Source organism: Methylotenera sp. 1P/1, from assembly GCF_000384355.1.
GTDB lineage: Bacteria > Pseudomonadota > Gammaproteobacteria > Burkholderiales > Methylophilaceae > Methylophilus.
Window position 1 is genome coordinate 402,568 of the sequence record NZ_ARWC01000001.1, and the last position, 115,343, is coordinate 517,910.

96 protein-coding genes, 2 tRNA genes and 1 pseudogene (1 of these 99 running past the window's edge) are annotated in these 115,343 nt (G+C 45.5%); 78 read left to right on the plus strand and 21 right to left on the minus strand.

Annotation, left to right across the window (positions count from 1 at the left end):
- The first annotated feature begins 36 nt into the window (after window positions 1-36).
- From A3Q3_RS0101890 to A3Q3_RS0101965, 16 genes are all read left to right on the plus strand, one after another.
- Complete coding sequence (locus A3Q3_RS0101890) at window positions 37-531, plus strand: DUF177 domain-containing protein (protein WP_020181873.1); 495 nt, start codon at window positions 37-39, stop codon at window positions 529-531.
- A gap of 139 nt (window positions 532-670) precedes the next feature.
- The gene (gene rpmF / locus A3Q3_RS0101895; RefSeq protein ID WP_020181874.1) at window positions 671-850 is read left to right on the plus strand and encodes a 50S ribosomal protein L32; all 180 of its coding nucleotides are present in this window, start codon (window positions 671-673) and stop codon (window positions 848-850) included.
- 168 nt (window positions 851-1,018) lie between these two features.
- On the plus strand, window positions 1,019-2,065 hold the full coding sequence (gene plsX, locus A3Q3_RS0101900) for a phosphate acyltransferase PlsX (RefSeq protein ID WP_025224211.1): 1,047 nt from the start codon (window positions 1,019-1,021) through the stop codon (window positions 2,063-2,065).
- Between the two features lie 41 nt (window positions 2,066-2,106).
- Window positions 2,107-3,048 (plus strand): beta-ketoacyl-ACP synthase III, encoded by a 942-nt coding sequence (locus A3Q3_RS0101905; protein ID WP_020181876.1) that lies wholly within the window; start codon window positions 2,107-2,109, stop codon window positions 3,046-3,048.
- Between the two features lie 25 nt (window positions 3,049-3,073).
- Window positions 3,074-4,009, plus strand: coding sequence for an ACP S-malonyltransferase (fabD, locus tag A3Q3_RS0101910; RefSeq protein ID WP_020181877.1), 936 nt, complete (start codon window positions 3,074-3,076; stop codon window positions 4,007-4,009).
- 36 nt (window positions 4,010-4,045) lie between these two features.
- Window positions 4,046-4,786, plus strand: coding sequence for a 3-oxoacyl-ACP reductase FabG (gene fabG / locus A3Q3_RS0101915; RefSeq protein WP_020181878.1), 741 nt, complete (start codon window positions 4,046-4,048; stop codon window positions 4,784-4,786).
- Between the two features lie 104 nt (window positions 4,787-4,890).
- Entirely contained in the window at window positions 4,891-5,127 is a 237-nt protein-coding gene (acpP, locus tag A3Q3_RS0101920; protein ID WP_020181879.1) for an acyl carrier protein, read from the plus strand.
- 43 nt (window positions 5,128-5,170) lie between these two features.
- Complete coding sequence (gene fabF / locus A3Q3_RS0101925; protein WP_020181880.1) at window positions 5,171-6,403, plus strand: beta-ketoacyl-ACP synthase II; 1,233 nt, start codon at window positions 5,171-5,173, stop codon at window positions 6,401-6,403.
- A 77-nt stretch (window positions 6,404-6,480) separates the two neighbouring features.
- Window positions 6,481-7,302, plus strand: coding sequence for an aminodeoxychorismate lyase (pabC, locus tag A3Q3_RS0101930; protein ID WP_026361685.1), 822 nt, complete (start codon window positions 6,481-6,483; stop codon window positions 7,300-7,302).
- Window positions 7,299-8,294 (plus strand): endolytic transglycosylase MltG, encoded by a 996-nt coding sequence (mltG, locus tag A3Q3_RS0101935; RefSeq protein ID WP_026361686.1) that lies wholly within the window; start codon window positions 7,299-7,301, stop codon window positions 8,292-8,294. Before pabC ends, mltG begins: the two co-directional genes overlap by 4 nt.
- Before the next feature lie 3 nt (window positions 8,295-8,297).
- Entirely contained in the window at window positions 8,298-8,912 is a 615-nt protein-coding gene (gene tmk / locus A3Q3_RS0101940) for a dTMP kinase (RefSeq protein ID WP_033424924.1), read from the plus strand.
- A 5-nt stretch (window positions 8,913-8,917) separates the two neighbouring features.
- Entirely contained in the window at window positions 8,918-9,907 is a 990-nt protein-coding gene (gene holB, locus A3Q3_RS0101945) for a DNA polymerase III subunit delta' (RefSeq protein ID WP_020181884.1), read from the plus strand.
- A 41-nt stretch (window positions 9,908-9,948) separates the two neighbouring features.
- Window positions 9,949-10,317, plus strand: coding sequence for a PilZ domain-containing protein (locus tag A3Q3_RS0101950; RefSeq protein ID WP_020181885.1), 369 nt, complete (start codon window positions 9,949-9,951; stop codon window positions 10,315-10,317).
- An 11-nt stretch (window positions 10,318-10,328) separates the two neighbouring features.
- Window positions 10,329-11,105: a TatD family hydrolase gene (locus tag A3Q3_RS0101955; RefSeq protein ID WP_026361687.1), complete on the plus strand. Its 777-nt coding sequence runs from the start codon at window positions 10,329-10,331 to the stop codon at window positions 11,103-11,105.
- The gene (locus A3Q3_RS0101960) at window positions 11,096-11,860 is read left to right on the plus strand and encodes an MBL fold metallo-hydrolase (RefSeq protein WP_020181887.1); all 765 of its coding nucleotides are present in this window, start codon (window positions 11,096-11,098) and stop codon (window positions 11,858-11,860) included. Before A3Q3_RS0101955 ends, A3Q3_RS0101960 begins: the two co-directional genes overlap by 10 nt.
- An 86-nt stretch (window positions 11,861-11,946) precedes the next feature.
- A complete protein-coding gene (locus A3Q3_RS0101965; protein ID WP_020181888.1) occupies window positions 11,947-12,318 on the plus strand; it encodes a hypothetical protein in 372 nt (123 codons plus the stop codon).
- 11 nt (window positions 12,319-12,329) lie between these two features.
- Here the strand turns inward: A3Q3_RS0101965 and A3Q3_RS0101970 are convergent, their stop codons facing one another.
- Window positions 12,330-13,490, minus strand: a complete 1,161-nt coding sequence (locus A3Q3_RS0101970; RefSeq protein ID WP_020181889.1) for an IS30 family transposase — start codon at window positions 13,488-13,490, stop codon at window positions 12,330-12,332.
- A gap of 223 nt (window positions 13,491-13,713) precedes the next feature.
- Here A3Q3_RS0101970 and A3Q3_RS0101975 point away from each other — a divergent pair, with 223 nt between their 5' ends.
- The 10 genes from A3Q3_RS0101975 to A3Q3_RS0102020 all read left to right on the plus strand — a co-directional run bounded on the left by A3Q3_RS0101975 (window position 13,714) and on the right by A3Q3_RS0102020 (window position 24,316).
- The gene (locus A3Q3_RS0101975) at window positions 13,714-15,132 is read left to right on the plus strand and encodes a PLP-dependent aminotransferase family protein (protein WP_020181890.1); all 1,419 of its coding nucleotides are present in this window, start codon (window positions 13,714-13,716) and stop codon (window positions 15,130-15,132) included.
- 151 nt (window positions 15,133-15,283) lie between these two features.
- Window positions 15,284-16,723, plus strand: a complete 1,440-nt coding sequence (gene ccoG / locus A3Q3_RS0101980) for a cytochrome c oxidase accessory protein CcoG (RefSeq protein ID WP_020181891.1) — start codon at window positions 15,284-15,286, stop codon at window positions 16,721-16,723.
- Between the two features lie 220 nt (window positions 16,724-16,943).
- A complete protein-coding gene (locus A3Q3_RS13500) occupies window positions 16,944-19,220 on the plus strand; it encodes a cation-translocating P-type ATPase (RefSeq protein WP_020181892.1) in 2,277 nt (758 codons plus the stop codon).
- Between the two features lie 7 nt (window positions 19,221-19,227).
- Window positions 19,228-19,365 carry a cbb3-type cytochrome oxidase assembly protein CcoS gene (ccoS, locus tag A3Q3_RS0101990; protein WP_020181893.1) on the plus strand — a complete coding sequence of 46 codons (138 nt, stop codon included), beginning with the start codon at window positions 19,228-19,230 and terminating at the stop codon, window positions 19,363-19,365.
- A gap of 72 nt (window positions 19,366-19,437) precedes the next feature.
- The gene (ccoN, locus tag A3Q3_RS0101995) at window positions 19,438-20,874 is read left to right on the plus strand and encodes a cytochrome-c oxidase, cbb3-type subunit I (protein WP_020181894.1); all 1,437 of its coding nucleotides are present in this window, start codon (window positions 19,438-19,440) and stop codon (window positions 20,872-20,874) included.
- A gap of 10 nt (window positions 20,875-20,884) precedes the next feature.
- Window positions 20,885-21,511 (plus strand): cytochrome-c oxidase, cbb3-type subunit II, encoded by a 627-nt coding sequence (ccoO, locus tag A3Q3_RS0102000; RefSeq protein ID WP_020181895.1) that lies wholly within the window; start codon window positions 20,885-20,887, stop codon window positions 21,509-21,511.
- 16 nt (window positions 21,512-21,527) lie between these two features.
- The gene (locus tag A3Q3_RS0102005; RefSeq protein WP_020181896.1) at window positions 21,528-21,665 is read left to right on the plus strand and encodes a CcoQ/FixQ family Cbb3-type cytochrome c oxidase assembly chaperone; all 138 of its coding nucleotides are present in this window, start codon (window positions 21,528-21,530) and stop codon (window positions 21,663-21,665) included.
- Window positions 21,666-21,676: 11 nt separating this feature from the next.
- Window positions 21,677-22,576 (plus strand): cytochrome-c oxidase, cbb3-type subunit III, encoded by a 900-nt coding sequence (gene ccoP / locus A3Q3_RS0102010; protein WP_020181897.1) that lies wholly within the window; start codon window positions 21,677-21,679, stop codon window positions 22,574-22,576.
- On the plus strand, window positions 22,573-24,033 hold the full coding sequence (gene ccoG, locus A3Q3_RS0102015) for a cytochrome c oxidase accessory protein CcoG (RefSeq protein WP_020181898.1): 1,461 nt from the start codon (window positions 22,573-22,575) through the stop codon (window positions 24,031-24,033). The genes ccoP and ccoG (A3Q3_RS0102015) overlap by 4 nt, the downstream gene beginning before the upstream one ends.
- 22 nt (window positions 24,034-24,055) lie before the next feature.
- Window positions 24,056-24,316, plus strand: coding sequence for a FixH family protein (locus A3Q3_RS0102020; RefSeq protein ID WP_020181899.1), 261 nt, complete (start codon window positions 24,056-24,058; stop codon window positions 24,314-24,316).
- A gap of 10 nt (window positions 24,317-24,326) precedes the next feature.
- Here the strand turns inward: A3Q3_RS0102020 and A3Q3_RS0102025 are convergent, their stop codons facing one another.
- Together A3Q3_RS0102025 and fnr are read right to left on the minus strand one after the other, a co-directional pair.
- Complete coding sequence (locus tag A3Q3_RS0102025; protein WP_020181900.1) at window positions 24,327-25,175, minus strand: radical SAM protein; 849 nt, start codon at window positions 25,173-25,175, stop codon at window positions 24,327-24,329.
- Between the two features lie 57 nt (window positions 25,176-25,232).
- The gene (gene fnr / locus A3Q3_RS0102030; RefSeq protein ID WP_026361688.1) at window positions 25,233-25,952 is read right to left on the minus strand and encodes a fumarate/nitrate reduction transcriptional regulator Fnr; all 720 of its coding nucleotides are present in this window, start codon (window positions 25,950-25,952) and stop codon (window positions 25,233-25,235) included.
- Between the two features lie 283 nt (window positions 25,953-26,235).
- Between fnr and hemN the strand changes: the two genes are divergently transcribed.
- A complete protein-coding gene (gene hemN / locus A3Q3_RS0102035) occupies window positions 26,236-27,606 on the plus strand; it encodes an oxygen-independent coproporphyrinogen III oxidase (protein WP_033424997.1) in 1,371 nt (456 codons plus the stop codon).
- Between the two features lie 13 nt (window positions 27,607-27,619).
- Window positions 27,620-28,297, plus strand: a complete 678-nt coding sequence (locus A3Q3_RS0102040) for a sulfite exporter TauE/SafE family protein (RefSeq protein ID WP_020181903.1) — start codon at window positions 27,620-27,622, stop codon at window positions 28,295-28,297.
- Window positions 28,298-28,405: 108 nt separating this feature from the next.
- Here the strand turns inward: A3Q3_RS0102040 and A3Q3_RS0102045 are convergent, their stop codons facing one another.
- Window positions 28,406-29,107 (minus strand): OmpW family protein, encoded by a 702-nt coding sequence (locus A3Q3_RS0102045; RefSeq protein ID WP_020181904.1) that lies wholly within the window; start codon window positions 29,105-29,107, stop codon window positions 28,406-28,408.
- A gap of 150 nt (window positions 29,108-29,257) precedes the next feature.
- Between A3Q3_RS0102045 and A3Q3_RS0102050 the strand changes: the two genes are divergently transcribed.
- The 15 genes from A3Q3_RS0102050 to A3Q3_RS0102125 all read left to right on the plus strand — a co-directional run bounded on the left by A3Q3_RS0102050 (window position 29,258) and on the right by A3Q3_RS0102125 (window position 55,175).
- Window positions 29,258-29,449, plus strand: coding sequence for a CsbD family protein (locus A3Q3_RS0102050; protein ID WP_232418328.1), 192 nt, complete (start codon window positions 29,258-29,260; stop codon window positions 29,447-29,449).
- Between the two features lie 280 nt (window positions 29,450-29,729).
- On the plus strand, window positions 29,730-31,049 hold the full coding sequence (locus tag A3Q3_RS13505) for a glycosyltransferase family 4 protein (RefSeq protein ID WP_232418330.1): 1,320 nt from the start codon (window positions 29,730-29,732) through the stop codon (window positions 31,047-31,049).
- A 519-nt stretch (window positions 31,050-31,568) separates the two neighbouring features.
- Window positions 31,569-32,126: an FxDxF family PEP-CTERM protein gene (locus A3Q3_RS0102060; RefSeq protein ID WP_051086408.1), complete on the plus strand. Its 558-nt coding sequence runs from the start codon at window positions 31,569-31,571 to the stop codon at window positions 32,124-32,126.
- Between the two features lie 155 nt (window positions 32,127-32,281).
- Window positions 32,282-33,421, plus strand: coding sequence for a sugar phosphate nucleotidyltransferase (locus A3Q3_RS0102070; RefSeq protein WP_020181909.1), 1,140 nt, complete (start codon window positions 32,282-32,284; stop codon window positions 33,419-33,421).
- A gap of 324 nt (window positions 33,422-33,745) precedes the next feature.
- Window positions 33,746-34,525 (plus strand): XrtB/PEP-CTERM-associated transcriptional regulator EpsA, encoded by a 780-nt coding sequence (gene epsA / locus A3Q3_RS0102075; RefSeq protein WP_052185068.1) that lies wholly within the window; start codon window positions 33,746-33,748, stop codon window positions 34,523-34,525.
- Between the two features lie 300 nt (window positions 34,526-34,825).
- Entirely contained in the window at window positions 34,826-35,650 is an 825-nt protein-coding gene (locus tag A3Q3_RS0102080; RefSeq protein WP_020181911.1) for a PEP-CTERM sorting domain-containing protein, read from the plus strand.
- A gap of 115 nt (window positions 35,651-35,765) precedes the next feature.
- On the plus strand, window positions 35,766-37,256 hold the full coding sequence (locus A3Q3_RS0102085) for a hypothetical protein (protein WP_020181912.1): 1,491 nt from the start codon (window positions 35,766-35,768) through the stop codon (window positions 37,254-37,256).
- Between the two features lie 163 nt (window positions 37,257-37,419).
- A complete protein-coding gene (locus tag A3Q3_RS0102090; RefSeq protein ID WP_081623256.1) occupies window positions 37,420-39,120 on the plus strand; it encodes a ShlB/FhaC/HecB family hemolysin secretion/activation protein in 1,701 nt (566 codons plus the stop codon).
- Between the two features lie 54 nt (window positions 39,121-39,174).
- Window positions 39,175-49,344 carry a filamentous haemagglutinin family protein gene (locus A3Q3_RS0102095; RefSeq protein WP_020181914.1) on the plus strand — a complete coding sequence of 3,390 codons (10,170 nt, stop codon included), beginning with the start codon at window positions 39,175-39,177 and terminating at the stop codon, window positions 49,342-49,344.
- A 180-nt stretch (window positions 49,345-49,524) separates the two neighbouring features.
- Entirely contained in the window at window positions 49,525-51,225 is a 1,701-nt protein-coding gene (locus A3Q3_RS0102100) for a MotA/TolQ/ExbB proton channel family protein (protein ID WP_020181915.1), read from the plus strand.
- 8 nt (window positions 51,226-51,233) lie between these two features.
- A complete protein-coding gene (locus A3Q3_RS0102105) occupies window positions 51,234-51,644 on the plus strand; it encodes a biopolymer transporter ExbD (RefSeq protein WP_020181916.1) in 411 nt (136 codons plus the stop codon).
- Entirely contained in the window at window positions 51,644-52,048 is a 405-nt protein-coding gene (locus A3Q3_RS0102110) for a biopolymer transporter ExbD (protein WP_020181917.1), read from the plus strand. Before A3Q3_RS0102105 ends, A3Q3_RS0102110 begins: the two co-directional genes overlap by 1 nt.
- A gap of 2 nt (window positions 52,049-52,050) precedes the next feature.
- On the plus strand, window positions 52,051-52,752 hold the full coding sequence (locus A3Q3_RS0102115) for a TonB C-terminal domain-containing protein (protein WP_020181918.1): 702 nt from the start codon (window positions 52,051-52,053) through the stop codon (window positions 52,750-52,752).
- A gap of 34 nt (window positions 52,753-52,786) precedes the next feature.
- Entirely contained in the window at window positions 52,787-54,403 is a 1,617-nt protein-coding gene (locus tag A3Q3_RS0102120) for a putative porin (RefSeq protein ID WP_020181919.1), read from the plus strand.
- Between the two features lie 85 nt (window positions 54,404-54,488).
- A complete protein-coding gene (locus A3Q3_RS0102125; protein ID WP_020181920.1) occupies window positions 54,489-55,175 on the plus strand; it encodes a hypothetical protein in 687 nt (228 codons plus the stop codon).
- Window positions 55,176-55,248: 73 nt separating this feature from the next.
- On the opposite strand, the gene A3Q3_RS0102130 is transcribed toward A3Q3_RS0102125, so the two are convergent.
- Window positions 55,249-55,482 carry a hypothetical protein gene (locus A3Q3_RS0102130; RefSeq protein WP_020181921.1) on the minus strand — a complete coding sequence of 78 codons (234 nt, stop codon included), beginning with the start codon at window positions 55,480-55,482 and terminating at the stop codon, window positions 55,249-55,251.
- Window positions 55,483-55,716: 234 nt separating this feature from the next.
- Between A3Q3_RS0102130 and A3Q3_RS0102135 the strand changes: the two genes are divergently transcribed.
- From A3Q3_RS0102135 to A3Q3_RS0102155, 5 genes are all read left to right on the plus strand, one after another.
- A complete protein-coding gene (locus tag A3Q3_RS0102135; RefSeq protein ID WP_026361694.1) occupies window positions 55,717-57,213 on the plus strand; it encodes a choice-of-anchor I family protein in 1,497 nt (498 codons plus the stop codon).
- Window positions 57,214-57,358: 145 nt separating this feature from the next.
- Window positions 57,359-57,763, plus strand: a complete 405-nt coding sequence (locus A3Q3_RS13510) for a hypothetical protein (protein WP_020181923.1) — start codon at window positions 57,359-57,361, stop codon at window positions 57,761-57,763.
- An 83-nt stretch (window positions 57,764-57,846) separates the two neighbouring features.
- Window positions 57,847-59,127, plus strand: a complete 1,281-nt coding sequence (locus A3Q3_RS0102145; protein ID WP_020181924.1) for a TolC family protein — start codon at window positions 57,847-57,849, stop codon at window positions 59,125-59,127.
- Between the two features lie 3 nt (window positions 59,128-59,130).
- A complete protein-coding gene (locus A3Q3_RS0102150) occupies window positions 59,131-60,741 on the plus strand; it encodes an efflux RND transporter periplasmic adaptor subunit (RefSeq protein ID WP_020181925.1) in 1,611 nt (536 codons plus the stop codon).
- A 47-nt stretch (window positions 60,742-60,788) separates the two neighbouring features.
- Window positions 60,789-63,920: an efflux RND transporter permease subunit gene (locus tag A3Q3_RS0102155; protein WP_020181926.1), complete on the plus strand. Its 3,132-nt coding sequence runs from the start codon at window positions 60,789-60,791 to the stop codon at window positions 63,918-63,920.
- On the opposite strand, the gene A3Q3_RS13515 is transcribed toward A3Q3_RS0102155, so the two are convergent.
- The gene (locus A3Q3_RS13515) at window positions 63,913-64,863 is read right to left on the minus strand and encodes a sensor domain-containing diguanylate cyclase (protein WP_198288900.1); all 951 of its coding nucleotides are present in this window, start codon (window positions 64,861-64,863) and stop codon (window positions 63,913-63,915) included. The two genes, A3Q3_RS0102155 and A3Q3_RS13515, sit on opposite strands and share 8 nt — an antisense overlap.
- A gap of 206 nt (window positions 64,864-65,069) precedes the next feature.
- Window positions 65,070-65,369 (minus strand): HU family DNA-binding protein, encoded by a 300-nt coding sequence (locus A3Q3_RS0102165; RefSeq protein ID WP_020181928.1) that lies wholly within the window; start codon window positions 65,367-65,369, stop codon window positions 65,070-65,072.
- Between the two features lie 158 nt (window positions 65,370-65,527).
- On the opposite strand from A3Q3_RS0102165, the gene A3Q3_RS0102170 reads away from it, so the two are divergent.
- A complete protein-coding gene (locus A3Q3_RS0102170; protein ID WP_020181929.1) occupies window positions 65,528-66,064 on the plus strand; it encodes a hypothetical protein in 537 nt (178 codons plus the stop codon).
- A gap of 94 nt (window positions 66,065-66,158) precedes the next feature.
- Here A3Q3_RS0102170 and A3Q3_RS0102175 read toward each other — a convergent pair whose 3' ends face one another.
- Entirely contained in the window at window positions 66,159-67,289 is a 1,131-nt protein-coding gene (locus tag A3Q3_RS0102175; RefSeq protein ID WP_020181930.1) for a porin, read from the minus strand.
- Window positions 67,290-67,679: 390 nt separating this feature from the next.
- On the opposite strand from A3Q3_RS0102175, the gene kdpF reads away from it, so the two are divergent.
- The 6 genes from kdpF to kdpE are packed head-to-tail and all read left to right on the plus strand — an operon-like array spanning window position 67,680 to window position 75,811.
- Window positions 67,680-67,769, plus strand: coding sequence for a K(+)-transporting ATPase subunit F (kdpF, locus tag A3Q3_RS14255; protein ID WP_020181931.1), 90 nt, complete (start codon window positions 67,680-67,682; stop codon window positions 67,767-67,769).
- Window positions 67,769-69,556 (plus strand): potassium-transporting ATPase subunit KdpA, encoded by a 1,788-nt coding sequence (gene kdpA, locus A3Q3_RS0102185; protein ID WP_026361697.1) that lies wholly within the window; start codon window positions 67,769-67,771, stop codon window positions 69,554-69,556. Before kdpF ends, kdpA begins: the two co-directional genes overlap by 1 nt.
- A 23-nt stretch (window positions 69,557-69,579) precedes the next feature.
- Complete coding sequence (kdpB, locus tag A3Q3_RS0102190) at window positions 69,580-71,661, plus strand: potassium-transporting ATPase subunit KdpB (protein ID WP_020181933.1); 2,082 nt, start codon at window positions 69,580-69,582, stop codon at window positions 71,659-71,661.
- Window positions 71,662-71,694: 33 nt separating this feature from the next.
- Complete coding sequence (gene kdpC / locus A3Q3_RS0102195; RefSeq protein WP_020181934.1) at window positions 71,695-72,321, plus strand: potassium-transporting ATPase subunit KdpC; 627 nt, start codon at window positions 71,695-71,697, stop codon at window positions 72,319-72,321.
- Between the two features lie 42 nt (window positions 72,322-72,363).
- Entirely contained in the window at window positions 72,364-75,111 is a 2,748-nt protein-coding gene (locus tag A3Q3_RS0102200; protein WP_020181935.1) for a DUF4118 domain-containing protein, read from the plus strand.
- Window positions 75,112-75,118: 7 nt separating this feature from the next.
- The gene (gene kdpE / locus A3Q3_RS0102205) at window positions 75,119-75,811 is read left to right on the plus strand and encodes a two-component system response regulator KdpE (RefSeq protein WP_020181936.1); all 693 of its coding nucleotides are present in this window, start codon (window positions 75,119-75,121) and stop codon (window positions 75,809-75,811) included.
- Between the two features lie 81 nt (window positions 75,812-75,892).
- On the opposite strand, the gene A3Q3_RS0102210 is transcribed toward kdpE, so the two are convergent.
- The gene (locus tag A3Q3_RS0102210; protein WP_020181937.1) at window positions 75,893-76,819 is read right to left on the minus strand and encodes an AraC family transcriptional regulator; all 927 of its coding nucleotides are present in this window, start codon (window positions 76,817-76,819) and stop codon (window positions 75,893-75,895) included.
- Window positions 76,820-77,038: 219 nt separating this feature from the next.
- Between A3Q3_RS0102210 and A3Q3_RS0102215 the strand changes: the two genes are divergently transcribed.
- From A3Q3_RS0102215 to A3Q3_RS0102225, 3 genes are read left to right on the plus strand one after another with little or no spacing between them, the layout of a single operon-like run.
- A complete protein-coding gene (locus A3Q3_RS0102215) occupies window positions 77,039-79,000 on the plus strand; it encodes an SMP-30/gluconolactonase/LRE family protein (RefSeq protein WP_232418332.1) in 1,962 nt (653 codons plus the stop codon).
- 12 nt (window positions 79,001-79,012) lie between these two features.
- Window positions 79,013-82,219 carry an efflux RND transporter permease subunit gene (locus A3Q3_RS0102220; protein ID WP_020181939.1) on the plus strand — a complete coding sequence of 1,069 codons (3,207 nt, stop codon included), beginning with the start codon at window positions 79,013-79,015 and terminating at the stop codon, window positions 82,217-82,219.
- Window positions 82,209-83,372 carry an efflux RND transporter periplasmic adaptor subunit gene (locus A3Q3_RS0102225; RefSeq protein WP_020181940.1) on the plus strand — a complete coding sequence of 388 codons (1,164 nt, stop codon included), beginning with the start codon at window positions 82,209-82,211 and terminating at the stop codon, window positions 83,370-83,372. The genes A3Q3_RS0102220 and A3Q3_RS0102225 overlap by 11 nt, the downstream gene beginning before the upstream one ends.
- Before the next feature lie 38 nt (window positions 83,373-83,410).
- Here the strand turns inward: A3Q3_RS0102225 and ribA are convergent, their stop codons facing one another.
- The 5 genes and pseudogenes from ribA to queF form a co-directional block, all read right to left on the minus strand.
- Complete coding sequence (gene ribA / locus A3Q3_RS0102230) at window positions 83,411-84,007, minus strand: GTP cyclohydrolase II (RefSeq protein ID WP_020181941.1); 597 nt, start codon at window positions 84,005-84,007, stop codon at window positions 83,411-83,413.
- 38 nt (window positions 84,008-84,045) lie between these two features.
- A pseudogene (locus A3Q3_RS14260) lies at window positions 84,046-84,174 on the minus strand (helix-turn-helix domain-containing protein); the annotation flags it as partial.
- A gap of 282 nt (window positions 84,175-84,456) precedes the next feature.
- Window positions 84,457-84,532, minus strand: a tRNA-Glu gene (locus A3Q3_RS0102235).
- A gap of 67 nt (window positions 84,533-84,599) precedes the next feature.
- Window positions 84,600-84,675, minus strand: a tRNA-Ala gene (locus tag A3Q3_RS0102240).
- A gap of 117 nt (window positions 84,676-84,792) precedes the next feature.
- The gene (gene queF, locus A3Q3_RS0102245) at window positions 84,793-85,239 is read right to left on the minus strand and encodes a preQ(1) synthase (protein WP_026361699.1); all 447 of its coding nucleotides are present in this window, start codon (window positions 85,237-85,239) and stop codon (window positions 84,793-84,795) included.
- 75 nt (window positions 85,240-85,314) lie between these two features.
- Between queF and smc the strand changes: the two genes are divergently transcribed.
- The 7 genes from smc to A3Q3_RS0102280 all read left to right on the plus strand — a co-directional run bounded on the left by smc (window position 85,315) and on the right by A3Q3_RS0102280 (window position 95,488).
- Entirely contained in the window at window positions 85,315-88,812 is a 3,498-nt protein-coding gene (smc, locus tag A3Q3_RS0102250; protein ID WP_020181943.1) for a chromosome segregation protein SMC, read from the plus strand.
- A 55-nt stretch (window positions 88,813-88,867) separates the two neighbouring features.
- Window positions 88,868-90,181, plus strand: coding sequence for a cell division protein ZipA C-terminal FtsZ-binding domain-containing protein (locus A3Q3_RS0102255; RefSeq protein ID WP_020181944.1), 1,314 nt, complete (start codon window positions 88,868-88,870; stop codon window positions 90,179-90,181).
- Between the two features lie 8 nt (window positions 90,182-90,189).
- Window positions 90,190-92,310, plus strand: a complete 2,121-nt coding sequence (gene ligA, locus A3Q3_RS0102260) for an NAD-dependent DNA ligase LigA (RefSeq protein ID WP_020181945.1) — start codon at window positions 90,190-90,192, stop codon at window positions 92,308-92,310.
- A 2-nt stretch (window positions 92,311-92,312) separates the two neighbouring features.
- Window positions 92,313-93,224 carry a lipopolysaccharide assembly protein LapB gene (locus tag A3Q3_RS0102265; RefSeq protein WP_020181946.1) on the plus strand — a complete coding sequence of 304 codons (912 nt, stop codon included), beginning with the start codon at window positions 92,313-92,315 and terminating at the stop codon, window positions 93,222-93,224.
- Between the two features lie 72 nt (window positions 93,225-93,296).
- Window positions 93,297-94,313, plus strand: coding sequence for a protein-methionine-sulfoxide reductase catalytic subunit MsrP (gene msrP / locus A3Q3_RS0102270; protein WP_020181947.1), 1,017 nt, complete (start codon window positions 93,297-93,299; stop codon window positions 94,311-94,313).
- Between the two features lie 2 nt (window positions 94,314-94,315).
- Entirely contained in the window at window positions 94,316-94,915 is a 600-nt protein-coding gene (locus A3Q3_RS0102275) for a sulfite oxidase heme-binding subunit YedZ (protein ID WP_020181948.1), read from the plus strand.
- A gap of 51 nt (window positions 94,916-94,966) precedes the next feature.
- The gene (locus tag A3Q3_RS0102280; protein ID WP_020181949.1) at window positions 94,967-95,488 is read left to right on the plus strand and encodes a DoxX family protein; all 522 of its coding nucleotides are present in this window, start codon (window positions 94,967-94,969) and stop codon (window positions 95,486-95,488) included.
- 85 nt (window positions 95,489-95,573) lie between these two features.
- Here A3Q3_RS0102280 and A3Q3_RS0102285 read toward each other — a convergent pair whose 3' ends face one another.
- Entirely contained in the window at window positions 95,574-96,575 is a 1,002-nt protein-coding gene (locus A3Q3_RS0102285) for a GGDEF domain-containing protein (protein ID WP_020181950.1), read from the minus strand.
- A gap of 373 nt (window positions 96,576-96,948) precedes the next feature.
- Between A3Q3_RS0102285 and A3Q3_RS0102290 the strand changes: the two genes are divergently transcribed.
- Window positions 96,949-97,224 (plus strand): hypothetical protein, encoded by a 276-nt coding sequence (locus A3Q3_RS0102290; RefSeq protein WP_020181951.1) that lies wholly within the window; start codon window positions 96,949-96,951, stop codon window positions 97,222-97,224.
- A 227-nt stretch (window positions 97,225-97,451) separates the two neighbouring features.
- On the opposite strand, the gene A3Q3_RS0102295 is transcribed toward A3Q3_RS0102290, so the two are convergent.
- The 5 genes from A3Q3_RS0102295 to A3Q3_RS0102315 form a co-directional block, all read right to left on the minus strand.
- Window positions 97,452-97,949: a hypothetical protein gene (locus A3Q3_RS0102295; protein ID WP_020181952.1), complete on the minus strand. Its 498-nt coding sequence runs from the start codon at window positions 97,947-97,949 to the stop codon at window positions 97,452-97,454.
- Between the two features lie 52 nt (window positions 97,950-98,001).
- The gene (locus A3Q3_RS0102300) at window positions 98,002-98,349 is read right to left on the minus strand and encodes a hypothetical protein (protein WP_020181953.1); all 348 of its coding nucleotides are present in this window, start codon (window positions 98,347-98,349) and stop codon (window positions 98,002-98,004) included.
- 109 nt (window positions 98,350-98,458) lie between these two features.
- On the minus strand, window positions 98,459-99,655 hold the full coding sequence (locus A3Q3_RS0102305) for an SIR2 family protein (RefSeq protein WP_020181954.1): 1,197 nt from the start codon (window positions 99,653-99,655) through the stop codon (window positions 98,459-98,461).
- Between the two features lie 302 nt (window positions 99,656-99,957).
- Entirely contained in the window at window positions 99,958-100,584 is a 627-nt protein-coding gene (locus tag A3Q3_RS14090; RefSeq protein ID WP_020181955.1) for a hypothetical protein, read from the minus strand.
- Window positions 100,581-100,811, minus strand: coding sequence for a hypothetical protein (locus tag A3Q3_RS0102315; protein ID WP_020181956.1), 231 nt, complete (start codon window positions 100,809-100,811; stop codon window positions 100,581-100,583). Before A3Q3_RS0102315 ends, A3Q3_RS14090 begins: the two co-directional genes overlap by 4 nt.
- 514 nt (window positions 100,812-101,325) lie before the next feature.
- Between A3Q3_RS0102315 and A3Q3_RS0102325 the strand changes: the two genes are divergently transcribed.
- On the plus strand, window positions 101,326-102,231 hold the full coding sequence (locus tag A3Q3_RS0102325) for an NAD(P)H-hydrate dehydratase (protein WP_232418334.1): 906 nt from the start codon (window positions 101,326-101,328) through the stop codon (window positions 102,229-102,231).
- On the opposite strand, the gene A3Q3_RS0102330 is transcribed toward A3Q3_RS0102325, so the two are convergent.
- Entirely contained in the window at window positions 102,224-104,005 is a 1,782-nt protein-coding gene (locus A3Q3_RS0102330) for a PQQ-binding-like beta-propeller repeat protein (RefSeq protein ID WP_020181959.1), read from the minus strand. The genes A3Q3_RS0102325 and A3Q3_RS0102330 overlap by 8 nt on opposite strands.
- 391 nt (window positions 104,006-104,396) lie before the next feature.
- Between A3Q3_RS0102330 and A3Q3_RS0102340 the strand changes: the two genes are divergently transcribed.
- The 11 genes from A3Q3_RS0102340 to A3Q3_RS13525 form a co-directional block, all read left to right on the plus strand.
- Window positions 104,397-105,431 carry a cyclopropane-fatty-acyl-phospholipid synthase family protein gene (locus tag A3Q3_RS0102340; protein WP_020181961.1) on the plus strand — a complete coding sequence of 345 codons (1,035 nt, stop codon included), beginning with the start codon at window positions 104,397-104,399 and terminating at the stop codon, window positions 105,429-105,431.
- Window positions 105,432-105,959 (plus strand): DUF2878 domain-containing protein, encoded by a 528-nt coding sequence (locus A3Q3_RS0102345; RefSeq protein WP_020181962.1) that lies wholly within the window; start codon window positions 105,432-105,434, stop codon window positions 105,957-105,959.
- On the plus strand, window positions 105,952-106,728 hold the full coding sequence (locus tag A3Q3_RS0102350) for a DUF1295 domain-containing protein (RefSeq protein WP_020181963.1): 777 nt from the start codon (window positions 105,952-105,954) through the stop codon (window positions 106,726-106,728). Before A3Q3_RS0102345 ends, A3Q3_RS0102350 begins: the two co-directional genes overlap by 8 nt.
- Window positions 106,718-107,344 carry a DUF6134 family protein gene (locus A3Q3_RS0102355; protein ID WP_020181964.1) on the plus strand — a complete coding sequence of 209 codons (627 nt, stop codon included), beginning with the start codon at window positions 106,718-106,720 and terminating at the stop codon, window positions 107,342-107,344. The genes A3Q3_RS0102350 and A3Q3_RS0102355 overlap by 11 nt, the downstream gene beginning before the upstream one ends.
- Before the next feature lie 81 nt (window positions 107,345-107,425).
- The gene (locus A3Q3_RS0102360) at window positions 107,426-107,914 is read left to right on the plus strand and encodes a lipocalin family protein (RefSeq protein WP_020181965.1); all 489 of its coding nucleotides are present in this window, start codon (window positions 107,426-107,428) and stop codon (window positions 107,912-107,914) included.
- A 73-nt stretch (window positions 107,915-107,987) separates the two neighbouring features.
- On the plus strand, window positions 107,988-108,854 hold the full coding sequence (locus tag A3Q3_RS0102365) for an acyl-CoA desaturase (protein ID WP_020181966.1): 867 nt from the start codon (window positions 107,988-107,990) through the stop codon (window positions 108,852-108,854).
- Window positions 108,855-108,875: 21 nt separating this feature from the next.
- Entirely contained in the window at window positions 108,876-110,129 is a 1,254-nt protein-coding gene (locus A3Q3_RS0102370; RefSeq protein WP_020181967.1) for an NAD(P)/FAD-dependent oxidoreductase, read from the plus strand.
- Window positions 110,119-110,895: a DUF1365 domain-containing protein gene (locus tag A3Q3_RS0102375; protein WP_020181968.1), complete on the plus strand. Its 777-nt coding sequence runs from the start codon at window positions 110,119-110,121 to the stop codon at window positions 110,893-110,895. The genes A3Q3_RS0102370 and A3Q3_RS0102375 overlap by 11 nt, the downstream gene beginning before the upstream one ends.
- The gene (locus A3Q3_RS0102380; protein WP_020181969.1) at window positions 110,892-112,163 is read left to right on the plus strand and encodes a cyclopropane-fatty-acyl-phospholipid synthase family protein; all 1,272 of its coding nucleotides are present in this window, start codon (window positions 110,892-110,894) and stop codon (window positions 112,161-112,163) included. Before A3Q3_RS0102375 ends, A3Q3_RS0102380 begins: the two co-directional genes overlap by 4 nt.
- Before the next feature lie 93 nt (window positions 112,164-112,256).
- Entirely contained in the window at window positions 112,257-114,218 is a 1,962-nt protein-coding gene (gene mnmC / locus A3Q3_RS0102385; protein ID WP_020181970.1) for a bifunctional tRNA (5-methylaminomethyl-2-thiouridine)(34)-methyltransferase MnmD/FAD-dependent 5-carboxymethylaminomethyl-2-thiouridine(34) oxidoreductase MnmC, read from the plus strand.
- A gap of 15 nt (window positions 114,219-114,233) precedes the next feature.
- Window positions 114,234-115,343 carry the 5' portion of a tetratricopeptide repeat protein gene (locus tag A3Q3_RS13525; RefSeq protein ID WP_020181971.1) on the plus strand. The gene runs 693 nt beyond the window's last position, so 1,110 of the gene's 1,803 nt are visible here — the first part of the coding sequence; the start codon lies at window positions 114,234-114,236; its stop codon lies beyond the right edge, outside the window.

Sequence of the window (115,343 nt, forward strand, 5' to 3'; positions counted from 1 at the left end):
GCACTCTTCATTTAAGTATGTGGATTTGAGGAAGCAATGGAAGCGCATTACATTAATAATCTGGATTTTGCCAAGCGACAGCAAGTACTTGTGGGAGATGTACCATTGGCCAATTTGACACGCTTGAATGCGATGCTGGCAGAACAGCATGTGGCTGGTACGTCAAAAGTGAGCTTTAAGCTGGCTGGACAGTCGCATCGTTTTCAATTGCCAAGTTTGCATTTGGATGTTGAAGCAAATTTGCCCATGGTGTGTCAGCGCTGCTTAGAGTCGATCCATGTGCCCATGACGCTCCATTTTGACTATGTGATTAGTGCTGAAGATGCTACGGCGCTAGATGAGAATGATGATTTGGATTGGGTTGAGTCATCCGAGGCGATGGATATACAGGCTCTAATAGAAGATGAGTTGTTGATTGCGTTGCCGATTGCGCCAGTACATCAGACGCAATGTAAGCAGTTAAGTCTGGAGAGCGGGGAAAAGCCCAATCCGTTTTCTGTATTAAAGGCCTTAAAAAAGGACGGAAATTAAGATAATTTATGACAATATGTTGTGTTTTGATTTACACATGAACACAAAATAGATTATTATTATGGATTAGTCACTTATCGCATATTTTACATGATTGCCATTAATCTTCATTTTTGGCAGTTTTTAATTGGAGTACATTATGGCAGTTCAACAAAATAAAAAGTCACCTTCAAAACGTGGCATGCATCGTTCACACGATTTCTTAACAAACCCACCATTAGCCGTTGAGCCAACGACAGGTGAGACACACTTGCGTCATCACGTGAGCCCAAATGGCTACTACCGTGGTCGTAAAGTAATGCCTGCTAAAGGTGAGTAATTGTTAATCTGCTGCTATCTTTATTGATACAAAAGCAAGGTTAATTAAATGCGCCGCACTGTGACAAGTGCGGCGTTTGCATATCTAGCTTGAGTTAATCACAGGCCATTGGCCCATTTGAATGCACGTTTGGATACTATTATGACCACATCTCACCATCACCCGCACATGGATATCACGATTGCAATTGACGCCATGGGCGGTGACCATGGGCCGCACGTAACTGTGCCGGCGGCAATTCAAGCTATTCGAGAAAATGCCAGAGTAAATATCGTTTTGGTAGGATTGCAAGATGCGATTCAGGCTGAGATGACTGCACATAAGGTCAGCACTAGTCCGCGTCTACGCATTCATCATGCCAGCGAAGTGGTGCAAATGGACGAATCCCCACAGAGTGCTTTGAAAAACAAAAAAGACTCTTCTATGCGCGTCGCCATTAATATGGTGAAAACCGGAGAGGCGCATGCTTGTGTCAGCGCTGGTAACACTGGCGCATTGATGGCTACTGCGCGTTTCGTTTTAAAAACACTGCCTGGAATTGATCGACCTGCCATTGCCTCTTCATTGCCTTCGGAAAAAGGGACAACTTTTATGTTGGACTTGGGTGCCAATGCAGACTGCACGCCTGAGCATTTGTACCAATTTGCCATCATGGGGGCGATGTTGGTCAGCAGCGTTGAAAACAAGCCGAATCCAAGCATTGGTCTATTAAATATTGGCTCAGAAGAAATCAAAGGCAATGAAGTGGTGAAGCAGGCGGGCGAATTGTTGCGCAATAGTCACCTCAATTTCTATGGCAATATTGAAGGCGATGATATTTTTAAAGGTACCACCGATATTGTGGTGTGTGATGGCTTTGTAGGTAATGTGTCTTTAAAAACCACCGAAGGCTTGGCCCACATGATGGGCAAATTTTTAACGCAAGAGTTTAAAAAGAACTGGCTAACCAAGCTGATGGCGCTAGGGGCGATGCCTGTATTAAAGGCGTTCAAAAAACGTTTGGATCCGCGCCGTTACAATGGTGCGAGTTTCCTCGGTTTGCGCGGTATCGTTGTGAAAAGTCACGGCGGCGCAGACAGTGTGGCGTTTTGCAATGCCCTACATGTGGCTATTGATGAGGCGGGCAGTGGTATGTTAAAACGCATCTCTGAGCAGCTGGAATTAGAGCATGCGCAAATTCTTTCTACGCCAACAGTCACTGAGCAAACAGCTTAAATGGTAGGTTTTGCAGCACTTTTCAGGCATAATCTCACGCTATGATTTATTCAAAAATAGCCGGGACAGGTAGCTACCTCCCACCCAAAATCCTCACCAATCAAGATTTAGAAAAAATGGTGGATACCACCGATGAGTGGATTTTTTCCCGAACCGGAATACGTGAGCGTCACATTGTTGAGCAGGAAACCACGAGTGATCTTGCCTATGAGGCATCTAAGCAAGCAATTTTAGCGGCGTCTGTGCAAGCCTCAGACATCGATTTGATTATTGTGGCAACCACCACGCCGGACAAAATATTCCCAAGCGTTGCCACCATGGTGCAGCGTAAGTTAGGTATTTCTGGCTGTCCTGCATTTGATATTCAGGCAGTATGTAGTGGGTTTGTGTATGCATTGGCAGTAGCTAATAACTTTATTAAAGCGGGTACTAACCGTTGTGTATTAGTCATTGGCGCAGATAGTTTTTCTCGCATTACAGATTACACGGATCGTAGTAACTGTATCTTGTGGGGCGATGGTGCTGGGGCTGTGATTTTACAAGCCGGTACTGAACAAGGCGTGATTTCCACACATATTCATGCGGATGGGCAATATGAAAAAATGTTGCATGTACCCAGAAGTGGTGGAAAGCAAGATTACGTGCAGATGGAAGGCAATGCCGTCTTTAAAGTGGCCGTGAACACCTTGGATCAAATTGTAGACGAGACCTTGACTGCCAACGGATTGCAAAAATCCGATGTGGACTGGTTGGTGCCGCACCAAGCCAATATTCGTATTTTGCAGGCAACTGCTAAAAAATTAGATATGTCGATGGATCGCGTTGTGGTGACTGTAGATAAACATGGGAACACCTCTGCGGCCTCTATCCCGCTTGCCTTGGACACTGCGGTACGTGATGGTCGAATTCAGCGCGGGCAAATCGTTCTCATGGAAGCGTTTGGTGGCGGATTCACTTGGGGTTCCGCGCTTGTTAAGTATTAATACCGTATTTTAGGAATATTTCAGCATGCAGAATTTCGCATTTTTCTTTCCAGGTCAGGGTTCTCAATCGGTTGGCATGATGGCTGGTTTTGAAGGTTTGGCTGTCATTCAAGAGACATTTCAACAGGCCTCGGACACTCTCAAGACAGACTTTTGGGGGATGGTGACCGAGCCTAACGAATTGTTGAACCAGACACAGCATACACAACCGCTGATGTTAACAGCAGGTGTTGCTACTTGGCGTGCTTATCAACAGCTGGGCGGCACTGCGCCGAGTGTGTTGGCTGGCCATAGTTTGGGTGAGTACACCGCGCTAGTGGCAGCAGGTGCGCTCAGCTTTGAGGATGCTTTACCTCTAGTGAAGTTCCGCGCTGAAGTAATGCAAAGCGCCGTGCCGGAAGGGCAAGGGGCGATGGCGGCTATTCTTGGGCTGGACGATGATGTGGTGCGTGCTGTTTGTGCCGAGTCAGCGCAGGGCGAGGTATTAGAAGCCGTGAATTTTAACTCGCCCGGACAAGTGGTGATTGCTGGCAATAAAGCGGCAGTAGAGCGCGGCATGGAGTTGGCAAAAGCCAAAGGTGCAAAACGTGCGTTGCCGTTGCCTGTAAGCGTACCTTCGCACTGTGCATTAATGAAACCTGCCGCAGAAAAATTGGCTGAGTACTTGAAGTCTGTACAGGTGCAAGTACCTAACATCAGCGTGCTACATAATGCTGATGTAAAAAGCTATACGGATGTAGATGCAATTAAGCATGCTTTAGTACAGCAATTGTATAGCTCGGTCAGATGGGTGGAAACAGTACAAGCGATTCATCAGCAAGGTGTTGCCGTGGCTGCGGAATGTGGTCCAGGTAAAGTGTTGGCTGGACTCACCAAACGCATTGTGGCCGATATGAGCTGTGTTGCGTTGACAAATCAAACATCTATTAATGAGTTTATCTCATTAAAATTTTATAAATAATACTCATTAATATCAATATATTACAGGGGATATCTAATGTTAAATAATCAAATAGCGTTGGTCACAGGTGCCAGCCGTGGTATTGGTGCAGCCATTGCAAAAGCACTTGGTGAACAAGGCGCTACCGTGATTGGTACGGCAACTTCTGCTGCTGGTGCTGATGCAATTACTGCAGCATTGAAAACTGCTGGCGTGAATGGCGTGGGCTTGGCATTAGATGTGACAAAGCCTGAACAAGTGGATGCTGTGTTGAAACAAATTGCCGAGCAATATGGGGATGTGGCTATTCTTGTGAATAACGCCGGGATTACTAAAGATACACTATTGATGCGGATGAAGGACGAAGATTGGGATGCAGTACTGAACACCAATCTTAAATCTGTATTTCGCATGAGTCAGGCCGTGTTGCGCCCGATGATGAAAGCGCGTCAAGGTCGTATTATCAACATTTCTAGTGTGGTAGGCCATATGGGTAATGCAGGCCAAACTAACTACGCAGCAGCCAAGGCGGGCATGACAGGGTTTACAAAATCTTTAGCGGCCGAAGTAGGTAGCCGCGGGATTACCGTGAATTGTGTGGCACCAGGCTTTATTGAAACCGATATGACGGCTGAACTGCCGGAAGATATTAAGCATCAGATGTTGACGCGAGTGCCGCTAGCACGTTTGGGCCATGTGGATGAGATTGCGGCTACAGTGGCCTTTTTGGCTTCGCCAAGTGCTGCGTATATTACTGGTGAGACCATTCATGTGAATGGTGGTATGTATTGCGCTTAATACTTATTGTGTAAATTAATAAGTATTTTTTGTGTTATTGCGTAGTTTTGCTAGAATGTGCGCTTAGCAAAACAACGCTAATTTTTAACTAAAGGGGTATTTAGATGTCTGACATCGAACAACGCGTAAAAAAAATCGTTTGTGAACAATTAGGTGCAAACGAAGCTGACGTAAAAAATAATTCATCTTTTGTGGATGATTTAGGAGCTGATTCACTTGATACAGTTGAGTTGGTTATGGCACTTGAGGAAGAGTTTGACTGCGAGATTCCAGATGATGAAGCAGAAAAAATTACGACAGTGCAACAAGCGATTGACTACGTCAACGCCAACCTCAAATAAATTCCATACTTATCAGCTCTCGAGAGAGGGCTGATTTCTTAATATGACTAAACGCAGAGTAGTAGTGACGGGTTTAGGCGTGGTTTCTCCGGTGGGTATCGGGGTTTCTACCGCTTGGCAAAACCTCATTGCAGGCCGATCAGGCATCACCCGTATCACCAAATTTGATCCAAGTAATTTTGCATCGCAAGTAGCTGGTGAAGTGAAAAACTTCAACGTAGAAGATTTTCTGCCAGCTAAAGATGCAAGACGCATGGACACTTTTATTCAATACGGCTTAGCCGCGGGGATAGAAGCGTTCAAAGATTCCGGTATCGAAGTGACCGAGCAAAATGCCGAGCGTATTGGCGTAGCCATTGGTTCTGGTATTGGTGGCTTGGGCTTAATTGAATCCACCAACGATACTTATGATGAAGGTGGTCCACGTAAAGTGTCTCCATTCTTCATTCCCGGCACTATCATTAATATGATCTCCGGCAATCTATCCATTATGTTTGGCTTAAAAGGGCCAAATGTAGCCATTGTGACAGCCTGTACGACGGGTACACACTGTATTGGTGATGCTTCAAGAATGATTGAGTACGGGGATGCCGATGTCATGGTGGCAGGCGGTGCTGAAGCTGCCATTACTGAGCTGAGTGTTGCGGGCTTTGCCTCTGCACGTGCGCTATCTAACAGGAACGATGACCCGGCAACGGCTAGTCGCCCTTGGGATAAAGACCGTGATGGATTTGTGATTGGCGAAGGTGCTGGCGTATTGGTGTTGGAAGAGTATGAGCATGCCAAGGCCAGAGGCGCTAAAATCTATGCTGAGCTTTCTGGCTATGGCATGAGTGCTGATGCCTACCATATGACTGCGCCTAACATGGATGGACCTAGACGTTCGATGGTCAATGCGTTGAAAAATGCTGGGGTGAATCCAACGGATGTGCAGTTTATGAATGCGCATGGCACTTCTACACCGCTGGGTGATACCAATGAAACCAATGCCATCAAAGCCACATTTGGTGACCATGCATACAATTTAGTGGTGAACTCGACTAAATCAATGACAGGTCACTTATTAGGCGGAGCAGGTGGGTTGGAGTCTGTCTTTACGGTACTTTCTATTCACCATCAATTATCGCCGCCTACCATCAACCTGATGAATCCGGATCCAGATTGTGATTTGGATTACTGCGCGAATACAGCACGTGATCTTAAAATCAATTATGCCCTGAAGAACAATTTTGGGTTTGGTGGCACCAACGGTAGCTTGTTGTTTAAAAAAGTCTAGCGCTTGGTATGTTAAAAAAGCCTGTGTTAACCATAGCACAGGCTTTTTTGTTTGTAGCTGCTATGGTTTAATTGCGCATGATGAATAAGCAACACACCTATTTGATTAATGGCGGCACAGATGATGCCGTGAGTGCGTTAGACCGTGGTTTGAGCTATGGCGATGGCGTATTTCGCACTTTCCAAGTGGTGGATTGCGTACCGGTCAACTGGCCCATTCAGTACCAAAAACTGGTCGCCGACTGTGGTGCCATTGGTATTGTTTGCCCCAGTGCAGAGTTGCTGATGGCTGACTTTCAGGTGCTGTTTACGATAGATGAGACAGCGGTGGCTAAAGTCATCATTACGCGTGGGATTGGCGAACGTGGCTATGCACCACCCGCGGTGACTACGCCTACACGTATCGTGTTGAAATCGCCAATGCCAGTATATGCAGAAACTAACTTCAGCGAAGGAGTGTCTTTATATGTGTGCAAAACGCCAGTGGCGCACCAACCCATGCTGGCTGGCATTAAACATTTAAATCGCTTGGAAAACGTGCTGGCGCGTGCTGAAAGTCTAGACCCTGTTTATGTGGATGGGCTCATGCTGGATGTGGATGGCCATGTGATTGAGTGCACGAGCGCCAATTTTTTTATACGGATTGGCAAGCGCTTGATTACACCGGATGTGACGCAAGCAGGCGTGGCAGGTGTGACTAGGCAGCGTATTGTAGACTTGGCACATTATCTTCAGTTGACAGCTGAGATAGGCCATATCCGTTTAAGTGATGTGTTGTCGGCGGATGAAGTCATTATCTGTAATAGCCTATATGGTGCTTGGCAAGTAAGACGTATTGGCGATACCCATTGGCCGGCTGGATCGCTAGCCCATGATTTAAGAGAGTTGCTTAAGGTATGATAAAAAAATTACGGTTGCTACTATGGATAGCAATCATCGGATGTGTTGGGTTAGCAGCCTGGATGGCGTACTACGCGAAAACACCGCTCAATATCCGACCGGACGCGCAAGAAATTACGATCAAGCCCAATAGTAGCTTGAGAAGTATTGCTGAGCAGTTGGTTGCGCAAGGCGTACTTAAGACAGAATGGCCTTTTGTATTGTTGGCCAAAGCGCTCAAGAAAGAGCCTTACCTACAAGCTGGCGATTACACGCTCAATAAAAATATCAATCCATATCAACTGCTATTGTCACTTAACCATGGCAAATCGACACAAGGCAGCATTACATTTATTGAGGGTAAAACGTTTAAGCAAATGCGTCAGCGCTTAGCTAAAAACGATGCAATTAAACATACGATTCATGGGCTGTCTGACGCAGAGGTCATGCAAGTAGTGGGGCGAGGGGAGCATCATGCGGAGGGATTGTTCTTTCCGGATACTTTTTACTTTGACCGAGGCACTTTGGATACGGTGGTGTTAAAGCGCGCCTATGAAATCATGCAAAATAGGCTCACCAAAGCATGGGCGACCAAAGCGGATGGTTTGCCATATAAAACCAGCTATGATGCTTTAATCATGGCTTCTATCATCGAAAAAGAAACCGGTAAAGCCAGTGAGCGTGAAATGATTGCTGGCGTGTTTATCAATCGGCTACGCATAGGCATGCGTTTACAGACGGACCCCACTATTATCTATGGCATGGGCGATGACTATCAAGGCAATATCCGCCGAAAAGACTTGGTGAAAGACACGCCCTACAATACTTACACGCGTAGCGGTTTGCCGCCAACGCCCATCGCGATGCCCGGGCTGGCATCGATTGAAGCAGCGCTACATCCGGCCAATACGAAAGCGCTGTATTTTGTAGGCAAAGGAGATGGCAGCCATGCGTTTTCGAATAATTTGGCTGACCATAACCGCGCCGTTGTTAAATATCAATTACAGAAATAAATCATGAAGCATACTTCCGGAAAGTTTATCTCTTTAGAAGGCATGGATGGTGCGGGTAAGAGTACGCATATCCCGTCAATTATTTTGCAATTACAACAGCGTGGAGTAGAGGTTGTGTCTACCCGAGAGCCCGGTGGCACGGCATTGGGAGAGAAGTTAAGAGAAATTCTACTGCATGAGCCTATGCACCCTGAGACCGAAGCTATGCTGATGTTTTCGGCACGGCGCGAGCATATTGCACAGGTGATTCAACCGGCTTTGGCGCGTGGTGCATATGTGCTGACGGATAGATTCTCCGATGCGACCTATGCTTATCAGTGTGGTGCTAAAGGCGTAGCTGCTGAAAAAATCATGCAGTTGGAGCAATGGGTGCAAATGGGGCTTCAACCGGATCTGACCTTGCTATTTGATGTGCCACCGGAAGTCAGCCTACAAAGGCTTTCTACCGCTAGAGCACCAGACAAGTTTGAGCGGGAAGGCTTGGCATTTTTTGAGCAATTACGTAGCAGTTATTTACAGCGCGCCGCGCAGTTTCCACAACGCTTTCGTGTGATCGATGCGAATCAACCATTGGAAAAAGTTAAAGTTTTAGTTGCAGATATTATTGCAACTATATAATTAATATGAAAATATATCCTTGGCAACAGCCTATTTGGCAACGCATTCATCAGCAAAAAGACCGCTTAAGCCATGCTTTGCTGTTGCATGGACGTGCAGGCGTTGGCAAGTTAGATTTTGCACAGCATTTAAGCCAGTCATTATTGTGTGCAACGCCAAAAAATGGCGAGGCATGTGATGTTTGCCCGCAATGTACGTGGTTTAAAGAAGGTGCGCATCCTGATTTTAAATACATAACGCCAGAAGACATCGACGCGGCAGAAGATGCCCCTAAAAAGAAAACGGGCAAAAAAACGCAGATTTCAGTTGACCAGATCCGTCAATTGATACAAATGTTAAGCCTGACCAACCACGGAGTCTCTAGCTTACGCGTGGTATTGATCCACCCAGCCGAAGCATTGAATACAGCTTCGGCCAATGCATTGCTAAAAGTGCTGGAAGAACCGCCAAATAACACGATATTTATTTTAGTGACACATCAAATTCACCGACTATTACCGACCATCTTGAGTCGTTGCCAATCCATTGCAATGCCAATCCCAGAGCGTAATGTGGCGATTGAGTGGCTGGCTGGACAAAAAGTAGCCAATGCTGCAGATCTGCTGGACTATCATGGTGGGGCGCCATTGGCTGTGCTACAGATGCAAGCTGATTTTTCAGCGCAATCGAATGTGTTTCAGCAGTTGGCGAAAGGGGCCAAGTTAGACAGTGCAGTGTGTGCGGGTTTGTTGATAGAGCAGGGCATGGAGCATGCCATCACACTGTTGCAGAAGTGGGTGTTTGATCTTCAGTTGGCATTACACCAATTACCGCATCATTACCACATGCAACTAGGCAAGCCTTTGCAAGCGCTGGCGAAAAGCGTAAACTTAGGCGTCCTGTTAGAGTTTCAGCGCCAGTTGGTGCAAGCCAAACAAACAGCAAACCATCCATTGAGTCAGGAATTACAACTGGAAAATTTACTGTTACAGTATAAAAAAGCATTTAAGCATTAACATGGTGCGAAACGTGCCCATCACTTGAGAGTTATAGTTTTATGCAGCCAGATACCGAACAAAAAGAAGCCGCCAATAAACCAGGCGTATTGTCACTTGCGATTAAAGAAAAAGCTGCGCTATATGCTGCTTATATGCCTTACATCAAGGGCGGCGGCTTATTTATCCCTACCAATAAAAACTTCAAGATGGGCGAAGAGGTGTTTATGTTGTTAAGTTTGGTCGATGATCCAGTCAAACTTAAAGTGGTAGGTAAAGTGGTCTGGGTTTCACCGGCTCCGGTGAACAATCGCCCACAGGGTATCGGCGTGCAATTTAGTGAAAAAGACGGCGGTATCGAAGTTAAAAACAAAATCGAATCAATCTTGGGTGGCGCACTAAAGTCGAATCGTCCTACCCATACAATGTAGTGTGGTGATGTATGTTAGTTGATTCACACTGCCATTTAAACTTTCCCGAACTCTCCCAAAACATAGAGGCTGTACGCACTGCGATGGTCGAATCGCAAGTAGGGCACGCACTCTGTGTTTCCGTCACTTTAGATAAAGTGCATGAAGTGCTTGCATTGGCAGAGGCGTACGATAATTTTTACGCATCTGTGGGCGTGCATCCCGATTATGAAGATATAGAAGAGCCCACGGTCGAGGTGTTGGTCAAGCTGGCTGAGCATCCCAAAGTGGTTGCCATCGGTGAGACTGGCCTAGACTATTTTAGATTGACCGGAGATTTGGCGTGGCAGCGTGAGCGCTTTCGTACGCATATTCGTGCAGCGATTATTGCCAATAAGCCATTGATTATTCATACACGCAGTGCGGCAGAAGACACCATTCGTATCATGCGTGAAGAGCGTGCAGAGTTGGTGGGCGGTGTGATGCATTGCTTTACCGAGTCGTTAGAGGTTGCGCTGCAGGCCATTGAACTCGGATTTTATATTTCATTTTCCGGTATTGTTACTTTTAAAAACGCCGGCCAGCTTAAAGAGGTTGCCAAAGCGATTCCACTGAACCGTATATTGGTAGAAACAGATTCACCTTATTTAGCGCCTATCCCATTTAGAGGGAAAACCAATCAGCCCGCTTATGTGCGTTATACGGCACTGGAAATCGCGCAGTTACGTGGGATTGAGTTAGAAGAGGTGATGCAAGCGACTACCGACAATTTCTTTCGTTTGTTTGCCGATGCTGTCCCATGCAACTGACTATCCTTGGCGCCGGTTCCAGCGCGGGGACACCGGTCATTGCTTGTGATTGCGCAACCTGCACTTCATCGCATCCCAGAAACTATCGTACACGTTGCTCCAGCGTGGTGCAGTTAAATACTGGCGAAAATATTCTGATTGATACTGGCCCGGATTTACGTATACAGGCATTGAGGGAACAACTCACCCGTGTAGATGCGGTGCTTTACACACACACGCATGCAGACCATATCCATGGGATTGATGATTTACGGGCATTTTGCCAACGTAATCGCCAACAAATTCCTTTGTACGCCAAGCAAGATGCCGTAGATCATATTATGGCCAAGTTTGGTTATGCCATTCGCGCGCCTAGCCACTTTTGGGATCTACCGGTATTGAGCATAGAAGCCGTTGAAAAGCCATTTACGCTGCTTGGGCAAACCATTACGCCGATTCCAGTGGTGCATGGACGCATGATGATTTATGGGTATCGCATTGGTAATATGGCGTACCTGACGGATGTCTCTGCCATTCCGGAAACCTCATTCCCACTGCTAGAGGGGCTGGAATTGCTGTTGATCGACTGTTTACGTCACGAGGCGCATCCCACGCATGTAAATCTGGAGCAAAGCTTAGCTTTAGTTGCGCAAATCGGCGCAAAACAAAGTGTTATGATTCATATGACACATGAATTAGAATACGAAACCTTGAGCAGTCTGCTACCAAGTAATGTGTATGTTGGCTATGATGGGTTAAAACTTAACTTCAGTTAGCTTGTCTAGGATTAACTTGTCTAGCGGTGTCAACACATTCAATTAAAAAGCGTTATTGTTAGAAAATGATAGGAAATCTAATTACCATGCAAATCTCCACCGTTTCAATCTTTAATTTATTGATGGCAATCTCATTATCTGTGGCTTCTTCGCTGAGTTTTGCGGGAGGTAAAACTTATACGGAAGACGAGTTTTTGGATTCGTTTAGTGGTAAATCTAAAAAAGTGGTAGAGGCAAAATTAGGCACGCCCGCCAAAAAGCAATTGTCTGTAAAGCCAACCAATGCTGGGACTATGCTAGGTAAAAACGTAGAAGAAAAGAACTCCAAACCAGTGAAAGTGGAAATGTGGTACTACAAGAACATTGTGAAATATGACCCAAAACGTACCTACAAAGAAACTGAAATTACCTTTGTGAATGATAAAGTCATGAATATTGGTTTTTTCAATAACCGTTAATACGTGTGAGTTCAACCGGTCGACGCAACACACGCTTTAAATCTTTCTGCTGGGGTCTCGTAATCTAATGTTTTACGAGGCCTTTCGTTTAACCGTCTAGCCACTGCGCTTAGTTTAGCTTGTGAGTGTACCGATAAGTCAGTACCTTTTGGAAAGTACTGCCTCAATAAGCGATTAGTGTTTTCGTTGCTTCCACGCTGCCAAGGACTGTTGGGGTCGCAAAAGTACACATCAATATTCGTTTCCACTTGAAAACGGCGATGTTCTGCAAACTCCGTACCTCTATCCAAAGTGAGTGATTTGTATAACTCATTGGGGAGTTTCTTTGCTTGCTTGATTAAAGCAGATACAACGCTTTCGGATTTTCGGTCTTTAATCTTACCTAACATTACGAATCGTGAGTGACGCTCGACCAATGTCACGATGTAGCTGTTTTTAGACCCCGCTATCAAGTCGCCTTCCCAATGCCCTGGTATAGCTCTATCCTCTATGGAGGCTGGGCGTTCACTGATTGATACTGTATCGGTAATCTGACCAAGCCCATTGCCTTTCAAGCTCGAATGCTTGGAGCGACGCATAATACGTTTCGTCCTCAGGTATTGAATTAACTCCTTTTTCAATACGCCACGAGTCTGAACATACAAGCTACGATAGATGGTTTCATGTGACACTTGATTATGCTCTTCTGTAGGAAACTCTCTTTTCAACCAACCGGCAATTTGTTGCGGTGACCAGTTTGATTGTAGCTTACATGTGATGGTTTTTATTAACTCTTGATTGCCTGATAGTTTGCAAAGCTTTGGACGTTTAGCACGATCCCAGGCAGCTTGATCAGCTTGTGTTGCCCGATATTGCTGATAACCATCGTTACGCTTGATTTCACGGCTAATGGTAGATGGAGAGCGTCCAAGCCGATGGGCAATCGAACGAAACGATTCTTGACTTGCCACACCTCTGGAAATTTCTTCACGCTCTGATAGTGATAAAGCTAGATGTGAACGTATTCTTTGTGGCGGTCTTATCCCACCTGTCAGAGATAATATACGCCCTACTGAAGAGTGATTTCTGTCAAATAAACGGGCTATATCATGCAGCGAGTCACCTTTTTTCCAGCGATCCCACATGATAGCTTTCTGCTCATCACTATAATAAATTCTTGGTCTGTATTTCATTTTTCAACACCTCATTCTTTTGTATAAGAATAACGTGTTGCATCGACCGGTTGAACTCACACGTCTAACCTGATTTTCCAATAAGCCTGCAATTGCAGGCTTATTTTTTGTGCCCGCACCACGTTTAACTAGGCTGAAAGTAAAACGCAGTACAATAACCTCATCTTATTTATCAATCATCTATTTTCTTAATCATTATGTATTTTCATGGATACTGACCGCAATGAAGCTATACGAGCAACTGGCTGATAGTATTGCTATTTCTATCCAAACTGGCGTTTTACGCAGAGGGGATAGATTGCCGTCAGTACGTCATACCAGTGTGAGCCGACAGGTAAGTGCTGCCACAGTGTTTCAAGCGTACTATTTACTAGAATCCCGTGGTTTAATTATTGCACGCGAGCGTTCCGGCTACTTTGTGAATGCGGGTGCAACCAGCATTCCTAACCTGCCAGAGCCTAGCGCTAACCAAGAGATAAGCCCATCCGAAGTCGATGTCAGCCATTTGGTATTTGAAGTGTTGGCAGCGATTCGTAGTAAGGCTGTGGTGCCTTTTGGCTCTGCATTCCCCAGCCCATTGTTATTTCCGCTAAAGAGCCTTGGCCGCATGCTGAGTGCTGCCATTGAGCATGCTGACCCTTGGATGAGTATCGACAATATTAGCGCTGGCGATTTAGAGCTAAGACGCCAAATTGCATTGCGCTATATGATTGATGGCATGCAAGTCACCGCGGACGATATTGTGATTACCAATGGCGCACTAGAGGCGCTGAACCTGTGTTTGATGGCGGTGACACGGCCTGGCGATACCGTGCTGATTGAATCACCCACGTTCTATGCGGCATTACAATCCATAGAGCGGATTGGGCTCAAAGCAGTGGAGGTGCCTAGTCACCCCAAGCACGGCGTGGATTTGGTAGCCATGGAGCACGCGATTCAAAGCCATCAACCTAAGGCATGTTGGCTGATGACCAATTTTCAAAATCCGTTGGGTAGCTTGCTGACGAATGAGAAGAAGCAAGCATTAGTCAGCATGCTGGCAAGCTACGAGATTCCATTGATTGAAGATGATGTCTATGGAGAGTTGTATTTTGGAGAGCAGCGTCCCACACCGGCGAAAGCATTTGATAGTCAAGGATTGGTGATGCATTGTGCTTCCTTTTCCAAATGCCTAGCACCAGGTTATCGAGTAGGGTGGGTAGTTGCTGGTCGCTTTGCTAAACAGGTGGAACGCCTAAAGCTCACGACAACGATTTCGGCCTCTGTGCCTGCACAGCTCGCGATCGCACGCTACCTGCAAAAAGGTGGCTATGACAAGCACCTGCGCCGATTGCGTCATACCCTGATGGTGAATCAAATCAAGTATATTGAGGCGATTGAACGCTATTTTCCAGAGGGGACACGGCTTACCGTGCCACAAGGCGGATATTTTTTATGGGCAAAACTGCCTGATGGTGTGAATGCACTTAGCATTCATCGCCAAGCGCTGCAGTTAGGGATCAGCATCGCCCCTGGCCCCATTTTTTCTGCGCAGCAACAATTTCAAGAATATATTCGCCTAAATTATGGACACATTTGGGATGCGAGTATTGAACAAGCGCTGATAAAGCTTGGTCAGCTGATTCAAGCTGAAATGAAATAGCATCTCAAGTAAGTTTTAGCTAAAGATCACACAATTTTTGTAGGCTTTTTTATCATCTGATATGGTTTTTATATCAATATCTGATGCTGTTTTTAATCTGTTTTTTTCTTTAATCTAACGCTGCACCTTTCTGTTATCCAAAGGCCTATGTATGCTGAGATCAGAGCTTAAACGCAGTAAAAAAATCATTCCAATTCTTCCACAAGCATCGGAAGAGCAGTATGTCTCTTTATATGCCAGTCAAAGCAAAGTGTACCCGCGCGCGATTGCTGGGTATTTCAAAAACTGGCGTTGGGCCATGATATGGCTAACGCAATGCATATTTTATCTGGTGCCTTGGTTAAGTTGGGGTAATCGCCAAGCAGTGTTGTTTGATATTACGGCGCATAAATTCTACTTGTTTGGCTTGGTGCTGTTCCCGCAAGATTTAATCTACCTAGCTTTCATCCTGATTATTTCAGCCATGGCTTTGTTTTTGTTTACTGCAGTGGCTGGTCGTTTATGGTGTGGTTTTTCCTGCCCGCAATCGGTGTATACAGAGATTTTTCTGTGGATAGAGCGCAAGGTGGAAGGTGACCGTTTAGCGCGGATGCGTTTAGACAGCCAACCAATAGGTGTACATAAACTAAGCAAAAAGTTGAGTAAACACGCCATTTGGATAAGTTTTTCCATGTGGACTGGCTTTACATTCCTAGGCTACTTTTCGCCAATTCGCGATTTGATGCAGCATATCGTGGTGTTTAACCTGAGTGGGTGGGAAACCTTTTGGATTTGCTTTTATGGGTTTGCGACCTATGGCAATGCTGGTTTCTTGCGGGAGCAGGTATGTAAATATATGTGCCCATATGCGCGCTTTCAAAGTGCTATGTTTGATGACAATACACTTATCGTTGCTTACGACGAGCAGCGCGGAGAGCCAAGAAGCGGGCGCTCCCGCCATGTGAAGGCCGAAGCAGTGGGGTTGGGTGATTGTATCGATTGCAAGATGTGTGTGCAGGTATGCCCGGTGGGGATTGATATCAGAGACGGCTTGCAATACGAATGCATCAGTTGCGGCCTGTGCATTGATGCCTGTAACGACATCATGGATAAGATGGAGTACCCACGTAACCTGATTCGCTTCTCAACTAAAACTGATATGGAGCAACCGCAACTATCTACCTCCATTCTGCGTAAAGTATTGAGACCGAGAGTGTTGATTTACAGTGCGATACTACTGGTAGTCTCAATTGGGCTGGTAGTTTCCTTGGCTGTGCGTACTCCATTTAAAGTGGATGTGGTGCGTGACCGTGGCGTGATGGCGCGGTTTACGTCAGATGGGCATATTGAAAACGTGTATCGCCTGCAAATTACCAATACCACAGAGTCAGCACATGATTACAAAATCACGGTGCATGGCATTGAGCAGCTTTCGGTGATTGGGCAATCCACTGTAAAAGTTAATCCGGCCAGTGAGCAAATGTTCCCTATCAGTTTGCAACTGCCTGATGGAAAAATCACCAGTGGCACGCATCCGATTCGCTTTACCATCAAAGCTACCGATATGCATGCACTTGTGGTGGAAGAGTCTATGTTCTATGTGCCTAGATAACCATTCAATCAAACAAGATTGCGTTATATCAATATGTTATTTAATACGGCATTTAATATTGTGCTATGCAAATTGTAACCAAGTGTAACAGTTGGCAAAAACCGTATTATTTAATTGAGGTACATTATGTATATTTATATAATGTGCAGCTTGATTTAGATGGTTAAACACGTGGTTAGGCGTGAACCCGTATGTTTAATTATCCTTTGGGATTCCAACCTTGAACAATGCAGCCTACATAGGATTAGACGAGACCGACGAATGGGCCAAGTTTAGTCATGCACTCAATTCGCCAAAACAGGTTTGGGAATCTCATATTGTGGTGGATGGCATGCACTGTGCCGCGTGTGCGATGAATGTAGAGCGTGCGCTGACGTCTGTTGCAGGGGTCATCTCTGCTGAAGTCAACGCAACCAGTAAGCGTGCGCGTATTACTTGGTCTGCGGATACCACCAAACCATCTACTTGGATGAATGCACTCAGCCAAGCTGGCTATGCTGCATTGCCTGCCAATGAAGTGTTTAATCTGGATGCACGCCGTAAGCAACAGCGCTTAATGTTATGGCGCATGTTAGTGGCTGGCTTTTGTATGATGCAAGTCATGATGTACGCATATCCTGCTTACATTTCCCCATCGAGTGACATGACGCAGGATATTCAAACGTTATTGCGCTGGGCGTCTTGGGTGCTGACGTTACCCGTCATGTTGTTTTCTGCAACGCCTTTCTTTAGTAACGCTTTCAATGATTTAAAAAATCGCCAAATCAGTATGGATCTGCCGGTGGCGCTAGGCATTCTCATCACTTTTGTTGTCAGTTCTGCCGGTACCTTCCAGCCAGAGGGGTGGTGGGGCCAAGAAGTCTACTTTGATTCGCTCACGATGTTTGTATTTTTTCTACTCACAGGCCGTTGGTTAGAGCTCAGAATGCGAGACCGCACCGCCGGTGCGCTAGATGTGCTGATGCGCAGATTGCCTAGCACCATTGAACACCTCACTGCAAAGGGTGTGTTTGAGCGTATTGCTGTCAATCGATTACAGGTGGATGACGTTGTACGAGTACTTCCCGGTGAAGCTTTCCCTGCCGATGGTCAGGTCTTGACAGGTGAGACGCGAGTAGATGAAGCGTTGTTGACAGGGGAGTCCTACCCACTCGTGAAAACTGTCGGCCAAACAGTCATTGCCGGTAGCTACAATTTGCAGACACCAATAGAAGTGCGTGTCACCCAGCTAGGTAACAATACACGTTACGCACAAATTGTCAGTCTGATGGAGCGTGCCTCGATTGAGAAGCCAAGGTTAGCGATGATTGCAGATCGTATTGCCAGACCTTTCTTAATAGGTGTGATGCTTGCCGCCGCGATTGCGGCTATCCTCTTATGGCCAACTGATCATGCGCGTGCCTTGATGGCGGCTGTCGCTGTGTTGATTGTCACTTGCCCTTGTGCGTTATCGCTCGCGACACCGGCTGCCATGTTGACTATCTCCGGCGCGTTGGCGCAAAAAGGTGTATTGGTTAGAAAAATGCAGGCACTTGAGGCGCTATCACAGGTAGATACTGTGGTGTTTGATAAAACCGGCACCCTCACCCAAGATGCGCTGACGATTGCAAGCATAGACACTGCATCAGAGTACACGCCAGTACAAGCACTGGCGATAGCAGCTACGCTTGCCAGTGCCTCGCTGCACCCACTTTCCAAAGCCATTGTGCAAGCAGCTGCGCCGCAGCCGCCAGCGCAAGATTTGCAAACACAAGATTTACACATAAGTGCTGTGAAAGAAGTGCATGGCGCAGGGCTTAGCGCAAATTCTACAATTGGCGCATTAAAATTAGGCTCTTCAGTATTTTGTGGATTAGAAAATTTAGATAGAATGGCGGCCCCTGTGGTTTATCTTGTTTCTGAGCACGGTTGGATCGCGACGTTTACGTTTGAAGAGTCCATCAGAGCCGATGCTGAGTCATCTATCCGTACATTAATTCAGCAAGGCATCCAAGTGCAATTATTGTCAGGCGACCAAGCCGATACCGTGAGCGCTTTTGGGCAAAAAGTAGGGATCGCGCATGCTCGTGGTGGATGTACGCCAAAAGATAAATTGCTACATATGCAACTACTGCAGCAGCAAGGTAGTCAAGTAGCCATGATTGGTGATGGATTAAATGACGGACCGATTTTAGCGCTTGCCAATGTGTCGATTGCGATGGGGCAGGCGGTGCCATTGGCGCAAGCGCAAGCGGATTTTGTGGTAATGAACAATCAAATTGGGATGGTAGTGTTATTGCTGAGTCAAGCTAAACGCACCATGCGTATTGTGAAACAGAATTTAATGTGGGCTTTATCTTACAACGTGGTGTGTGTACCAATTGCCATTATGGGATGGCTCCCAGCATGGCTGGCTGGGTTAGGCATGGCATTGAGCTCGCTTTTGGTAGTGGCAAACGCTTTGCGTTTATCCACATTGCCTACGCATAACTTATCCGGCTTAGGTAACACGGGTTAACTCAATCATGGATATTTTATTTTTATTGGTACCGCTGTCAGTTGTCCTGGTGATTTTTATTTTAGGCGGCTTATGGTGGGCAATTAATACCGGTCAATTTGAAGACATTGAGCCGGAAGGTGAACGTATTCTGCACGAAGATTGATTTGTATCAATTTGGATACAGCAATTTTACGGCAAACTGATTTGTAGTCATTAAGTAACTTTGGAGAAGTCAATGCAACTTGAACATGCGCAACCAACCACCTATAACGACAAGGTGGTGCGGCAATTTTCTATTATGGCTGTCGTCTGGGGCGTCTTTGGGATGCTCATGGGCGTTATCATTGCCGCCCAACTGGTATGGCCGGAGCTCAATCTGGGTTTACCATGGACTAGTTTTGGTCGCTTAAGACCACTACACACCAATGCGGTGATTTTTGCATTTGGTGGCTGTGCGTTGTTTGCAACTTCTTTGTATGTAGTGCAACGCACCTGTCAGACGCGTTTATTCTGTGGCAAGCTGGCCTCGTTTATGTTCTGGGGCTGGCAGGCTGTGATTGTGGCTGCAGCCATTTCCCTGCCATTAGGTTATACCCAAGGTAAAGAATATGCAGAGCTGGAATGGCCGATTGATATCCTTATCGCCATTGTGTGGATCTCTTACGCGGTTGTCTTCTTTGGCACCATTGCGCAACGTAAGGTGAAACATATCTATGTCGCCAACTGGTTCTACGGCGCTTTTATTATCGCAGTTGCTTTGCTGCATATCGTCAATAGTGCGGCGATTCCAGCAGGTTATATGAAGTCTTATTCTGCCTATGCGGGTGTGCAAGATGCCATGGTGCAATGGTGGTATGGTCATAACGCTGTGGGCTTCTTCCTAACGGCTGGCTTTTTGGGCATGATGTATTACTTTGTGCCTAAGCAAGCAGAGCGTCCAGTGTATTCATACAGCTTGTCTATCGTACACTTTTGGGCATTGATATTTACCTACATGTGGGCGGGTCCGCACCACTTGCATTACACCGCGTTACCAGACTGGACACAATCATTAGGCATGGTGTTCTCACTGATTCTACTGGCACCAAGCTGGGGTGGCATGATCAATGGCATCATGACCTTATCTGGCGCATGGCATAAATTGCGTACAGACCCGATCTTACGTTTCTTGATTGTTTCGCTTTCTTTCTATGGCATGAGTACATTTGAAGGCCCAATGATGGCGATTAAAACGGTGAATGCTTTATCACATTACACCGATTGGACTGTTGGGCACGTGCATTCTGGTGCGTTAGGTTGGGTTGGATTGATTTCCATGGGTTCACTGTATTACATGATTCCACGTTTGTTTGGCCAAAAACAAATGTACAGCGTCAAAGCGATTGAGTTGCACTTTTGGTTAGCCACAATCGGCATCGTATTGTATATCGCTGCTTTATGGATTTCTGGCGTGATGGAAGGCTTGATGTGGCGTGCCATGAACGCGGACGGCACCTTGGCGTACACCTTTGTAGAAAGTGTAAAAGCTAAGTTCCCATACTACTTTACCCGTTTACTAGGGGGTAGCTTGTATCTCAGCGGCATGTTAGTGATGCTCTGGAATACCTATAAAACGGCCACCAATGGTAAACCAGTGGTGGTGAATATTCCTCCTGTAACTGCGCACGCTTAAGGAAGACAAGATGTCGAATGAACAAAAGAAAGGTGGCTTTAGCCACGAGAAAGTAGAAACCAACAGCTTTTTGTTGATTGTGTTAACACTGATTACCATTGCATTTGGTGGGTTGGTAGAGATCGTGCCGCTGTTTTTCCAAAAATCGACCACAGAGCCGATTCGTGGACTTGAGCCTTACACGGCTGTGCAATTAGCCGGGCGCGATGTGTACATTCGTGAAGGCTGCTACAACTGCCACTCACAAATGGTGCGCCCATTCCATGCGGAAACGTTGCGTTATGGGCATTACTCAGTAGCGGGTGAGTATGTGTATGACCATCCATTCCAATGGGGTAGTAAACGTACTGGCCCAGACTTACACCGAGTTGGTGGTCGCTACAGCGATGATTGGCATCGTATTCACTTGAATAACCCACGCGATTTAGTACCTGAGTCTATTATGCCGGCTTACCCATGGTTAGAAACCGCGCAAGTTGATCCTTCACAAATGGCGCCTAGAATGCGCGCACTCCGCACGGTAGGTGTGCCGTATACCGATGCACAAATTGCAGCGGCGGCTGATGAAGTGAAAGGTAAGACAGAAATGGATGCGGTGATTGCTTATCTGCAAGTGTTGGGTACCCACCTCAAATAATTAACAGGAGCAGCACATGGAAATTACGACATTGCGTGTATTGGCTACGGTGGTTAGCTTCTTGGTGTTTGTTGGGATTGCGGTTTGGGCTTGGCGCAATCGCGATTCATCAGGCTTTAAAGAGGCAGAATCACTGCCGTTTATAGAAGATTAAGGGAAGTTATTATGAGTGATTTTGTTCATGGGTTTTGGCCGGCGTTTATTACGGCCATCAGTTTAGGCGGTATTTTCGGTTGCGTACTATTGCTCTGGTTTGCTAGCAAAGTGAAAGTCAACGTAGCAGATGATGGTTCTAACGGCCACGTTTGGGATGAAGATTTGCGTGAAATGAACAACCCAATGCCGATGTGGTGGGTGGGTTTGTTTATCATCACTGTGATTTTTGGCTTGTCCTATTTGTTCTTGTTCCCGGGCTTAGGGACGTATGCGGGCAAGCTGGGCTGGACGGAGATTAAAGAGTACGAGGCGGAAGTGGCTAAAACTAACGCAGCCATCGCGCCTATTTATGCTAAATACGCGGCAACCTCTGTCGAGGACTTAGCGAAAAATGAAGAAGCGAAAGGGATTGGGCAACGTTTGTTTTTGAATAATTGCGCACAATGTCATGGCTCAGATGCACGTGGTAGTCGTGGCTTTCCAAATTTAACCGATCACGATTGGTTACATGGTGGTAGCCCTGAAAAAATCAAAGAGACGATTATCAATGGCCGTATCGGTATGATGCCTCCAATGGCTGGCGCACTGGGCACAGAAGATGATGTCAAGAATGTAGCTAACTATGTGTTAAGCCTCTCTGGCAGTATGTATGATTCTGGACGTGCCGGTGCTGGTAAAGCCAAATTTGGTGTATGTGCAGCATGTCATGGCGCGGATGGTAAAGGCAACCCGATGATTGGCGCACCCAACCTAACAGATAATATTTGGTTACATGGCGCTGGCGAGGCGGCCATTATTAAACGTATCCACGAAGGTAAAGTAAACCAAATGCCAGCATGGCAAACCAAGTTCACACCTGAGCAAATTCATGTGTTGACCGCCTATGTGTGGGGTTTGTCCAATAAATGATCGATGCTAAACCGCGGGGCGTGAAAGAGACAGCGATTCCACTGGAACAGGTGGTGTATTCGCTGTATCAATCTCAAGACAAGATTTACCCCCGCAGTGTCAGTGGCATATTTAACAATTGGCGCTGGGCCATGGTCTGGCTCACCCAATTGTTTTTTTATGGCGTGCCTTGGTTGGAGTGGGGGCAACGTCAGGCCATGCTGTTTGATATAGAGGCCAAGCGCTTTTATATTTTTGGCTTGGTATTTAATCCGCAAGATCTCATCTACCTTACTTTTTTACTCATTCTTTCTGCGCTTGCGCTGTTTCTGTTTACCGCCGTGGCTGGTAGGCTGTGGTGTGGGTACACATGCCCGCAGACCGTGTATACCGAAATATTTTTGTGGATTGAAGCAAAGATAGAAGGGGATAGAGCCGCCAGAATGCGGCTAGATCAGTCCGGTGCCAATGTTAAAAAAGTCAGCAGAAAATTCTTCAAACACGTTGTTTGGATTGTTTTCTCCTTATGGACAGGCTTTACCTTCGTCGGTTATTTCACACCCATCCGTGAGTTGTCCGCGCATTTAATGCAATGGTCCATGGGCCCGTGGGAAATGTTCTGGGTAGGTTTCTACGGTTTTGCCACTTATGGCAACGCAGGATTCATGCGCGAGCAAGTCTGTAAATACATGTGTCCTTATGCACGCTTTCAAAGCGCAATGTTTGATGATGACACGTTGATTGTGACGTATGACGAGGCAAGAGGCGAGCCACGCGGTGGCCGTAATAAGAAATCTGTTGAGGCCAATGCCAAACTGGGTTCTTGCATTGATTGTAGCTTGTGCGTGCAAGTGTGCCCAACCGGGATAGATATTCGCGAAGGTTTGCAATACGAATGTATTGGTTGTGGTGCTTGTGCAGACGTGTGCGATACGGTCATGGATAAAATGGGCTTTGCCCGTGGCTTGATTAAATACTCCACACAAAATGCCATGCAGCAACACTGGTCTCGTCATCAGATTTTGCAGCGTGTACTCAGGCCTAGAGTGCTGATTTATTCTGCCATTTTGGGGTTGTTGACATTAGGCTTAGCCATTAGCTTATATGTGAAACCGTCATTCCGTGTGGATGTATTAAGAGACCGCACGGTGATATCACGCATTTCTCAAGACAATAAGCTTGAGAATGTATACCGCATAAAAATCATGAATAATGCAGAAGTGACACAGCAGTACGAGGTGCATGTGCTTGCAGATGCTGCGTTTGAAGCGGAGTTTAGTGAGATGAAATCGCTGCCGATTGACCGTGCACGCTACGTGATGGATATCAAGCCAGGACAGGAACGTTCCTTGGTGATGGAGCTCAAAGTAGCGGACGGTGTGTTGAATCGTGGTTCGCATCCGATTGCTTTCCAAGTTAAATCACTGGGTACGCAAGAAACCACGGTAGAAAAATCTGTATTTATTATCACGCAGTAAACTCAAATTAAAGGTGTAGCGAATGAATCAAATGCAATCTAAACGTTGGTGGCAATATGGGTATGTATGGTTACTGATTGCCGGGCCTACACTGGTGGTGATTGCATCTTTTATTACTGCTTATTTGGCCATTACGCACCCGGATCCTCCCATTGAAGATTACTATCGCAAAGGTATCGAAATCAATAAAACGCTGGATGCCGAACGTGATGGCTTGGTCCCTGCAGTGCAAGGTAGAAACCATGCGGCAACCGGCGTAAAACCTACGCAGCCTGCAAACTAGGGCAAGACACTTATTCGCTCACATGCACGGTAATGCCTAACTGGCGAATTTGATGTGCAAAATCAGCCAACCAAGCCTTGGGCACAGCCGAAATCCATGGTGCTTCCGGCTGATGTGATGGCCTAGCAACACCGTACACATAGACACCTTCAATCTCACTACGGACTTGTGCCAAGCAATTTAAGTAAGCCTCAACAAACTGCACATCGGGGGGCAAACCATGCCAAGCAAACACACAAGTCTGTACCCAAGTAGGGCAGAGTGCAGCGCACGCGCGGAGACGTGACAACTGTTGTTGCGGATTCACATGCACATGGTTGATGCGTTGAATATCGTTGCGTGTGCCTGCATCTAACTTAAACCAGACCTCACCGTACATACCTTGTAAATACGCGATATTGTCTAATACCTGTTTGCGATGCATGAGGCTACCATTGGTGATAAGCCGTGTTTTTACTGCAGGTGGCAACTGATATTGGTGACGTAGTGCCTCAACAACTTCTAACGCTTGGTGTAGCGCAATACAACTGGTAGGTTCGCCATCACCAGAAAACGCAATATCGCTCAATACGCGCATTTCAGGACCAACATGCTGTTGCATAAAGTCAGTATGTATCAGCATGGTCAGCGCTAGATTTAACTCACTCTCTAACTGCCGAACATTGAGCACTGGTGCCATGCCGCGAGTGAGGTTAGGCACTTGGCAATACACGCATTGCCAGTTACAAGCATGGTTAGGGTTGAGGTTAATGCCGAGCGATACGCCGCCAGCGCGTCTGGAGACTACTGGGTAAACATAGGTGTAATTTTCAAAATGACGGTAGTGATCATGTACCGATAGTAGCTCTGATTCAGGCATGGTAGTCACTAAAGGTACATATGTGCTGTTAGTTGTTGGTTCAAATGACCAACTGACTTAGCCACACGACTGCGGTGTAAAAATATTCTTCAGTGCATCCGGATTGAGAATTTTGACATTGCGTTGCTTGACTTCAATAATGCCTTCTTCGCTAAATTTTGAAAATGTGCGGCTGACTGTCTCTAACTTCATGCCTAAATAGCTGCCGATTTCCTCACGTGTCATGCGTAATACAAACTCAGTTTGGGAAAATCCACGTGCATGTAGCCGTTGCACGAGATTGAGTAAAAAAGCTGCAAGGCGCTCTTCTGCACGCATGTTGCCCAATAGCATCATGACACCATTTTCACGCACGATTTCCCGGCTCATGATTTTATGTACATGACGTTGCAACACTGGAAATTCGCGTGAAAGTTCTTCTACGTTCTCAAACGGCATGACACAGACTTCGGCGTCTTCCAGCGCAATTGCGTTGCAGTGATGTTGATCACTGACAATGCCATCCATGCCAATGATTTCACCCGCCATTTGAAAGCCTGTCACTTGTTCGCGGCCATCTTCTGACAGCACAGAGGTTTTAAAGTAGCCGGTACGAATCGCGTATAAAGTAGTGAACGGGTCGCCATGGCTAAATAAATGACTGCCTTCTTTAATGCGTTTTCTGGTAGAGACCACGCTGTCTAACTTCACCATTTCTGCTTGCTGCAGGCCGACTGGCATACACAACTCACGCAAATTACAGTTGGAACAGGCAACTTTAAATGATTCAGGATTCATTGGTGGCGATATCCAAGCTTGGTCTGACAAAGAGCTTACATTATATGCTTCCGTCAACGTGATTGCATCTAGCATGGTGTGATCCTGATGTAGAGGTGATAACGGATTATGCTGGATTGTATTTTTCATTGTTTGATGTACATCAAAGAGCTTGCCGATTAATGCTGGCAAAGTAGCGCTTATCTTAAGGAGCACCATCATGACGACAGCCAATTCTATATATGCGGTTTTAGAGGATGTAATAGTTGCGCATTTACCAGAAAACAAATCATCGACTTTGCCAATGATTTCGCCATCGCACATTAAGCAATACGATGTAGCGGGGCCACGTTATACGTCTTACCCTACGGCGGATCGCTTTGTAGAAGCGTTTACTGAAGACGCCTATATACAAGCTTTGGCGCAACGCAGAGTGAGTCGTTGGACACAGCCCTTATCTATTTATGTACATATTCCATTTTGCGAATCGCTTTGTTTTTATTGTGCCTGCAATAAAATCATCACCAAGCAACACAAAAAAAGTACGGAGTACTTGCGTTATTTAAGTCGCGAAATTGATTTAAATATTGCCCATTTGGGTCGTGGTCAAACTGTGACCCAATTGCATTTAGGGGGTGGTTCGCCTACATTTTTCTCCGATGAAGAGTTAACTGAGTTGATGACCATGATACGGCATCATTTTGAGTTGCCAATTACCGGTGAGTACTCGATTGAGATAGACCCAAGAACAGTGGATGCGCAACGGCTAGCCCATTTAGCCGCATTGGGATTCAATCGCTTGAGCTTTGGTGTGCAGGATTTTGACGAAGAAGTGCAAAAAGCCGTACACCGTATTCAGCCTGCTGAGCAAGTGTTTGACTTAACGAAAGCGGCGCGTCAACTAGGCTTTAATTCAATTAATGTAGACTTGATTTATGGCTTACCTAAGCAATCAACCGAGTCATTTAAACGTACCTTGGATCAGGTTGTCGAACTTAAGCCTGATCGTGTGGCTTTATATGCCTACGCGCATCTGCCAGAGCGCTTCAAACCACAACGCCGCATCAGCCAATACGAATTACCCTCGGCTGCTACTAAAATCAGTATGTTATCGGATGCGATTAGTACCTTGATGCAAGCTGGCTACATCTATATTGGTATGGATCACTTTGCATTGCCTACAGATGCGTTGGCGATAGCGAAAAAGCAGGGGCGTTTGCACCGCAATTTTCAAGGCTATAGTACACAAGCCGATAGTGATTTAATTGGTTTGGGCGTCTCATCGATTGGCCGCATTGGCGCCACTTACAGCCAAAATGCGAAAGGCCTGGCAGAGTACTACGATCATATTGATCAAGGGCATTTGCCAGTTGCACGTGGGTTGGCGTTATCTCGCGATGATTTGATCAGGCGTGCTGTGATTATGGCTATTATGTGTCATGGTGAATTACAATACGAGTCTATTGAATTATCTTATATGATTCGCTTTAACGAATACTTCTCACAAGAGCTTACTGCGCTGAAAGAAAAAGAACAGGCGGGAATGCTCACCATGGAGCAGGATGGTTTTAAAGTGACTGAGATGGGATGGTTTTTTGTGCGTGCAATCGCCATGGTATTCGATCGTTACCTCCAAATCGATACTAACCGAGCGCGTTTTTCTAAAATTATTTAGTGAACACCTATCGTTGCCTGACATTCCATTTTCATTTGCAGTTGCCACTTTCTTGATGGGTGTTGCAGGCGGCCCGCACTGTGTGGCTATGTGTGGCGGCGCCTGTGCTTATATTCGACAAAACCAATCGCAACCTTACGATTACCTCATATTTCAAGCGGGCAGATTAGTCGGCTATGCCAGCTTAGGCGCAGTAGCGGCTTCTTCAGTCAAAAGTATGGCTTGGGTGTCAGAACAAACCGCCACCTTGCATCCTTTATGGACATTTTTTCATGTGCTTGTGCTTGCTTGGGGGCTAATGTTGTTATTGCTAGCACGTCAACCTATTTGGGCTGACCAAGTAGGTAAGGGTATATGGGCACGCTTACGCCAAGTTGCAGGTCCCTCTAAAGGTGTGTTTTTCACAGGCATGCTATGGGTGCTAATGCCCTGCGGGTTGTTGTATTCGGCCTTACTAGTCGCTTCCCTGCAAGCCAATCCACTCAATGGTGCTATCAGTATGGCTACCTTTGCAGCGGGCAGCAGTATTTCACTTATTTTAGCGCCGCAACTTTGGTTAAAACTTAAATCGGGTATTTCCTGGTTAACAGATGCAACCAGTATGCGTTTGGCAGGCTTATTGCTGACCTTGGTCAGTGCCACTGCGATTTGGATGGACTTAACACATCAAGTAAAAATTTGGTGTAATTGAGTCCTAAGTTTGTTGTGGTTGATGGCCAAAAAAACCTCTAACCTAGTGGAGACTAGGTTAGAGGTAAGTGGAGCAGGTCTAGTGGAGCAATAGGTTAAACTTTTACCGTTAAAACTTTTTACCGATGCCGATACCAACCACCCATGGATTAATATCAAGCGAGTCAATTTTTCTCCATGCATTGCCAGTAACCGCGCCTTTTAACTTCACGTCAGTATCCAGCCATACATATTTAACATCCGCATTAATAAGCCAGCCATCTTTTAAATTAATGTCAAAGCCTGCTTGCAGTGCAGGGCCCCAGCTATCGCTATCAATCTTAATTTTATTGCCGTTGATGGCGCCAGCGCTGCCTTTTAAATTACGGTCTAGCATGATGGTGTAGTTGATGCCTGCACCCACGTAAGGGTCAAATGTTTGGTCAGGATTAAAGTGCCACTGTACAGTTAACGTAGGGGGCAGCAAGTTGACGCTACCCAATGCCTGGTTGCCTACAACCCCAGCACGATCACCTTGAATGCTGACATTGTGGCGAGTACCCACTGCCAAAATCAACTCAGCAGCAATGTTTTTAGTAATGTAGTAAGAAATATCCAACTCAGGAATCACTTTATCGCTCACAGCCAATTCTGCGCTGGGTGTCATGACAGATGCACCCACAACGTTATTCACAGTGCGACCTAATTTGCTGTCTTCATTTGGGCTGACATTCACTGCACGCAAGCGAACTACCCAATCGCCTTCCTCGGCGTAAGCAAAAAAAGGTGTAAAAGATGTGGCAATTAAAAGGCTAATGATTGTTTTTTTCATTTTTTTTGAACTCCGTATGTAAATTAAGAATCTGATGATTTGCATCTTACGTGTGTATTTCTTAAGTAGATTTGATATGGGTCAAATGGAATGCACTTAAATTCCATAAAATACAAGCATGAGGAGAGCGTAATGATTGGGAGCTATGGCATGACAAATTTGAATCAACTAAAAGGCAAAATTCAAGCCTCTTGGACTAAGTTAACGGATGATGATTTTGATACAAATGGATTAAGGCGGCAGCAAATTGTGTTGAAGTTACAAGAGAAGTATGGCTATAAAAAAGAACAGGCTGAAAATGCCTTGAAAGATTGGGAAATAAAGAACAGAAGTTTTCTCTAATTAACTCATGTATTTAGTGTGAGAGTTTGATTGCGACTAAGTACGCACAGAATTTTTATGTGCCTGTGGTATTGCAAACCAAACCAAACCAAACGAAACCATTTTATAGTCCGAACGGACTAGATAAACCGCGTATTTAGTCATCTTGATGAAATCTGGCTAAGACATCCTTACACCCTATTCACAAACGTTTGTTTGATGTTTGTAACGAAGAGGGTTTATGGTTAAAAAGCGAATAAAATCAACAAGTCATCAGCTTGTCAAAACATACACAGCGCTTTTGTCTGCCTCACGATTTTTGCTGGATAACGTGAGCTCACTGCTACGTATCCGTATATTCAATAAATTGGCTTCTGATTCTAGTTGTTCAACTACCGCGCAGCATTCAGCATTCAACTTATCACCACAAGCTTTTATTTTAGATGCCAGCGTTTCTGAGTCTGGCTATGTTGGTACTTGGTATCACGACTACTCACAAACAGCCAAGCCCTTACGCGTCATGATGCTGGGGTTACGTGGCTTTCCGCAGGTGCAGGGTGGCATAGAAACACATGCAGAGCATTTAGCGCCATTGTTAGTTCAGCAAGGGTGTCAGTTGGAAGTGATTGTTCGTGCCGCGTACCAACCGCAGGCAGTGGGCAATGTATGGCAGGGCGTTAAGTTCACACGTTTGTGGGCGCCTAAATCAAAAGGTTTAGAAGCCATCGTACATACCTTTTTGGGTGTGATATATGCCGCCATCAAGCGCCCTGATATTTTGCATATCCATGCCATTGGCCCGGCACTGATGACGCCGTTAGCAAGATTACTCGGCCTAAAAGTGGTGATCACGCATCATGGGCCAGATTACGATAGACAAAAATGGGGTAAGTTTGCCAAGTGGGTACTCAAAGCGGGGGAGTGGGCAGGTATGCGCTTTGCCAATGGCAGAATTGTTATCTCAAATGTCATTCGCGAACTTGTTGCGCACAAGCATGGCGTGCATTCGGAAATCATTCGTAACGGCGTGGTCATGCCTAGCTTAGATACATGCGATTCACATTTGGCGCAGTTTGGCTTGGAAAAGCAGCGCTATATCTTGCAAGTAAGTCGGTTGGTGCCTGAAAAGCGTCATTTAGACTTGATCCATGCATTTACACAAGCACGTTTTAACGGCTACAAACTGGTATTAGTGGGCACATCCGACCATCCGGATGCGTATGTTGCACAAATTGAACAAGCTGCCCGCGCGAATAGCAATGTTGTACTCACAGGATTTCAAACAGGAGATGTGTTGAAGAGTCTGTACACGCATGCCGCTTTGTTTATATTGCCATCCTCGCATGAAGGGCTGTCTATTTCATTGTTAGAGGCATTGAGTTACGGCTTGCCCGTGTTAGCGAGTGATATACCTGCTAATAAAGAATTGGAGTTGAACCCAATGGCTTATTTTGAATTGGGCAATATTGAAATGTTGACCGAGAAAATGCACTCAAAATTACATCATCCGCAATCCGAAGAAGCCAAAATGGACAAGCGTGCATGGATAGATAGCCAATATAATTGGCGGAAAGTGGCTGAAAAAACCTATAGCGAATATCGTAGGGCTGCTACTGATTAAGATAACACCCACTATTGGCGCGGCATAGTTACACCAATCTATTCATGCATCTAAGTTTTAGATAAGGTTTTAAGTTAGATAAGGTTTTAAGTAAGCAGCTAAACATTGCTAATCGTTTAGCATAGTCATTTCACTCGGTTTGCTAATTGCGCTACATTATTAAGTGCGCAACATTATAAGACCGCTGCATTAGTAGACAACCACCTCACTACATCATCTCAGTCACAACATGCCCGTGTGCTAAGTAGATTACGCGAATATTGATCCCAAAAATAACCAAGCCATTGCGTGTAGCTTGCCTTATATGCAAGAAAAAACAAACAAAATTGAACTGGACGCAGTTCATTCTGTCGGATGCTTAAAGCACCATTAAAGATGCTTTAACGTATTGACCCATTAGCCCTTTCAGGCTAATCTGATACTAAATGACTATCACTTTCATAAAACTTTAATTACAGTGTCATGTGGATAGCACATCCTCTGTTGAGGGAAAATATTTTTAATATGAGGAGTTTTAAAATGAGTTTAATGAAAGCCTTAGCATTCGCTTTATCTCTGAGTGCACCAATGCTAGTTTCCGCAACAGAATCCGTGCCTTTTAACCTATCACCTAATGGCAATAACCTATATGTGGCCAGCACTGGTGATGTGGTACTTACTTTTTTATCCAAGGATGCTGATTACTTCAATGATTTGTTCTTGGCTGGTATCGCTACACCAATTCTAAATAATCAATCTGCTGTTTCTGGTGCCCAGTTCAATTTAGGTAGTTTTGAAGCTGGTACACAACTTACATTTGGTATGTTTGTTTACAACACAAGCAATACGTTTTACAACGGGGCTGCATCTCTTAACCCAGATGGTTTAATTCATGCTGCTTATAGCGACGTGGTTGGTAACAATGTGACCATTGGTTTTGAAGACTTGTTTGCAGGTGGTGATACAGACTATAACGACTTAGTGTTTTCATTGAATAATGTGTCTGTGTCTGCCGTACCAGAGCCAGAAACTTATGCCATGTTGACCTTGGGACTTGGTTTAATTGGTTGGGCAAGCAGACGCCGCCAGTCAAAATAATCACAATAGTCATCTCAAATTAAAAAAAGCGATTGTTTCAATCGCTTTTTTTATGGGCGCTGTTTGCCAAATTGCAATGGCCGTCATAGTAAGGTCATGAATCATCGCTAACATGCTGACGAAGGTAGTAATCGTCACAGCAAAGAGAGCATGCAATGAAAGCAATGATTTTAGCGGCAGGCAAGGGCACACGCGTCCGTCCGCTTACTTATGAGTTACCTAAGCCTATGATTCCCATATTAGGCAAGCCAGTCATGGCATATTTGATTGAGCATTTGGCACAGCATCAAATTAAAGACGTGATGGTAAATGTCAGCTATTTACATGAAAAAATTCAACAGTATTTTGGCGATGGACATCGCTTTGGCGTCAATATTGGCTATTCGTTTGAAGGCGATATAGACAATGGGAAAATTGTACCCAGCCCCGTAGGGTCAGCAGGTGGCATGCGCAAGATTCAGGATTTTGGTGGGTTTTTTGATGAAACCACGATTGTCATTTGTGGGGACGCCATCATTGATTTGGATATTACCAAAGCGGTCGCTGAGCATAAGCAGAAGGGCGCTTTAGTCAGTTTGGTGGCCAAAGAGGTACCTACAGATAAAGTGTCCGGCTATGGCATTGTCGTCACCGATGACGCCGGAAAGATTATCTCTTTTCAGGAAAAGCCAACACAGCAAGAAGCCCGTTCCAATTTGGCGAGTACTGGCATTTATATCTTTGAGCCAGAGGCGCTCAACCTGATTCCATCCGGGAGTACGTTTGATATCGGGTCGGATTTGTTCCCGCTGCTGGTCGAAAGAAATTTGCCGTTTTATGCTATCAACCATCCTTTTAACTGGATCGATATTGGCTTAGTCTCCGATTACTGGTTAGTCATGCAGCAAGTCATGCGTGGTGAAGTACCTAGCATGCCGATGCCTGGCACCCAAATTAAGCCTGGTGTGTGGGTGGGGTTAAATGTACATATTGATTGGGAGCACACCAGCATTGAAGGCCCCGTGTATTTAGGCTCTGGCGTTAGAGTGGATAAAGGCACACAGATTATTGGCCCAAGCTGGATCAGTAATGGCTGTCATATTCAACGCGGTGGGCGTGTAGTGCGTAGCGTGTTGTTTGAATACACCCGTGTTGGGCAAGACTATACGTTTGAAGACATGATCGTATGCGGTGAGTATTGTGTAGATAAAAGCGGGCGCATGATGCATGTGGATGATGATGCTTGTGATCTGATTTGGTCGGATGCCCGTGAAAAAGTGATCTATCCAATGAATTACGCACATGCAAGGCTATAAGGTAATGTGGACATTAAGTTAATGTGATAGTGGGGCACTAGTGCAAATAGACTACGTGCGTACATCGGCATGTCATCTGCCTTAAATAGCATAACTCATATTTTAAACTCCCCGTTGGCGTGTTTGTGATGAATGATTTTGCATCACGCCTTTTTTCTTATCAGGCCTGTGAGTTGTTACAAAACTGTAAAAAAACTGACACTTAGTATTCATGCTAGTGTCATTCACATGGTCAAGAATAGTGCACTAATTATAATTAAATCAAAGAGCACTATCATCATTACTCAGCCCAGCCACCAGACGAGCCACCCAGAAGCGGAAGCCATGCTAAGTGCCGAGCAGCGCTTAGTGTTTATGGAGGTGATTGAGGAATCGTTACGTTTAACGCAACGCACACACCTATTTAATTGGCTGCAACGGGGCGTGCAATATTTAATTGGGCACGAAGTCATGCTGTTTGGCGTGCGTTCCTCGGATAGTGATTTATATGATTATGAGTACTTCACCTCATCGCGCTATTTTGGTGAGTTGCAGTTTAATCAGGTGATTAAAAAAGACGAAGGTATCGTCAGAAAAGCATTGGCTACATGGAACAAAACCGGCACGCCAGTCTTTGTGACCAACCAAATCATGCCGGTCGATTTTAATCATTATGGCGTGATGAGCGCCGAAGACGATGAGCTATTGGCTGCTGAGCTTAAAAACTTTGTAGTGCATGGGTTTGGTGACAACCGTACACGCATTTCTACGGTAGTTGCATTTGGCCGCCTGTCTTCTCCTATTTCTGCGCATACCGCCTATTTGCTGGAACTGATCATGCCGCATTTGCATTGCGCATTGATTAAAGTGACTGCGAATCGTAGCGGCGTCTCAATGATATTAAATACGCCGCACACCACTAAAAAAATCACGAAACGTGAGTTTGAGATTTTGCAGTGGTTACATATGGGCAAAACCAATTGGGAGATTTCTTCTATTTTGGAAATTAGCCCGTTGACCGTCAAGAATCATGTCCAAAATATTCTGCGCAAATTAGATGTAGAGAATCGCGGTCAAGCGGCTGTCAAGGCTGCCAAGTTGGGCTTAGTCACCATCTCCAATTAGCTTTTCTAGCTGTGAATTTAATCGTCACAAAATCTGCATCATTCCTAGTTCTTTCGGACTAGTTTATCTCCAATAAATATCACACCGTCTTTTTATACTTTTAAGTGAGTAATAGGTTTGATTAAGCGCCATTACCAGTAGTCCAGACAGACTAGATGAAAAGTTAGGGATGTCATACGCGGTGATTAAAGTGGCGAAGTCGCTTAATTAGATGGCATAAGCGAGATAGGTTGCCAAATAGCAGCACATATTGGCAAACAGTAGTGTTAAGTGTTTTTTTTAATTTTTTGGGAGAAAAGTATGAAATTTCAATTGAAAGCATTGGCAGCAGCAATGGTATTGGCAGCAGCTGTGCCAGCACAAGCGGCTATCGACTTTGCTAGTACAGGTAACAGCAGTTTGTCATTAGCAGTGTTCGATTCAGTAAATAACGTATCTGCATTGTTTGACTTAGGTAAAAGCTACAGTGATTTTAGTGTTATCGGTAGTTCATTTGCAGACAGCAACATAGACGCTTTGGGTACAAATCTATCATGGAATTTGACCGGTGGTGATTATTCTACTGCTTGGAATACATTCCTATCTTCAGCAAATATTGCAAACTTGCAGTTTGCAGTAATCGCTGCAGACAATAATGCAGGTACAGCAGCTGGTAACAAAGGCATTATTAGTACATTAAATGCTGAAACAGTTACTAGCGTAAACAATCTTGTATTGCTAGCGCAACTTGCTGCTTGGGATTCCTACTTGGCTGCTGGGCAAACTGATAATGGCACAATTTACCAAAATCATTTACTGGTGGATAACGGTGCTAGTGTTGGTAACTCTGGTAAAGCAAATACATTGGTCTATTTTGGCCAAAATAAAAACAATGCCGCAGGTGGCGTTTCAGTGGGCAATATTGGCCAATCTTTAGCGGTATATCAGCAGGTGTCTGGCCCTTCTACAACGTCAACAGGCGCATTCACACTTTTTGGTAACAACGCAACTTTCACATTAGGTACTAATGGCGTATTGACTTACGCAACTGCCCCGGTTGTTGAAGTGCCAGAAGCTGATACATGGGCCATGATGATGTTGGGCTTAGGCTTTATGGGCTTTGTAGCACGTCGTAAACAAGCGTAATTCGATTCAAACTCTGCCACGGCGAAGCGCTCGCCATCTACTGAAATAAACGAGTAGACCCTGAAATTGCTTCAGGGTGGCGGACTACTTATACCTATTATTTGAGGGAACGATCATGAAAATGAAACAAATCGCATTATTGGTGGCTGGCTTAGCGGCTTCAGCTTCTGTATTGGCAGCACCTGTGACTGTGGGCGAAATTGATGCTGCACGTTCAGCAGGTACATTGCAACAAGCTTGGATCTCTGGTGCATCTGCACCAACTAAATCAGTATACGAAGGCTGGGTAGGTTCTGGTACAGGCGTAGGCTGTGACTCTGGTACTAATACTATTTTTACTAACGCAACTGGCGCTTCAAACGTACCGGGTGGCTTAGGTAACTTTACTGCTTATGCATGTAAACGCTCTGGTATCGTTTCTGTGTTGTATCACACATTAGACGGCGGTTCATTGAATGCCTATTCACCACACACTGTGGGTACACGTTTAGCACGCCTTAAATTTGTAGGTACAGGTAACGGTTGTACATCAAACGCAAGTTATGTAGATGCAACCAATACTGAAAACAATGCAACCGTATGGAAGGGTTGTACTCGCGTAGGTAATGTATTGCCAGGTACGGGTGCTACGGCAGCATCCAACTCAGCCAATGCAACTGCAGTTGCGGCTGATCCATTTGCACCACAATTACCAGTAGGCGGTTTTTCTGATGTGGAAGCCGCCTTATTTCCACCAGTAATCGGTGGCGGTAATGTGTCTGCTAAAGGTGTTGAAAGTGATGCTAACGTAGGTCAAGTATTTGGCGTGGCAGTCAGTACGCATTTATACCGTGCATTGCAAGCTAAGCAAGGTTTGTCTGATGTGAACTCAACGACATACGACCCAGTCAATGCGCCAACCATTACACGTGCACAGTATGTGGCTATTGTTAGTTCAGGTGGTGCAGCTAACGGTGACTGGACACCTATTTTAGGTAGCAATCCGGGTAAAGTAAAAGTGGAGCGCCGTGTAAATACCTCTGGTTCACAAGCGAGCTCAAACGCATTCTTCTTAGCAAACCCGTGCGCTGATGGCGCAAGTGCTTCACTCTTCCCAGCAGCAACTGCAACTGACTCAACAACAGATTACGTTGTGACTGAGAATGCAGGTTCAGGCGATGTAAAAACACGCATCACTACTGCAACTTCAACGGGTGGCGTAGAAGGTTACGCAATCGGTGTGTTATCCACTGAGAATAACTGGCGCTTAGACAGTGGTACACAAAATGGCTACCGCTATGTCAAAGTAGATGGCGTACACCCAGAGTTAGGTGATACTGAAAATGCACGTGTAACAGCGACAAACGGCGACTACGAGTTCCACATGGAAATGAAGAACTTTGTACGTAGTAACTATGCTGGTGTACCTGCTAAAACAGCGTTTGAAAACAATGTTGTCGGCCAAATCACTGCAGCATTGGCTAACCCACAAGCAGCAGCTTGTGCAGTATTGCCACGTGGCTTGACATTAAACCCACTGGCTGGCTCTGTATGTACAGTTGGCGCACAAGTAGCACGTGCAACTAACTTGGGTAAAAACTGCTCACCAGCACAATTAGTACAATAATCTAACTTTCTCTGTCACACACAGAGTAGCTAGTCAAAAGCACACACCTCACAAGGGTGTGTGTTTTTTTATGTGCAATAGATGTTGATGCGGACTAGTCTGTTTCATCAACTTGAAACATAGATTTTTGATAATGATGGAGTTTTTATAAATTGAAGTTGGTATGCAAACACCTCTCTTGCGAAAGCCCATAGCGAAACACAGATGGACTTACATATTGTTATTGCTGGCACCTTTACGTGTGCTTGCTGAGCATGCGGAGGCACCACCAGCGCCTAGCACCGAGCAAGATGGCACAGCCCCATTTAGTCAATCCAATGGTTCTCCGGCTCCGGCCAAGACCACGCAAGCACCTGAAAAAGAAACGCCTACGTTTAATGTGTTTGAGTTTAAGGTGGATGGCAATACCGTGTTAGGCGCCAGCAAGATTGAAGAAGCGGTGTACCCGTTTATGGGTGAGGCCAAGACCATTGATGATGTAGAGAAGGCGCGTAGTGCATTAGAAAAAACTTATCAAGATGCTGGCTACCTGACAGTGTCTGTGAGCATTCCGCAACAAGAGGTAGATACCGGTGTGGTGCGCTTGTTAGTCACAGAAGGCACGGTAGAAGCATTACGCATCAAAGATGCGCAATATACCTCTTTGGCAGAAATTAAATCACGCGTAGCGGAATTTCAGGAAGGCAAAGTACCGCATTTTCCTACTGCGCAGCAACAATTGGGCACAGTAAATAAAGGCCAAAACCGCCAAGTGACGCCTGTGCTAAGGCCTGGAAAATCGCCCGGCAAAGTGGATGTGGATTTAAAAGTACAAGACAAACTGCCTTTGCATGGCAGCTTAGAATTGAATGATCGTTACTCATCTAACACCACAGAAACACGTTTGAATGGCTCGATGCGCTATGAAAACCTTTGGCAAAAAGACCATAGCATTGGTTTGAGTTTTCAAGTCTCGCCAGAAGATTTGAACGAAGTGAAAGTGTTCTCTGGCACGTACGTGATCCCGCGCTTGAATGGTGATTACTTTGCTGCTTACGGCGTGATCTCGGATAGTGATATCAGTGCGGTGGGTGATGTGAGTGTGATTGGTAAGGGCTACATTGCTGGCGCGCGCTATATCCATCCCTTGCCGTATAGCGAGAATTTTTATCAAGGTCTGACGCTGGGTGCTGATTACAAAACCTTTAAAGAAAGCGTTGTGTTGCTGGGCGCGGACGGGTTTAACACACCGATTTCTTATCTCGCCTTTATGGTGGGTTACGACGGCACGTATCAAACGCCAAGCTCGCAAACGCAACTCAACCTTGCCTTTAACTTTGCGCCACGTGGCTTGGGTAACAATGAGCGCGAATTTAATGATAAACGTGATGATGCCAAGCCTAACTATGCATTTTTACGGGCGGATTTAAAACACACGCACAAACTGCCCATGGATTGGTCTGTGCAGGCCAAGTTGGGCGGCCAAATTGCGAGCGATAAATTGATCTCAGCTGAGCAATTTACCATTGGGGGCGTGGATTCCGTGCGTGGTTATCTTGAATCCAGCGAGTTAGGTGATAACGGTGTACTTGCTTCTTTAGAACTGCGCACGCCGCCACTCAAAAAATATATCAGTCAGCATTTATTCAGTGACTATATCAAAGACTTCTATGCCTTTGGGTTTGTAGATGCAGGCATCACAAAAACATACCTGTTATCAGGGAGCGATAGTACGCGTGAGCTCACTTCGGCCGGGTTGGGTTTCAAGATTAAAAGCAATGGTGGTGTATTTACCAACCTAGATTATGCGCACGCTTACAAAGATGCGGTGCAGGTCGACAAGGGTGATGATCGCCTACATTTTAGAGTGGGCTACGAGTGGTAACCGTTAGTTAACGTAAATCCATATTGGCACGGCAGCAAAGAAAAGGAAAATACAATGAATCAAGGCATATATAAACTAGTGTACAGCCGTGTGCTTCACATGATGGTGCCTGTCTCTGAGGCTGCCAAAGGACATGTGAGCAAGAGTGGTCGCCGTATCCGCAAAAAAGTTGCACAGGCGCTGCAATATACCTTGATGCTGAGCTTTACGATGGTGGGGAATGCGTGGGCAGAACAGGTATTGCCTGCTGGTATCAGTATTCGTGGTATTTCGGACGGCTCTACGCGCGTGATTTCATCCGATGCAAACTCTATTAATTTTCAACAACTTAAACCCAATGCGATTGTTGATTTTAACCAGCTTAACTTAGCACGTGGCCAGAATTTTAATGTTGATATGCTGCCTACTTGGTCAATGTTGAGCCGTGTGCATGACATCAACCCCAGCATACTAAACGGTAACGTGAACGCAGCCGGTAACCTATATTTTCTGAATGCATATGGCGTCATTATTGGCAAAGATGCGCAATTTAATGTGGGCTCGCTATACGCGGGTACATTGAATATTACGGATGAGTTATTTCAATCCGGCTTTGTGAACGACCAAACCTTTACCAAAGCCTTTGAGCTTGTGGGTACATTGGACTTAACTGACGCAGCGCGCGCCAAGGTGGAAAATGCACAAGTGTTAGTGCAAGGCGGTGCCCAAATCACCACGGCTAACAATGGCAAGGTGATGCTATTTGCGCCCAATGTCAAAGTGGAAAAAGAAGGTGTGGTCACGGATATCAATGGTGTTGTACAAAAAGACGCCAACGGCAACGCCATCATGCGCGAGACATTAATCCGCACACCAGAAGGCCAAACTATTTTGGCCGCCGGTAAAAAGATTTACTTAAAAGGCGCCACAGACCCGGCGGGTTTTTTGGTGGAAGTGGATGCCGGCGGTTCTGCCGTCAACTTAGGTAAGATTGTGGCAGAGCGTGGCAATATCACCATGATGGGCTTAGCCGTGAACCAAGGCGGCACCTTGACTGCCACCACATCGGTACGTGCCAATGGCTCGATTAAACTGATAGCGCAGGACAAAGCAGATGAAACATCACCAGGCATAGTGACAGGTGCGCGTAATGGTGCTGTGACCTTGGGTAAAGGCAGTGTGACCGAAGTGAAGCCGGATTATGCGGATAAAGAAGAAACGATCGTATCGCAGCCATTTAAAACCTCGGATGTGACGATTGAGGCCAGCTTAATTAATATTGATGGCAAAGTCAGCGTGAAGGGCGGCAATGTGACCGCTAAGTCTGAGTTTGATGCTTCTAGCGCCCTCAAATTTGATAGCAATGGCAATGTGGATTTAAGCTTAGATCCAACCATTGCAAAAGCTGGTGTGAATAAGCGCCGTATCTATCTGGGTGAAAATGCCAGCATTGATGTTTCCGGTGTAGATGCCATTGCACCGATGTCTCGTAATCAGTTAAAAATAGAGCTGTTTTCTGATCAATTAAAAGACAATCCGATCTTGCGTGACAGTGGCTTGTTTAAACAAACCGTGTATGTGGATGCGCGTAAAGGCACGGATTTATTGGATATACAGCCATTCTTGGATTTGGTTGGGGCAACAGTAGCAGAGAAAATGACCAATGCCGGTACCGTCACACTCTCCACTAAGCAAGATTTGATAATTAACAAAGGCGCAGTGATTGATGTTTCAGGTGGGTCTACTACTTACACCGCCGGTACCATTAAAGAATCCCAGTTAGTGTACAACGGAAAATTAGTCCCTATCTCGGAAGCAAAGCCAGGTGTGGCGTATGACCAAGTGGCCGATAGTAAAAAAATTGTGGATGAAAAATGGGGAACAGTCAAAACCTATACCTTGGGTGGTACCACCCAACAAGTGAACAGCTATTTTGAGGGCGCAAATGCAGGCACAGTGGATTTGACCACGCCTGTTGCCGCACAAAATACGCAAAATCTAGTGCTGGCGGGGCAATTGATTGCCAATACCAAGGTCAGCAGAGAGCAGTTGCTCAAACAGGAAGTGCCTGAACATGGCAAGCTGCTAGCCAGTGCAAATAGGTTAGTGATTGATAAGCAAGCAAAAGGGTTAGCAAGCGATTTCAATTTTAACCAAGCGTTGCCTGACAGTGAAAATTACCAATCGGTGATTAGCAGTGACTTTTTAGCCAATGGCTTTAATGATGTGGATTTAACCAAAGTAACAGAACTTACGGTCAATACTCAGCTGAATGTGAAGCCACATGGCCAGCTAGTGTTTGGCAATGGTGGTGCAGGCACTACCACGCAAATCAACGCTAGCATTTACGCGCCTAATTCGGACATTTTGTTGCAATCGTTGCGTACCAATGTTGCTGACAACATCACCATTAGTACGGCTGGCATATTTACTAATGATAGACCAGTGATCGCTGGTGCGTTGACGCGTGAAGTAGCTGCCAATGGCGGAAGTATCACCTCCGGGAAAATAGAGGACGATGAAAATGCACCATTAGACGCTTCTTCCGGGGTGGTTGTGTTGGGTAAGAATGTGATCTTAGATGCTTCAGCTGGCGCATGGGTAGACAGTAGCGGTGTGTTACATACGGGTGAGGCTGGTGATATCAGTTTTAAAACGAACCAAAATATTGATAGTAGTACGCGCTTGCAATCTTACGGTTTTGACCATGGCGGTCGCTTAGCCATTAATTTTATTAAGGTGGGTGAGCAAGGTGCTGACCAACCGGCCACATTGAATATAGCCAATAATTTGAGTGGTGACTTTACTGTCAATAATGATTTTTTTAGCAAAGGCGGTTTCTCTGCGTTTGATTTGACAGCCTTTAACGTTAATATTGGCGCACAAGGCGCACCTGCACAGCAAGTCTATGGCTTGGCACAAAACTGGCGCATCAATGCTGGTTACCTGAATCAGAGTGGAGGGCAAGCCATTTCAGCCATGGCCAAACCTATCGTTCAGGCGGATTATTTGCGCGAGGCGGTCTCGCTTAACTTTACCGCAAAGCGTGTTGCTGAAGGTGAGGATTTGAGTACGTTGAATTTGGCGGAAAATACAACGATACGTACGGACAGGGGTGGCAGTGTATCGCTGAGTGCCGGTAAGCAAGTGAATGTATTGGGAGATATCACCACCCCAAGTGGTCATATCAATATTCGTATTAATGATGCTGATGCTACGTTGCTAGCAGACCAAACACAAGCTGTGTATATTGGTGAGAATGCCTATCTTAGTGCTGCAGGCTCCACTGTTACTTTGCCAGGCTCGCGTGCAACGCTATTAAATACGCAAGTATTTTCTGCCGGTACCATTGACATCAATACGCCAAATAATAGCTCTGATCCGGTAAAAGGTGCGACCATTATCAAACAAGGTGCGGTACTGGATGTATCTGGTGCGGCGGTCATCAATGATACAAAAACCACTCAAGGCTATGTGAGAGAAACCCTGTATGGCGATGCTGGCACCATTTCACTCACCGGCACAGGGGCTTTGCTGGTAGATGGTGACTTTAAAGCCGGAGCAAGTGGCACTGGCCGTGATGGCACCTTGAATATGACCTATAACGCCAGATTGAACAATGACTTTACGCCGATAGTGGCCAGCACTGAAACCGTAGTGTTGACCAACAACAAGCAATTGTCGGCAGCAGGATTTAACATGGGCGATGCTGTTAAAGAAGGTAATGGCGTAAATGAGCCTTACGTTAAAGCACAATTGTCCGCTGACCAAATTGAGCAGGGTGGTTTTGCCAATGTCAGTGTGAAATCATTTGCTACACAACCTGTTGTCAACGATAAAATTGAGTTGGCGGATGGGTTTTCACTGAATATCGCCGGTAACCTAACGTTGGAAACCCCCATTTTGCATGTGCAGAATGATGGTATCGCCAACATCAATGCCGGGCATATTACTTTTAAAAGCCCTACTTTATTTTTTGATCCAAGTAGTGTAGTGGCGGGCAATGGCCAACTGACCACGCAATCTAAACAAGTGTATGTTGACGGCTTAATGGGCATTTCTGGTACGCAGCAGTTGGCCATCAATACAGATTTGGATATTCATGGGCAGGGTACCAGCACTTATGTGCAGGATGACTTAGATGCCACAGAGTCTGGCCTGACTGCGAATGGTGAAATCACGCTGACCGCGCGTCAGATTTACCCAGACTCCGGTGCAAAGCTGAAGTTTGAAGCATTGGGCACTGCAAGTAAAGTCACCGTGAATAGCAATGGCAAAGCCGCTACGCCAGTGCTTTCCGCAGGGGGTGAGCTCACACTGAAAGCCGCAGATGTGGTGCAAAACGGCGTGTTGACTGCGCCGTTTGGTCGCATTAACTTGGTGGGCAGTAACTCTGTTACCCTTACCAGCAATAGTAAAACCAGTATTTCCGGTAGCGGGCAGAATATTCCGTTTGGGATTACGACTACCGGCGGTGAAGTATTTAACCCTAGTGGCGGTGCCACAAGGCCATTGGTAGAAAAAACTATTGATATCGATGGTAAAAATGTAGATTTGCAACAAGGCGCAGTATTGGATTTATCTGCCGGTGGCGATATGTTTGCCTATGAATGGGTGCCTGGTATTGGTGGTAGCAAAGATATCCTAGCGCAGCCCAATACCTATGCGGTGATCCCTACCTTGAAAGGTGAGTTTGCACCTACCGATTTAACTTACGCAGGCAGCTCTGCAGGGGTGGGTGTCGGTCAATCGGTATATCTAAGTGGTGTGCCTGGCTTGCCGCCTGGTATGTACACTTTGTTGCCTGCGCGCTACGCACTAGTACCGGGCGCCTATGTGGTACAAACCCAATCTACCAATGTATTACCGGGCACTGCGGTCAAACAGCAAGATGGTAGCACCTTGACTGCAGGTTATTTTGGGGATGTCAGCACTGGTGCACGTGATGCTAACTGGTCTACATTTAAAGTACTGGATGGTGCTATTTTCAGGCCAGCTACAGGCGCGGTGTCACAATCACCATCGCAATATATCCTGACTAGCGCCAATACCTTCTTTAATAATCCACTCAAAACGAATGGTGCGGAAGTGAATACACCTCTGGATGTGGGTAAGCTCAGTTTAAGCGCAAGCCAATTAGCATTAAATGCGCACGTCATTGCCAATACGCAAGTAGGCGGTAATGGCTTAGAGGTCGATATCAGCTCAGGCAAGATTCGTGTAGTAGATGCGCAAGACAACAGTAACGATGGTAGTTTGCAACTCACCGCCGCCAGCTTGAATGCACTGAATGCAGAAAGCGTGTTATTGGGCGGTAAACGTCAATTGGTGAAAGGCGTGACGGACATCACGACCGTGGCGGATAGCGTAGTGATTGAAAATACCGGCGCACAAGTGTTACGCACCACAGAGTTTATCGCAACAGCGAACCAACAGGTGGTGGTGAATGCTAATGCAGTGATTAATACTGGCGCGGCAGCAGCTAAGCCCGGCGAAAAAGTCATCACTAGTAATGGTCAAGGCGCGGTGTTGGCGCTGTCATCCAAAAACAATATCACTTATAGCCGTAATGGTGGCTCTGCCAGCGCGACGCAAGGCGAGTTGATTGTGCATGAAGGTAGCCAGCTCATCGCGGGTAATTCAGCAGTATTGGATGCGACCAATAATGTAAGCTTAAAAGGGGATGTGAAGTTAAGTGATGGCGGTAAGGTAACGTTGGGCGCTAAACGTATATTGATTGGTGATGCACCGCAAGGCACAGCAGGATTAAATGTTACCGCTGCGTCTTTGGCAGCATTGGGCCAGCTTAAAGCACTGACACTGAACAGTTATAGCAATATAGATACGTTTGGCGCAGTGAATGTGGGCAATAACAACTTAGACTTAACCTTTAATGCTGCTGGCATCGTCGGGCACTTAGCTGCGGGTGAAAGTGGTGCACCAAGTAGCAATGTTGCCAGCGTGATTACGGCCAACACTTTTACGCTGAAAAATAACCAAGATGCTGTGTTGATTGGCACTGCGGACAACTCAGGCAGAGCGCTGAATATCAACGCTAACACAGTACGATTTGAAGGTGAGCAATCGCCGGTCATGACGAATGGTCAATTAGCCACGACGGATCAGACCACAGTGCAAGGGTATAGCCAGTTGAATATCAACGCTGGCGAAGTACGTACGGCGGCTACTGGACAAACTAATCTGAACGTTGCGCAGACCAATATCAACGCAGGGCGCATCACCAGTGAAACTGGTGGAAAATACACACTGAAAGCCAGCGATACGTTAAATACGCAACAAAATACAACCGTGAACTTGGGCGCAAACACGCAGTTTGGTGGGCAATTGACCATTGCGGCTGATCGCCTGAATGTCGCGAGCAACATCGAGTCATTATCTGGTCAGGTTACATTGCAGTCTAACCAAGATTTAACCTTGGCCTCGGGTGCAAGTATATCTGCAAACTCACAAACCATAGGCTATTACACCACTACCCAGCATTTGAATGCAGGTAAGGTGACTTTGAGTTCTGCTAACGGCAATGTGAATGTAGACACAGGCGCAGCGGTGAGTGTGACCAGTACCGGCGATGCGAAGGCCGGTATGGTGCAAGCCAATGCCACGCAAGGTACGCTTAACTTAAATGGTACGCTTAACGGTAAGGCCAATGGCACTGGGCTAGGTGGCCAGTTGGATGTAGACGTGAAGACATTGGCGAGCCTGACGGCGACAGACCAAAAAGCGACAGGCTTTAGCGAATCAAGGCATTACCGTGCGCGCACTGGTGATGTGGCGATTACCGGTACAGGTGATCAAGCCTTGACCGCGCGTGATATTAGCGTGTCGGCAGATGCAGGCAATATCCGTGTGAGTGGCGATATTGTTGCCACAGCCCCAAAAAATAGTCGTGTAGGCTTATATGCCAATCAAAACCTTACCTTAGAAAGCACCGCCAATATTCAGGCCAATAGCACTAAGTCTGGAGAAGCAGGCGGTAAGGTGGAGTTGTTTACCCAACAGGGTACGCTAGCACTCGAGAATGGCTCCAAGATTAACGTAGCAGGCGGTACTGGCGGTGCCGGTGGCGATGTGCATTTACGTGCGCCAAGAACAGGTGCAGGTGCTGGTAATGGCGTTGCGGTAAGCGCTTTAGCAACGGCGATTAATGGTGCAAAATCCACGGTGCTAGAAGCATTTAAAGTATTTACTGGCGTGACTACGGTGACTACAGGTAATAGCACAGGTGCAACGCTTGGGTTTAATACTGTAGCCAATGACGTGTCGGATTTTATGGCCAACAAAGATAATATTGTGGCGAGCTTAGGCAAGAGTGGTGACGATAGTTTCCATCTACGTGCAGGTACTGAAATTCAATCAAGCGGCAATTTAACTGTGGCCAGTGATTGGAATTTGTATAGCGAAACCCGTGCCGGTAATGAGCCCGGCGTATTGACCTTACGCGCGGCTGATAATTTGATGTTGAACGGCAGCATTAGCGATGGCTTTACCACGGCGCTACCTACAGGCCTGATTGGCAGTGGTGATGCATGGGCGTATCGTTTGGTGGCCGGTGCAGACTTTAATTCAGCCAGTCCTCTAGCCACGGTTGCCTCTGCCAAAGCAGGTGATGGTAGTTCTGTCACCGGCAATTTAACGTTAGCCAATAACAAACTGATTAGAACCGGTACGGGCGATATTGATATTGCAACCGGTGGCGATGTCATCATGCGTAATGCCTCATCTGCTATTTATACGGTAGGTACACAAGCGCAAGCATTGGATGGTTTTGATGCGCCTACAGCTGGGAACCCACTCTATTTAAGCAATGGTGGCGATATACGTGTCACTGCTCAAGGCAATATTGTGGGTGCTGAACCAGCAAATGGCCGTCAGTTAATTAACCAATGGTTGTTTAGACAGGGCGGTGGCAACAGTAATTTAGATACCACATGGTGGGTGCGCCCAGATCTGTTCAAACAAAGCCTAGCGACACTTGGCGGCGGCGATATTGAATTGCGAGCAGGTGGTGATATTTCCAACTTCTCTGCTTCTGCGCCAACCACTGCGCGCTTTGATAATTTTGGTACAACGGGTGACCTTGCGACCAATGTACAACGTATCGATGGTGGTGGCGATGTTACCGTGGTAGCAGGCAACAACATTAACGGCGGTGTGTATTTTGTTGCAAAAGGGGATGGCAACATCAATGCCGGTGGCGCTATTCAACCGCAAGAGGGTGCATCTGGTACCGTGCTGGCATTGCAAGATGGACAATGGGATGTAAATGCTGGTCGTGACATTCGGATCGATGCGATTATCAACCCAACATTGGTGGCACAGTCAAGCTCAGCCTCGCCCAATAACGCCTTAACTGGGAATGCTCCTGTAAGTGATGCTAGTGGCAAAAATAGTTACTTCAATACGTACTCACAAATTGCCAGTGCAAATCTAGTTAGCCAAGTAGGGAATATCAACTTAGCAACTGATATTGTAACGTTGAGCGCAGCAACAGGCTTGGATACTTTAGTTACCAAGACATTATTATATGCGCCAACAAATATTTCTGCTTCTGCACATGATGGGAATGTCAATGTTGGAGACATTACTCTCCTTCCATCAAGCACGGGAAATTTTAATGTATTTGCAGCAAATGACATTGGTTTAGGGTATGTTGGAATGTCAGATGCTAATCCAAATGTATTGCCTAGTATTAATAGCCCAGTATCAAGAGCAAGCTTTGTCAGTACTATTATTTCAGATCAATTATTAACCCACAGCCCAGATTTGCTCCATCGTAATGATACGCAGCCTGTGTATATTGTGGCGAAAGAGGGCGATATTTTTGCTAATACCCCTAACGCTATAGTGAGCATGCCTAAACAGACCAAAGTTGTCGCTGGTAATGATATTGTAGGGTTAAATTTTGCGCTACAAAATAACCGCACGACCGATATTAGCGTGATTAAAGCGGGTAATGATGTGAACACGCAAAACATTACGGTGGCTGGCCCTGGTGAGTTATTAGTACAAGCGGGGAGAAATGTTGATTTGATCTATTCAAACGTGACGACCATTACCACTACTGGCAACTCCGGAACTACCAATCGGATTTTTGACCAAACATTTGCATGGCGTGCCAATACGGCGCTGCCAAAAGAGGGTGCATCTATCACTGTGCAAGCTGGAGTAGGCCTAGGCGCTGCGGTACAGGCGTATATTAACCAATATGTATTACCAACAGGCACTGGCCCTGTAACTTTGGCCGATGACGCTAAACGCTTGGCCGAATATCGTAAAGCTACTGCGCAAGCAGTCACGGATTTTATGCGTAAACGTAATGGTGACAACGCACTGAGTGATGACGATGCGTTAGCACAGTTTAGCGCGCTGGATGTAGAAGCAAAGACGATATTTTCTAATCGCCACCTCACTTCTGAGTTGATTGGTTCCGCCAAAGACTTTGCCAAAGCAGGCAACCATGCACGTGGTGAAAATGCGATTGCCAGCTTGTTTCCAACGCTCAGTCAAGGTGATATCTTATTGTTTAACAGCAAAGTATCGACCAACAGTGGTGGTAGCATCGATCTGATTGCGCCGGGCGGCCTGATTAACGTCGGTGTGCCGGGCCGAGGCGGCGATATTGGCATCATCACGGAAAAAGGTGGGGAGATTCGCGCGATTGCTGATGGTGATTTCCAAGTCAATCAATCTAAAGTCATTACACAGTTCGGCAGTGATATCGCTATCTGGTCTACGCACGGCACGATCGATGCGGGTCGTGGTTCCAAAACGGCTACTTCTGTGCCAGAACGTATTGTGCAAACCGATGCTTTTGGTAACACCATTATTGAAGTACGTGGCGTAGCTGCCGGTAGTGGTATCCGCGCGCAGAGTTATGATCCGGATGGTCCGAATGGCCCGAAAGTAGAGCCGAAAAAAGGGACTGTCTATCTAACAGCGCCAACCATTGATGCAGGTGAGGCTGGGATTGAAGCAGGTGACCTTTTTGCAGTTACTCAAAACTTCCTCAATGCGATTAATGTGCAGATACAGGGCACGTCATCTGGCGTCCCAATTGCCGCAACTTCTAGCATTGCTGGTGTTGGGGCAGGCTTATCGCCAGATGCAGTCAACTCTGCTACACAATCTGTAGTGAATAGCGTAGCCCAGTCTGCAAATAACAGTTTTGTGAAACCTACATTACCGTCCATTATTTCTGTTGATGTGATTGGTTTTGGTAATTAATAAATAACATTAAATAATATCAATAAATTACTGATTTATAATAAAAATATAGCCTGTATCTTTATCAAGAGGTACAGGCTTTTTTTATAGGTAATTTGTGCAAGGACTAGTCCTTTTTTAATCAAACTGACACATTACATTCATACAATGCCTGCAAGTCTAATTTTATAAGTACATGGCATGTTCACCACAATTTTTGCATTTACCACACAACGTTTTACCAAGATTTTTGTTGCTGCGTTACTCACCATTCATGCTGGGCTTTCACACGCAGAGTGGAATGCAGACTGGCCTGTACGTAACAAAGTTAGCATTAACCCGCAGGCGTTGGGGGTAAGTGAGCCAGCCGTTGCTTTGATGCGCTTACATTCTGGCAACTTTGACTTTACCAGTGTCAATGTGGATGGCTCGGATATTCGCCTGATTGCGGCGGATGATAAAACAGAGCTCAAATTTTATATTGAAAAATTTGATGCAGTGAATGAGTTGGCAACCATTTGGGTGCAATTGCCCACCATTGCCGCCGGTGAGAAAGATGCACATATCTGGGTATATTCCGGCAACGAAAATGCAACTACCGCCAGTAACGAAAAAGCACTGGTAGCAGCCAGTACCACAGGCCTGTTCCATTTTGCCGAAAATGGCTTGTTAAAAGACAGTAGCGCAAACAATTTGACCGCAACTGGCGCAATCACTGCACAAAAAGCAGGGTTGATTGGTGAGTCTGCCGTATTTAATGGCGCTGCGCTCAGCATTGCCGCGAACCCAGCCATCACCTATGCCAACGGCTTTACCTGGTCCGCTTGGATTAAACCTGCCAGCCTGCCGCAAACCGCAAGCTTATTTGCGCAAGCCGATGGCGCAACATTGACCATTGATGCACAAACGCTGCAATTAAACATTGGCGATGCCTTGATTTCTGGAGGCGAGCTCAAAGCCACCACTTGGCAGCATGTTGCATTCACCATTAACAACGGTGCGGCCACGTTATATGTAAACGGTGCAGAAGTGGCTACAGGCGCAGCACCTGTACTTACCCCAGCCGCTGCGATTAGCATTGGTGAAGCATATCTCGGTGAGATGGATGAGATGCAATTGGTCAATACCGCGAGCAAAGCGCACATTCAACTCGCTGCAAGCAGCCAAGGTGTGGATAGCAAAATATTCGCAGTGGCTGCCGGAGAAGGGGGTGAAGGCGAAGAAGAAGGTGAAGCGAACTATATCGGCATCTTGATTGGCAGCTTGACGCTCGATGCCAAGATCGTGATTGCTATCCTGGCGGTGATGTTTGCTATTAGTGCGTGGGTCATGTGGACGAAAGCGCAACTGGTGGCAAAAACCGATAAAGACAATAAAAAGTTTTTAGCGCGCTTTCAAAAAGCCAGTGGTAAAGAATTGCTAGAGTTAGACAAAGGTGCTCACTTCCCCAACTCCAATCTATTTGGCTTATACCAAGCCGGCTTACGTGAAATTAAAAAGCGTGAACATGATGGCCAACTATCCCTCAGCGGCGCCTCTATGGACGCCATTAAAGCAGCGATTGACGCAGACTTGGTACGCGAAACACAACGCCAAAATGCCGGCATGGTATTGCTGACGATTGCGATTTCCGGCGGGCCATTTTTAGGCCTATTAGGTACGGTAGTGGGCGTGATGATTACGTTTGCCGCGATTGCAGCAGCCGGGGATGTGAACGTAAACGCGATTGCGCCGGGTATTGCAGCAGCGTTGTTAGCGACTGTGGCTGGCTTGGGTGTGGCGATTCCAGCTTTGTTTGGTTACAACTACTTAGCCAGCCGCATTAAGAACATCACCATTGCCATGCAAATTTTCGTCGATGAGTTTGTGACACGTACCGCAGAGCTGTTCGGTAAAGAATAGGGCAGGCTATGTCAGAAGGCGTCAAAGAAGAGAACCAGCTGTATGACGAAATCAATATCACGCCGATGCTGGATTTGGCCTATGTGTTACTGGTGATTTTTATCATCATGACCACGGCATCAGTACAAGGCGTGAAAGTTGAAACGCCACAAACGGTGAACTCTGCTGCGTTGGCAAAACCGCAAATGCGGGCCATTACCATTACCAGTGATGGCGCAGTGTATTTGGATGCGTACCCAGTGGATATGGCGACCTTAGAGCAACGCTTGGCAGAGTACAAAAGTGGCAATCCGGAATTGCCAGTGGTGCTAAAAGGCGATGCTGCCGCCCATTATGAAAAGGTCTCAGAAGTGCTAGAGATTTGTAAAAAGTTAGATATTACTGAAGTCGGATTAGTGACGAAAAAGGTGGCTGAATAATGCAGGTTCAAAACGACGCTCAACCTTACGACACCATCAACATCACGCCGATGCTGGATTTGGCTTATGTATTGCTGGTGATCTTTATTTTGATGACCACGGCCGGTGTGCAAGGGCTGACGATGAACCTGCCCAAACCGTCTAACAAACCAAGCACCGAGAAGCACGACGTGAAAATTGTTCAGGTGCAGCAAGGTGGCTCCGTCACCATCAACGGTGCAGGTGTGAGCATGACGGAATTGGAAAGCCAGCTTAATAGCGCTAAAGCAGCAGACCCTAAATTTAACGTGATGATTAAAGGCGATGCCAAAGCGCCTTATGCAGGCGTAGTCAGCGTGATTGATTTGGTAAACAGACTAGAAATAGAAAACGTGGGTTTGGTCACCGGACGTATTGGAACTTAAGGATGCAAGTGACTCACGATCCGATGATTGATGGCGAAGACGCAAATACCATGCAATTGTGGTTGAAGCGTATTGCCATTGGGCTACTCGCGCTATTGGTGCTGGGTGCCATTGGCTACGGCATTAGCAAATTGATGTCTGGTGGGGCAACACACAAAAAACAAGTGACCACCATTAAGCTATTACCAGATACGCCGCCACCGCCACCGCCGCCACCCCCAAAGGAGCCGCCAAAAGAACAGCCTAAGGAGCAACCCAAAGAAGCGCCTAAAGCCCCTGAGCCTAAGCCAGCAGAAACGCCACCGGCTGAAAACCTGAAGATGGAAGGTGCGGCAGGCGATGGCCCCAGCCCATTTGCTGCAGGGGCGGTGAGCAATGACTATAAAGGTGGCGATGTGAAAACCATCGGCTCGGATGGTGGTGCCAAATTCAATTGGTATGCGGGTTTGGTCAAATCGCAAATTGAAAATGCGCTGGAAAAAGATAAGAACATCACCCAAGGGCAGTACAAATTAGTGGTGAATGTGTGGATTAAATCTAACGGTGATGTAGAGAGACTGGACTTGGTGCAATCCGATGCCAAAGATGACGTAGAGCAAGCTGTGAAGGCAGCGTTGAACAGCATGCCACGCATACGAGAAGCACCACCAGAAGGTATGCCGCAGCCCATTAAGTTACGTATTTCTGCAAGAAAGCTTGGCTAACAAGCAGTAAATGAATAGATGAGAGAACAATAGAATGATTAAACACTTGCCGATGAAAAAGATATCCCTTGCGATTTCCATCATGATGGGCTTAGGCATGACTGCGACACAAGTCCAAGCGGATGAACGTGAATCGCTGGAGCAGTTAAAAGCCACCACGACCAACTTGATTGATCTGTTAGTTAAAGAAGGCGTATTGCCTAAAGACAAAGCAGATGCTTTGGTGAAAAAAGCGACAGAAGATGCCGCCAGACAAGTCAAACAGCAACAGGCGTTGGATGCGCTTGTAGCAAAACCAAACGAAACGGCTGTTGTGGATGAGAAATCGGTACGCGTGCAATATGTGCCAGAGCACGTGAAAAAAGAAATGCGCGCCGAAATTGAAAAAGAAGTAATGACCAAACTCAACTATAAAGCAGGTGAGCGCTTGGGCTTGCCTGGCTGGCTGGACCGTATTGAGTTTTACGGCGATATTCGTTTACGTGCACAAGAGGATAGCTTTGCTTCTGATAACGCAGACATCGCTCGTTTAAACGATCCAGAGCAGGATATGAACCTTAAAAATTCCACAGTAGATAGAGACCGCTTGCGTGTACGCGCTCGTTTGGGTGCAGATATCAAAGTGAATGACTGGCTCACGGGCGGCTTGCAGTTTGTAACAGGCTTGCAAACAACACCAGTCACGCCTAACCAGACCGAAGGGATTGCACAAGGTAAATATATTTTTGGTTTAGACCGCGCATTTTTAAAAGCCACACCAAGACCTTGGCTAATGGTAGAGGGTGGGCGCTTTGCCAACCCTTTTCTCTATACCGATATTATGTTTGACCCCGATTTGGCGTTTGATGGCGTGGCGGCAACATTTTCGCCAAAATTGACTGACTCACTCACCTCGTTCACGACAGTTGGCGCCTTTCCTATTGAAGAAGTCGAATCGTCTGAAGACAATAAGGCAAAAGACAAATGGTTGTACTCATTGCAAACTGGGCTGAAATGGCAAGCACCGAATAAATCTACGGTGAAGTTGGCAGTGGCTTACCATGATTACAAAAATGTAGAAGGACAGTCTAATTCGGTTGGTTTAAATGACTACAGCGGCACTGCACCTGCCTTCAGACAGCGTGGCAATAGTACTTTTGATATCAATGCGGCGAACCTTCCAGGCCAAGCATCCATTATTGGTCTGGCCTCCAAGTTTGAGCAAATCAATATTATCGGTCAAATCGACTTTCTCAATTTTGACCCGGTACATGTCACCCTCACTGGCGATTACATCAAGAATATTGGCTTTGATAAAAACGAGATCCTGAGAAGAACAGGCAATCTCTATAAAGAAGAAACTGATGCCTTCCAAGTAAAAATGGATGTAGGCACCAAAACGTTTAGCGGGCTACGCTCTGAGGCGATTGAAAAAGATGATTGGCAAGTATCGTTGGCCTATAAACGCATAGAAGCCGACGCTGTATTAGATGGCTTAAACGACTCCAACTTTAGGTTAGGCGGTAGCGATGCTAAAGGTTGGGCTTTAGTGGGTAATTATGCGATTGATAAAAATACATGGGTAGGCGCACGCTACTTATCTGCTGATACGGTAAGCGGCTTGGATTATTCGGTCGATGTATTTTTATTGGATTTAAATGCCAAGTTCTAATATGCCCAGTTCTAACATGCACAGTTCTAACATGCACAGTTCTAATATGACAAATTTTCATGCAGATAGTGATAGGAGAGGCGATATGCGTATCTATTCCAAGTTAATTGCACTGATCATCATTCCATTTTTATTTGGCCTGTTTGCCGACCCAAGCTTTGCTGCGGAAAAGAAAGATAAAGCTGCGCGCAAGGCTGCATTAATGATGCAGAAAATGAAACAAGACATGGAAGCTGAAAAAGCAACGCTACAGGCACAGTTTGCAACAGAAAAGAAAACGCTGGAAGACCAACTCAAAGCAGAAGCAGAAGCCAAAGATCTGGCACAAAAAAAACTCAGTACGGCTGAATCTAAAGTGCGCAGCCTAGGTGCAGAACTCACAAAAGCAAACACTGAAAAAACAGCACTAGACACACAGCTGACGCAGACAAAAGCCGATTTGGAAACGACACAAAACAATTTGACTGAGTTAAAAACACAGCACCAAAAAGCACTGGGCGATTTGGCGTTTAATGATGGTCAGCGTAAAACACTATCTACAAACTTGGCGGAGACCACCAAATCACTCAATACCTGTGAAGATAAAAACGGCAAGCTCTATACCTACGGCAAAGAGCTAGTGCAGATTTATGATAATCCTAGCTTGTATGAATCGGTGATGCGTAAAGAAAAGTTTTTTCAACTAAAACGCGTGGAGCTGGAAAATATTTTGCAGAGTCAGCAAGATAAATTGGACGAAGCGCGGTACGTGCACGTCACTAAGCCATACTGAGTGGGTATGAAGGTTGGCTATATCGATAGTTTATCTAAATAGCCAACCAGTAATTAATCACGCAGTAAGCGCGTTATTTCTTTTTAGATGATTTTGTTAACATTTGCGCACGCTTTTCACGCCATTCTTTCAATTCTTCGTCTTCAATTTCCAGTTGGATGGCGAGTGCCTCTTGTAACGTTAGCTTTTGGTCTTCAGCACGGCGATAGAGCTTGCCGCGCATTCTGTACTGCAGCTTGTCAATTTCATCGTCTGAGAGATCTTGTGCTTTTGCTAGGTATTCTTCTTTGGCGGTTTTAATTTTCACTTGATATCCTTAAGTCAACGCATACGGGCGTAGGCCGTGCCTGCGCAGATTATAAAACGGATGTAATAGCTGCTATGTTAAATATTTATGAAATAAATGATACACCTCAGTGTAAAGCATAGTCTGCATAGCCTATATTTTATAGGCACGCCGTCATCACTGCGTCACGCCATTTTCATACGCTAGTTAGGTTTTAATTTGTATCATCAAAACTACTATTTAGAGGGAAGAGCAATGAAAAAAAGGATGATTACTGCGCTGGTCGCTGCGCTATTTTTGCCACATATGGCAATGGCCGATAGCCCATTTACCAGCATCACGAAAGCGTGGACATACAGCCATGCCAACACGGGCGTTACATCAGAGATCAGCGCTTACGACAGTATCAGCAACACCATTTGGGTGGCGGGTGTGGTCGGTGTAGATGTCTTGAATATGAGTAACGGTAGCTTAGTGCAACATATCGATACCACCAGTTTTGGCTCTATTAATAGTATTGCCATCAATAATGGCGTGGCTGCGTTTGCCATCGAATCTAGCACTAAAACCAACCCTGGTATTGTTCAACTTTACAATACAACCACGCGCGCCCTGACGAGCGGCACCAATACCATTACGGTAGGTGCGTTGCCAGACATGCTGACATTTACTGCAGATGGCTCTAAATTGCTAGTAGCTAACGAGGGTACGCCAAGTACTTATGGCGCAAGAATCGGCAGCACAATCCCACGCGTGTTTGGCGCGGCAGCGGTAGACCCAGCGGGCAGTGTCAGTGTGATTGATATGAATACACGTACTGTAGCGGCAACCGCAGGTTTGAATGGCGTAGCGCAATCTGGTAGCTATATCCGTACCAATACTGGTATGGATTTTGAGCCTGAATACATTGCTGTGAATGCTGCAGGCACTAAAGCCTATGTGACACTACAAGAGGCGAATGCGATTGGCGTGTTAAATTTGAACACCAATCAATTCGATCGAGTGATTGGTTTAGGCGTTAAAGATTTTAGTTTGCCAGGTAACACGATCGACCCATCCAACAATGGTACCGTCAATTTCGTGTCTGCCAATGTAAAAGGCTTTTACATGCCGGATGGTATTGCAGCCTATCAAGCCAATGGTCAAGATTACTTGGTCATGGCGAATGAAGGCGATTTCCGTGAGGATGATGGTGACCGCTCTGCAGCTAGTTCAGTAGGTGCAACAGGCGACCTCACCAATCTGCGCGTGACCAATACAGATTCATCTGTTGGTAACTTATTTGCAGCAGGCGCTAGATCGTTCTCTATTCGTGATGCCAGTGGCAATATCGTATTTGATAGTGGTGACTCTTTAGACAAAAAAGCGGCCGAATTAGGCATTTACGATGATGCAAGAAGCCGCGACAAAGGCGTGGAGCCAGAAGGCGTGGAGTTATTTACCATCAATGGCAGAACGATTGCTGCGATTGGTTTAGAGCGCACACTTAAATCAGCAGTAGCGTTGTATGACGTGACGGATCCAACCCAAGCCAGCATTATTGACATGATTGTGACCGATGGGGACTTAGCGCCAGAAGGCATTGAAGCGTTTACATTCAATGGCTTGACTTACTTGAGCGTGACTAACGAGACATCTAACACTACTTCGCTATATAACCTTGCTGCTGTGCCAGAACCTGAGACTTATGCCATGTTACTTGCTGGCTTAGGGTTAATGGGTGTGAGCGCACGTCGCAAAGCAAACAAATAAACTGTATTGATGCTGTTAAAAAAGCCTCGTATTTGCGAGGCTTTTTAATTGTTGAAATGCAGCTTGTGCCAGTGGTTGAAAGTAATCAGCCATCTTGGAGTAAAGATAGATTGTCATTGCAATCAAAGTTTGTTAGATTAGGCTCATGGCTTTAAATAACACTAGATGGGTTACGTTAGCGGTTGCTATTTGCTTTGCAATTTTGCAAGCATTGCAACCGTTTATTCACGCGCATCTAGATACTGAGCACCCCATTCAACACACTGGTTTTCATGTGGGCGATGAGCACGAAGAAGCTTATAGTGTGGAGCATTCAGCAGACCATGCCGTATCAAATATTCCGCATGCTACGCACACAATTTCAGTTGCTTCTGGCATTAAGCAAGATGTTGATGTTAAGTTGCTTATTAATATCCTTGCTGTGGTATTCAGTGTTTGCTTTTTACTCAAGTTACAAGCCACTCAAAAACTCAACCCCGCACTTTTATCAAACCCCAAAGAGTCTCTCAAGCGACGGCTGCCTGCCGCACGCGCTCCACCCCAACGCTAAATTCAATTCGTTGATAGCTACTCATTTCTAAGTCATTACTTAGATGGAAGTTATCGGATTTGTATTAGATTTGGGAGAGCATCTTGCTATTCACACTGAAATATTTTATTAAGCCAGTCAGCACAGCGCTTTTGATGATGGCCTTTACCAGCCATTTGGCAAACAGCGCCGAGCATGTAGAACCAGCTTATCCATTAACGCTAGCAGCGGCAATAGACTTAGCGATGCGCGCTAATCCTAGCATTGCAGTTGCAAAGCGTGAGCTTGAAGCGATTGAAGGCGTGAGAACGCAAGCTGCGGTTCGGCCTAACCCTACCATTTCTACTTCGATGCAAGACACCCGTAGCGACACCCGCCAAATCTATCTGCAACTCAATCAAGAAATTGAAATGGGAAATAAGCGTGAAGCCAGAATAGAGGCTGCGGATGCTTTCTACCAAAAAGCACTAGCGGCGCTTGAGAGTAGAAAAGCAGAGGTGCATGCCAATATAACCAATGCATTTTATGAGGTGTTAGCAGCGCAGGAACGATTAAAGCTAAGCAAGTCCTCTCTGGATACTGCAAATCTAGCATTGGATGCGGCTGCCAAACGCGTGAAAGCAGGTAAAAGCGCACCGGTCGAAGAGACCAAATCCAAGATAGCTGAAGTTGGCGCCAAGATAGAGTTTAATCAAGCCACCAGCCAACTCAACAGCGTACGCAAGCGCTTAAGTGCCTTATGGGGCAATCCATTGCCGGTGTTTGAGAGTGCGCAAGGCAATGTTGAGGAAATTCCGCCTGTTGCGACTTCCGCAGAGCTATCCGCCTTGTTAGAAAATGCACCAGCCATTAGCCTAGCCAAGCTAGAGATAAGCACGCGTGATGGAATGACCAAGATTGAGCGTAGCAAAGCCACGCCCAATATCACACTTAGCGCCGGTGTCATCAATAACCAAGAGCTAGGTGGGCTGAATCAAGCATTGCTTGGATTAACTGTGCCCATACCGTTGTTTGACCGCAATCAAGGCAATCTACAAGAGGCGGTCAGCCGCCAGTATAAGGCGCAAGATGAGCTCGTTGCATTAAGAGCACAGTTGGAAGCCAACCTTGCAACCCATTATGAGCGGCTAAGCGCATCAAGACAAAGTGCGGAATCGTTACGTAGCGAAATACTGCCTAGTGCTCAAAGTGCATTTGATGCGGCAAGTAAGGGGTTTAGTGCGGGTAAGTTTAGTTTTTTAGATGTGCTAGATGCCCAGCGCACCTTATTTCAAGCCAAATCTCAATATATTCAGGCCTTGTTAGATGCACATCAAGCTGTTGCTGAAATCGAACGTATTTTAGGTAATCGGGTGATAAATCCAACCCAACGGACACAGGAGTAACACATGCGATTCATACACAAAAACAAACAAATCGTAGCCATTTTTGCGGTGATTGCCATTGGCGTGATATTGGCAATATGGATACTAAGCACTGAAAAACCTAAAGCTATGGATGAAGAGCATGGGCATACAAATGAAAGCATGTCTTCAGCGCCGGATACCAGACCCCAACATGGTGCGCCGGGACACAACCATGAAAAAGACCATTTGCCTTTGCCTACAAGTGATAGCGTGCCACACGATGCGCATGAACATCAGGCACAACCGCATGAAATATTAAAGGGGCCACATGGCGGCAAACTCTTTACGCAAGCCGGCTATGGCTTGGAAGTGACTATTTTTGAACAAAACGTACCGCCAGAATTCAGGATATATGCCTATCAAGATGGTCAAGCACTCGCGCCGGAAGCCTCTACCGTCAGCATTGAATTGGACCGATTGGGACGTAAGCCAGAAGTGTTTAAGTTTGAGAAAGAGAATGACTACCTCAAAAGTAATGCGGTGGTTGAAGAGCCACATTCTTTTAAGGTCAATATCACTGCGCAATACAACAACCAACACTATCAGTTTGCTTACGATCAAGTGGAGGCAAGAGTGCAAGTGAGTGATAAGCAACTTACGTTGAATAGTATCGAGGTGCTGACAGCAGGGCCTGCAAGCATTAAGTCTGTATTAAATTTACTGGGTGAAATCAAGCGCAATGCAGACAAAAGCGTACAAGTAGTATCACGCGCCAGCGGTATTGTGGAATCGGTCAATGTGAACGCTGGCGACAAAGTGCATAAAGGCCAAGTGCTGGCCAGCGTGTCTAGCCAAGCCGTTGCAGATATGCGTAGTGATTTATTGGCAGCACAAAAACGGATGGAGTTAGCGCGTACAACCTACATCAGAGAGAAGCAACTTTGGGAGGAAAAAGTCTCTGCTCAGCAAGATTATCTGCAAGCGCAGAATGACTTGCATGAGGCAGAAATTACTGTGCAACGCTTACAGCAAAGGCTGGTAGCCATAGGCGCGAGTGCCAGCAGCAAAGGACTCACACGCTATGATATCCGCTCCCCAATTGATGGTGTGGTGACCAATAAGCAAATCAGCCAAGGTCAAGTAGTCAGTGAGACAGATAGCCTTTATGAGATTTCAGACCTATCTACCGTGTGGGCCGAGATGGTGATTTATGCCAAAGACATCAACACGGTAAAGGTCGGCCAAACCGTTACCATTAAAGCAACCGCCTTTGCAGCAGAAACTACTGGCGTGATTGCTTACGTCAGCGCTTTGGTTGGCGAGCAGTCTCGTACCGCGATGGCGCGTGTGGTGTTAAATAATGCTGGCCGTATTTGGCTGCCAGGGTTGCCAGTCAATGTCGTACTTGTTTCCGATGAAGTAAAGGTGCCGCTGGCCGTATCTGTAGAGGGCATACAAACGTTGCGAGATTGGTCTGTGGTGTTTGGCCGTTATGGTGAATATTTTGAAGCCAGACCTCTGGTGCTCGGTCGGCGAGATGATAAGTACGTTGAGGTGTTGGAGGGTATTCAAGCGGGCGATAAGTATGCGGCAGGTAACAGTTTTTTGATTAAAGCAGATATTGGTAAGGCAGGGGCTAGTCATGATCATTAAATTAGCCACCTTGACGCAAGAAACTATCCAATCGAAGGAGTGCTGCTATGTTTGAAAAGCTGATTCGTTTTGCCATTGATCAGCGTTGGCTCATCATGCTGATTGCATTGGCTATCGCCATAGTGGGTTTCTTTAGTTACAAAGCGCTGCCTATTGATGCTGTCCCCGACATTACTAATATTCAAGTGCAAATAAACACCGCAGCCCCAGGCTATGCACCACTGGAGGCTGAGCAAAGAGTGACCTACCCAATTGAGACAGCAATGGCGGGGTTGCCTAGATTAGAACAAACGCGTTCAGTTTCACGCTTTGGCTTATCGCAAGTCACCGTTGTGTTTGAAGAGGGTATGGATATTTACTTTGCACGCCAACTCGTCAACGAGCGGATACAACAGGCGAAAGAGAAGTTGCCCGCTGGTATTTTGCCTGTAATGGGGCCCACGTCGACTGGCCTTGGTGAAATATTTATGTGGACGGTTGAAGCGAAAGAGGGTGCTTTAAAAGCAGATGGCACACCGTATACGCCTATGGATTTACGTGAAATTCAAGACTGGACTATTAAGCCGCAATTGCGCAATGTGCCCGGCGTCAATGAAATCAATACGGTCGGCGGTTTCGTCAAGCAATACCAAGTGGCACCTTACACAGACCGTTTAATGGCCAGAGGGTTGACACTGAATCACTTGGTGGCGGCACTGGAAAATAACAATGCCAATATTGGCGCAGGGTATATCGAAAAATCAGGTGAGCAGTACTTGATTCGTGTGCCTGGCCAAGTCAGCAGTTTAGAAGACATTGGTAACATTGTGGTGGATACGCAAGCAGGTGTTCCGGTACGTATCCAAGATGTGGCTGACGTGGTGATTGGAAGTGAGTTACGCAATGGCGCTGCCACTGAAAATGGCCAAGAAGTAGTGTTAGGTACGGTGTTTATGCTCACAGGGGAAAACAGCCGCAAAGTATCTGCCGCGGTAGAAGCCAGACTCACACAAATCAACCAAACCTTACCCATGGGGATTGTTGCAAAAACAGTTTATGACCGCACGACCTTGATCGATAAAGCGATTAATACCGTCAAAACCAACCTATTGGAAGGCGCGTTATTGGTGATTGTGGTGCTGTTTATTTTTCTAGGTAATATGCGTGCAGCCGTGATTACCATGCTCGTCATCCCACTGGCCATGCTCTTTACATTCACTGGTATGGCGGCAGGCAAGGTCAGTGCAAACTTGATGAGTTTAGGGGCCTTGGACTTCGGCATTATCATCGATGGTGCAGTGGTGATTGTAGAAAACTGCATGCGACGGCTTGCGCATGCGCAAACCAGTTTGGGCCGCCCACTGACTAAGCAAGAACGTTTTTCCGAGGTGTTTACTGCTGCGCAAGAAGCCAGAAAACCATTGGTGTACGGCCAGCTGATTATTATGGCCGTGTACTTGCCCATCTTTGCACTGACGGGCATAGAGGGCAAGATGTTCCATCCGATGGCATTTACGGTCGTCATTGCATTGATTGGTGCGATGCTGCTTTCAGTGACGTTTATCCCGGCAGCCGTTGCCATTTTTATCACGGGTAAAGTCGAAGAAAAAGAGCAGGTGCTGATTCGCTGGTCTAAAAAGCGTTACTTAACGTTGTTGACATGGGCAATGGTCAATAAGGCCTTGGTGCTGACAATCGCTGTGGTATCCGTGCTATTAAGTGGCTTGTTAGCTAGCCGCATGGGCAGCGAGTTTATCCCCAGTTTAAATGAAGGCGATATTGCGTTACATGCACTGCGTATCCCGGGCACCAGCCTGACACAAGCTGTTGAAATGCAAAAAGAACTGGAGCACACAATCAAAGGGTTTCCACAAGTGGATCGCATTTTTGCCAAACTAGGTACCGCAGAAATCGCCACTGACCCAATGCCACCGAGTGTTGCAGATAACTTTATTATGCTCAAGCCCACATCAGAATGGCCTGACCCTAGCTTGACCAAAAGCGCGCTGATTGCACAAATGCAAGAAGCTGTGCAACAGGTGCCTGGCAATAACTATGAGTTTACGCAACCCATTCAAATGCGTTTTAATGAGCTGATATCAGGCGTGCGCAGCGATGTAGCCGTCAAAGTGTATGGTGATGATATGCAAGTGATGCATGCGACAGCAGAAGAAATTTCCAAAGTGTTATCTAGTATTCAAGGTGGTGAAGATGTCAAAGTGGAGCAGACAACGGGCCTGCCCATGCTAACCGTGAATATTGACCGCCAAAAGATTGCAAGGTTGGGGGTCAATATTGCGGACGTACAAGATGCCATCTCTATTGCAATGAATGGTCGCGAAGCCGGCACCCTATTTCAGGGGGATAGGCGATTTGAAATTGTGGTTCGACTACCAGAAGAGGCTAGGGCGGATATAGAAGCGTTCAAACGGCTACCGATTAACATCAACGGCAAAACGGAGACACCTGTTTACTTGCAGCTTGGCGAGGTAGCCAGTATTGACATTGCGCCTGGTGCAAACCAATTTAGTCGCGAAAATGGAAAACGTAATGTGGTGATTACCGCCAATGTGCGTGACCGCGACATTGGCTCTTACGTGGCAGAGGCACAGCAACGTGTGCAGCAGGAAATAAAAATCCCCACGGGATATTGGATGCACTGGGGCGGGACTTTTGAGCAATTGCAGTCTGCAAGCCAGCGCTTGCAAGTGGTAGTGCCGTTGGCATTGTTATTGGTATTTGTATTGCTTTATGCCATGTTTAATAACTTTAGAGATGGCCTGATTGTATTTACCGGTATTCCATTTGCGCTTACAGGCGGTGTGCTTATGCTGTGGTTAAGAGATATTCCCCTATCCATTTCTGCCGGCGTTGGTTTTATTGCCTTATCTGGCGTGGCGGTGCTGAATGGCTTAGTCATGATCAGTTTTATTCGCCAGTTATTAGCAGAAGGAAAACCACTAGACACGGCCATCGAGGAGGGTAGCTTGAGTCGTTTAAGGCCTGTTTTAATTACGGCGCTGGTAGCGTCACTCGGCTTTATCCCGATGGCGATTGCGACCGGCACGGGTGCCGAAGTGCAAAGGCCGCTGGCAACTGTCGTGATAGGCGGTATATGGTCTTCAACATTGTTGACGCTGTTAGTGCTACCTTTACTTTATCGATTGGTTTACCACCGAAGTAAACTTAATTTTAGCTAGGCTGGGGAGTGAGCGCTGTGATGACTGGAAATATTTGGTTTCTCCCTAAAGTTTTGGCCTGGTACAAGCGCATGTCAGATTCATGCCATAGCTTTTCAAAGTTTTGTGCTACTTCAGTGGAACTGGCTATACCAATGGAAACTGTCAGTGCAATCGGGGTGTCGTGTAACAACCTAAAGGAATATTCCTGAACTGCTAGCCTTAGTCGCTCGGCAATCGCTAGCGCAGCTTCTAAATCTGTTTCTGGTAATAGCACGGCAAACTCCTCACCACCGATACGCCCAACTAAATCATGCTCACGTAATATGTATTGCATTACTTGGCTTAATTGTTTTAAAACGTTATCGCCTGATAGGTGTCCGTATTGGTCATTCACCGCTTTAAAATGGTCTATGTCTAGCATAAACAGAGATAGCGGATATTGATAACGCTTAGCACGCGCTAATTCCAAATGGGCTTGCTTCATCAAAAAACGTCGATTAGCCAGCCCGGTCAGATCATCATGGTTGGCTTGCTGTGATAGCTTGTCGATTAAATCAAGACGATCTGTCACATCACGCGCAATACCAACAAATTCAATTAATTCACCCTGTGCGTTAGTTAAGCCTTTTCCCGTCCATTCCAAACGGCGTATACCTCGCGCAGTATTCTCTCGATGTGTAAAGTTGACCGCATAAGGGGGAGTGAATAATTGATTAAAAAACACATCAACCATGGCTCGATCATCTTCTACTACATCCTCTGAGTAGTGCCGTCCTAGCAAGTTGTTAGCTTCAATACCGTATAGTGCACAAAATGCAGGATTCACATAGGTGTAATGGCCGCTTAAACTCACTTTGATAATGAGGTCTAAGCTATTTTCGACCATGCAACGAAAATCATGTGCTTGCTGATGGGGGTTGGGGTGTGCAGAGGAGGCTGTTGCTGTTTGATGATTTTCCATCTTGGGTAGATCCATATTTCTTCATTTTGTTGGTAAATATCGGCAAGCTTAGCCTATATCTTAAGCCCAACTCATGGTATCAAACTTGCATGTGTAGCTTATTTCAGCAATATCAATCAATTTCAATTTGATATTTGCTTTAGATTGCAAGTATGAATATCTGGCAAAAAAGCCCTGCGAAAAGGGCTTTTCAACCTGTATAATGCTTATTTATTAACTGCAGATTTAAGTGAAGCACCTACTGAAAAGCTTACGCGGTTACTTGCAGCAATTTTCAATGTTTCGCCATTTGCAGGATTACGGCCATCGTAAGCAGGTTTATGCGTTACTTTGAATTTACCGAAGCCGATGATGTTCACATCATTGCCTTTTGCTAAGGCATCAGTAATCACAGCCAACACATCGTTTAACGCTTCTTGAGCCTCTTTTTTGTTGCGGCCATTGCTTGCCAATAACTCCACTAATTCTGATTTTCCAATAATTACTTTTTTTTCTGTTGTAGCCATCTGTATTTCCTCTACTTGGTAGTTAATCGTATGAAACCCTATCAAACGGGGTGATGCGACAATAAAGCACAAGTTAGTTAAGGTCAAATAGAAAACTGCATAACAGGGCGCATTTACATAGTTTGCGCATTTATTTACACATTTAAGGAGCATTTCCCGTGACCAACGCACAACGCAGAGCGCTAGCCAGAATGGCTGAATTGAACTCAGCAAGTAACGGCAGCAAGCCTGCGCCAACCCTCAGTAGTGCGTTTAGCCCACATGCACTGGGCGCGTATTATGTTATTTCGGTGGCAACGGTTGGCAAAATCATCAATTTACTAGCCAATGAAATCGAACCGCCCGTTTATACGTATGGAATTACCACCATTCACTTTGAACGGGATACGGATACCGGCCAATGGTTCTGGTTTGATGGTAAGGAAAAGCTATCCCCACGCAAAAACCAGAGCAACTGGCGCTTAGGTAGCAAGATAATATATGACACGCGCGAAGCTGCAGAAGCTGAACTTCAGCGAGTGATGGCAAAAAACGGTGACCGCGTAACCAAAGTACATGATTTGCCAGATGATTTAACGCATTTAAAAAAAATCCGTAGTGCAAATCATCCAGACCGCAACAACCCTGATTCCGACCATGATCTTTATCAAGCAGTGGTCGAGAAAATTGACAGAATGCGTTTGGCGAGTGTTTGAAGCGTGTAGTGAATGTCATCTATATCCTGTCCGGCAGAATCCCCAAAGCAGGCCTAACAATGACTTCCTCCATCACTAAACCAACCAACTTAAATTAAAAATTAAAAATCACTGCTGTAGTCGCGGTTAGACTTTCATCAGAAAGCCCGTCATTATCTTCAAAGATTTTGTCCTGACTGTGAAATTTCCTCAGCTCTGCTCTAATCGCAACATTATTGGATAGCCTGTAATCAAGATTAGTTGAATAGCTGAATGTTCTAAAGCCATTAGGTGTGTCAGTGGTGACAATCACACCATCTTTATCTTGGTAATATTCTGCTCTTACAGCCAGACTCAACTTATCCGAGTAGGTATATTTTGCAATCACAATAGGCGTCAACCACACGTTGTAGCGTTTGCTGTTTCTCTCAGTTTGCTCAGCACCAATATCAAACCCTGTAATGAGACCCCATCGATCATTTAATTGATATTGGCCATAAAAATTGTGGAAATAACGCATTCTTCTATCGTTATCTGACTTATCGTTACCAATGAATGAACTGCTATTAAGGGTAATGTTTGCGTTGGGTTTGTAAGTGAGTTGATGGCCGATTGCTGGCGTTGTATTGCCATCTGGCCTTTGAATGCGTTGCCAGCCATTCAATAGTAAGCCACTGGCATACCATTTGCCATCGTCTGAGGTATAAGAAAGCCTTACGCCTGTTTCAAAATAAGGCGAGTTATCCGCCAGCATGCTTCTGGTCAGCGTCCAATTGTCTAAGCCAATGGCACTTTCAAATCCAATGTGTGAGGGCATCACACCTGCATCCAGCCACACGTTATCAGTAAGCTTTAACCCAACATTCGCTTCGAATATCTTTTGTAAGTCTCTAGGCTCTAATGCGTAATTAGCGCGCATGTAAGTGCCTGAACCTAAAGCCAAATTGGCTCGCATGCGCTCAGTATTTACACTCGCTTTAATAAGCCCTAGATTAATACTGGGTTTGTCTGTGACATTGTGGCTATAAGTAAAGCCAGGCCGAATATCACCTGTGGGGCGATTAAAATCATGCAGATAGTAGGTTTCCAGATAACCACTTATACGAACATCAATAGGTGCTTGTTGAGTGGCGCCTTGAAATTGCGGCGTTTGTATTGTCACATCCTCTTCACTGGCTTGAGCTATCGTGAGGTAAGTGCAGCTTGCTATGCCAATGAGGGCGCTAATATTTGTTAACAGTTTCATACTTTCCATAATCCCTTTTGTTTAACTTTCATGTTCGCAATTGTGTTGATTCAAAGCACTTGCGATACATAACTAGCTTATCTTGTCAGGTGTTAAACAGTTGTAAAACTATGGTGACTCGATATAAAAAAACTGTAAATATCGAGCGTTATTCCAATGATTGGTGTGCAATGCATCACAATCAGTCAGCGCGCTATCTTTAATCTTTACACTTTTTTTACACCACTGCGCAGACTTATTACGACATTTTTACTGCGCGAAGCCTACCATTCGCTCATCACAAACTTCATCACATAATCAAATGTATTTTTACAGCGCTGTCTTGATTTGCATTTATCTCATTTGTTGTTATGGGGTGATCTATTTATTGTTGAATTGGATGGATGAAAAATGAATGTAATGCTTTGGGCCAGTGGTGCATTGGCTTTGCTTGTGCTGATTTATTTGATGTACGTATTGTTTAATCCGGAGAACTTCTAATGCTCTCAAATATGGTTGTTCAAGTGGGTTTGTTTTTTATAACGCTTTTGGTACTCACCAAGCCCATGGGTTTGTGGTTATCAGCCGTAATGCATGGTGAATGTAAATTTATCAATAAAGTAGGTGGGCCAGTTGAACGGGCAATCTACCGGCTCATTGGTACATCACCAGAAGGTGAGATGGGCTGGCGGCAATACGCAGTTGCAGTAATGATTTTTAATGTAGTAGGCGCAATCTTCATCTATTTTTTACAGCGCTGGCAATTAAATTTACCTCTCAATCCACAACAGTTCCCGGCTGTCAGTGTGGATTCATCAATCAATACGGCCATTAGTTTTGTCACCAACACTAACTGGCAGGGTTACGCTGGTGAGGCAACCATGAGTTACCTCACGCAAATGTTGGGATTAACCGTACAGAACTTTTTATCTGCGGCTACAGGTATTGCTGTGTTGTTCGCGCTGATTAGAGGCTTTGCCCGACATACGTCTAAAACAATCGGTAACTTTTGGGTCGATGCCACACGCTCGACCTTATATGTCTTATTACCCTTATCTTTTTTGCTGGCGGTTGCGCTCATTGGGCAGGGCGTCATTCAAAATTTTGATGCCTATCAAGAAGTGACAACGATCAATCCAACCAGCTACATTACAAAAGATGCAGCGGGTAAAGACATTACCCAAACGACTAATACGCAAACCATTGCTATGGGGCCGGTGGCATCTCAAGAGGCGATTAAAATGTTGGGGACCAATGGTGGTGGCTTTTTTAATGCCAACTCAGCACATCCGTTTGAAAACCCGACGCCGCTATCAAACTTTCTGGAAATGCTCGCCATCTTTTTAATTCCAGCAGGATTGTGCTTTGCATTCGGCAAAATGGTCGGTGATAAGCGGCAAGGTTGGGCAATTTTTAGCGCGATGTTCATCATTTTTATCGTGATGGTAGCTGCGACGCTATGGGCAGAGCAATCAGGCAATCCAGTGCTTACTGCAAATGGTGCAGATCAAACTGCGGTGGTTTCTGAATCAGGTTTCGCACTTCAATCTGGCGGCAACATGGAGGGTAAAGAAACGCGTTTTGGTATCGTTAGTTCTGCATTATTTGCCACCATTACCACAGCAGCTTCATGCGGTGCAGTCAATGCAATGCATGACTCACTGACGCCCATTGGTGGATTAGTGACGATGTGGCAAATGCAGCTAGGAGAAGTTGTTTTCGGAGGGGTTGGTTCTGGTCTTTACACCATGTTGATTTATGCTGTACTCGCGGTATTTATTGCAGGATTAATGATAGGACGCACACCCGAATATTTAGGTAAGAAAATCGAAACCTATGAGATGCAAATGACCGCGCTCATTATATTGGTCACTCCGTTGCTGGTGTTGATGGGTACCGCCCTTGCAGTAAGCGTTGCTGATGGCGTTGTCGGTATTGCCAATCCTGGCGCACATGGCTTTAGTGAGGTGCTCTACGCTTTATCATCGGCTGCAAACAACAACGGTAGTGCTTTTGCAGGCCTATCTGCCAACACACCATTCTACAACTCATTGTTGGCGGTAGCGATGTTCTTTGGTCGCTTCGGCATCATTATTCCTGTGTTGGCAATAGCAGGTTCTATGGCGGCAAAAAAACGTATTCCAGTGAGTGTGGGCACTATGCCAACACACGGGCCATTGTTTGTCATTTTATTGATAGGGGCGGTCATTCTGGTAGGGGCATTAACTTATATACCAGCGCTTGCACTTGGCCCTGTGGTTGAACAATTACAGATGCTTAATATTTAAAAGATACATTTTAGGATAACACCATGTCTAGTCCCGCAATCAAATCATTGTTAGACCCTACGCTAGTCAAACCCGCTATTGTAGATTCATTTAAAAAATTGGCACCTCAAATACAGTGGCGCAACCCTGTCATGTTCGTTGTATATCTTGGTAGCTTGCTGACAACCGCTTTGCTCATTCAGGCCTTGCTTAGTCATTCAGAATCATCGTTAGGCTTTATTGCCTCCGTGGCCATTTGGTTATGGTTTACTGTGTTGTTTGCCAACTTTGCAGAAGCGATGGCCGAAGGACGTAGCAAAGCGCAAGCAGCCTCTCTCAGAAGTGCTAAAAAGAATGTCGTCGTCAAAAAACTGGCGAATGAATCCAGAGATGCTGCGGTCACCATTACAGACAGCAATAGCATACAAAAAGGAGATATTCTCTTGATTGAGGCCGGTGATATGATACCGGCGGATGGCGAGGTGATTGAGGGAATAGCGTCCGTGAACGAGGCCGCAATTACTGGTGAGTCTGCACCCGTCATTCGAGAATCTGGCGGAGACTTTAGTGCCGTGACTGGCGGTACACAAGTACTATCTGATTGGATAGTTATGCGTGTCACGGTTAATCCAGGTGAAGCATTTTTAGATCGCATGATTGCCATGGTTGAAGGGGCAAAACGTCAGAAAACGCCAAACGAGATTGCACTCACTATTTTACTGGTGACATTAACTATTGTGTTTCTGTTGGTAACAGTCACGCTAATGCCATTTTCTTTATTTAGTGTAAACGCTGCAGGTGCCGGGAGTCCGCCAAGCGTGACAGTACTTATCTCTTTATTAATCTGCTTAATTCCCACAACAATTGCTGGTTTATTATCAGCTATAGGTGTGGCTGGCATGAGTCGTATGATGCAGGCCAATGTGATTGCGACATCTGGCCGTGCAGTAGAGGCGGCGGGGGATGTCAATGTACTGCTGTTAGATAAAACTGGCACCATTACTTTAGGTAATCGCCAAGCGTCTATTTTTATTCCTGCTGCGGGCATTACTGAGCAAACGTTAGCAGATGCAGCACAACTCGCATCCATGATGGATGAAACCCCAGAAGGTCGAAGTATCGTTGTGCTAGCGAAAAATCGTTTTAATATCCGTGAGCGCGATGTGATGTCACTTGGTGCAAACTTTGTGCCATTCACAGCGCAAACGAGAATGAGTGGCGTTAATTTACAAGAGGGTGAACATCAACGTCAGATTCGTAAAGGTGCAGCCAGCGCTATTCAATCACACGTGGAAAGTTTAGGCGGCGAATTTTCAAACGATATTACTCAAAAAGTGGATGAGGTAGCACGTCGAGGCAGCACACCATTGGTTGTTAGCGATGGTAGTCAAGTATTAGGAGTGGTTGAACTTAAAGACATTGTAAAAGGCGGTATTAAAGAGCGTTTTGCAGAGCTGCGACGCATGGGCATTTCTACCATTATGATTACTGGCGACAATCGTCTCACGGCTGCGGCGATTGCAGCAGAGGCAGGTGTGGATGACTTTCTAGCGGAAGCAACGCCAGAAGCTAAATTGAAGTTAATCCGCGACCATCAGGCAGAAGGTAAGTTGGTCGCCATGACCGGTGATGGTACGAACGATGCGCCTGCACTGGCACAAGCGGATGTGGCGGTAGCCATGAATACAGGTACGCAAGCGGCAAAAGAGGCCGGCAATATGGTGGATTTGGACTCAAACCCGACTAAATTAATTGAAATCGTAGAAATTGGTAAGCAAATGCTGATGACCCGAGGCTCATTAACTACATTCAGTATCGCCAATGATGTCGCTAAATACTTTGCCATTATTCCAGCTGCGTTTGCCAGCACCTATCCACAGTTAGATACGTTGAATATCATGCAGCTGACCAGTCCGAATTCGGCCATTTTATCGGCGGTGATATTCAATGCGCTTATTATTATTGTGTTGATTCCATTGGCACTTAAAGGCGTGAGCTATACCGCGATTGGTGCGCAACAATTGCTGCGTAAAAACTTGGTAATTTATGGCTTAGGGGGGTTAATTGTTCCTTTTATTGGGATCAAAATCATTGATATGTTGTTAACGGCTTTAGGTTTAGCCTAGTTTATTCATAGTGAGCAAAGTGAAGGAAAAATCATGCAAGAAACATTAAGCGGTCATAGCGATACATTGAGTTTCAAGTTGGTACTTAAAGCACTAAGGCCAGCACTCATGCTGTTTGTGATATTGACCATCATCACGGGTGTCATATACCCACTGGTAACAACAGTGGTTGGACAGTGGTGGATGCCATTTCAGGCCAATGGCTCTCTTATCGAAAAAGGTGGGATCGTTGTCGGGTCTTCATTCATCGGACAGAATTTCACGGAAGCAAAATACTTTTGGAGTAGGCCGTCTGCCACAGGGCCTTATAGTTACAACGCAGCCGCATCCTCTGGTGCTAATCAAGGACCACTTAACCCAGCGCTTGCAGATGCAATCAAAATCCGCATAGCTGCTTTAAGAGAGGCGGATACTGATAACAAATTGCCAATTCCTGTAGATCTAGTGACGGCCTCGGCAAGTGGGTTAGACCCACATATCAGTCCCGCAGCCGCGCAATATCAGCTAACCAGAGTTGCAAAGGCAAGAGGCTTGAGCGCGGAAAGCATTCAACAGATGATTGATAACCATACAGAATCGAGGCAACTAAGCATTTTGGGAGAGCCTAGAGTGAATGTATTACAATTAAATTTAGCTTTAGATAGCATAGTGCAACCATAGTACGCTGCTGTAATTTATAAATATGTGATAGCAATTACACCTATGACAAATGATGAACGACCAGATCCAGACCAGTTACTAGAAAAAATCAATAAGGAGGCTGAGCGTGAAAAACGAGGTCAACTTAAAATATTTTTTGGTGCTTGTGCTGGCGTGGGTAAAACCTTTGCCATGCTGTCAGCAGCAAGGACAATCAAGCAAGACGGCACAGATGTCATCATCGGTATTGTAGAGACGCATGGTAGAGCTGAAACAGCAGCCCAGCTTGGTGATCTAGAAGTGTTGCCATTGAAGAAGGTGGCTTATCGAGAGAAAGACTTAACAGAATTTGATTTAGATGCGGCATTAGCACGCAAACCATCGCTTATTCTGGTGGATGAGTTAGCACACTCCAACGTTGAGGGTTCACGCCACCCTAAACGCTGGCAAGATGTGGAGGAGCTGTTATCCGTAGGCATTGATGTGTTTACCACGTTAAATGTGCAACATATCGAAAGCCTCAACGATGTGGTTGGTCAAATAACAGGGATTCGCGTCAATGAGACCATTCCGGATAAAGTGTTTGATATGGCGGATGAAGTTACATTGGTTGACCTCCCTGCAGATGAACTACTGCGGAGGCTACAAGAAGGCAAGGTGTATCAAGCGCAACAAGCAGAACGTGCCGGTAAAAGCTTTTTTCGCAAAGGTAATTTAATAGCTTTGCGTGAAATGGCATTAAGAAGAACTGCCGATCGTGTGGACTCACAAATGCGTGAGTACCGCAATGACAGTGCAATTAGCCAAGTGTGGCAGACTAAAGATCGTTTGTTAGTATGTGTGGGCACGGATGCAGAAGCTGAAAGACTTGTCAGAGTGGCGGCAAGGCTAGCGCAGAGTTTAAAGTCCGATTGGCTGGCTGTGTACGTTGAGACACCCAAGTTGCAACGGCTGCCAGAAACGCAGCGCAGTATTATTGCAAAAACACTTAAACTTGCTGAGACATTAGGCGCTGAAGCTGCATCGCTAAGTGGTACCAATGTTGCAGAAGTCATACTTAACTACGCTAGAAACAAAAACGTCACCAAACTTGTGGTTGGAAAATCGAATCGCTCTGCTATCGAGCGACTGATTTACCCCGGGGTTGTAGACGATATCACTCACCTAGCCACCGACATCGACATTCACGTTGTGTCGCGAGAACGCACATTAGCAGAAAAATATACCGATTCAAAAAACGCATCCCAAGCTGAAGTTTCAACTCACGAGGTTGCTTATACTGGTTATTATGTTTCGGCAATGGTATGTGTAGCAACTGTATTGATTGCGACGCTACTTATGCAGTATTTTGAATTGGCCAATGTAGTGATGTTGTATCTGTTAGGTGTGATTTTAATCTCATCTAGATACGGCAGAGGACCAGGTATTTTCTCATCCTTTATAAGTGTCGCTACGTTTGATTTTATTTTCGTGCCACCCAGATTCTCATTCAGTGTATCCGATACCCAATACCTACTCACTTTTGGCGTCATGCTGACTGTTGCTCTAGTGGTGAGTAATTTGACTGCGAACTTACGTTATCAGGCGATGGTAGCCATGCACCGAGAGCGGCGAAGCCAAACACTCTATGATTTAGGAAAGGCTTTGGCTTCTGCATTGACAGCAAACCATATCATTGAAATTAGCACGCATCAACTAACTGGTATTTTTAAATCTAAAGTATGCATATTGCTTCCTAATGGCGATGAAAAAGTAGTCATGCCACTTCAAAACAAGCAAGATCCACCTCATGAAATACAAGACCAAAATCATCAGCTGGCTGTCGATTTGGGAATAGCACAGTGGGTATATGACCACCAGCAACAAGCTGGTCTGGGCACTGATACCTTACCTTCTACACCAGCGCTATATATTCCCCTGCAAGCCCCAATGAGAACACGCGGTGTTTTAGTGATTTTTCCGAGTAATGTTTTGTTTAAAGGCAGCAGGACAAGCATTTTGCTAGAGCAAAGACAATTGCTGCAGACGTTTGCCTCACAAATTGCCATTGCTATTGAACGCGTGCATTATGTAGAGGTTGCACAGCAAGCGCTTGTTTCAATGGAATCGGAGCGTTTGAGAAACTCCGTGCTCAGCGCAATTTCACACGATTTAAACACGCCACTTACCACAATTGTGGCAGCAGCTAGCTGGCTCAAGCAAGAAACGCCATTGAAAGACAAGCGATACGAGTATATTTCGATGTTATATAGTCAGTCTATTCGCATGAAAAATCTAGTCATCAACTTACTTGATATGGCAAGGTTGCAGTCTGGTAAAGTGAGGTTGAATAAACAATGGCAAGTATTGGAAGAAGTTGTAGGGACATCGCTTCGTACGATGAAAGAAATCTTAGGTAAACGAAATGTAGTGATTGATTTGCCCGTTGACTTACCTTTGGTTGAATACGACGCAATTCTAATAGATAGAGTGTTGTGTAATTTATTAGATAACGCCGCTAAATACACAAGCGCGGACAGCAAAATTTACATCAGCGCTAGAACAAATAAACACGATATGTTGATCTCAGTCGCTGATGATGGTGCAGGGCTACCTAAGCACGCTGAAATTCAAATATTTGAGAAGTTTACCCGTGGCGAGAAGGAATCTTCGAATACAGGCGTTGGATTGGGATTGTCTATTTGCAAAAGTATTGTAGAAGCGCATCAAGGAAAAATATGGGCATCGAACAAACTGCCGCAGGGTGCAATATTCACATTCTCGCTACCTTTAGGTACACCGCCAGCATTGCCACAGATTGAGGAACATTGAGGTATCCATGACTAATCACTCGGGAAATATTGTTTTAATCGAGGATGATGCGCAGATTCGTCGCTTCGTCTCCTCTGCCTTAGAAAGTGAATGTTTCACTGTTTACTCTAGTGAGACTGGTAAAAAGGGGGTGATTGAGATCGGCACAAGAAAACCAGATGCCGTTATTTTGGATTTAGGTTTGCCAGATATTGATGGTTTAGAGGTCATCCGAGAAACCAGAAATTGGAGCAATATCCCCATCATTATTTTATCGGCCCGCACACAAGAGCAAGAAAAGGTTGCCGCGTTGGACGCTGGCGCAGATGATTTTTTATCCAAACCGTTTGGTACGCAAGAGCTAATTGCAAGACTACGTGCGCAGTTGAGGCGCAGTAACATGGTGGGTGAAGTAAGTCATCACGGTATTTATGATTTTGGTAATATTAATGTGGATTTACCAAAAAGGCTCGTGACTAAGAATAATCAGCTCGTGCACCTTACCCCTATAGAGTTTCGGCTATTTTCAGAATTAATTAAAAATGCTGGTCGCGTAGTCACGCAACGACAGTTATTAAAAGAAGTTTGGGGTCCAAGTTATGTTGAGAATGAGCACTACCTTAGAATTTACATGAGTCACTTAAGACAAAAGTTAGAGGACGACCCAACGCAACCGGAACATTTCATTACTGAAATAGGCATCGGATTTAGATTCGTTTAATCGATCAAAAGGAGAGTCTGTTGACTCTCACAGTTAATGATTAGTTAAGTCCGCTTTGTCCCCAAGCAGCCACTTAATTGACTAATTGACAGTCACGTACTTAGCTGAGTTTTCTGAAGGCATTGCAATTAACGATACTTTCATTTCAGCGACTTCATCCATCGGTGTCCGCCCAAAGAAACGTTTGAATTCTCGGCTGAACTGAGAAATGCTTTCGTAGCCGACTTTTCGAGATGCGGTGGATGCGCTCATGCCGTCTTGTAACATATGTAGTCTAGCCTTATGAAGACGGGTTGTTTTGAGGTACTGTATCGGCGTTGTTGCTGTTAGGGCTTTAAAATGCGCATGGAATGCTGCTATGCTCATATTGGCATCTTCAGCCAAAGCAGATACGTTTAAGTCGCCTGCAAAATCGCTATGTATGCGTTTCAACGCTTTGCCTATCTTGCTGAAATGACTTTGTTGCATTAACACTTCTCGAATAGCTGCGCCTTGTTGCCCTGTGAGTACACGATAATAAATTTCCCGCATGATCGATGCGCCTAGAATTTCAGACTCTTGCTGCGAGGACAGCACTTCAAGTAGCCTTAAGATGGCATCTGATAGTTTGTCGTCCAATGCGGTGGAAACCATCCCTAATTGCGGAAACCCTAATTCTGAATTACCGGAATCTAGCGACAGTACTAATTCGGCAACCACAGCGAGATTAATGCGAATGGAGATTGCCAGCATAGGTTCTTCTATCGTGCCTATGGTTTCGCTTTCAAAAGGCAGGGGTAGAGATAGCACTAAAAATTGTTGCGGGTCATACTGAAACACCTGATCGCCAAGATATCCCAGTTTTTTTCCTTGTAATACAACGACAATGCTAGGTTCGTATAGCACCGGCATTCTAGCGATGTATCGATTAGCGCGCATAAACTTTACGCCATTCAAAATAGATAAGGTGTAGCCCTCGTTAGGCGCAAGTTTTAGTAGAAGGTCTATCATGGACTGCTGGCGTGTCATGGTTTACTCCAATTTGGCCTGTCATAAATGTGCAGTATATTAGGCATTAATTTATATTTAATGTCCATATTAGAATAGGAATAGGCAATATATAAAGAATTTTAGGCATTTTGTTCTTAATGGCGGAAATCTACACTTGCTGTTAGGTTCTTAAGCTACTGACACATGTAGAAAGTGACATTGGCAATGAACATTCGATTCGTTTTTTGAAAAGAGGGCATGATGCAAATCAGATACAAAGTATTGAGTGCGGTAATTCTTGCAACATTAGGTTTACATGCGGTTTCCAGTATGGCTGGCGCTGCAGATGTCGAGGCGAATTTAAGTAAACTCCATATGCCACCGGGTTTTAAAGTGGAGATCTATGCTGAGGTACCAGGTGCGCGACAAATGGCGCTTGGTACGAATGGCAATGTATATGTTGGCACGCGCGGAAATAACGTTTACGCCGTTGTCGATAAAAACAAGGACCACAAGGCAGATAAGGTTGTAGTGATGATGGATGACCTTAAAGTTGCGAATGGTGTCGCGATGTACAATGGCAATTTATATGTAGCAGAGCAAAGCAGAATCACACGTTATGCAGCGCCAGACTTTGACTTGAGCCTGCCATTTAAGCAAATGCGTGAAGTGATTTACGATAAACTTCCAGACAAGGCGCATCATGGCTGGCGCTATATTACATTTGGACCAGACAGTAAGCTTTACGTCACGGTTGGGGCCCCATGCAATATTTGTAATCCTGAAGGGGTTGAAGCCAGTATTATTCGCATGAATCCGGATGGCAGCAATGTAGAAACGTTTGCTAAAGGGGTTAGAAACTCTGTTGGCATGGATTTTCAACCGGGCACCAATGTCTTGCACTTTACCGACAATGGGGTGGATATGATGGGGGATGATATCCCCCATGATGAATTGAATGCAGCGCCCAAAAAAGACATGTACTTTGGCTTCCCATTCTTTGCGGGTGGAGAGGCTAGGCAGGCAGAGTGGAAAGACAAAACGCCGCCTAAAAATGTCGCTTTCCCAGCCACTGAGTTCCAAGCACATAGCGCTAATTTAGGGTTTAAATTTTATACTGGCAAACAGTTTCCAACCGAATATCAAAACAATGCCATCATTGCGCAGCATGGTTCATGGAATCGTTCTAAACCAGTAGGCTACCAGCTTATGCGTGTTACTTTTGATGACAAGCATCAAGTAAAAAGTAGCGAAGTCTTTATTGATGGCTGGTTAGCCAATGGTGAAATATGGGGACGCCCAAATGATGTATTGCAAATGCCAGATGGCTCGCTGCTTGTCTCTGATGATTATAATGACATCATTTACCGTGTCAGCTATGGTGAGCAATCCGCACCAGTTGCTAAGGCAGTGAATGGTTCAACCAAGACATTAACCGGTTTGCAAATGCCTGAGTCATCCATTGCCCACCCGGATGGTCGTGTGTTTATCACCGAAATTGGTGAGTTTGGTAAGAATGGTGATGGTAAAGTAACCATACTGAATACCGATGGCTCTACCAAGACACTTGCGGATGGTCTAGATGACCCCAAAGGCATTGATCTATTTAACAATCAGCTATACGTGGCCGATGTGAATCAGGTAGTGCGTGTTGGCTTAGATGGTAAAAAGACAGTCATCGCGAAACCAACTGACTTTCAGGATGCTCCAATCTTCCTGAACGATATTGAAATTGATGGTCTAGGTAATGTCTATGTCTCAGACAGTGGCGATGACAATGGCAAGCATGGGGCGATCTATAAAATCACGCCTGCTGGAAAAGTCATTCAAATCATCAATGATAAGTCAGGTATCAAACGCCCTAACGGCTTACTGATGGATGGCCCTAATAAACTATTGGTTGCCGATTTTGGTACTGGCAAGTTGTTTCAGGTTGCCTTTGATGGTGCGTCTAACAAACCAAAAGCAAAAGTCACGTTGCTGAATAGTGGATTTGGCGGTGCAGATGGGTTGGTTCGCGATACCAATGGTGTTTTATATGTCAGCGATTGGGCAAGCGGTAAGGTTTGGCAATTGAGCGAACCTAAAGCGACACCGCAATTACTCACAGAAGGTCATCAATCTGCAGCAGATATTTCATTGTCTATCGATGGGCAATTTATCCTGATGCCGGATATGAAAGCAGGGCAACTGGTGGTATTACCCATATCAAGCAAATAAAAAAAGGTAAGCATGTTTAATGTAGTTGGTATAGCTTTAAAACGTCCATACACGTTTGTGGTCATGGCCTTGTTGCTGCTCATTGCTGGCATACTGTCTGCGCTACGTAGTCCGGTAGATATCTTTCCGGAGATTCGTATTCCAGTGATTGCGGTGGCATGGCAATATGCTGGCTTGCCGCCAGATGACATGGCAGGGCGTATTACTACGCTATACCAACGCAGTCTCACTACTACTGTGAATGACATCGAACATATTGAAGCCAACTCTTATACTGGCTTTGGTATCGTTAAAATTTTCTTCCAACCAGGTGTAGATATTGCCACGGCAAATGCACAAGTAACGGCTATTTCACAAGTGGCGACACGCCAAATGCCAACGGGGACGACACCGCCCCTTATCATGAATTACAATGCGTCAACCGTCCCTATCTTGCAGATTGCTTTGTCTGGCAAAGGCCTTACTGAGCAGAATCTGGCTGACTTAGGGTTGAATGCGGTTCGTTTACGTTTAGTCACCGTGCCAGGGGCTGGGGTGCCGTTCCCTTATGGAGGCAAAAGCCGCCAGGTTCAAATTGATCTTGACCCATCAGCGATTCAAGCGCGCGGCCTTTCTGCACAAGATGTCTCTAACGCCTTGGCCGCGCATAACCTGATATTGCCTGTGGGCACACAAAAGATCGGCAGCATTGAGTACACGTTAAATCTCAATAACTCAGCAGTTGAAATTGATGACTTGGGAAGTTTGCCCGTCAAAGTCGTCAATGGTGCAACTGTGTATATCCGTGATGTTGCGCAGGTGCGTGATGGTAATCCACCTCAAACCAATATCGTGCATGTGGATGGCGGACGCTCGGTATTGATGACCATTCTTAAAAATGGTGCCACCTCTACACTGTCTATCGTATCTGGCATTAAAGACAAGCTCGAAGAAATCAAACCCACCTTGCCAGAGAATTTAATTGCTACGCCGATTAATGACCAATCGTTATTTGTACGTGCAGCCATCAAAGGCGTAGTGTTTGAAGGTGTGCTTGCTGCTGTCCTCACTAGCTTAATGGTATTGTTGTTTTTGGGGAGCTGGCGCTCTTCATTGATTATTGCAACTTCTATCCCGCTTTCAATATTGGGTGCCATCATTGCGCTTTCTGCCATTGGCGAAACGCTCAATATTATGACGCTGGGTGGTTTGGCGCTGGCAGTGGGTATATTGGTCGATGAAGCCACCGTGACGATTGAGAATATCAACTGGCACTTAGAGCAGGGCAAAGAGGTTGAAGCCTCTATCTTAGATGGCGCAGCACAAATCGTGACCCCAGCATTTGTGTCTCTATTGTGTATTTGTATCGTATTCGTCCCAATGTTTTTCTTAGAAGGCGTATCACGCTTCTTGTTTGTGCCAATGGCAGAAGCAGTGATGTTTGCAATGGTGACTTCGTTCATTTTGTCGCGAACGTTAGTACCAACGATGGCCAATTACTTACTTAAAAAGCATGCACCGCATACCGATCAAGATGGCACCGTAACATTACCAACCAGAAACCCTTTAGTGCATTTTCAACGTGGTTTTGAAGCGCGCTTTGAGCGTTTCCGCGCAGGTTATAAAGGCATATTAGAGCTGGCTGTCTCGCATCGCCGCATCTTTGTAATGGGCTTTCTGGCTGTCATCATGCTTTCATTTTTGCTGATTCCATTTCTTGGCCAAAACTTTTTCCCTACGGTAGACAGTGGACAGATATTAATGCACGCACGCGTGCCTGTGGGTACCCGTGTGGAAGATACCGCCATGCGATTCGCAAATATACAATCTGCAATAAAGAAAGTGATTCCAGCCGATGAGATCCTGACGATTGTAGACAATATTGGCATTCCGATTAGTAGTATCAATATGACTTATAACAACACAGGGCTGATAGGTGCGCAGGATGGCGATATACAGATTGCGCTGAAAGAACACCATGCGCCGACAGCCGACTATGTGCGTAAGCTGCGTGAAATCTTGCCAAAGCAATTCCCGGACACTACATTCTCTTTTCCGCCGGCAGATATCGTCAGCCAAATATTGAATTTTGGTTCGCCAGCGCCGATTGATTTACAGATTCGCGGGGGTAAGCTCGCCGATAATTTTGATTATGCCAACAAGCTATTGGCCAAAATTAAACTTGTGCCCGGCGTTGTCGATGCGCGCATTCAACAGTCACGCACTAGGCCTGTATTTGATATCAATCTTGATCGAACGCGCTCACAAGAGGTGGGCATTAGCACCAGAGACGTGACCAATAGTTTGGTGATTAATTTAGCCGGTAGTTCGCAGGTATCGCCCACATTTTGGCTAAATCCAACCAATGGCGTGTCTTATCCTATTGTGTTACAAACCCCGCAATATCATCTAGATAGCCTAAATGCTTTAGCTAATTTACCTATTAGTAGCGTAGGCGGTGCACCACAGACATTAGGGGCGTTGGCAACGTTTAAGCGTAATACCGGTAATGCGGTTGTCAGCCAATATGATATTCAAGCCATGGTCCAGATCAATGCCACTACACAAGACCGTGATTTAGGTGCCGTGGCGAAAGATATTCGGCAAATCATTGCTGATTCAGCAGACCACGTGCCTAAAGGTGCAACGGTCGCGTTATTGGGGCAAGTCAAAACCATGGATAGTGCGTTTTCTGGCTTGTTATATGGTTTGCTTGGTGCCATCGTATTGATTTACTTGCTGATTGTGGTGAATTTCCAATCATGGAGCGACCCATTTGTGATTATTACCGCGTTGCCAGCAGCACTGGCTGGTATTGTCTGGATGTTGTTTGTAACCTACACACCATTATCTGTACCGGCTTTAACTGGTGCCATTATGTGTATGGGGGTAGCTACTGCTAACAGCGTGCTAGTCATTAGCTTTGCGCGCGAACGACTCACGCAATTAGGGGATGCTACTGCAGCAGCGATTGACGCAGGTTTTGTGCGTTTTAGGCCTGTATTGATGACAGCGCTCGCAATGATTATTGGGATGACGCCAATGGCATTAGGTTTAGGCGAAGGAGGGGAGCAGAACGCCCCCTTGGGTCGTGCAGTGATTGGTGGCTTGATTTTTGCCACGGTTGCCACGCTGTTTTTTGTGCCTGTCGTATTCAGCATTGTGCACAGGCGCTATAACAATCAACTTAGTCACAAACAATCTGTACCCAATTCAACTGGAGAATTTCATGCAGTCTAATCACAAAACCTCTGGTCATAAATTATCCAACAATACTTTGCGCATTAGCGCTGTGCTCGTGGCTATTGTAGCAATAGCGCTTGTCGTCGTCGGCGTGACGACTCGCGCTAACCACTACGCCAACCTGAAAGCGCAGACGGATAAGCAAGCAGTGCCTACAGTGAGTGTCGGTTTGCCAGTGAATACGAGTGAAGGAGCGTCTACGCTAGCATTGCCAGGCAGGTTTGAAGCCTATGCGCGCGCGCCTATTTACGCGCGTGTGGGGGGCTATTTAAAAAACTGGAAGGCTGATATTGGTACGACAGTAAAGGCTGGGCAATTGCTAGGTGAAATCGAAACGCCGGATTTAGACCAAGAGTTACTGCAAGCCAGAGCCGATTTAGCCAGTGCACAAGCGAATGTTAGCCTAGCAGAAACGACAGCCAAACGCTGGCAAGAAATGTTAACCACACAGTCTATTGCTAAGCAGGAAGTGGACGAAAAAGTAGGGGATTACATCAGCAAACAAGCCATAGTAAAAGCAGCAGAGGCAAACGTGAACCGTTTGGTGGCGTTAAAAGGATTTGCGCGCATCGTTGCACCATTTGATGGCTCAGTGACTGCACGAAATACGGATACTGGCGCATTGATCAATGCTGGCAGCAGTACGGCACTCCCGTTGTTTGAGATTTCTGACACGCGTAAATTACGCTTGTATGTCAATATCCCGCAAAATTATGTCGCCAGTATTAAAGTGGGTACGCAGGCAAAAATTACCGTTCCTGAACACCAAGGAAAAACTTACACTGCAATCATTAACTCTACTTCAGGGTCTATTGATGCTGCCTCTGGCACTACTTTAGTACAGCTTTCTGTAAACAACGCTGCAGGTGAGTTATTGCCAGGCGGGTTTGCCAATGTCAATTTGGATTTGCCGAGCAATACAAGCTTGCTGAGTGTGTCCGCAAGCGCATTGATCTTTGATCAAGCTGGGTTACGCGTTGCGACTGTAGGCCCAGATAATAAGGTGATGCTAAAAGCGATTACTATTTCACGCGATTTTGGTAAAACCATCGAGCTGTATTCTGGTGTGGCGGCCAATGATCGTGTGATAGAAAATCCACCGGACGGTATTTCGAATGGCGATCTAGTTAATGTTGCAAAGACAATCTAAAACCATCTAGCGCATTATGCCTGATGAACAACCGCCATTTAGAGTGTTAAATGGTGGCCTAATTTGTTTTTTTTAGTCGCGAGATATCCTTGGTTTGAATCATTCAACTGCGTTTGAATCGGGATGAGTTGATTGACCAAAATGCCAAGTGATGCGAGCGACTCGCTTTTAGTTGGGTTGTTAGTCATCAATTTTATGGATTGGATATGCAATAATTTAAGTATGTTAGCTGCAACATCATAGCTTCGATTGTCTATTGGAAGTCCTAGCGCCAAATTCGCATCTACAGTATCTAAGCCTTTATCTTGCAACGCATAAGCGCGGATTTTATTGGGTAGGCCAATGGCTCTGCCTTCATGACCACGCAAGTAAATGATGATGCCTGCGCCTTCATCACGAATGCGCTGCTGGGCTAGTTTTAATTGGTCGCCGCAATCGCAGCGCGTAGATGAAAAAACATCTCCTGTCACGCATTCGGAATGGACTCTAGTCAGCACATCTTGTTTGCCTTCTAGGTCACCCATGACCAGTGCAATATGTTCTAAATCGGTGTCTGCGTCTTGATATACATGAATTTTGTAATTGCCAAACGCAGTAGGTAAATCAGAGGTTGAGAGTTGAATGATGTCGCTCATTATTTCGTTTTAATATGCTATCCAGTTGATTTGTCAGATTATCTGAGAGCGCTGATTGCCCCCATTTTAATTAATTTCGCTCTAATAATATTTCGGCTCACACCAAGTAGTTTTGCTGTTTGCACTTGATTATTGTGGCAATGATTATAAGCTGCTCTGACCAATGTGTCCTCAAAATGCTCATATAAATTACTTGAGTAGCTTAATGAAGGTGTTGTTGAGTAGTGACCTAGCGCTCTATGCTTGAGTTCAGATGGGGTTAATCTAAAGGAATATCTCTAGGAAAGTAGTGCAAACCATTTCGCTACATTAGATATATTTATATCGATATACTTGAGATGTATTAATTAGACGAGTTTATACTTCAGTACGCAGCCATGTGTGACGCTTTGAAGTTTAAACTATTAATTTATTGGATTATTACTGCGAATTAATCATTTAAGATTAACTGGCGTCCCCACGGGGATTCGAACCCCGGTCGCCTCCGTGAAAGGGAGGTGTCCTAGGCCTCTAGACGATGGGGACCTAAGAAATTACAACAACCGCATTTTACTATAAATCGTTCAATACTGACACGATTTATTCAAATTTATGGTGGAGGTAAGCGGGATCGAACCGCTGACCTCTTGCATGCCATGCAAGCGCTCTCCCAGCTGAGCTATACCCCCGATTACCCTATTTGGTACCACTAAATTTGGGTTCTTTGAAACTGCTTCAAATCAAAGAAGGCGCAATATTAAAGACGGGCAGAGTAGTTGTCAATGATTTTCTGCGATTAATATTAATTAACCACGAATGTTGGATTGCGCGGAAAATTGCAACAGATCTACTAGTGGCTGAGGTTGCCAACCTTCTTTGCGATGCTCTGCCACTACGTTGGTGAAAATGCCGCCACGTACATAGAATTTAGCAGTTACTCGCATGAATTTTGGTTGAGTCGCGGCAACGAGGTCATCCAACATGCTATTGGTCACGGCTTCATGAAAACAACCTTCATCACGGAATGACCACATATATAACTTGAGGCTCTTTAATTCAACACACAACTGGTCGGGAATGTAGTCCAGATAAATAATGGCAAAGTCAGGTTGACCGGTCTTAGGACACAGGCAGGTAAACTCTGGGATCTCCATGTGGATATGGAAGTCCCTACCTGGGTTTGGGTTGGGGAAAGTCTCCAGCTGTTTGCTAGGTTGCGCGGTAGGTTTAGCGCCTAAAGATTCGTTGTGCATAATGAAGAGCAGTTTTTGCGTTAAAAAAACGTTATTATAACGCTTAAAAATTAAACCATATTCATCAATCACGCTTTGCGCTTAACTCATTTAAAACTTGCCGGTTTCAAATCCTTTGTGGATCCAACGACCATTCACTTGCACGGCCAACGTGTCGGTGTGGTGGGGCCGAATGGCTGCGGAAAATCCAATGTCATGGAATCCGTGCGCTGGGTATTGGGCGAGTCTTCTGCCAAGGAAATGCGCGCAGATGCCATGGATGCCGTGATTTTTAATGGCTCATCTAATCGCAAACCTATTTCTCGCGCAAGTGTGGAGCTGATTTTCGATAATAGCTTAGGTGGCGCCAGCGGTGAGTGGAATCAATATGCTGAAATCTCAGTCAAACGTGTGATTGAGCGCGAAAAAGGCTCCAGTTACTACATCAACAATACCGCGGTGCGCAGGCGCGATGTAGCAGATCTGTTTCTTGGTACTGGGCTGGGTGGGCGTGCCTATGCGATTATAGGCCAAAATACAATTTCACGGATTGTTGAAGCCAAGCCAGAAGAGCTGCGTATCTTTTTGGAAGAAGCGGCTGGTATCAGCAAATACAAAGAGCGTAGACGTGAGACTGAGCTGCGCTTGCGTGATACCCGTGAGAACCTGACGCGCGTGGAAGACATTTGCCGCGAGTTGCAAAAGCAAATCAATAAGCTAGAAGTGCAGGCGGTAGTGGCGGAGCAGTTCCATCAGCTGCAAACTGCGCTAAAGCATGCAGACGGCCAGTTGTGGCTACTTAAAAAGCGTGATGCTGGGCGTGATTGGGATAAAGCAAAAACCAAAGTAGAGACTTTGGTGAATCAACTGGAAGCACAAATGGCAGCATTGCGTACCAGCGAGAGTCAGCTGGAAACTACGCGCCAAGCGCATTATTCTGCCAGTGAAGGCATTAACCAAGCGCAGGCAACCTATTACGAATCGAACGCCGAAGTAGCCAACCTTGAAAATCAACTCAAGCAGACCGAAGAAGCGCGTGAACGCATGCGCTTACAGTTGCAACAGCTACAATCTACACTTGAACGTAACGCACAGCAATATCAGGCATTGCAAGGGCAGCTCAGCCAAAAAATGTCAGAGCTGACGCAAGCAGAGCAATTGGCTAAGCAGGCAGATGAGGCATGGCGGCTGTTAACGCAAGGGCTGCCCGCCAAAGAGCAAGCGCTTAAGCAGGGCAACGAGCATGCAAATACAAGTCAACATACACTTGGGCAGGCTAGGCAGCGTATTCAGATTGAACAAAACAATGTGCAACATCTGACGCAAAGCCAGCAAGAGATTAAGCAGCGTATTGCGCAGTATCAACATACGCTGGCCAATCTGGTGAAACCAGATTTAACTGAACTGACCACGCATGAGACGCAGCAACAAGCTTTACAGAACGACATCCATGCGCGTGAGCAACTGATTCAGCAACTGGCGCAATCTGAGCTTGAGCATCAATCAGCCTTGCAGCAGCAACGTCAGGCATTGTTAGAAGCAGAGCGTACGTTACATCAGGCTGAAGCAGAAGCGCGCTCGTTAGAAAAGTTACAACAATCGCTGAATCAGGAATCCAAACTATCACAATGGTTGGCGCAAGCCGGCTTGCAGCAGCATGCGCGCTTGTGGCAAAAAATTCAGGTGGATCCAGCTTGGAGCACCGCGCTGGAATCCGTACTTGGCGCTAAATTAAATGCGCTCATGACTGATAAAGCCGCACAACAGCGTCCGCCAGGCGCTTTGGTGCTTGGTTTTGCAGCTAACCAGCAAGCAAAACCTTATGCGCACCAATCAGGATTAACGCCGTTGTTGTCATTGGTTACCAGCAAAGACGCCATGGTGATGGGCGTATTAAGTGATTGGCTGGCAGGTGTGTATGTGCTTGATCAAGCTGCATCACTCAATCAGGCATTAGCGTTGTTAACTTCGGGGGAGTCGCTAGTGAATGCATCTGGCGATATTTATACGCCACATAGCGTGACCTATCATGGTGTACAAAACCAATTGCAAGGCGTGTTGGAGCGGCAACAGCAACTGGAAACGATTCAACATGCGTTACCTAGTTTGCGTGAAGCAGTTGAGAGCGCAAAGCAAACGTTAATTGTTCAAGAGCAAAAAATTCAGAGTCTCAAACTAGAGCATCAACAAGAGAATGCACGCTTACGCCAATTCACTACGGAGCTACATACCACGCAATTAGCGGTATCGCGCTTAAAACAAGCGCATGAGAATGCGGTGCAGCGCGAATCCGCCGTCTTGCATGACATGCAAGCAGCGCAAACCAAGCAAGCTGAGTTGGTTGCTCAGATTGAGGTCAAGCAACAAGCTTTAAATCAACTCCGTGCGGAGATTCCACAACTTGAGCAACAGGCGGCATCGCAGTCGGAAGCCAAGCAACTTGCCGAAAGCACGTATTTTGCTTTGCGTGATGAGATTCAGCGTGCAGAGAAAAAACATCAAGAATGTGCATTCAATTTAAAATTATTAAATAATTTAATCAATGATTTAAATGATAAATTGAAAGTAAATTCAGAAGAAAAACAAGCGAGTTTACACCGCCAGACCGAAACGGAGTCGACATTAGCGTTGACGCCCATGGAAACGCTTAAAACCAATTTATTGGCGGCAGTGAATCAAAAGCAACTAGCCGAGGCCGCATTGGCTAATGCGCGTAATCATTTAGCAGAGCAAGAACAAACATTGCAAGCACAGGAAAGATTGCGCATGCAAAATGAGCAGCAATTGCACCCGATGCGTGATGCGTTGGAACAAAGCCGGCTTAAAGAGCAAGAGGCGCGCCTATATTTTGAGCAATGCATGACTGGGTTGCAAGAAAATGGCTTAGCAGAAGCGCATTTGGCCGAGGGGCTCCCAGAGCAAACAAAAGCCAGCGAGCTTGCCAATAAAACCATGCAATTGCAACGCGACATTGACGCTTTAGGCGCTGTCAATTTGGCTGCTATTCATGAACTGGCTACTGAAAAAGAGCGCAAAGTATATTTGGATAGCCAAATGCAGGATTTGCTACAAGCCAGCGAAACACTGGATGATGCAATTCGTAAAATTGATAAAGAAACGCGCGGTAAACTACAAGCCACGTTTGATGAGGCAAACCGCAATTTTAATGAGTTATTTAATGTGCTGTTTGGCGGTGGTCAAGCCAAGTTGGAGTTGCTAGGCGAGGAAATTCTCGACACAGGTATTCAAGTCTTTGCGCAACCGCCCGGCAAAAAAAATACGACGATTCAATTGCTTTCCGGCGGTGAAAAAGCACTGACAGCCATGGCCTTGGTGTTTGCATTGTTTAGACTCAATCCGGCGCCATTCTGCTTGATGGATGAGGTAGATGCGCCACTGGACGATAGTAATACCGAGCGTTTTTGTAGTTTGGTCAAAAAGATGTCCGAGCGCACACAGTTTTTATTTGTGTCACACAATAAAATCACCATGGAAATGGCGCAGCAACTGATTGGTGTGACAATGCAAGAGTCCGGTGTTTCTAGAGTTGTAGACGTGGATATTGATGCTGCCATGCGCATGCAAGCTGCGTAGTCTAGGCTTTTAGGAGTATCATATGGGTAGTTTAATGGTTAGGTATAAATAGTAGATGTCAGATTTGCTCATCATTTTAGTAGTATTGGGTGCGCTGATTGTGGTTGGTGTGTTGGCATTCAATTGGTGGCAAGAAAAAAAATACAAAAGCCGCATCGCTAATGATTTTAAGCCATCCAAGCGCGATGTGTTGATTGAAGATTTTCAGTTAAACACAGAAAACTTACGTCAAGCGCAAGCAAAGTCTGCCATTAAGCAGAAACTTGAGCCGAGTATCGATGAATTTTCGCAGCATGGCATCGCACAGCGTAAAGAGCCGGTATTTGAACACTCCTTGTCGGACTTGTCAGATACTTCCCATGAAGTGACTACAGCCACGCTTGAGGCGGATACGCAGCTATCTGTCGAGGATATTGCATTGGAAGACATTGAAGCGTTTGGCGGCACAAGCCAATACACGCAAAATGAGCCAGCCACGCCTGATAAAGAAGAAACCACGCTAGATAAAACACCCGCCTATGTGATGGAAGAAGTCTCCATGCCATCTGAGTTGCATGCGCAGATTGATTTGATTGCGTTTTTATATGCAGCAATCCCTATCGCACAAGCCAAAGTAGTTGGCTTGGAGACGCAATTTAAAGAATTTTCTGAGCATATTTTTGCGTTTGGATTAACCACAGATGATGCGTGGATTCTGATTGATGAAGCCAAACCGGAACAAAACTTCACGCAATTAGCCTATAGCCTGCAATTGGCCGATAGAGGCGGGCCGGTAACACGTGCCACGCTCAATCGCTTTCAACACATGGTAGAAACCATTGGTTTAGATTTAAGCGCGCATGTGGAGTGGCAGGGGGCAGGCGATCCGCTAAATAATGCGATGTCACTAGATCAGTTCTGTATTGAAGTCGATAAAACGGTGGGGTTTCATTTGTTAGCCAACAACGGCGCTAGTTTCCACGCCACTAAATTGCGCGGCTTAGTGGAAGCGCAAGGCTTGCAATTAGGCAATGACGGACGCTTTCACCACCTACAAACGGTAAAGCCACATCAGCTAGAGTTTGCCATCAAAAACTATGAAGGCAATGCATTTAGCGCGGAAATGCTTAAATCGTCGGTGATGCATGGCATTACATTTCAACTGGATATTCCCACAGCAAAAAATAGTGCGGATGTCTTTGATAACATGGTGCAAATTGCAAAACACATTGCCAAAAGCTTGGATGCCAGCATCGTGGATGATAACCGCAAAGTGTTGGGTGATATTCAGCTGGAAAAAATTCGCCAGCAACTGAAAGTCATTAATGCCACCATGATTGCTAAAGGCATCATCCCAGGTAGCACACACGCCTTACGTTTATTCTCATAAGTACTGCAATGACGACCGCGCTCACGAAAGAACAGGCGAGTGCTGAGATTTCAGCTTTAAAAACGCAACTCGCACAATACGATTACCATTATTACGTTCTAGATGCGCCGCTAGTTTCCGATAGCGAATACGATGGCTTGTATCGCCAACTTACTGCGCTGGAAACAGCGTATCCAGAACTAGTCACACCCGATTCACCCTCCCAGCGCGTCAGTGGCACAGCATCCTCGGCTTTTCAGAGTGTGCAACATCGGCAAGCCATGCTATCACTCAATAATGCATTTGCCGATGATGAGCTTGTTGCCTTTGATAAACGCATTACAGAAGCGTTGGATACCTCGAAAATTGCCTACGCTGTTGAGCCGAAATTTGATGGCTTAGCCATCACACTTACCTATGAAAATGGGTTGTTTGTGCAGGGCGCTACCCGTGGTGATGGCTATACCGGTGAAAATGTTACACACAATTTGCGTACCATACGCGCTATCCCTGCCAAATTAGCCACTCAGCAGCCACCAGCGTTGTTAGAAGTACGCGGTGAGGTGTTGATGCTGAAACGTGATTTTGAACGCCTAAATCAAGCGCAAGAGGCGCAAGGCGGCAAACTGTTTGCCAACCCTAGGAATGCAGCAGCAGGTAGCTTGCGCCAACTGGATCCTCGCATTACCGCAACACGTCCATTACATTTTTTTGCGTACGGCTTAGGTGAGGCGATTGGTACGCCCAATTTCACCTCACATAGCCAAGCCATGCAGTATTTGGCTGATATGCATTTTCCGGTCAGCGATTTACGGGCTGTGAAACAAGGCGTAGATGGCTTGCGCGAATACTACGCGAGTATTGGTACCAAAAGAGCGACATTGCCTTTTGATATCGATGGCGTGGTATATAAAGTCGATGCATTTGAGCAGCAGGCCGCATTAGGGTTTGTATCACGCGCACCGCGCTGGGCCATTGCGCATAAGTTTCCAGCAGAAGAAGCCACGACGATTGTGGATGATATTACTGTACAAGTAGGCAGAACGGGCGCCATTACGCCAGTCGCACGTTTAAAGCCTGTGTTTGTCGGTGGTGTTACCGTCACCAATGCCACGTTGCACAATGAAGACGAATTAAGGCGCAAAGATATTTATATTGGCGATACCGTGATTGTGCGCAGGGCAGGGGATGTTATTCCGGAGGTCGTTGCTTCTATTCCGGAAAAGCGCCCGGCACATGCACGTTTGTTTGTCATGCCTACCGTTTGCCCGGAATGTGGCTCACATATTGAGCGGCTGCAAGATGAAGCTGTAGCGCGTTGTACCGGCGGCTTGTTTTGTCCTGCACAGCGTAAACAAGCAATCACCCACTTTGCATCACGGCGCGCCATGGATATTGAAGGCTTGGGCGAAAAGTTGGTAGACCAACTGGTAGAAGCCAATCTAGTGCATCGTTTGGATGATATTTATCGCTTAGATGTCGCCACTTTGGCAAACCTTGAGCGTATGGCACAGAAGTCTGCGCAAAACGTGGTGGATGCGATACAACATAGCAAGCAAACCACGTTAGCGCGCTTTATCTATGCGTTAGGCATACGTAACGTGGGTGAGGCCACCGCCAAAGACTTGTCTCAGCACTTTGGTCAATTAAGTACGTTAATCACAGCCAATCTTGAGCAGTTGCTGCAAGTCAATGATGTAGGCCCGATTGTGGCAGAAGCTATTTTGCAGTTTTTTTCAGAGCCACATAACACCGCAGTAATTGCATCTATGCAGGCAATGGGCGTGACTTGGCCTGAACACGAAGGCAAAAAAACGCCTTCTGGAGCGCTGATGAATCAAACATTTGTGCTGACAGGTACTTTGCCCACTATGTCTCGCGATGCAGCGAAAGCATTGATAGAAGCGGCGGGTGGCAAGGTCAGTGGTAGCGTCTCTAAAAAAACGCATTATGTAGTGGCGGGAGCAGATGCAGGCAGTAAGTTAGAAAACGCGTTAACACTAGGCATCACCGTGCTGGATGAAGCTGGATTGATTGCGTTGCTGGCCGATGCCGAACAACAAGCTGCAACTATTCACCTAGATAACAAGTCAGATGAGCAGGCAATAATAAGCGAAACACAAGCAGGCATACAGAAAGCTTTATTTTAAAAATGACAAAACTACAAACAACATTAAATTTAAGTGTTATCACATTGTTATTATTGACTTTTAATGTCAATTCCGCAGAGGTGGATCCGCAAATCATTGCCTGTAATAGCGCATTGAATAATCAACAATATGAGTCTGCTATTACAAAAGCAAACGTCGCGATCAAACAAAAAAACTTAGCGGCACAAGGCATGATGTGTAAAGGGCGTGCTTTGTTGGCGATGGGTAAAACAGAGGAAGCAAAAGCCGAATTTACATTGGCGGATAAAAAAGCATCGAATGATTTTGACAAAACAGTTGCCAATTTATTGTTAGGCAATTTGCACAAAAACCAGCAGCAGTACCAAGAAGCCATCAAGTTATACGAAGCTAGTTTGGCATTTGCACAAAAAGACGATAATCGTAATTACACACGCGTTAGCTACAATCTTATAGGTGAAACCTACGGCTTATTAGCCAATCATGAGATGGCTTTAAAATACCTTGAAGAGGGTGAAAAGCTTGCAATGAATGATAATGAGCGTGCGGATAGTTATGAGCGCCTTGCCGCAAACTACCAAGCGCAGCAGCAGTTTGATCAGGCGATTACGTACCAAATTAAAGGCATTACCATGCAGAAAAAAGCTGGTACATTAGACCAATATGCAGAAGCCAATCTCACCTTGGGCCAGTTGTATACACAAAATAAAGATTTTATTAACGCAGAAGCAACCTTCGCCAAACTCATTCAGTTTAGCCAAGAAAATGGTGGTGCTTATTACGAAGCTAAAACCAACATTTATTTGGCACAAGCCAAATTAGCGCAAGGTGATAGCGCAACTGCCAAACAGCTATTTGAGCAAGCAAAGACTATCGCAGATAAGATCCAAGCGACTGATTTAACAGCGCTTATCGAAACATCACAAAAAAAATGATTATCAGCCCGTAAGTCTGCTCTGTAAATCACGACTAAGGTGTAAGCACATTAACATTTAAGGTGATTTAGCATGATTCTAGACAACAACAAACGTAACCCAAGTCAGATACAACCATCGGAAATCACACCACGCGAAGTGTTTGAGGATCGCCGCCACTTTATTAAAGCCGCTGGTGCTGGGCTGATCGCTGGTGCAATTGCTAGCACACAAGCCACCAAAGTGATTGCAGGTGAAATCAAAACAGATGCTAACGCCAAAAAGCCAGCAGCCAAAACTGGTGCCACACAAAAGACTCTCACATTTAAGAAAACCGCTTATGGAGAGGGTGAGAAGCTTACCAAGTTTGAAGACGTCACCACCTACAACAATTACTATGAGTTTGGCACAGACAAGTCAGACCCAGCCACCCACTCCACGTTATTTAAACCACGCCCTTGGAGCATCAGCATTGAAGGGGCGGTTAAAAAAGCCAAAACCATCTCCATAGAAGACTTATTGAAACTCGCACCACTGGAAGAGCGCATCTATAGAATGCGCTGTGTGGAGGGGTGGTCTATGGTGATTCCCTGGGTGGGTTTGCCGCTGGCCAGTCTAATTAAATGGGCAGAACCCACTGGCAATGCCAAGTATATCGAATTCATTTCCGCTAACGATGCATTAACGATGCCTGGTGTGCGTGTACCGGTGTTGGATTGGCCCTATGTGGAAGGGTTGCGTATGGACGAAGCCAATCATCCGCTGACGTTACTGGCCGTTGGTTTGTATGGCGAGGTACTGCCCAACCAAAATGGCGCACCGGTGCGCTTAGTTACGCCTTGGAAATATGGATTTAAAGGCGCTAAAGCCATTGTCAAAATCCGCTTTGTAGAAAAAATGCCGGTCACCACTTGGGTAAAAACTGGTCCCAGTGAGTATGGATTTTATGCCAATGTAAATCCATTTGTGGATCACCCGCGTTGGACACAATCCTCCGAAAAGCGCATTGGCGCTGGCCTGTTTGCTGGCCGCATTAAAACAGAAATGTTTAATGGATATCCGGAAGTAGGGCAGATGTACGCTGGCATGGACCTTAGAAAGTACTTTTAGTCATGTATGCGCAACGTGTCTTTTACGCCAAGTGTTTGATTTGGGTATTTGCCTTTATACCCATCCTTCGCTTAGTTTGGTTGGGCGTGAACGATGATTTAACAGCTAACCCAGTTGAATTTGTAGAGCGTTCCACAGGTACTTGGGCATTGGTATTTTTACTGCTGAGTTTAAGCATGACGCCAATTCGACTGCTCACTAAACAGGTCTGGCAAATTCAATTGCGTCGCTTATTGGGCTTATGGATGTTTGCTTATGCCTGCTTGCATATCACCACCTATGTTTGGCTGGATTACGGCTTTGTTTGGGCGGATATCGCCAAAGACATTATTAAACATCCCTACGTGATTGTTGGATTTACGGCGTATTTGCTGACCATACCACTGGCGCTGACTTCTAACAGCGCTATGATTAAACGCTTGAAAAGTAAGTGGAAGACACTGCATCAAGCGGTTTACCTGATTAGCATATTGGTTATATTGCATTTTTGGTGGTTGGTTAAAAAAGATGTCACAGAGCCCTTTTACTATGCAGCCGTTCTGTGCATATTGCTGGGTATCCGCGTTTATTACAAAGCCATCGCTTCAAAAAATAAGTTGTAAGGTTTGGCGCAGTGTTGCGACCAATCAATACATTATTGATTAGGAGCCAACATGCAAGCCATCACAAAACTATCCGCGTTCTATCAGGCAGTGACCCAAGTGCTTAATGGCATCGGCACATGGTTACCCCAAACCATTTTGAGGCTGTTTATCGCTTGGGAGTTTTCAGAAGCGGGCTTTGAAAAACTGCATGGTACGAATTGGTTTGCTGATATTGCATTCCCGTTTCCGTTTAACTTATTACCACCAGATATCAGTTGGGCTGTTGCCACTTTTTTTGAAATTATTGGCGCCGCTGCGATTGCATTTGGTCTAGCAACACGTTTCTTTGCTGTTTCATTATTCATATTAACCATCGTGGCGATTGCTAGTGTGCATTGGCCGAGTGAGTGGCATTCATTAGGTGAGCTGCTGATGGGGTATCGATTTTCTGACAAAGCAGGGGATGGCTTGGGCAACTACAAATTACCGCTGATTTATCTGATTGCATTGGTGCCATTGATTTTCAGTGGCGCAGGAAAATTCAGTGTTGATTATTTGCTACATAAATATGTGTACAAACAACGCACATAAGCGGTTATCTGATTTCAAGCGTTGAAGAGAAGGGGGCGTTGATGAAAGCGCCCCTAATTTTTTCACTCTAACACTCTTATTGAACTCATTCTGTTATAGATAGTTGGCTAAAAAGCTTAGCCTGATTGCGCCCATTCAGCTTTGCCGAATAAAGCGCTTTGTCTGCTTCTGCCATCAACGACTCTGTAATAGAAATGCCCCAACGATCAAATGAATCATCTGTTGAGGTGCTCCAGTAGTCAGTAATCCCGAAGCTGCAGCTTAGTTGAATGGGGTGGTCATTATGCATAAGTGCTATCTGCCCAATATTCAGACGCACTCGTTCCACTAGGTTAAACGCATTCAGTTCATCACAATCCGGAAGCACAATCACAAACTCCTCACCGCCAATCCTGAAAAGCTGATCCGATTCTCTAATTTCTGACTGTATCGTATTTGCAATCTCAATTAGCGCTTCATCACCCTTGGAATGCCCATACAAGTCATTCACCTTTTTAAACTCATCCACGTCTACCATCACAAGGCTAAGTGTGTGATTGTGGTGTTTGAGGTGCGCAAGCCGTTTAGACATATACTCGTAAAATGCACGGCGATTGTATACTTTGGTGAGAGGGTCGACCCTTGCCAACGCTTCTGCTTCTTTGTACATCGTTTCTAGCTTTTGTTGAGCTAGCTTATTTTCAGTGATATCCACAGCGATTTCCAATCTTACATAGCGGCCATCCACCCATTTAACCGCTTGGTCTCGGCACTGATACCAGCGTTGCGTCACCGTATTTTGAAACTCCCAAATATGCACGCCTGTTGGCTTGCCTTCTTCGTTAAGTAGCTTGGAGTTGTTGCAAAAGCTGCAAGGTTGCTCCTGGCCAAATTGGAGATACTGATAACACTTGCGGCCTAAAGGCACCCCCCAGCTTTTCTGACCGTAATTATTGACGAAAATCAACTCATACGTCTTAAAGTCAGACACGTATACCAAGGCATCCAGGCTATTTAAAATTGTCGCAATACAATCAAATTCAAACTGCAAAGATTGTGCGTTGGCATCGATATTTCGATTAAAGAATTTCAAGATATGTTCTTTCACTACTCAGCCTCAATTCATTTAGAAAAGTTCTAAATGCCTGGTTTCTAGGCTATTTAGAGTAAGCCTGCTGGCAAAGTTGTGTGGTATTACAAGGTGCTGCTAGCGCCTAGTTACTTACAAAAGTAGGCTAAATTAATTATATGTAAAATACAGTTAACCCATCTGTAAACTATTGTTAACTGATAAATTCGATAGATACTGAATGAAGATAAGGCGCGAGTTTTATGAGCTTGTTGTCTTGGGATTTCAGAAAACACTCAGAAGCTGAGTAGTCTTTATCTTACAAAACTTTGTGAATCTGCTGACAGTAATCTGTGAATGGAAAACTTAAACTAAGCATACCAATTAATAATATTCAGAAGGGATAGTCTATATGCTTAAATTTGCACACATGATGAATAAAAAGTCAGTAAATGGCTCAATTGTAGAGCTAGCGTTGGAATTTCCTTCTGAACCTCAACTAGCACCAAAAAAAGGTGATCCCGTGCATATCAAATTACCAGAGAACGATGTTGATGGTGTCATTGCGTCAGTCATCGGTCAGGATTTGCTAATTGATGTCGAGGGGCTGATATCTTATTGGGTTTTTAATAAGGCTGAGGCTTTGTCTGCAACAAAAGGTTTCAAGCATACGTATAGCGTGTTGTAAAAACTTAAATCTAGATTGTTAGTAACGAACTCATTCTAAAGGCACTCAAAATTGCCGATATTCAAATGATTGATAATTCCTTCGTAGGGCACATTATTGCTATTCCATTACTTCGCATAATGTATAGAAGTGATAATAATTAGGTGTGTAAGCTATTTGATATTTTGGTATTTATGATCCGCTTTGCCGATGCGTAATAACCTCCTAGGAGTTAAGTTTTATAAAAATTATAGTTTTGCTTCTTTGTTATCCCCATGAAGTAAAACTATGCTGCCATTAATGATCATTCCTCTTAATCTTAATCCGTTCGGTGTAGCCTGATAGATATAAACAAATTTATTTTTTTCTGTATGAGTAATGGTAATTAACCCAGCATCTCTTAATCTATAAAGTAACTCCCGATCTTCATAGTTATCTGAATCAGCTTCATCAGAAAACCTATATTCGGGTGAGTTTTTGTATGTAATCATCAAAAACAAGTCCAGCTCTTTTGCATTTAGACTTTTAATTACTTCTAATTGACTTTGATTGAATCCTAGATTCATTAGTTGTTTGTGAAAGTCAATCTCCAGATTGCCAACTTTCAACATTTTTATGTTGGAAAGCAACTTTCCAATTTCTACTTTGAACATAAACAGAATAATCAAAACGATTAGTGGCCAAGAAAAAAACTGTATAAACGTTTTGAGAATTTCTGCCCCCATTAATTGTTGAACTGTACTCATATTCTTCCTATTCTTCTATGTAGTGGTTTTTTGATTTAAGTGTCCAATCAATCTAGCGTTGCCCTATATTTTTTTTGAAGCTTTCTACTTCATCACGTCTTACTTCAACATAATGATCTTTGTTGCATTCGACCACTTCGTTATCAATAACCTTTGTATTCAGCATTTTCATGCACGTTTTTGCATCTCTTGCTTTTATCAGCACTTTTACTTTTTCAGCGTTATACGCATCTGCTTTAGCTTTCTCTTGCCTCTCTAAAAGCTTTATCTGCATATCAGTTGTTGTTTTTTGTATTCGTTCAAAGTAATCACCAGTCACATGTTCAACAGTCTTGACTCTCGCTGCATGTAGCATCATCACCAACCCCACCCCAATTACTATCGTAATAAAGTATTTCATTTTTATTCTTTCTTATTTTGACTTTCACCTAATACTTAAAAGTAATAGGCAATTTAAATGAGGAGGGCGCCCGCTTGCGGGAGGCGCCTCATTTAAGAGAGTCCCTTTTCTAAAATAATATTTTATTTGGCTCGTCTTCAAGAGTGTTTACGAAGTGTGCCGTAGTTCCATTTAGATTCCCAGAGCTACGGTGTGCAAACCCACCACTTACTTCTGGGTTAAATACAATCCTATTTCTTAATTGCTCAGAAAAACACATTTCATACCTTCTTTTCATATCCTCAGATTCAGCAGTATTTTTCCAAAGCACAGGGTCGAATATAAATAATCTATTAAGCTCTTGATTCGGACCTAAGGCAGCTTTCAGAAAAAACTGCATATACATATCTGTCTTAGGCAAGCTATATCCAACAAAAATCACATTCTTTGCCTCTCTAAGTCTTTGTAAAGCGGTCTTCCATGTTTGATTTCCATTACCGTTTGACTGCTTATTTGAAACAGGAGGGAGAATGTAAGGTGAGTCGATTACGCCTGTTGGCGAAAGTGGCAGACTATCCGATTTCGATTTTGAATTTGGAAAGTTTAGTGAGCCATGTAATTTTAGTATTTCAATGCTTGCACATTCATCAACTTTAAACTCGTAAGGCTTTATAACTGTACCTCGGTCAGAGCCATAACCATATGTCGTATATTCAACTAAATACTGTTGAGCTGGAAAATATGGGTATTGATAATCAATTTTTAATGCTTTAAATGGGCATCGATCAGAGTGGTCATTGTAATTTTTATTGATTAGAACCTGAAATAAAGACCTTTCCAAAACCAAGTCGTAATTAAACGTAATTATTGTTGGTAATGTTTTTTCTTCTTTATATCTTTTGAATAATGCTTTCCAGAAACTTCGATAAACCTCATTACCTTCAGAAATGGCACTATATCTTCCATCGTTAGGTATGCCAGGATGATTAACATTACAAGCTAATTCAATAGTCGTTGAAATTGCACTTATGAATGTATTAAGTTTATTCCTATCCGATGTTTTTCCTTCCATTAAGTTGAAAGCTAACATCGATAAGATGTCCTCTATGTTTCTATCATCAAAAGCGACTCTTCCATGATAGCCATCCATCTCGCTTCTAATTTTTAGCGCTTCTTGTAATATTTTTTGCTCTTCATAGTTTAACGTCACGCTCCCAGCTTTACCTCGTATGGAGTATTCCCACATTCTTTCTATGAAATTGCCTAGTAAAGGAATACCTGCGTCATATGAAAAACCAGCACCTAAAACAATAACGTTTTCACTCATAAGATTGTGCCTAAACTAGATATAGAAAAACTTTACGTGCTAGTTACACGTAAAGTATCGCTCATATATGAGCAATAAGTACGCTACTAAAAATTATATAAAAACCTCTGAAACCATTACATCTATTGGCTTACAGCCATTTTCACCACGTGAATAAATAGTGCAAAACAGAGCAAAAAGTACCAAAAGTTATCCACAGGGCGTTTTAAATATGGCTGAAACAAGCATTCATACGGGTTACAGCCAATTTAGGGTAGGGGATGGCAACCCAAATCACCACTAAATTTTCCCCTAATGTAGCACTATCGGAAATAATTTCCAATGTCATCTGTTATACCGAGCTCTCGTAGGAACTTCTCAAAGAGAGGTGGCCTATCTTGCAGACCATGCGACGCATCGAGCTTTTGCAATTGCTCATGGAGCGGGGCGGCGCCGCCTAACGGCAGGGTACCTGCGCGCAGCGTAGGGGAGCCGTTACTTGCCGCTCCACGCTCGATATTAAGAACTTCAGATGATAGGGGTTGGTTTTGGGGTTTAGCCGCCCTTCGCTCAGCGAGCCAACGGTTGGCCATCCAAAAGTAGTTTCCAATGTATCTAAGCTCATACGCTTTAAAACCTCTGCCTTCCAGTGACCACAATGTGTCGTCACGCACGAACCAGTCTTGAAAGTGCTCATCGTTGAATACATACCCTACTTTTACCTTTAAAGTCCTAAAAGCGGTGTAGGGGATGCGCACGCGCCCTTTTTCCCAGTTCTGCAAGGTCTTATGCGTCACGTCTAGCAGCTTAGAAGCCTCTAAAGTTGTAAGGCACGCTCTACGACGCATTAAATAGAAGTCATTGGGGTCTATGTATATCCGAGGTGATTTTAACGAGCCTAAAGTAGTGCCTTTTTTTGACCTTTTTGGTTTTTCTGAAAAATTAGTCATTGAAGTGCTCCTTGATATGGAACGGGCTTAATGACTCTGATTTTTTCCTCGGTTGTTAGCAGACTCATGAACATTTCTAACAACGCGTGATGGCGAAGTAGAAAATCATCTGGCATGAAATCACTGGCGGAGCCAATGTCCGATGCTAACGATGCTGCGATATGAATTATTTGCTCATGAGAGAGTGTGAAGCTGTGAAGGGCTTCGACATTTATTGTGTGTGACATACTTGACTCCTTGAGTCACACGCCAATTATTTAACTTCGCATAATGTATATTATGTTAAATTAAGTTTATATCCATATTCAGCTAACTCAGCACTTGGCAAATACAAAAATCACAACAAAACATGCTAAATAACTCTTCTTGCTAATTAGTGCTATTTTTTTGAGTTTAGATACTCTCTAATTTTTTGAGCGTCTACATCGTCGGTATCTAATAATGGATTCCATTTGAAGTCGTCAATATTATCTGCAACCGCATTTCTCTTGGCTAATAGCTTTTGGTACCTGCGCTGCCAATACTTATCTCGCAAACCCACATAGACAATACGTAGACAATAAAGAAATGCAATAAAGATGATTGCTACAATTACATGTACATAAACAGGCATTTACAGTCTCAAGAAATCATTCACGTTTGAATTATAAAGTGACTTATTTTATTAGTTGTTTTTAGCGTTTGAAGCATATTCGTCATTATCAAAAGTTGCCATAGTACTTTTGGACTAGACTTCGGTCTATGATGATAAGTCTCTACAAAAACGCCAGTATCCGCATGACATTAGAAAAAAAATATTTAAAGTTAAGCGATTTAGCAACGGAGCACATTCAGCGAAAAATAGATGCGCACAAAGGTAGCCATGGCAGCTTGGTAGTGTTGGGTGGTCAGGATGGCATGCTGGGCGCATTATTGCTAGCTACTCGCTCTGCGCTGTTATGTGGTGCAGGCCGTACTTATGCTTGTGCTATGGCAAGCAACGTTGCGCCTTCAGTGGATATGATGTACCCAGAGGTGATGTACCGCAGCTTTGATAAATTGCCTGAATTAGCGAGCACGATTGATGCCTATGTGATTGGTCCGGGTTTGGGACAATCGGCGCAAGCCATTGCGTGGGTTGCGTTTTGCTTACAGCAAGCTAAGCCACTGCTGTTGGATGCAGATGCGCTAAATTTGCTGGCCGTACATACTTCTTTAACCGAAGCAATTAAGCTACGTGAGGCCCCTACTATTATTACACCACATCCGGGTGAGGCTTCTCGCTTATTGAATACAGACATTACACATATACAAAACAACCGCATTGCCAGTGCGCTGGCATTGGCTAAACAAGTGCATGGCATATGTGTATTAAAAGGTGCTGAAAGTATATGTGTCGATGCAGATGGGCACTATTGGACTAACCCTACTGGCAACCCTGGCTTGGCCAGTGGTGGTACTGGGGATGTGTTAAGTGGCTTGATAGGGAGCTTGTTAGCGCAAGGCATGCCCCCTATTGAGGCTGTTAAGTTAGGCGTGTATGTACATGGTGCCGCTGCTGATGCTTTGGTAGCGAGTGGTACCGGCCCTATTGGGCTTACCGCTTCTGAAGTTGCACTTAAAGCACGGCAGCTATTAAATATCTGGTGTGAAAACGACCCTATTTAATGGCAAAAGCCGTGACTGCATCCCCCTGCTTATAGCCAAAGATAGAACTGCCGCCGCTTGCCACAGCAATATACTGCTGCCCGTTCACGGTGTAGGTGATAGGGGGTGCATTTACGCCCGCATCAGACTTGCCTTGCCACAATAGCTCGCCTGTTTGCGTATGGTAGGCATTGAATTGACCATTGCCCTCCCCTGTAAATACTAAGTTTCCAGCGGTTGCTAACACTCCGCCAATTAAAGGCTGTGCGGTTTTAACTTGCCACAGCACTTTGCCCGATACTAAATCAATCGCAGAGAGCAAGCCCCAGCGTGGGTCATTGGTTGGTTCGCTAGCAGCATAACGGATCGCAGGTTTGCCGTCTTTACCGGGAGATTCATGTAAGGTGTATTTAATAGGCGCATGAATCGCTGCCACAAATACACGCTGATGCGCTTCATCCACACTCACTGGCGACCAATTAGCGCCGCCTAAGATGCCAGGATAGACGACGGTTCCCTCAAATGTCGCTTTTTTAAATAGGTTATGCTGTGGTACAAATGCGTCGGTTTTTTTCAGCAATTGACCAGTGGCACGATCATGAATGAAAAACCACCCTGTTTTGCTGGCTTGCCCCACCGCAGGTATTTTTTTGCCCTGCCAAGCGTAGTTAAACAATACTGGCGGGCTTGCTAAGTCGTAACCCCATAAATCATGTGGTACTTGCTGGTAGTGCCATTTAAGCTTGCCGGTTTCGGTATCAAGTGCAATTAACGAGACGGTATATAGATTATCGCCTGGGCGTGAAATATCGTTCATTTGTGGCGATGGATTACCTGTGCCGAAATACAAAGTATTGGTTGCAGAGTCAATGGCTGGCGTGCTCCATGCCGAGCCACCGCCGAAACGGGAGGCATCCGGATATTTGGCTAATTCGGTTTTTTCTTGCGCAATATCGCGGTTAAAGCTTGTGCCGTCATCGCTTGTTTCTGTAAACTTACCTTCCCAGCCCTGCGCAGGAATGGTATCAAACTGCCACACACGCTTGCCATTATTCACATCATAAGCGGCAAGAAAGCCTGGCCGTCCAAACCGCCCTGTTACCCCAATGACCGCACCTAAAGGCGCATCTTCACGTGGGTTATCAATGTGCAGGCCATACCCTACCCCGGTAATGCCTACAATCACTTTGCCTTTATATACCACTGGTGCCATGGCAATGCCAATCCCAGTACCGCCGGTGACTTTGCGCGCGCTATTTGGATCATTTTTGTCCAATGCATCTTGCCCTTCGGTCACGATGGCGTTTTCTACTACATCAATATCCCACTCTTTTGTGCCGGTTTGCGCGTTGAGTGCAATCAGTCGTGCATCTACCGTGCCGATGAATACTTTGCCATTGGCTACCGCTACGCCACGGTTAGCAGGCCCACAGCACATTTGCCAGTCCTTGCGTCTATCGTGGGTGTAGCGCCATAGCTCCTGACCGGTTTTAGCATTCAGTGCCACCACATGGTTATAAGGTAGGGATAAATACATCACCCCGTTTTGGACAATGGGTGTGGCCTGAAATGTAGCGCTAATGCCAGATTTGTAGCGCCAAGCTTCTGCCAGTTTTTGCACGTTTTGTGTGTTAATTTGGTTGGCTGGTGAAAACCGTTGGCTGGTTAAATCGCGTCCATAGCTTGGCCAGTCATCTCGATTGGAAGTGGATGACTTGTTGGATGATGCGCAAGAGACTAAGACTAACAAAGCCACTGTAGATGCAACAGTATTTAAACAACGATTGGTTTTCATTTTTCACTTTCACCATGTGTATACAGAGCAGTATATACTAAAAATAATGTTTGTTAATAGTTGCCTATGCATTTTGAATTCTTGTTGTAAAGTGCTTGGTTTTTTTATATATGCATCATCACAGGAACAAATTTGGGTGGATGATAGACAAACAGGCACATTAGAAAACTACATGCAATTGCTGCGCACTATTTTTGCCAAAAGCAAAATATTTACAAAATATATTTAGTTAATGCGCTAATTAACATTGTGCATGGTAATCTACCCTATCATGTGTAAGCTAATATTTTTCGTAGCACAAAATAAGCAGGTAATTGATAGAAGCCAGTGATATGCGTGTCGTGTTCTAGTGAAGCTATATATAACCAACATCAAAAAAAGGCTTGAATTCATGAGTTTAGCAATCAAGCTGGCAGAAGCCGGCAAACTTCCAGACACATTGGTGCGTAAAGGCATTCGTTTACTTACCGAGCAAAGGCTTAAAGATATCAATGCGCAAGACTGCGAGGTATCGATGGCGCATTTGACGCAGTTTATTGTCGGTATGCGTGCCTCTGCACAGATTGCGCCTATGCCAGAATTGGCCAACGCACAGCATTACGAAGTACCAGAAGCATTTTTTCATTACTGTTTAGGCGCACAACGCAAATACAGCAGTTGCTTTTGGCTGGCCGATACCAGCACGTTAGATGAAGCGGAAGTGTTGGCGCTAAACCAGACCTGCGACCATGCGGACTTGCAAGATGGGCAAACCATATTAGAGCTAGGCTGTGGCTGGGGCTCGCTCTCATTATGGATGGCAGAAAAATATCCGAATGCCAACATCACCGGTGTTTCCAATTCTAACTCCCAACGTGAATACATTACTGCAACCGCAAAGTCACGGGGGATTACCAATCTCACTATCCTGACTGCAGATATGAATACGTTTGAAGCGCCCGCGCATTATGACCGCATTGTCTCGGTAGAAATGTTTGAACATATGCGCAACTATCAAGTACTGTACGGCAAAGTGGCCAGTTGGCTCAAACCAAAAGGCAAGTTTTTCAAGCATATATTTGTGCATCGCAGCACCCCTTATGCATTTGATGTGCAAGATGCAAATGATTGGATGAGCCAGTATTTTTTTAGCGGCGGCATGATGCCCAGTGATGATTTGCCTCTGTATTTTCAAGACCATATGCGTTTGATTAATCGTTGGCGCTGGGACGGTACACATTACGAAAAAACTGCAAACGCTTGGCTAGACAACATGGATAAGCATCATGACGAGATTACACCGATATTTGCCAACACCTACGGCGCAGATCAAGTAGAGGTATGGCGCAACCGCTGGCGTATGTTCTATATGGCTTGTGCTGAGCTATTTGGCTATCGCAATGGTCAGGAGTGGTGGGTCAGCCACTATTTGTTTGAGAAAAGATAAATGTCCACACAACGCGTCATTATTAATTTTGTATTGTTCCAGCTGGCATGGCTAGCGTTTGTGATTGGGGCCGCCAACCAATTGCCCTGGCTAGGGTTTATTGTCGGCGTATCTTTGGTCAGTGTGCAGTTGATATTTGTACCTCACCCAGCTAGAGAGTTGCTTTTAGTGTTGACGACATGCGGCATAGGGGCTGTATTTGACCAATTGTTGTTAAACCACGGCGTGGTGCAATACCAAGCGCATGGCTGGTCAATTGGATTGGTGCCGGTGTGGATTATCGGTCTGTGGATTGCATTTGCCAGCACCTTGAATGTCAGCATGCGCTGGCTGCGCAATTACCGCTGGGCGGCCGTGTTGCTAGGCGCTATGGGTGGCCCTTTGGCGTACGCTGCTGCGCAAAAGTTAGGCGCTGTTACCCTCACCATTACGCCCAGTAGCCATATTGTGCTGGGTGTAGGCTGGGCAGTATTGATGCCGCTCATGATTCATCTCTCGAAAAAATTTGATGGGTATGCCCATGTTTAACTGGTCACTTTATCTTTACAGTTTGTATGCCATAGGTGCGTTTGCACTGTTTGGTTGGATGCTCAGTTTAATGACCAACAAAGTCAGCCATGTGGATGGCATGTGGAGCTTGTTTTTTGTGTTGGCAGGCTACTCGGTTGCCCTGCTTAACTATGAATTCACCACGCGCATACTGGTCGTGCTCACGTTGCTGAGTATTTGGGGGGTGAGGCTGAGTGTGCATATCTCGTGGCGCAACTTTGGGCATGAAGATCAGCGCTATGTGGTGATTCGTCAAAACAACGAACCCAATTTTTGGTTTAAAAGTTTGTATATCGTGTTTGGCCTGCAAGCCGTGTTGGCTTGGATCATTTCGCTTGCTATCTATGGTGCGTTAGATGGTGAGACATCATTTAATGCTTTGGATTATTTAGGCCTGATATTGGTGGCATTTGGCTTGTATTGGGAGGTTGTAGCAGACTGGCAGTTGCAGCAGTTTAAGGCAAACCCTGCCAATGCCAATCAAGTGTTAAGCACAGGCTTATGGCGCTATAGCAGGCACCCCAACTATTTTGGCGAGTGCTGCGTATGGTGGGGATTTTACTTGTTTGCATTAGCGGCAGGCGCATGGTGGGCTATCCTTTCCCCTATATTAATGACTTTCCTATTGTTAAAAGTCAGCGGCGTCAGTTTGCTGGAAAGTACAATTACTGAGCGCCGCCCTGCTTATCTGGATTACATTCGAAACACTAATGCCTTTGTGCCGGGGTTACCAAAAGATGCAAACTAAATCGCTATGGATGACGCTCGCATTGTTACTCAATGCACCCGCTTACGCCAAAGACTGGTCGTTTGATGTGTACTTGGATAAGCAAAAGATAGGCACGCACACCTTCACTCTTGATGGTAACCAATTGAGCAGCCAAGCCAGTTTCAAAGTAAAAGTGCTGTTTATCAATGCTTACGATTATCAACATGCTGCACAAGAGACCTGGCAAAACGATTGCTTGACCAAGCTGAAAGCACACACTGTTGAAAACAAGGTTGTGATGGATGTAGACGCAGAGCGCAAAGACAGTGTGTTTGAGGTCAACTACAACAAAACCAAGCAAAAACTGCCTGAGTGCACCATGACATTTGCTTACTGGAACACCAAAATCCTGACGCAAAAGAAACTACTGAATCCGCAAAATGCTGAGTATTTGGATACCAATATTCAATCTCTGGGTAATGAAACTATTCAAGTAAAAGGACGCTCAATAGACGCTAAGCATTACAAGATCATGGGTGCGCTGAATGGGAAAAATAAGCTCAATATTGAAGTGTGGTATGACCAAAACGATGATTGGTTAGCGTTAAAATCCATCACGCCAGAAGGTTATGAAATTAACTACAAACTTAAATAAATCATGAATTTAAAATATCTATTTAATGTAATTTATTGCTTAATTATTGCAGCATGTATTAGTGCCTGCACAGGAAACGCTATGAACGAAGTAAAGCCAGTGAAGCAGGTTGAGCTTTCCAAATTTATGGGGGATTGGTACGTGATTGCGGTGATTCCCACCATGATAGAGACGCAAGCCTACAACGCGATTGAAAATTACCAATTGAATCCAGATGGTACGATTGCCACTACCTTTACCTATTACAAAGGCGGGTTCGATGGCCCGCTTAAAACCTATCACCCCAAAGGCTTTGTGCAGCCCAATACCGGTAATGCGATTTGGGGCATGCAGTTTATCTGGCCGATTAAGGCAGATTTTCGTATTGCTTACCTAGACCAAGACTATCAACGCACAGTGATTGCCAGAAATGCGCGTGATTATGTATGGATTATGGCGAGAACGCCAGCCATTGCGGCCTCCGACTATGATGAGATGGTGCAATTTGTAAAATCACTGGGTTATGACACCGCAAAATTGAGAAAAGTACCGCAGTCTTGGCCTGCAACGACTAAATCTTCGGCTGAATAATATGCATACGCTACGGATAAGTAAGCTTTTTAAATTTCTACTTAGTTGGTTTGATAACCAAGTGGCTTCTGACATGCGCATGCCAAACGTGCATCATATTGATTGGGCGCGCGTGATTCCTTTCGTGGCATTGCATATTGCTTGCTTGGGCTTGTTTTGGGTGGGTTGGAGCTGGTTTGCCATTGTCTTTGCAATTGCTTTATATGCAGTCCGTATGTTTGCCATCACTGGGTTTTACCATCGCTACTTTGCCCATAAATCCTTTCAAACCTCACGTTTTGGTCAATTTGTATTTGCCTTGATCGGCGCAACGGCAGTGCAGCGTGGGCCTCTGTGGTGGGCTGCGCACCACCGCGACCATCATGTACATTCGGACGAAGAGCAAGATGCACACTCCCCTGTTAAACATGGCTTTTTTTGGAGCCATATCGGCTGGTTTTTATCCAGTGCCAATTTTGCAACCAAATTTGAACGCGTCAAAGAGTTGGCGCAGTTTCCGGAGCTAAGGTTTTTAGACCGCTTCGATATTTTGATGCCTATTGCGCTTGCTATTGCTATTTTTATCACAGGCGAGTTGTTAGCACACCATACCCCAGAATTAAACACCAACGGGCTACAGCTGTTGGTATGGGGGTTTGTGATTTCTACCGTTGTGTTGTATCACGCCACGTTTAGCGTTAACTCCCTCGCCCATGTGTGGGGCAAGCGGCGCTACCAAACGCGCGATCACAGCCGCAACAATTTCATCATCGCCCTATTTACCTTGGGCGAAGGCTGGCACAACAACCATCACCACTATCCGGGGGCGGCAAAGCAAGGCTTTTATTGGTGGGAAATTGATTTTACCTACTATGGTTTACGTGTATTAGCTGCGTGTGGGCTGATCTGGAATTTGCGCAAAGTCCCCCATAACATCAGAGAGTCCAAACAGTATCGTTAAGTCAGGAATTACGTTTTAGTCATGAAAATTGCCATCATTGGCAGTGGTATTGCCGGCAATACGCTGGCTTATCACCTGCACCCACAACACGAGATTACCGTTTTTGAAGCCAATGCGCATATTGGCGGGCATACCCACACCCATGATATCCACTTGTTTGGCAAGCCTTACCAAGTAGACACCGGATTTATTGTATTTAATGACCGCACTTACCCCAACTTTATTGCATTGTTGGATAAGCTGAATGTGAGCTGGCAACCCAGCGATATGAGCTTTAGCGTGCGCGATGAAGTATCTGGATTGGAGTATAACGGTACCAGCATGCATAGCTTATTTGCGCAGCGTAGAAACCTGCTTAAACCCAGCTTCTACCGTATGATTTTGGATATTTTGCGCTTCAATAAACACGCGGTTGAATTATTGAATGACGGCACTGAAATCACTTTGGGCGCTTATCTAGCACAAGGCCGTTATAGCCAGCCCTTTATTGAACATTATATTATCCCCATGGGCGCTGCTGTTTGGTCGACCGATGCAGCACAGATGCTGGATTTTCCTGCGCGTTTTTTCGTACGTTTTTTTCATCACCACGGCTTTTTAACGGTGAGCAACAGGCCCAAATGGCGCGTGATACAAGGCGGCTCTAAAAGCTATGTAGAAAAACTGACGGCATCCTTTAAGACTAACATCAAACTTAACACGCCGATTGAAAGTGTGCGTAGGCTCAAAAACACGGTCAAAGTCAAACCTGTTGGGCAAGAGGAACAAACCTTTGATTACGTATTCTTTGCCTGTCATAGTGACCAAGCATTGGCCATACTGGGCAAGGATGCAACGGCAGCCGAGCGTGAAATATTGGGCGCGATTCCCTATCAGGAAAATACAGTTTATCTGCACCATGACCGCAGCATGATGCCTAAGCGCAAGCTGGCTTGGGCGGCTTGGAACTACCACATCACAGCCAAGCCATCTGACAAGGTGCAAGTCACCTATAACATGAATATCTTGCAGGGGCTGCAATCAGAAGCGCCGATTTTAGTGACGCTGAATCATGTCGATTGGATTAACCCGGCCAAAGTCATCAAACGCCTCACTTATATGCACCCTCTATACACGGTGGCAGGTGCGGCGGCACAGGCAAGACACGCTGACATCAGCGGGCACAATCGCACCGCCTATGCAGGCGCTTATTGGCGCAATGGCTTTCATGAAGATGGCGTAGTAAGTGCATTAGCAGCGCTACAGCATTTTGAGCAGTCTCAACATGGTAGCTAGTGCGATTTACACAGGCTGGGTCACACATCAACGCTTGATGCCTAAGCGCCATGGCTTTCAATACCAAGTATTTATGATGTATTTGGATTTGGACGAATTACCTGATTTGTTTAAAGAAAACCGTTTTTGGTCTTACAGCAAACGCAATGTGGCATGGTTTAACCGCGCAGACTATTATGGCAACCCCAGTCAGCCACTTAAACAAGCCATCAGTCAGTTAGTGCAACAAGCCACCGGGCATGCAGTGCGCGGCCCAGTCAGGCTGCTCACTAACATGCGTTACTTTGGCCATTGCTTTAATCCTGTGAGTTTTTATTATTGCTTTGAGCCAGATGGCTTTACGCTACAAGCGATTGTCAGCCACATTACCAATACGCCGTGGGGTGAAGATTATGCTTATGTGCACGATTACCACGGCGTGAAAGAAACAAAGCTGACGCATAACGGCACCATCACCGCTTTTAAGCTATCCAAAGCGTTTCACGTCTCGCCCTTTATGCCTATGCAAATCGAATATGACTGGCGCTTTAAACTCGCTGACCAGGCCTTGCTGGTACACATGAAAAATATTGAAGCCGGGCAAGAGATATTTTCCGCTACATTAACGCTGGATCGTCTAGCACTTACGTCTAAACACCTTAACCGCATGCTGTGGTTGTACCCATTGATGACGGTCAAAGTGGTGGCCGCCATTTATTGGAATGCACTGCAGCTATGGTTAAAGCGTGTTCCTTTTTACTCACATCCCGATACCCATTCATCATGACTTCACACACGCTGCCGCAAGAAAAGCTGACCACCCTTTTAAAAGCGAAAAGCCGAGCTAAATGGGTGGCCGATGTTGCCAAAACGCAGGTACTCAAACGCCTGCAACAGTTACGTGTAGGGCAACTTATGCTAGTCGATGGTGAATCAATGCATACATTTGGGCAGCCCGCTTCAATACAGGCCTCCATACATGTGCATGACCCAAGATTTTACGGCGAGATTGCCTTTGGCGGCAGCATTGGCGCAGGTGAGGCCTATATGCTGGGCTATTGGACAGCAGACAACCTGACCAATGTCATTCGTTTGATGGTGTTGAATCAACAGGTGATGGACAGCTTAGAAGGTGGGTATCAATGGCTGACTAAGCCTATGTTTAAAATCATGCACTGGCTCAATAGCAATACGACTGAGGGTAGCCGTAAAAACATTGCCGCACACTATGATTTAGGCAATGCCATGTTCGCGCTGTTTTTAGACAACACCATGATGTATTCCAGCGCGATATTCAATGCAGAAACCCACACCCTACAACAAGCTTCAGAACTCAAGCTAAAAACCATTTGCGATAAGTTAAACTTGCAACCCGATGACCATGTGATTGAAATTGGCACCGGTTGGGGTGGTTTTGCGATTTACGCCGCTACGCATTACGGTTGCAAAGTCACAACCACGACCATTTCTAAGCAACAATATGATTTAGCAAAAGCACGTGTAGCGGCTGCTAATCTGCAAGACAACATCACTTTATTGTTAGAAGACTATCGCCATTTAACGGGCACCTACGATAAGTTGGTCTCGATTGAAATGGTGGAAGCTGTTGGCCACCAGTTTTACGATACCTACTTTGCAAAAGTCAGCAACCTACTCAACCCCAATGGTTTAGCGCTTATTCAAGCCATTACCATTGCGGATCAACGTTATGCTAGCGCAATCCAATCCGTCGATTTTATTCAGCGTTACATCTTCCCCGGTTCTAACATCCCGTCTAACACAGCGATGCTGGATAGCATTACACGCATGACAGACATGCGCCTGTATGATTTAGAAGACATTGGCCCGCACTACGCCACTACCTTGCGCATGTGGCGGGAAAACTTCTTTGCAAACATTGCCGCTGTGCGCCAATTGGGCTACTCAGAAGAGTTCATTAAGATGTGGGAATTCTATTTATGCTATTGCGAAGGTGGCTTTACTGAGCGCGCCTTGGGTGATGTACATTTGCTGCTGGCCAAGCCGGAAAACAGAAGCAGAACAGTACGCACTTAAACACCAGTTTGATAGCAGTGCGCCTGTTAACTTGGTGTGCATGTACTTGGTGTTCATGTACTAGGTACACGTGTACTTGGTATACTGGCACCCATGCAAACTCCGCCATATCAGCCCCCGCCGCCAGACCAAGCCAATGCTGTGGACTGGCGAGATGGCCAGCCCTACTCGACACGCTTTGATGATGTCTATTTCTCGACGGATCCAGACCACCCACAGCAAGGCATTGCCGAAACCCATTATGTGTTTTTGCAGCACAATCAATTAGAAAATCGCTGGAGACATCTGCAACAGCCAACATTCACGATTGCAGAAACTGGGTTTGGCACAGGCTTAAATTTTCTGTGTGCATGCAAACTTTGGCTGGAAACAGCGCCTAGCCATGCCAGACTACATTTTATCAGCATTGAAAAATACCCACTCACACGGCAGGACATGCAGCTGGCGCATCAAAACTGGCCAGATTTTCAAACACTGTCTCAGGCATTGCTCGCACAATATGGTGGCTTATGTGCAGGGGTGCATCGATTAGCACTCTTTTCCGGACGCGTGCTGCTCACACTGGCCATAGGCGATATGGCGAGCCAGCTTCCGCAACTCAATGTATCCGTAGACGCATGGTTTTTAGATGGCTTTTCCCCCGCTAAAAATCCTGACATGTGGCAGCCTGTACTGTATCAACAGATGGCGCGTTTATCGCATCGTCAAACCACGTTTGCAACGTTTACTAGCGCTGGTTTTGTAAAACGCAGTCTGGTAGACCATGGATTTATCACCCATAAGGCTGCCGGCTTTGGGCGTAAGCGTGAAATGCTCTATGGGCAATTTTCTGGCCAAGGTGCAGTGCAATTATCACCACATCTTAATCAAACAGTCGCCGTAATTGGTGCTGGTATTGCCGGCTGCGCTACTGCCTATGCTTTGGCCCAACGTGGCATCCATGTAACGCTCATAGAGCGGCATAGCCAAATTGCACAAGAAGCCTCTGGCAATCCTAAGGGTGTGCTATATCCGCGCCTTGCCGGGCACCCCAACGCGCAGGATCGCTTCGCACTCAGCAGCTATCTATACACCTTACGCCTATTAAAACAACTAGACTTAGCTGAAGAAAATTTTCAGGCTTGCGGCTTATTGCAACTCGCGTTTAACGCTAAAGAATCGGCACGTATTGCTGAGATCGCGCAACGTACCTTGAATGAGGATATTGTGCGTTTTGTCGAGTCTGCACAAGCGAGCGAGCTGGCCGGTGTGCCGCTTGCGCATGCCGGCTTGTATTTTAGCGAGGGCGGCTGGGTCAACCCAACTGCATTGTGTGCTGCGTTAATACAGCACCCCAACATCACGCTTTGCACGGATACGTCTGCACTTGAACTCTCACAGATAGATGGCAAGTGGCATATCATCAACGCGCAGCAAGCTGTCATTACTGCAGATAAGGTAGTAATAGCCAACGCAAACGATGCGTTACGCTTTACACAAACAGCGCACTTACCACTCACCGCAGTACGCGGGCAAATGACTACCGTGCAAGCCTCAGCAAACAGTCTCGCCCTAAACACAGTGCTATGTACGGATGGCTATATTACCCCAGCAAGCGCTGGGCAGCATTGCTTGGGCGCAACGTTCTCAGTGGGTGATACGACATTGGATCTGCGTGCAGAAGACAACCAACACAACCTGGCCATGGTGAAAAAAATGTCTCCACAGTTGGTTGATTTGCAACATCAAGCCCATGCTGGGCGTGCTGCCCTGCGTTGTGCCACGCCAGATTATCTACCCATGGTAGGCGCGCTTGTGGATGCGCAATTATTATCTCAGCAGCCACCCAAACACAAAACCAATGCAAGTGCATTACCTTGGCATGCGGGCTTGTATCTGCATGTGGGGCACGGTACAAAAGGCCTCACCACGGCCCCACTTTGCGCAGAGCTATTAGCCTGCATGATGACTGGGGAACCCTACCCTGTTGAGGCTGAACTTGCCTTACAGCTCAACCCTAATCGATTTTTATTGCGTGATTTAGGGTTAAAACGACTGGTCAACTTGACTGTTTAAGGTAAACTTTCGCGCATGCAAAGTATTCAGCAGCTATTACAAGCCATTCAGGATAATCCGCGCGTTCCTAGTCTGCATTACGATCTGGGTGGGCTATATTTGGCAGATATGCAGACAGATAAAGCGCGCGCATGCTATCAACAAGCATTGCGCTTGGCGCCCAATCATCCGCAAATTTTGTTACAACTGGGCAATACGGAAAATACAGCGCAACGCTACCAAGAGGCGACGGTGTATTTTAAACAGTGCATCGCCATAACGCCTGATGACGCAGCCGCTTATTACAATCTAGGCAACGCACTACGCGCTCTTGGCCAGCCTGATGAGGCTGCAAAACAATATCAGCAATCACTCAAGTTAACCCCTAATGATGCAGACGCACACAACAATCTTGGCAATGTATTACGCGATTTAGGTCGCTTGGATGAATCCATTGCTTGCTACCAGCAGGCATTGGCGATTAACCCGCAGTTGCATCATGCGCTGGCGCATTTGATTCACCAAAAGCAGCACATTTGCGATTGGCAAGGCTTGGACGCGGAAATTGCGCAATTACGCCAAGTGTTTGCGCAGTCACCACAAGCGCAAATTCCGCCGTTTGCTTTTTTAGCCATGCCAGGCACTACAGCGCAAGAGCAACTGCAATGTGCCAGCCAATGGGCGCAACAGCAATTTGGACATATCGCCCCGCCCCCGTCTACCCATCAAGGATTTAAAGCTGCCAAACCCATTAAAGTTGGTTACTTGGCAGCCGATTTTAGGCTGCATCCGCTGGCTTTTTTAATCACGGAGCTACTTGCCGCGCATGACCACACCCGTTTCCATATTACTGCCTATAGCTACGGGCCCAATGACCATTCTCAAGAGCGCGCTGCCATACAGCATAGCGTGGACCACTTTGAGGATATTCAAACGCTCAGTGATATCGAAGCAGCGCAGCTGATGCAAACACAACAGATAGATATTCTGGTGGATTTAACCGGGTATACCAAACATAGCCGCACCGCAATTGTTGCTTTAAAACCGGCACCCATCAGCATCAACTGGCTAGGCTATCCCGGCAGTATGGGCAAGGTCGGCGCAAAAAGTGTTTTTGACTATGTAATTGTGGATGAAACCATTGCG

What these genes read in the sequence shown, in the direction of transcription:
- ccoG (WP_020181891.1), top strand. Translation starts at nt 15,284, where the DNA reads ATGCTGAGATCAGAGCTTAAACGCAGTAAAAAAATCATTCCAATTCTT.
- A3Q3_RS0102025 (WP_020181900.1), bottom strand. Translation starts at nt 25,175, where the DNA reads ATGCCTGAATCAGAGCTACTATCGGTACATGATCACTACCGTCATTTT.
- acpP (WP_020181879.1), top strand. Translation starts at nt 4,891, where the DNA reads ATGTCTGACATCGAACAACGCGTAAAAAAAATCGTTTGTGAACAATTA.
- A3Q3_RS0102090 (WP_081623256.1), top strand. Translation starts at nt 37,420, where the DNA reads ATGCAAACACCTCTCTTGCGAAAGCCCATAGCGAAACACAGATGGACT.
- A3Q3_RS0102165 (WP_020181928.1), bottom strand. Translation starts at nt 65,369, where the DNA reads ATGGCTACAACAGAAAAAAAAGTAATTATTGGAAAATCAGAATTAGTG.
- fabG (WP_020181878.1), top strand. Translation starts at nt 4,046, where the DNA reads ATGTTAAATAATCAAATAGCGTTGGTCACAGGTGCCAGCCGTGGTATT.
- ribA (WP_020181941.1), bottom strand. Translation starts at nt 84,007, where the DNA reads ATGAGCGACATCATTCAACTCTCAACCTCTGATTTACCTACTGCGTTT.
- A3Q3_RS0102355 (WP_020181964.1), top strand. Translation starts at nt 106,718, where the DNA reads ATGCAAACTAAATCGCTATGGATGACGCTCGCATTGTTACTCAATGCA.
- A3Q3_RS0102005 (WP_020181896.1), top strand. Translation starts at nt 21,528, where the DNA reads ATGGAAATTACGACATTGCGTGTATTGGCTACGGTGGTTAGCTTCTTG.
- A3Q3_RS0102220 (WP_020181939.1), top strand. Translation starts at nt 79,013, where the DNA reads ATGTTTAATGTAGTTGGTATAGCTTTAAAACGTCCATACACGTTTGTG.
- fabD (WP_020181877.1), top strand. Translation starts at nt 3,074, where the DNA reads ATGCAGAATTTCGCATTTTTCTTTCCAGGTCAGGGTTCTCAATCGGTT.
- A3Q3_RS0102020 (WP_020181899.1), top strand. Translation starts at nt 24,056, where the DNA reads ATGAATCAAATGCAATCTAAACGTTGGTGGCAATATGGGTATGTATGG.
- A3Q3_RS0102080 (WP_020181911.1), top strand. Translation starts at nt 34,826, where the DNA reads ATGAAATTTCAATTGAAAGCATTGGCAGCAGCAATGGTATTGGCAGCA.
- kdpB (WP_020181933.1), top strand. Translation starts at nt 69,580, where the DNA reads ATGTCTAGTCCCGCAATCAAATCATTGTTAGACCCTACGCTAGTCAAA.
- tmk (WP_033424924.1), top strand. Translation starts at nt 8,298, where the DNA reads ATGAAGCATACTTCCGGAAAGTTTATCTCTTTAGAAGGCATGGATGGT.
- A3Q3_RS0102210 (WP_020181937.1), bottom strand. Translation starts at nt 76,819, where the DNA reads ATGACACGCCAGCAGTCCATGATAGACCTTCTACTAAAACTTGCGCCT.
- A3Q3_RS0102155 (WP_020181926.1), top strand. Translation starts at nt 60,789, where the DNA reads ATGTTTGAAAAGCTGATTCGTTTTGCCATTGATCAGCGTTGGCTCATC.
- A3Q3_RS0102135 (WP_026361694.1), top strand. Translation starts at nt 55,717, where the DNA reads ATGAAAAAAAGGATGATTACTGCGCTGGTCGCTGCGCTATTTTTGCCA.
- A3Q3_RS0101950 (WP_020181885.1), top strand. Translation starts at nt 9,949, where the DNA reads ATGCAGCCAGATACCGAACAAAAAGAAGCCGCCAATAAACCAGGCGTA.
- A3Q3_RS0102295 (WP_020181952.1), bottom strand. Translation starts at nt 97,949, where the DNA reads ATGAGTACAGTTCAACAATTAATGGGGGCAGAAATTCTCAAAACGTTT.
- fnr (WP_026361688.1), bottom strand. Translation starts at nt 25,952, where the DNA reads ATGAATCCTGAATCATTTAAAGTTGCCTGTTCCAACTGTAATTTGCGT.
- A3Q3_RS0101960 (WP_020181887.1), top strand. Translation starts at nt 11,096, where the DNA reads ATGCAACTGACTATCCTTGGCGCCGGTTCCAGCGCGGGGACACCGGTC.
- A3Q3_RS0102125 (WP_020181920.1), top strand. Translation starts at nt 54,489, where the DNA reads ATGCGTATCTATTCCAAGTTAATTGCACTGATCATCATTCCATTTTTA.
- ccoP (WP_020181897.1), top strand. Translation starts at nt 21,677, where the DNA reads ATGAGTGATTTTGTTCATGGGTTTTGGCCGGCGTTTATTACGGCCATC.
- ccoS (WP_020181893.1), top strand. Translation starts at nt 19,228, where the DNA reads ATGGATATTTTATTTTTATTGGTACCGCTGTCAGTTGTCCTGGTGATT.
- A3Q3_RS0101955 (WP_026361687.1), top strand. Translation starts at nt 10,329, where the DNA reads ATGTTAGTTGATTCACACTGCCATTTAAACTTTCCCGAACTCTCCCAA.
- A3Q3_RS0102325 (WP_232418334.1), top strand. Translation starts at nt 101,326, where the DNA reads ATGATGATAAGTCTCTACAAAAACGCCAGTATCCGCATGACATTAGAA.
- A3Q3_RS0102120 (WP_020181919.1), top strand. Translation starts at nt 52,787, where the DNA reads ATGATTAAACACTTGCCGATGAAAAAGATATCCCTTGCGATTTCCATC.
- A3Q3_RS13510 (WP_020181923.1), top strand. Translation starts at nt 57,359, where the DNA reads ATGGCTTTAAATAACACTAGATGGGTTACGTTAGCGGTTGCTATTTGC.
- A3Q3_RS0102150 (WP_020181925.1), top strand. Translation starts at nt 59,131, where the DNA reads ATGCGATTCATACACAAAAACAAACAAATCGTAGCCATTTTTGCGGTG.
- mltG (WP_026361686.1), top strand. Translation starts at nt 7,299, where the DNA reads ATGATAAAAAAATTACGGTTGCTACTATGGATAGCAATCATCGGATGT.
- ccoO (WP_020181895.1), top strand. Translation starts at nt 20,885, where the DNA reads ATGTCGAATGAACAAAAGAAAGGTGGCTTTAGCCACGAGAAAGTAGAA.
- A3Q3_RS0102330 (WP_020181959.1), bottom strand. Translation starts at nt 104,005, where the DNA reads ATGAAAACCAATCGTTGTTTAAATACTGTTGCATCTACAGTGGCTTTG.
- queF (WP_026361699.1), bottom strand. Translation starts at nt 85,239, where the DNA reads ATGCACAACGAATCTTTAGGCGCTAAACCTACCGCGCAACCTAGCAAA.
- A3Q3_RS0102350 (WP_020181963.1), top strand. Translation starts at nt 105,952, where the DNA reads ATGTTTAACTGGTCACTTTATCTTTACAGTTTGTATGCCATAGGTGCG.
- hemN (WP_033424997.1), top strand. Translation starts at nt 26,236, where the DNA reads ATGATTTCGCCATCGCACATTAAGCAATACGATGTAGCGGGGCCACGT.
- A3Q3_RS0101970 (WP_020181889.1), bottom strand. Translation starts at nt 13,490, where the DNA reads ATGAAATACAGACCAAGAATTTATTATAGTGATGAGCAGAAAGCTATC.
- A3Q3_RS14090 (WP_020181955.1), bottom strand. Translation starts at nt 100,584, where the DNA reads ATGACTAATTTTTCAGAAAAACCAAAAAGGTCAAAAAAAGGCACTACT.
- A3Q3_RS0102215 (WP_232418332.1), top strand. Translation starts at nt 77,039, where the DNA reads ATGATGCAAATCAGATACAAAGTATTGAGTGCGGTAATTCTTGCAACA.
- epsA (WP_052185068.1), top strand. Translation starts at nt 33,746, where the DNA reads ATGCTAAGTGCCGAGCAGCGCTTAGTGTTTATGGAGGTGATTGAGGAA.
- A3Q3_RS0102175 (WP_020181930.1), bottom strand. Translation starts at nt 67,289, where the DNA reads ATGAAACTGTTAACAAATATTAGCGCCCTCATTGGCATAGCAAGCTGC.
- ccoN (WP_020181894.1), top strand. Translation starts at nt 19,438, where the DNA reads ATGCAACTTGAACATGCGCAACCAACCACCTATAACGACAAGGTGGTG.
- mnmC (WP_020181970.1), top strand. Translation starts at nt 112,257, where the DNA reads ATGCAAACTCCGCCATATCAGCCCCCGCCGCCAGACCAAGCCAATGCT.
- A3Q3_RS0102225 (WP_020181940.1), top strand. Translation starts at nt 82,209, where the DNA reads ATGCAGTCTAATCACAAAACCTCTGGTCATAAATTATCCAACAATACT.
- holB (WP_020181884.1), top strand. Translation starts at nt 8,918, where the DNA reads ATGAAAATATATCCTTGGCAACAGCCTATTTGGCAACGCATTCATCAG.
- fabF (WP_020181880.1), top strand. Translation starts at nt 5,171, where the DNA reads ATGACTAAACGCAGAGTAGTAGTGACGGGTTTAGGCGTGGTTTCTCCG.
- A3Q3_RS0101890 (WP_020181873.1), top strand. Translation starts at nt 37, where the DNA reads ATGGAAGCGCATTACATTAATAATCTGGATTTTGCCAAGCGACAGCAA.
- plsX (WP_025224211.1), top strand. Translation starts at nt 1,019, where the DNA reads ATGGATATCACGATTGCAATTGACGCCATGGGCGGTGACCATGGGCCG.
- A3Q3_RS0102365 (WP_020181966.1), top strand. Translation starts at nt 107,988, where the DNA reads ATGCGCATGCCAAACGTGCATCATATTGATTGGGCGCGCGTGATTCCT.
- A3Q3_RS0102315 (WP_020181956.1), bottom strand. Translation starts at nt 100,811, where the DNA reads ATGTCACACACAATAAATGTCGAAGCCCTTCACAGCTTCACACTCTCT.
- kdpA (WP_026361697.1), top strand. Translation starts at nt 67,769, where the DNA reads ATGCTCTCAAATATGGTTGTTCAAGTGGGTTTGTTTTTTATAACGCTT.
- A3Q3_RS0102370 (WP_020181967.1), top strand. Translation starts at nt 108,876, where the DNA reads ATGAAAATTGCCATCATTGGCAGTGGTATTGCCGGCAATACGCTGGCT.
- A3Q3_RS0101905 (WP_020181876.1), top strand. Translation starts at nt 2,107, where the DNA reads ATGATTTATTCAAAAATAGCCGGGACAGGTAGCTACCTCCCACCCAAA.
- A3Q3_RS0102345 (WP_020181962.1), top strand. Translation starts at nt 105,432, where the DNA reads ATGTCCACACAACGCGTCATTATTAATTTTGTATTGTTCCAGCTGGCA.
- A3Q3_RS0102100 (WP_020181915.1), top strand. Translation starts at nt 49,525, where the DNA reads ATGTTCACCACAATTTTTGCATTTACCACACAACGTTTTACCAAGATT.
- kdpE (WP_020181936.1), top strand. Translation starts at nt 75,119, where the DNA reads ATGACTAATCACTCGGGAAATATTGTTTTAATCGAGGATGATGCGCAG.
- A3Q3_RS13515 (WP_198288900.1), bottom strand. Translation starts at nt 64,863, where the DNA reads ATGGAAAATCATCAAACAGCAACAGCCTCCTCTGCACACCCCAACCCC.
- ligA (WP_020181945.1), top strand. Translation starts at nt 90,190, where the DNA reads ATGACGACCGCGCTCACGAAAGAACAGGCGAGTGCTGAGATTTCAGCT.
- rpmF (WP_020181874.1), top strand. Translation starts at nt 671, where the DNA reads ATGGCAGTTCAACAAAATAAAAAGTCACCTTCAAAACGTGGCATGCAT.
- A3Q3_RS0102115 (WP_020181918.1), top strand. Translation starts at nt 52,051, where the DNA reads ATGCAAGTGACTCACGATCCGATGATTGATGGCGAAGACGCAAATACC.
- kdpC (WP_020181934.1), top strand. Translation starts at nt 71,695, where the DNA reads ATGCAAGAAACATTAAGCGGTCATAGCGATACATTGAGTTTCAAGTTG.
- A3Q3_RS0102110 (WP_020181917.1), top strand. Translation starts at nt 51,644, where the DNA reads ATGCAGGTTCAAAACGACGCTCAACCTTACGACACCATCAACATCACG.
- A3Q3_RS0101965 (WP_020181888.1), top strand. Translation starts at nt 11,947, where the DNA reads ATGCAAATCTCCACCGTTTCAATCTTTAATTTATTGATGGCAATCTCA.
- A3Q3_RS0101975 (WP_020181890.1), top strand. Translation starts at nt 13,714, where the DNA reads ATGAAGCTATACGAGCAACTGGCTGATAGTATTGCTATTTCTATCCAA.
- pabC (WP_026361685.1), top strand. Translation starts at nt 6,481, where the DNA reads ATGATGAATAAGCAACACACCTATTTGATTAATGGCGGCACAGATGAT.
- A3Q3_RS0102275 (WP_020181948.1), top strand. Translation starts at nt 94,316, where the DNA reads ATGTATGCGCAACGTGTCTTTTACGCCAAGTGTTTGATTTGGGTATTT.
- A3Q3_RS0102340 (WP_020181961.1), top strand. Translation starts at nt 104,397, where the DNA reads ATGAGTTTAGCAATCAAGCTGGCAGAAGCCGGCAAACTTCCAGACACA.
- A3Q3_RS0102360 (WP_020181965.1), top strand. Translation starts at nt 107,426, where the DNA reads ATGAACGAAGTAAAGCCAGTGAAGCAGGTTGAGCTTTCCAAATTTATG.
- ccoG (WP_020181898.1), top strand. Translation starts at nt 22,573, where the DNA reads ATGATCGATGCTAAACCGCGGGGCGTGAAAGAGACAGCGATTCCACTG.
- msrP (WP_020181947.1), top strand. Translation starts at nt 93,297, where the DNA reads ATGATTCTAGACAACAACAAACGTAACCCAAGTCAGATACAACCATCG.
- A3Q3_RS0102305 (WP_020181954.1), bottom strand. Translation starts at nt 99,655, where the DNA reads ATGAGTGAAAACGTTATTGTTTTAGGTGCTGGTTTTTCATATGACGCA.
- A3Q3_RS0102300 (WP_020181953.1), bottom strand. Translation starts at nt 98,349, where the DNA reads ATGAAATACTTTATTACGATAGTAATTGGGGTGGGGTTGGTGATGATG.
- A3Q3_RS0102095 (WP_020181914.1), top strand. Translation starts at nt 39,175, where the DNA reads ATGAATCAAGGCATATATAAACTAGTGTACAGCCGTGTGCTTCACATG.
- A3Q3_RS0102085 (WP_020181912.1), top strand. Translation starts at nt 35,766, where the DNA reads ATGAAAATGAAACAAATCGCATTATTGGTGGCTGGCTTAGCGGCTTCA.
- A3Q3_RS0102200 (WP_020181935.1), top strand. Translation starts at nt 72,364, where the DNA reads ATGACAAATGATGAACGACCAGATCCAGACCAGTTACTAGAAAAAATC.
- A3Q3_RS0102060 (WP_051086408.1), top strand. Translation starts at nt 31,569, where the DNA reads ATGAGTTTAATGAAAGCCTTAGCATTCGCTTTATCTCTGAGTGCACCA.
- kdpF (WP_020181931.1), top strand. Translation starts at nt 67,680, where the DNA reads ATGAATGTAATGCTTTGGGCCAGTGGTGCATTGGCTTTGCTTGTGCTG.
- A3Q3_RS0102380 (WP_020181969.1), top strand. Translation starts at nt 110,892, where the DNA reads ATGACTTCACACACGCTGCCGCAAGAAAAGCTGACCACCCTTTTAAAA.
- A3Q3_RS0102375 (WP_020181968.1), top strand. Translation starts at nt 110,119, where the DNA reads ATGGTAGCTAGTGCGATTTACACAGGCTGGGTCACACATCAACGCTTG.
- A3Q3_RS0102045 (WP_020181904.1), bottom strand. Translation starts at nt 29,107, where the DNA reads ATGAAAAAAACAATCATTAGCCTTTTAATTGCCACATCTTTTACACCT.
- A3Q3_RS0102265 (WP_020181946.1), top strand. Translation starts at nt 92,313, where the DNA reads ATGACAAAACTACAAACAACATTAAATTTAAGTGTTATCACATTGTTA.
- A3Q3_RS0102280 (WP_020181949.1), top strand. Translation starts at nt 94,967, where the DNA reads ATGCAAGCCATCACAAAACTATCCGCGTTCTATCAGGCAGTGACCCAA.
- A3Q3_RS0102290 (WP_020181951.1), top strand. Translation starts at nt 96,949, where the DNA reads ATGCTTAAATTTGCACACATGATGAATAAAAAGTCAGTAAATGGCTCA.
- A3Q3_RS0102105 (WP_020181916.1), top strand. Translation starts at nt 51,234, where the DNA reads ATGTCAGAAGGCGTCAAAGAAGAGAACCAGCTGTATGACGAAATCAAT.
- A3Q3_RS0102070 (WP_020181909.1), top strand. Translation starts at nt 32,282, where the DNA reads ATGAAAGCAATGATTTTAGCGGCAGGCAAGGGCACACGCGTCCGTCCG.
- A3Q3_RS0102255 (WP_020181944.1), top strand. Translation starts at nt 88,868, where the DNA reads ATGTCAGATTTGCTCATCATTTTAGTAGTATTGGGTGCGCTGATTGTG.
- A3Q3_RS0102050 (WP_232418328.1), top strand. Translation starts at nt 29,258, where the DNA reads ATGACAAATTTGAATCAACTAAAAGGCAAAATTCAAGCCTCTTGGACT.